At 38.5% G+C, this 115,343-nt stretch carries 102 protein-coding genes, 1 other RNA gene and 2 riboswitches (1 of these 105 cut by a window edge); of the genes, 80 read left to right on the forward strand and 23 right to left on the reverse strand.

Annotated elements, in window-relative coordinates:
* The 4 genes from panC to dinG form a co-directional block, all read left to right on the forward strand.
* A protein-coding gene (panC, locus tag LCP48_RS07690) for a pantoate--beta-alanine ligase (RefSeq protein ID WP_036218973.1) crosses the window boundary here: on the forward strand, positions 1–845 show its 3' portion. The gene continues 10 nt to the left of window position 1, outside the view; the window shows 845 of its 855 coding nt (coding positions 11–855); the start codon falls outside the window, past its left edge; it ends in the stop codon at positions 843–845.
* Position 846: 1 nt separating this feature from the next.
* Complete coding sequence (gene panD, locus LCP48_RS07695) at positions 847–1,230, forward strand: aspartate 1-decarboxylase (protein ID WP_009370842.1); 384 nt, start codon at positions 847–849, stop codon at positions 1,228–1,230.
* Positions 1,231–1,457: 227 nt separating this feature from the next.
* Entirely contained in the window at positions 1,458–3,584 is a 2,127-nt protein-coding gene (locus LCP48_RS07700; RefSeq protein ID WP_009370843.1) for a 5'-nucleotidase C-terminal domain-containing protein, read from the forward strand.
* Between the two features lie 181 nt (positions 3,585–3,765).
* Positions 3,766–6,537 carry an ATP-dependent DNA helicase DinG gene (gene dinG / locus LCP48_RS07705; RefSeq protein WP_009370844.1) on the forward strand — a complete coding sequence of 924 codons (2,772 nt, stop codon included), beginning with the start codon at positions 3,766–3,768 and terminating at the stop codon, positions 6,535–6,537.
* Positions 6,538–6,619: 82 nt separating this feature from the next.
* Here dinG and LCP48_RS07710 read toward each other — a convergent pair whose 3' ends face one another.
* Entirely contained in the window at positions 6,620–7,270 is a 651-nt protein-coding gene (locus tag LCP48_RS07710) for a TetR/AcrR family transcriptional regulator (protein WP_225341020.1), read from the reverse strand.
* A gap of 323 nt (positions 7,271–7,593) precedes the next feature.
* Between LCP48_RS07710 and LCP48_RS07715 the strand changes: the two genes are divergently transcribed.
* Both LCP48_RS07715 and LCP48_RS07720 read left to right on the forward strand, forming a co-directional pair.
* Positions 7,594–9,627 carry a CocE/NonD family hydrolase gene (locus LCP48_RS07715; protein ID WP_225340833.1) on the forward strand — a complete coding sequence of 678 codons (2,034 nt, stop codon included), beginning with the start codon at positions 7,594–7,596 and terminating at the stop codon, positions 9,625–9,627.
* Between the two features lie 22 nt (positions 9,628–9,649).
* A complete protein-coding gene (locus LCP48_RS07720; protein WP_048389869.1) occupies positions 9,650–10,948 on the forward strand; it encodes an MFS transporter in 1,299 nt (432 codons plus the stop codon).
* 145 nt (positions 10,949–11,093) lie between these two features.
* On the opposite strand, the gene LCP48_RS23460 is transcribed toward LCP48_RS07720, so the two are convergent.
* The gene (locus LCP48_RS23460; protein WP_152412431.1) at positions 11,094–11,264 is read right to left on the reverse strand and encodes a GGDEF domain-containing protein; all 171 of its coding nucleotides are present in this window, start codon (positions 11,262–11,264) and stop codon (positions 11,094–11,096) included.
* A 504-nt stretch (positions 11,265–11,768) separates the two neighbouring features.
* On the opposite strand from LCP48_RS23460, the gene LCP48_RS07730 reads away from it, so the two are divergent.
* The 5 genes from LCP48_RS07730 (at position 11,769) to LCP48_RS07750 (ending at position 15,020) form a co-directional block, all read left to right on the forward strand.
* Positions 11,769–12,536 (forward strand): isocitrate lyase/PEP mutase family protein, encoded by a 768-nt coding sequence (locus LCP48_RS07730; RefSeq protein WP_225340834.1) that lies wholly within the window; start codon positions 11,769–11,771, stop codon positions 12,534–12,536.
* A gap of 25 nt (positions 12,537–12,561) precedes the next feature.
* On the forward strand, positions 12,562–13,119 hold the full coding sequence (locus tag LCP48_RS07735) for a bifunctional transcriptional activator/DNA repair enzyme AdaA (protein ID WP_225340835.1): 558 nt from the start codon (positions 12,562–12,564) through the stop codon (positions 13,117–13,119).
* A 14-nt stretch (positions 13,120–13,133) separates the two neighbouring features.
* The gene (locus tag LCP48_RS07740) at positions 13,134–14,048 is read left to right on the forward strand and encodes a DNA-3-methyladenine glycosylase family protein (protein WP_009370852.1); all 915 of its coding nucleotides are present in this window, start codon (positions 13,134–13,136) and stop codon (positions 14,046–14,048) included.
* The gene (locus LCP48_RS07745; protein WP_004232732.1) at positions 14,035–14,520 is read left to right on the forward strand and encodes a methylated-DNA--[protein]-cysteine S-methyltransferase; all 486 of its coding nucleotides are present in this window, start codon (positions 14,035–14,037) and stop codon (positions 14,518–14,520) included. Before LCP48_RS07740 ends, LCP48_RS07745 begins: the two co-directional genes overlap by 14 nt.
* A 182-nt stretch (positions 14,521–14,702) precedes the next feature.
* Entirely contained in the window at positions 14,703–15,020 is a 318-nt protein-coding gene (locus LCP48_RS07750; protein WP_004232735.1) for a DUF378 domain-containing protein, read from the forward strand.
* A 92-nt stretch (positions 15,021–15,112) separates the two neighbouring features.
* On the opposite strand, the gene LCP48_RS07755 is transcribed toward LCP48_RS07750, so the two are convergent.
* From LCP48_RS07755 to LCP48_RS07765, 3 genes are all read right to left on the reverse strand, one after another.
* Entirely contained in the window at positions 15,113–16,633 is a 1,521-nt protein-coding gene (locus LCP48_RS07755; protein WP_225340836.1) for a CoA-acylating methylmalonate-semialdehyde dehydrogenase, read from the reverse strand.
* A 13-nt stretch (positions 16,634–16,646) separates the two neighbouring features.
* The gene (locus LCP48_RS07760; RefSeq protein ID WP_009370854.1) at positions 16,647–18,008 is read right to left on the reverse strand and encodes an aspartate aminotransferase family protein; all 1,362 of its coding nucleotides are present in this window, start codon (positions 18,006–18,008) and stop codon (positions 16,647–16,649) included.
* Positions 18,009–18,180: 172 nt separating this feature from the next.
* Entirely contained in the window at positions 18,181–19,350 is a 1,170-nt protein-coding gene (locus tag LCP48_RS07765; RefSeq protein WP_216485697.1) for a PucR family transcriptional regulator, read from the reverse strand.
* A gap of 140 nt (positions 19,351–19,490) precedes the next feature.
* Here LCP48_RS07765 and LCP48_RS07770 point away from each other — a divergent pair, with 140 nt between their 5' ends.
* From LCP48_RS07770 to LCP48_RS07815, 10 genes are all read left to right on the forward strand, one after another.
* Positions 19,491–20,735 (forward strand): Zn-dependent hydrolase, encoded by a 1,245-nt coding sequence (locus tag LCP48_RS07770; RefSeq protein ID WP_009370856.1) that lies wholly within the window; start codon positions 19,491–19,493, stop codon positions 20,733–20,735.
* A 44-nt stretch (positions 20,736–20,779) separates the two neighbouring features.
* On the forward strand, positions 20,780–22,183 hold the full coding sequence (gene hydA / locus LCP48_RS07775; protein ID WP_225340837.1) for a dihydropyrimidinase: 1,404 nt from the start codon (positions 20,780–20,782) through the stop codon (positions 22,181–22,183).
* Between the two features lie 100 nt (positions 22,184–22,283).
* Positions 22,284–23,651 carry an NAD(P)-dependent oxidoreductase gene (locus LCP48_RS07780; protein WP_009370857.1) on the forward strand — a complete coding sequence of 456 codons (1,368 nt, stop codon included), beginning with the start codon at positions 22,284–22,286 and terminating at the stop codon, positions 23,649–23,651.
* Between the two features lie 343 nt (positions 23,652–23,994).
* Entirely contained in the window at positions 23,995–25,257 is a 1,263-nt protein-coding gene (gene preA, locus LCP48_RS07785; protein ID WP_004232749.1) for an NAD-dependent dihydropyrimidine dehydrogenase subunit PreA, read from the forward strand.
* Between the two features lie 124 nt (positions 25,258–25,381).
* On the forward strand, positions 25,382–26,896 hold the full coding sequence (locus LCP48_RS07790) for an NCS1 family transporter (protein WP_004232751.1): 1,515 nt from the start codon (positions 25,382–25,384) through the stop codon (positions 26,894–26,896).
* 45 nt (positions 26,897–26,941) lie between these two features.
* Positions 26,942–27,151, forward strand: coding sequence for a hypothetical protein (locus LCP48_RS07795; RefSeq protein ID WP_004232753.1), 210 nt, complete (start codon positions 26,942–26,944; stop codon positions 27,149–27,151).
* Between the two features lie 256 nt (positions 27,152–27,407).
* Entirely contained in the window at positions 27,408–28,781 is a 1,374-nt protein-coding gene (locus tag LCP48_RS07800; RefSeq protein ID WP_004232755.1) for an amino acid permease, read from the forward strand.
* A 153-nt stretch (positions 28,782–28,934) separates the two neighbouring features.
* A complete protein-coding gene (locus LCP48_RS07805; RefSeq protein ID WP_004232757.1) occupies positions 28,935–30,329 on the forward strand; it encodes a spore germination protein in 1,395 nt (464 codons plus the stop codon).
* Between the two features lie 28 nt (positions 30,330–30,357).
* Positions 30,358–31,440 carry a GerAB/ArcD/ProY family transporter gene (locus LCP48_RS07810; RefSeq protein ID WP_004232759.1) on the forward strand — a complete coding sequence of 361 codons (1,083 nt, stop codon included), beginning with the start codon at positions 30,358–30,360 and terminating at the stop codon, positions 31,438–31,440.
* Positions 31,437–32,549, forward strand: coding sequence for a Ger(x)C family spore germination protein (locus LCP48_RS07815; protein WP_202341456.1), 1,113 nt, complete (start codon positions 31,437–31,439; stop codon positions 32,547–32,549). Before LCP48_RS07810 ends, LCP48_RS07815 begins: the two co-directional genes overlap by 4 nt.
* 36 nt (positions 32,550–32,585) lie before the next feature.
* Here the strand turns inward: LCP48_RS07815 and pgeF are convergent, their stop codons facing one another.
* Positions 32,586–33,350, reverse strand: a complete 765-nt coding sequence (gene pgeF / locus LCP48_RS07820) for a peptidoglycan editing factor PgeF (RefSeq protein WP_225340838.1) — start codon at positions 33,348–33,350, stop codon at positions 32,586–32,588.
* A 159-nt stretch (positions 33,351–33,509) separates the two neighbouring features.
* On the opposite strand from pgeF, the gene LCP48_RS07825 reads away from it, so the two are divergent.
* The 4 genes from LCP48_RS07825 (at position 33,510) to LCP48_RS07840 (ending at position 37,180) form a co-directional block, all read left to right on the forward strand.
* Positions 33,510–34,139, forward strand: a complete 630-nt coding sequence (locus tag LCP48_RS07825; protein ID WP_004232764.1) for a transmembrane-type terpene cyclase — start codon at positions 33,510–33,512, stop codon at positions 34,137–34,139.
* A 231-nt stretch (positions 34,140–34,370) separates the two neighbouring features.
* On the forward strand, positions 34,371–34,979 hold the full coding sequence (locus tag LCP48_RS07830) for a CAP domain-containing protein (protein WP_225340839.1): 609 nt from the start codon (positions 34,371–34,373) through the stop codon (positions 34,977–34,979).
* Positions 34,980–35,282: 303 nt separating this feature from the next.
* A complete protein-coding gene (locus LCP48_RS07835) occupies positions 35,283–36,257 on the forward strand; it encodes a VanW family protein (protein WP_009374106.1) in 975 nt (324 codons plus the stop codon).
* Between the two features lie 98 nt (positions 36,258–36,355).
* On the forward strand, positions 36,356–37,180 hold the full coding sequence (locus LCP48_RS07840) for a methyl-accepting chemotaxis protein (protein WP_009374105.1): 825 nt from the start codon (positions 36,356–36,358) through the stop codon (positions 37,178–37,180).
* A 46-nt stretch (positions 37,181–37,226) separates the two neighbouring features.
* Here LCP48_RS07840 and LCP48_RS07845 read toward each other — a convergent pair whose 3' ends face one another.
* From LCP48_RS07845 to LCP48_RS07855, 3 genes are all read right to left on the reverse strand, one after another.
* Positions 37,227–37,844 carry an HAD-IA family hydrolase gene (locus tag LCP48_RS07845; RefSeq protein ID WP_004232771.1) on the reverse strand — a complete coding sequence of 206 codons (618 nt, stop codon included), beginning with the start codon at positions 37,842–37,844 and terminating at the stop codon, positions 37,227–37,229.
* Positions 37,845–38,085: 241 nt separating this feature from the next.
* Entirely contained in the window at positions 38,086–38,862 is a 777-nt protein-coding gene (locus LCP48_RS07850) for a YibE/F family protein (protein WP_004232773.1), read from the reverse strand.
* Positions 38,859–39,983, reverse strand: a complete 1,125-nt coding sequence (locus LCP48_RS07855; RefSeq protein WP_004232775.1) for a YibE/F family protein — start codon at positions 39,981–39,983, stop codon at positions 38,859–38,861. The genes LCP48_RS07850 and LCP48_RS07855 overlap by 4 nt, the downstream gene beginning before the upstream one ends.
* 220 nt (positions 39,984–40,203) lie before the next feature.
* Positions 40,204–40,329: riboswitch (FMN riboswitch) on the forward strand.
* Between the two features lie 116 nt (positions 40,330–40,445).
* Positions 40,446–40,571, forward strand: a riboswitch (FMN riboswitch).
* A 200-nt stretch (positions 40,572–40,771) separates the two neighbouring features.
* Here LCP48_RS07855 and ribE point away from each other — a divergent pair.
* The 8 genes from ribE (at position 40,772) to LCP48_RS07895 (ending at position 47,261) form a co-directional block, all read left to right on the forward strand.
* On the forward strand, positions 40,772–41,410 hold the full coding sequence (ribE, locus tag LCP48_RS07860; RefSeq protein WP_004232779.1) for a riboflavin synthase: 639 nt from the start codon (positions 40,772–40,774) through the stop codon (positions 41,408–41,410).
* A gap of 24 nt (positions 41,411–41,434) precedes the next feature.
* Complete coding sequence (ribB, locus tag LCP48_RS07865) at positions 41,435–42,064, forward strand: 3,4-dihydroxy-2-butanone-4-phosphate synthase (protein WP_004232780.1); 630 nt, start codon at positions 41,435–41,437, stop codon at positions 42,062–42,064.
* Positions 42,065–42,079: 15 nt separating this feature from the next.
* A complete protein-coding gene (gene ribH, locus LCP48_RS07870; protein ID WP_004232781.1) occupies positions 42,080–42,562 on the forward strand; it encodes a 6,7-dimethyl-8-ribityllumazine synthase in 483 nt (160 codons plus the stop codon).
* Positions 42,563–42,700: 138 nt separating this feature from the next.
* Positions 42,701–44,146, forward strand: a complete 1,446-nt coding sequence (locus tag LCP48_RS07875) for a spore germination protein (protein WP_004232782.1) — start codon at positions 42,701–42,703, stop codon at positions 44,144–44,146.
* A 302-nt stretch (positions 44,147–44,448) separates the two neighbouring features.
* Positions 44,449–45,756: an ATP-binding protein gene (locus LCP48_RS07880; protein WP_004232783.1), complete on the forward strand. Its 1,308-nt coding sequence runs from the start codon at positions 44,449–44,451 to the stop codon at positions 45,754–45,756.
* Between the two features lie 97 nt (positions 45,757–45,853).
* Positions 45,854–46,402, forward strand: coding sequence for a histidine phosphatase family protein (locus LCP48_RS07885; RefSeq protein WP_004232784.1), 549 nt, complete (start codon positions 45,854–45,856; stop codon positions 46,400–46,402).
* 13 nt (positions 46,403–46,415) lie between these two features.
* The gene (locus tag LCP48_RS07890) at positions 46,416–46,757 is read left to right on the forward strand and encodes a GNAT family N-acetyltransferase (RefSeq protein ID WP_225340840.1); all 342 of its coding nucleotides are present in this window, start codon (positions 46,416–46,418) and stop codon (positions 46,755–46,757) included.
* Between the two features lie 33 nt (positions 46,758–46,790).
* Positions 46,791–47,261: a hypothetical protein gene (locus LCP48_RS07895; protein WP_225340841.1), complete on the forward strand. Its 471-nt coding sequence runs from the start codon at positions 46,791–46,793 to the stop codon at positions 47,259–47,261.
* 119 nt (positions 47,262–47,380) lie between these two features.
* Here LCP48_RS07895 and LCP48_RS07900 read toward each other — a convergent pair whose 3' ends face one another.
* Positions 47,381–50,482, reverse strand: a complete 3,102-nt coding sequence (locus LCP48_RS07900; protein ID WP_225340842.1) for a copper amine oxidase N-terminal domain-containing protein — start codon at positions 50,480–50,482, stop codon at positions 47,381–47,383.
* Between the two features lie 418 nt (positions 50,483–50,900).
* Between LCP48_RS07900 and LCP48_RS07905 the strand changes: the two genes are divergently transcribed.
* The 4 genes from LCP48_RS07905 to LCP48_RS07920 all read left to right on the forward strand — a co-directional run bounded on the left by LCP48_RS07905 (position 50,901) and on the right by LCP48_RS07920 (position 54,886).
* Entirely contained in the window at positions 50,901–51,125 is a 225-nt protein-coding gene (locus LCP48_RS07905) for a transcriptional regulator SplA domain-containing protein (protein WP_004232790.1), read from the forward strand.
* A 12-nt stretch (positions 51,126–51,137) separates the two neighbouring features.
* A complete protein-coding gene (gene splB / locus LCP48_RS07910; protein ID WP_036219626.1) occupies positions 51,138–52,166 on the forward strand; it encodes a spore photoproduct lyase in 1,029 nt (342 codons plus the stop codon).
* A 454-nt stretch (positions 52,167–52,620) separates the two neighbouring features.
* On the forward strand, positions 52,621–53,556 hold the full coding sequence (locus LCP48_RS07915; RefSeq protein WP_004232794.1) for an arginine deiminase family protein: 936 nt from the start codon (positions 52,621–52,623) through the stop codon (positions 53,554–53,556).
* Between the two features lie 16 nt (positions 53,557–53,572).
* Complete coding sequence (locus LCP48_RS07920; RefSeq protein ID WP_225340843.1) at positions 53,573–54,886, forward strand: amino acid permease; 1,314 nt, start codon at positions 53,573–53,575, stop codon at positions 54,884–54,886.
* Here LCP48_RS07920 and LCP48_RS07925 read toward each other — a convergent pair.
* Both LCP48_RS07925 and LCP48_RS07930 read right to left on the reverse strand, forming a co-directional pair.
* A complete protein-coding gene (locus tag LCP48_RS07925) occupies positions 54,833–55,639 on the reverse strand; it encodes a YqcI/YcgG family protein (RefSeq protein ID WP_004232798.1) in 807 nt (268 codons plus the stop codon). The genes LCP48_RS07920 and LCP48_RS07925 overlap by 54 nt on opposite strands.
* 414 nt (positions 55,640–56,053) lie before the next feature.
* Entirely contained in the window at positions 56,054–56,491 is a 438-nt protein-coding gene (locus tag LCP48_RS07930) for a MarR family winged helix-turn-helix transcriptional regulator (protein ID WP_004232800.1), read from the reverse strand.
* 121 nt (positions 56,492–56,612) lie between these two features.
* Between LCP48_RS07930 and LCP48_RS07935 the strand changes: the two genes are divergently transcribed.
* Positions 56,613–57,200, forward strand: coding sequence for an NAD(P)H-dependent oxidoreductase (locus LCP48_RS07935; protein WP_004232802.1), 588 nt, complete (start codon positions 56,613–56,615; stop codon positions 57,198–57,200).
* A gap of 24 nt (positions 57,201–57,224) precedes the next feature.
* Here the strand turns inward: LCP48_RS07935 and LCP48_RS07940 are convergent, their stop codons facing one another.
* The 4 genes from LCP48_RS07940 to LCP48_RS07955 form a co-directional block, all read right to left on the reverse strand.
* Positions 57,225–58,298 carry a sensor histidine kinase gene (locus LCP48_RS07940; RefSeq protein ID WP_192807174.1) on the reverse strand — a complete coding sequence of 358 codons (1,074 nt, stop codon included), beginning with the start codon at positions 58,296–58,298 and terminating at the stop codon, positions 57,225–57,227.
* Entirely contained in the window at positions 58,295–58,972 is a 678-nt protein-coding gene (locus tag LCP48_RS07945) for a response regulator transcription factor (protein WP_004232806.1), read from the reverse strand. The genes LCP48_RS07940 and LCP48_RS07945 overlap by 4 nt, the downstream gene beginning before the upstream one ends.
* Positions 58,973–58,986: 14 nt before the next feature.
* The gene (locus LCP48_RS07950; protein WP_004232813.1) at positions 58,987–60,744 is read right to left on the reverse strand and encodes an ABC transporter ATP-binding protein; all 1,758 of its coding nucleotides are present in this window, start codon (positions 60,742–60,744) and stop codon (positions 58,987–58,989) included.
* Positions 60,745–60,875: 131 nt separating this feature from the next.
* A complete protein-coding gene (locus LCP48_RS07955) occupies positions 60,876–62,594 on the reverse strand; it encodes a PucR family transcriptional regulator (RefSeq protein WP_004232816.1) in 1,719 nt (572 codons plus the stop codon).
* Between the two features lie 214 nt (positions 62,595–62,808).
* On the opposite strand from LCP48_RS07955, the gene LCP48_RS07960 reads away from it, so the two are divergent.
* The gene (locus LCP48_RS07960) at positions 62,809–63,417 is read left to right on the forward strand and encodes an ankyrin repeat domain-containing protein (protein ID WP_216485716.1); all 609 of its coding nucleotides are present in this window, start codon (positions 62,809–62,811) and stop codon (positions 63,415–63,417) included.
* 366 nt (positions 63,418–63,783) lie between these two features.
* Positions 63,784–65,034: an MFS transporter gene (locus LCP48_RS07965; RefSeq protein ID WP_004232820.1), complete on the forward strand. Its 1,251-nt coding sequence runs from the start codon at positions 63,784–63,786 to the stop codon at positions 65,032–65,034.
* Positions 65,035–65,095: 61 nt separating this feature from the next.
* On the opposite strand, the gene LCP48_RS07970 is transcribed toward LCP48_RS07965, so the two are convergent.
* A complete protein-coding gene (locus LCP48_RS07970) occupies positions 65,096–66,934 on the reverse strand; it encodes a multicopper oxidase family protein (protein ID WP_225341022.1) in 1,839 nt (612 codons plus the stop codon).
* Positions 66,935–67,254: 320 nt separating this feature from the next.
* Here LCP48_RS07970 and LCP48_RS07975 point away from each other — a divergent pair, with 320 nt between their 5' ends.
* The 7 genes from LCP48_RS07975 (at position 67,255) to LCP48_RS08005 (ending at position 73,806) form a co-directional block, all read left to right on the forward strand.
* The gene (locus tag LCP48_RS07975; RefSeq protein ID WP_202341441.1) at positions 67,255–68,679 is read left to right on the forward strand and encodes a tetratricopeptide repeat-containing diguanylate cyclase; all 1,425 of its coding nucleotides are present in this window, start codon (positions 67,255–67,257) and stop codon (positions 68,677–68,679) included.
* A 318-nt stretch (positions 68,680–68,997) separates the two neighbouring features.
* Entirely contained in the window at positions 68,998–69,480 is a 483-nt protein-coding gene (locus LCP48_RS07980; protein ID WP_004232829.1) for a cell wall elongation regulator TseB-like domain-containing protein, read from the forward strand.
* A 16-nt stretch (positions 69,481–69,496) separates the two neighbouring features.
* Entirely contained in the window at positions 69,497–70,690 is a 1,194-nt protein-coding gene (locus LCP48_RS07985) for a pyridoxal phosphate-dependent aminotransferase (RefSeq protein WP_004232831.1), read from the forward strand.
* Positions 70,691–70,718: 28 nt separating this feature from the next.
* Positions 70,719–72,014 carry an asparagine--tRNA ligase gene (gene asnS / locus LCP48_RS07990; protein ID WP_004232833.1) on the forward strand — a complete coding sequence of 432 codons (1,296 nt, stop codon included), beginning with the start codon at positions 70,719–70,721 and terminating at the stop codon, positions 72,012–72,014.
* A gap of 77 nt (positions 72,015–72,091) precedes the next feature.
* Entirely contained in the window at positions 72,092–72,820 is a 729-nt protein-coding gene (locus LCP48_RS07995) for a DnaD domain-containing protein (protein WP_004232835.1), read from the forward strand.
* A gap of 12 nt (positions 72,821–72,832) precedes the next feature.
* Entirely contained in the window at positions 72,833–73,495 is a 663-nt protein-coding gene (gene nth / locus LCP48_RS08000) for an endonuclease III (protein ID WP_004232836.1), read from the forward strand.
* Positions 73,492–73,806 (forward strand): YpoC family protein, encoded by a 315-nt coding sequence (locus LCP48_RS08005; RefSeq protein ID WP_004232838.1) that lies wholly within the window; start codon positions 73,492–73,494, stop codon positions 73,804–73,806. The genes nth and LCP48_RS08005 overlap by 4 nt, the downstream gene beginning before the upstream one ends.
* A gap of 159 nt (positions 73,807–73,965) precedes the next feature.
* Here the strand turns inward: LCP48_RS08005 and LCP48_RS08010 are convergent, their stop codons facing one another.
* Entirely contained in the window at positions 73,966–76,644 is a 2,679-nt protein-coding gene (locus LCP48_RS08010) for a penicillin-binding protein 1A (protein ID WP_004225566.1), read from the reverse strand.
* Between the two features lie 2 nt (positions 76,645–76,646).
* On the reverse strand, positions 76,647–77,291 hold the full coding sequence (gene recU / locus LCP48_RS08015) for a Holliday junction resolvase RecU (protein WP_004225567.1): 645 nt from the start codon (positions 77,289–77,291) through the stop codon (positions 76,647–76,649).
* Positions 77,292–77,672: 381 nt separating this feature from the next.
* On the opposite strand from recU, the gene LCP48_RS08020 reads away from it, so the two are divergent.
* The 27 genes from LCP48_RS08020 to LCP48_RS08150 all read left to right on the forward strand — a co-directional run bounded on the left by LCP48_RS08020 (position 77,673) and on the right by LCP48_RS08150 (position 105,261).
* On the forward strand, positions 77,673–77,870 hold the full coding sequence (locus LCP48_RS08020) for a hypothetical protein (RefSeq protein ID WP_004225568.1): 198 nt from the start codon (positions 77,673–77,675) through the stop codon (positions 77,868–77,870).
* A gap of 207 nt (positions 77,871–78,077) precedes the next feature.
* Positions 78,078–78,461 carry a YppE family protein gene (locus LCP48_RS08025; protein ID WP_004225569.1) on the forward strand — a complete coding sequence of 128 codons (384 nt, stop codon included), beginning with the start codon at positions 78,078–78,080 and terminating at the stop codon, positions 78,459–78,461.
* A complete protein-coding gene (locus tag LCP48_RS08030; protein ID WP_004225570.1) occupies positions 78,436–80,703 on the forward strand; it encodes a DEAD/DEAH box helicase in 2,268 nt (755 codons plus the stop codon). The genes LCP48_RS08025 and LCP48_RS08030 overlap by 26 nt, the downstream gene beginning before the upstream one ends.
* A 158-nt stretch (positions 80,704–80,861) precedes the next feature.
* Positions 80,862–82,109 carry a ribonuclease H-like domain-containing protein gene (locus LCP48_RS08035; RefSeq protein WP_004269306.1) on the forward strand — a complete coding sequence of 416 codons (1,248 nt, stop codon included), beginning with the start codon at positions 80,862–80,864 and terminating at the stop codon, positions 82,107–82,109.
* A gap of 121 nt (positions 82,110–82,230) precedes the next feature.
* Entirely contained in the window at positions 82,231–82,527 is a 297-nt protein-coding gene (gene gpsB, locus LCP48_RS08040) for a cell division regulator GpsB (protein ID WP_004269307.1), read from the forward strand.
* 60 nt (positions 82,528–82,587) lie between these two features.
* An RNA gene (rnpB, locus tag LCP48_RS08045) (RNase P RNA component class B) lies at positions 82,588–82,968 on the forward strand.
* Positions 82,969–83,452: 484 nt separating this feature from the next.
* Entirely contained in the window at positions 83,453–85,198 is a 1,746-nt protein-coding gene (locus LCP48_RS08050; protein WP_004269308.1) for a GGDEF domain-containing phosphodiesterase, read from the forward strand.
* 3 nt (positions 85,199–85,201) lie between these two features.
* Positions 85,202–86,338, forward strand: a complete 1,137-nt coding sequence (locus LCP48_RS08055; protein WP_004269309.1) for a THUMP domain-containing class I SAM-dependent RNA methyltransferase — start codon at positions 85,202–85,204, stop codon at positions 86,336–86,338.
* Between the two features lie 85 nt (positions 86,339–86,423).
* Positions 86,424–88,331, forward strand: coding sequence for an ATP-dependent DNA helicase (locus LCP48_RS08060; protein WP_004269310.1), 1,908 nt, complete (start codon positions 86,424–86,426; stop codon positions 88,329–88,331).
* A 226-nt stretch (positions 88,332–88,557) separates the two neighbouring features.
* Complete coding sequence (locus LCP48_RS08065; protein WP_050779449.1) at positions 88,558–90,018, forward strand: sensor histidine kinase; 1,461 nt, start codon at positions 88,558–88,560, stop codon at positions 90,016–90,018.
* Entirely contained in the window at positions 90,011–90,589 is a 579-nt protein-coding gene (locus tag LCP48_RS08070) for an ANTAR domain-containing response regulator (protein ID WP_004269312.1), read from the forward strand. Before LCP48_RS08065 ends, LCP48_RS08070 begins: the two co-directional genes overlap by 8 nt.
* An 83-nt stretch (positions 90,590–90,672) precedes the next feature.
* Positions 90,673–91,923: an ethanolamine utilization protein EutH gene (gene eutH, locus LCP48_RS08075; RefSeq protein ID WP_004269313.1), complete on the forward strand. Its 1,251-nt coding sequence runs from the start codon at positions 90,673–90,675 to the stop codon at positions 91,921–91,923.
* A gap of 19 nt (positions 91,924–91,942) precedes the next feature.
* The gene (gene eutS, locus LCP48_RS08080; RefSeq protein ID WP_004269314.1) at positions 91,943–92,284 is read left to right on the forward strand and encodes an ethanolamine utilization microcompartment protein EutS; all 342 of its coding nucleotides are present in this window, start codon (positions 91,943–91,945) and stop codon (positions 92,282–92,284) included.
* 10 nt (positions 92,285–92,294) lie between these two features.
* Entirely contained in the window at positions 92,295–92,795 is a 501-nt protein-coding gene (locus LCP48_RS08085) for a EutP/PduV family microcompartment system protein (RefSeq protein ID WP_004269315.1), read from the forward strand.
* 17 nt (positions 92,796–92,812) lie between these two features.
* The gene (locus LCP48_RS08090) at positions 92,813–94,234 is read left to right on the forward strand and encodes an ethanolamine ammonia-lyase reactivating factor EutA (protein ID WP_225340845.1); all 1,422 of its coding nucleotides are present in this window, start codon (positions 92,813–92,815) and stop codon (positions 94,232–94,234) included.
* A 5-nt stretch (positions 94,235–94,239) separates the two neighbouring features.
* A complete protein-coding gene (locus tag LCP48_RS08095) occupies positions 94,240–95,610 on the forward strand; it encodes an ethanolamine ammonia-lyase subunit EutB (RefSeq protein WP_008176446.1) in 1,371 nt (456 codons plus the stop codon).
* Between the two features lie 9 nt (positions 95,611–95,619).
* Positions 95,620–96,630, forward strand: coding sequence for an ethanolamine ammonia-lyase subunit EutC (gene eutC, locus LCP48_RS08100; protein WP_004269318.1), 1,011 nt, complete (start codon positions 95,620–95,622; stop codon positions 96,628–96,630).
* A gap of 11 nt (positions 96,631–96,641) precedes the next feature.
* Positions 96,642–97,292 (forward strand): ethanolamine utilization microcompartment protein EutL, encoded by a 651-nt coding sequence (eutL, locus tag LCP48_RS08105; protein WP_004269319.1) that lies wholly within the window; start codon positions 96,642–96,644, stop codon positions 97,290–97,292.
* Positions 97,293–97,307: 15 nt separating this feature from the next.
* Entirely contained in the window at positions 97,308–98,798 is a 1,491-nt protein-coding gene (locus LCP48_RS08110) for an aldehyde dehydrogenase family protein (protein ID WP_202341743.1), read from the forward strand.
* Positions 98,799–98,818: 20 nt separating this feature from the next.
* The gene (locus LCP48_RS08115; RefSeq protein ID WP_004269321.1) at positions 98,819–99,097 is read left to right on the forward strand and encodes a BMC domain-containing protein; all 279 of its coding nucleotides are present in this window, start codon (positions 98,819–98,821) and stop codon (positions 99,095–99,097) included.
* Between the two features lie 128 nt (positions 99,098–99,225).
* Positions 99,226–99,816: a phosphate propanoyltransferase gene (locus LCP48_RS08120; RefSeq protein ID WP_004269322.1), complete on the forward strand. Its 591-nt coding sequence runs from the start codon at positions 99,226–99,228 to the stop codon at positions 99,814–99,816.
* Between the two features lie 12 nt (positions 99,817–99,828).
* Positions 99,829–100,698 (forward strand): phosphate propanoyltransferase, encoded by an 870-nt coding sequence (locus LCP48_RS08125; RefSeq protein WP_009370493.1) that lies wholly within the window; start codon positions 99,829–99,831, stop codon positions 100,696–100,698.
* Between the two features lie 36 nt (positions 100,699–100,734).
* On the forward strand, positions 100,735–101,019 hold the full coding sequence (locus tag LCP48_RS08130) for a EutN/CcmL family microcompartment protein (RefSeq protein WP_004269324.1): 285 nt from the start codon (positions 100,735–100,737) through the stop codon (positions 101,017–101,019).
* On the forward strand, positions 101,012–101,380 hold the full coding sequence (locus LCP48_RS08135; protein ID WP_004269325.1) for a BMC domain-containing protein: 369 nt from the start codon (positions 101,012–101,014) through the stop codon (positions 101,378–101,380). Before LCP48_RS08130 ends, LCP48_RS08135 begins: the two co-directional genes overlap by 8 nt.
* Positions 101,380–102,327, forward strand: coding sequence for a malate dehydrogenase (gene mdh, locus LCP48_RS08140; RefSeq protein WP_004269326.1), 948 nt, complete (start codon positions 101,380–101,382; stop codon positions 102,325–102,327). Before LCP48_RS08135 ends, mdh begins: the two co-directional genes overlap by 1 nt.
* A gap of 266 nt (positions 102,328–102,593) precedes the next feature.
* Positions 102,594–103,688, forward strand: a complete 1,095-nt coding sequence (locus LCP48_RS08145; RefSeq protein ID WP_225340846.1) for a helix-turn-helix domain-containing protein — start codon at positions 102,594–102,596, stop codon at positions 103,686–103,688.
* Between the two features lie 76 nt (positions 103,689–103,764).
* Complete coding sequence (locus LCP48_RS08150; protein ID WP_009370492.1) at positions 103,765–105,261, forward strand: carboxypeptidase M32; 1,497 nt, start codon at positions 103,765–103,767, stop codon at positions 105,259–105,261.
* A gap of 64 nt (positions 105,262–105,325) precedes the next feature.
* Here LCP48_RS08150 and LCP48_RS08155 read toward each other — a convergent pair whose 3' ends face one another.
* The 4 genes from LCP48_RS08155 to LCP48_RS08170 form a co-directional block, all read right to left on the reverse strand.
* Positions 105,326–106,987 (reverse strand): b(o/a)3-type cytochrome-c oxidase subunit 1, encoded by a 1,662-nt coding sequence (locus tag LCP48_RS08155; RefSeq protein WP_004269329.1) that lies wholly within the window; start codon positions 106,985–106,987, stop codon positions 105,326–105,328.
* Positions 106,974–107,465 carry a cupredoxin domain-containing protein gene (locus LCP48_RS08160; RefSeq protein WP_004269330.1) on the reverse strand — a complete coding sequence of 164 codons (492 nt, stop codon included), beginning with the start codon at positions 107,463–107,465 and terminating at the stop codon, positions 106,974–106,976. The genes LCP48_RS08155 and LCP48_RS08160 overlap by 14 nt, the downstream gene beginning before the upstream one ends.
* A gap of 24 nt (positions 107,466–107,489) precedes the next feature.
* Entirely contained in the window at positions 107,490–107,660 is a 171-nt protein-coding gene (locus tag LCP48_RS08165) for a hypothetical protein (protein WP_153802592.1), read from the reverse strand.
* A gap of 284 nt (positions 107,661–107,944) precedes the next feature.
* Entirely contained in the window at positions 107,945–108,406 is a 462-nt protein-coding gene (locus LCP48_RS08170; RefSeq protein ID WP_004269332.1) for a chemotaxis protein CheX, read from the reverse strand.
* Positions 108,407–108,897: 491 nt separating this feature from the next.
* On the opposite strand from LCP48_RS08170, the gene LCP48_RS08175 reads away from it, so the two are divergent.
* From LCP48_RS08175 to LCP48_RS08200, 6 genes are all read left to right on the forward strand, one after another.
* A complete protein-coding gene (locus tag LCP48_RS08175) occupies positions 108,898–109,911 on the forward strand; it encodes an ABC transporter ATP-binding protein (RefSeq protein ID WP_009370488.1) in 1,014 nt (337 codons plus the stop codon).
* Positions 109,886–110,863 carry an ABC transporter ATP-binding protein gene (locus LCP48_RS08180; protein ID WP_004269334.1) on the forward strand — a complete coding sequence of 326 codons (978 nt, stop codon included), beginning with the start codon at positions 109,886–109,888 and terminating at the stop codon, positions 110,861–110,863. The genes LCP48_RS08175 and LCP48_RS08180 overlap by 26 nt, the downstream gene beginning before the upstream one ends.
* Positions 110,860–111,651: an IclR family transcriptional regulator gene (locus LCP48_RS08185; RefSeq protein ID WP_004269335.1), complete on the forward strand. Its 792-nt coding sequence runs from the start codon at positions 110,860–110,862 to the stop codon at positions 111,649–111,651. Before LCP48_RS08180 ends, LCP48_RS08185 begins: the two co-directional genes overlap by 4 nt.
* 32 nt (positions 111,652–111,683) lie before the next feature.
* Positions 111,684–113,264, forward strand: a complete 1,581-nt coding sequence (locus tag LCP48_RS08190; RefSeq protein ID WP_004269336.1) for an ABC transporter substrate-binding protein — start codon at positions 111,684–111,686, stop codon at positions 113,262–113,264.
* A gap of 67 nt (positions 113,265–113,331) precedes the next feature.
* Positions 113,332–114,264, forward strand: coding sequence for a nickel ABC transporter permease (nikB, locus tag LCP48_RS08195; RefSeq protein ID WP_004269337.1), 933 nt, complete (start codon positions 113,332–113,334; stop codon positions 114,262–114,264).
* The gene (locus tag LCP48_RS08200) at positions 114,264–115,166 is read left to right on the forward strand and encodes an ABC transporter permease (RefSeq protein WP_004269338.1); all 903 of its coding nucleotides are present in this window, start codon (positions 114,264–114,266) and stop codon (positions 115,164–115,166) included. Before nikB ends, LCP48_RS08200 begins: the two co-directional genes overlap by 1 nt.
* Positions 115,167–115,343: the final 177 nt, after the last annotated feature.

The following is a 115,343-nucleotide window of genomic DNA, read 5'->3' on the forward strand; positions in this document are numbered from 1 at the left end:
TCACAACCATACAGGCATTAGCCACAGAAATTCAAGCAGCTAAGCATGCTCAAAAAACGATTGGACTAGTGCCGACAATGGGCTATTTACATGAAGGTCATTTAACATTAGCACAAACAGCTCGTGTAGAAAATGATGTCGTTGTGATGAGTATATTTGTCAACCCAACACAATTTGGGCCAAATGAGGATTTTGAAAGTTATCCTCGTGATTTGCCTAGAGATACTGCATTAGCTGAATCTGTGGGCGTTGATATTGTGTTCGCACCAAGTGTGGAGGAAATGTATCCTCAAGATGGAGGCATTCGTCTACATGCAGGCGAGCAGGCTTCCATTCTTTGTGGTGCGAGTCGTCCTGGTCATTTTGATGGTGTTTTACAGGTTGTCTCTAAATTATTTCATTTAACACAGCCAACAAGAGCTTATTTCGGTCAAAAAGATGCACAGCAGGTTGCGATTATTGCGACAATGGTACGTGATTTTAATTTCCCTTTAGAAATGCGTGTTGTCCCAATTGTACGCGAGGAGGACGGTTTGGCGAAATCTTCTCGTAATGTCTATTTAAGTAAGTCAGAGCGACAAGAGGCTCCAGCGATCAATGAAGCATTACAGTTGGCTCGCGATAGCTTTTTAGCGAATGGTGATGCTGATAGCGCACTTGCTAAAGCAAAAGCTCATATTCATGCAAGAACACATGGCCGCATTGATTATATTGAATTATTAGCATACCCAGATTTAACACCAGTGACAGCTACAACTCAGCAAGTACTGTTGGCAGCAGCTGTTTATATAGGTAAGACACGTTTAATCGATAATTGTATTTTTACCGTGAAAGAGGGAATATAGTATGTTACGTATGATGATGAATAGTAAAATTCACCGTGCAACTGTGACACAGGCAGATTTAAACTATGTAGGCTCCATAACAATAGATGAAGATATTTTAGATGCAGTAGGTATGCTGGCAAACGAAAAAGTACATGTTGTGAATAACAATAATGGCGCTCGTTTTGAAACATATATTATAGCTGGTGAACGAGGATCAGGTGTCATTTGTGTTAATGGCGCAGCAGCAAGACTTGTGCAGCGTGGTGATATTGTCATTATTATTTCCTATGTGTATGTGGATAATCATGAGGCAAAAGACCATCAACCAACTGTAGCCATCATGGGAGAGGGCAATACAATTAAGGAAATGATCGCACACGAGCCAGAGGCAACTGTGATGTAATTCAGCAATAGTATAACTTAATACTAGAGAGGAGGATGGCAAAGCATAGCCAATCCTCCTTTTTTATGATTGAATTTGTTATAAAAGTAACTGGTAAAATTTTGCTTTTATTACTATTAAACTAGTTTATAAAATTATAATTTTACAAATGTTCTAGTATTTTGCGTCATATTTATGTAGAATTTAGTTGTTAGTACATCATTTTACTAGTGGAGGTATCATTTGTCATGGAAAATAAACGTAACAAATTTTTAACAGTAACTGCAGCAGCATTGGCTGTAACAGCGGTAGCGGTAGTACCAGCATCAGCAGCAAGTCCTTTTTCGGATGTAAAGGAAAGTCATGCAGATTTTGAAGGCATTTCTACACTTTATGCAGCAGGGATTATTAGTGGTTACCCAGATGGTACATTCAAACCAGATACAAATGTCACACGTGGACAAGCGGCAAAAATGATTGCAGGCGCATTAAAATTGGATACAAAAGAAGTAGAGAATCCAAAATTTACGGATATTAGTGCATCAAATCCTTATTATGGCTCGATTGCAGCTCTAGTAGGATTAAATGTCATTACAGGCTATGGAGATAATACTTTCCGTCCAAACCAAACAATTACTCATGGTGATTTAGCAAAAATTTTAGCATCTATCCCAACATTACCAGAGCTAGAAAGTGCAAAAAATCATGAGGCTAGTGAAAAAGTTACACGTGGACAACTGGCGACATTCATTGCAGAGGCTCTAACAAAATCAAACCCAGAAACACCGGAGACTCCAGAGACTCCAGAAAAACCAGAAGATGCCTTCTCATTATCGATTTTACATGTGAATGATACACATGCTCATGCAGATAATTTACCTAAATTAGCTACAGCAGTAAAGGAACAGCGTGCTGTTAAGAAAAATACATTAACATTACATGCTGGCGATGCATTTAATGGTACATTATATTTCAATGAATTCCATGGACAAGCAGATCTAGCGCTATTAAATGAAATTGGCTTTGATGCAATGGTATTTGGTAACCATGAATTTGATTTAGGTGCCTCTCCTGAAGGTCATCAAGCATTAGCGGATTTTGTTAAAGGTGCTAAATTCCCATTTGTGGATGCCAATACAGATTTCTCAGCAGATGATAAATTCACTGGTTTATTTACAGACTTAATTTCAAGTGAACCTGAAAATGGTAAAATTTACTCTGGTATTGTGAAAGAAATTGATGGAGAAAAAGTAGGTATTTTTGGTTTAACAACAGAAGAAACAAAAGCTGTAGCATCTCCAGATAAAGTAACATTCTCAAACTACATTGAAGAGGCCAAAAAAGCAGTAGCGGCTTTTGAAGGTATGGGTGTTAACAAAATTATCGCCTTAACACATATTGGATTTGAAGATAATGCCAATATTGATAATGACCAATTATTAGCAAAAAATGTAGATGGTATTGATATTATTGTAGGCGCACACGATCATACAAAACTAGACAAACCATTTATCGTAGATACAAATACAGCTGGAGAAGCTAAAGAGGCTACATTAATTGTACAAGCTAATGAGTATGTAAAGTATCTAGGTACACTAGATGTAACATTTGATGGAAATGGTGTTGTGACTGAATATGATGGAGAATTAATCGACCTTGGTAAAGTAGCGGAGGACAAAGCGGCATTAGAAAAACTTGCACCATTTAAAGAAAAAGTAGATGCAATCATGAAACAAGAGATTGGTGTAAAACTTAATGAAGCATTAGATGGATCACGTGAATTAGTACGTACACAAGAAGCGGCATTAGGTAATATCATTACAGATGGTATGTTAGCAAAATCACAACAATATACAGATAAAAAAGTTGTGATGGCATTTACAAATGGTGGTGGTATTCGCGAGACGATTCCAGCAGGTGAAATTACTGTAGGTCATGTTATGACAGTACTACCTTTTGGTAACACATTAGCACTTATGGATATAACGGGTGCACAATTAAAAGAAGCATTTGAACTATCTGTGGGACAAGCACCAAATCAATTTGGTGGCTTCCTACAAATCGCAGGTGCAAAATTACAATATGATTCTTCAAAAGAAGTAGGATCTCGCATTGTATCGTTTGAATATTTAGATCAAGCAACAGGTAAGTATGTAGCATTTGAAGATAATAAAACATATACAGTAGCAACAAACGCCTTTACTGCTAAGCAAGGTGGGGATGGCTATGACGTATTTAGAAAAATTTATGAAGAAGGCCGTGTAACAGATTTAGGTTTATCTGACTGGGAAAACTTCCAAGAACACTTATTATCATTAAAAGAAGTGAAAACAACAACTGAAGGCCGTATTGTTGATGTAGCAAAAAAACAATAAGCTTAACGTTGTTTGAGTAAGTACTCTATAATGATTCCACAACGCAACCTTAGGGGATTGATTTCTCCAAGGTTGCGTTTTTGTATGGATGCGGCGATTCAATAAAGAGGAGAAAGGATGCCGCAGAGCCAATAATATGATAAAATTCAACTTATCTAATGTGAACTGTGAGTTGAGATGTATGATGGAAAGTCAAAAATATGCAATTGTAGATTTGGAGACAACTGGTCATTCACCAGCCAATGGGGACCGGATGATTCAAATTGCCATTGTTATTATGAAGGATTGGGAAATTGAGCGTACCTATACGAAGTTCATTAATCCAGGGAAAGCTATTCCAACTTTCATTCAAGATTTAACGCATATAACGAATGAGGATGTAAAGGATGCCTTCCCATTTGAAGCGCATGCGGATTACATATATGAGCTACTGGCTGACTGTGTATTTGTTGCACATAATGCAGATTTTGACTTATCCTTTTTACAAGCAGAGTTTAAACGTGCTGGATTACCGAAATGGCAAGGTAAAAAAATGGATACGGTGGAGCTAGCTAAAATTTTGTTCCCTATGTCCCTTGGTTTTAAGCTAGGGGATTTAGCGGCCGATTTAAATATTGAGTTAGCAAATGCACATCGAGCGGATGACGATGCACGCGCGACAGCTGAGCTATTCAAACATTGCTGGAAGGAGCTACTAAGTTTACCGCAGCTTACACTTGAACAGATGCATAAGCGTTCATTTCGCTTGAAATCAAATATTTCTCAGCTTTTTTTTGAGGCGTTGCAAATTAAGCGCCAGCATACGACGGGCCGCGAAAATGTACATTATTACCGTAATTTTGCCATTGGCAATGGCCGAAATAAGCATGAACATGTGACAGAAACGATTGTCTACCCTCAATCAGTAGATGAGAAAATAGCTTTAATGGCAAAGGCACTGCCAAATTTTGAGGAACGTCCTGCACAATTTGACATGATGGACACGATTTGGCGGGCATTACATGAACAACAGGAGTGCGTGATTGAAGCTTCTACAGGTATTGGTAAAACTGCTGGCTATTTACTTCCAGCCATCTTATTTGCCCGTGCTGTCAATAAAAAGATTGCCATCAGTACGTATACTTCCTATTTACAAGAACAGCTTGTAGAAGAAGAACTACCAAAGATCGAAAAAATCCTTGGAACAAAAGTGAATTTGTGTGTGCTGAAGGGAATGCAGCATTATATTGATCTCGATCGCTTTGAGCAATGTATGGCATATGCTGATGAATCCTATGATGATACATTTACTATTTTACAAATACTTGTGTGGTTGACCAAAACAGAGACAGGTGTGTTGAGCGAGCTCAATGTTTCTGGTGGCGGACAACTGTTTTTAGAAAAAATCCGAAAAATACCGAATGACAAACCTTCAAAGGGCTTTGATTTCTATGAGCAAGCTTTAAAGAACAGTGCAGTTGCTGACTGTATTGTAACGAATCATGCCATGGTTTTAAGTGATTTAGTGCGTCAAACACCACTCTTTACAGAAATAGATGGCTGGATTATTGACGAGGCGCATCAATTTATTCAGGCTGCTATGCAGCAGGATGAAGTAGTCTTCTCCTATACACAATGGAAGTATATTTTTGGACAAATTGGTACGATGGAAGATACGGCTTTATTTCAGCAGTTTTGCCAGGCAGCGAAGAAAAAACAGCGAGTAGCCATGCGGAATTTACAGCATCTTGATGCACAATTTATACGTTTGCAGCGGACATTTGATGAAACAATCCAGAGAACTATTCAAAAATTGCAACAGCAAATGAAAGGGAAACAAGCAGGTAGTAAATGTACCTTGTTTTTAGAGGATGTTTCACTTGCGAAAGAATCGTTTGCACAAGTAAGCAAACTAACCCAGCAATGGCTGGATCTCGCTACTACCATTACACAGTCGTTCGACAATGCGATTGAGCAGCTAGATAAAAACGATCAATATGTATTATCTGAATGGCAATATTGGATTCGCCAAGTGAAGATAAAAATTGCAGAATGGGACGATATTTTTCTGTCACCACAGGAAGGCAGTTCTATTTGGTTAGAATTTGATGTACGAAGTGTCCCAGGCAGTCTCCATGTCTTTAAGAAGCCTGTCAATGTAACGCCGATAATTGAACAAGTATTAGCACCATTACGTCAGCAAGCAAGTATTGTTTGGACATCAGGTACATTAACAGTACCAGGCAATGAGCGCTTCGTTACACGCCAGTTGGGCATTTCTGATGATGTTGAAGTCTTGAAACTACAAGCTCCGCCAGCCTATTATGCTGGAGCTAAGGCATTTATCGTCACCGATATGCCAGATATTCAGCATGTCAGCCAAGAAGAATACATTGAGGCTGTTGCCCATGCAATTACGAGGACTGTTCGAATGACAGAAGGGCGTTGCTTTGTACTCTTTACAGCACAGGATATGCTACGAAAAACAGTCGAGCTTATCCAAGATAGTGAACTATTAGATGATTACATGCTATTTGCACAAGGTGTAACAGGTGGTAGCCGTATGCGCATTCTAAAATCATTTCAAAAATTTAGTCATGCCGTTCTATTTGGTACAAACAGTTTTTGGGAGGGTGTAGATGTTCCAGGAGATGCACTGGCCTCTGTCATTGTCGTACGATTACCATTTTCTTCACCAGAGGAGCCTGTTTTTAAGGCGAGGGCAAAGCACCTAACTACTCAAGGCCGCAATTCCTTTACTGAGCTTTCCCTACCAGAAGCGATCATGAGGTTTAAGCAAGGCTTTGGTCGATTAATACGTTCTTCGCAGGATAAAGGAGCTTTTATTGTCCTAGACCGACGAATTACTAGTAAGTCATATGGGAAAGAGTTTATTAAGGCATTGCCACCTATCGATGTCAAGAAATTACAGCTACCCGAATTGTTAAAGGAACTAAATCATTGGCAAAAATAGCAGAAACCCCTTTTAGCATTGCTAGAAGGGGTTTTTACGTAATGTAGAAGCGTTTAAAGAAAGGCAATTGCTAGTATGATTCTCATTGCTTGTTTTTAGTTTGCTCTTCAAAAAGTTTAGCATTACGAACGATTTCTGTAATATATTTCATAGTGATTGCCGTTGCTTGGTTGGCATCATAACTTTTGCGATTATTCAATAGGTTTGTAAACATACCTTGCCAAATTAATAGTGTAATTTCATTGATGGCATCAACATTGCCTTCAGTTAAGTAGCCTTCTTTTAAAGCGATCTCTAACATAGAACGCCCTCGTTTCGTTAGACTGTGTTGAAATAAAATGGTTTTTAAATCCTCAGGAATATTGATTAAATCATTGGGGTAAAAATTATAATAATTCTCCAATAGTGCCTCTGGTGTTTCCCCTAAATCCATGATAAAGACTGCGTGAAAAATCTGAGGTTGTTTGAAGGAATATTGGCAAAAGCACTCCCAAGCCAATAAGTATTTCTCAATAGGATCTTTGCCTCTTTCTATGTAGCGAGCGACTTCGTTGGTATAGTCTTGCATGCATCTCATCGATGCAAAAAATAGAAGATGCGAGATTTCTGAAAAATAATTGTAGATAGTAGCGCTGTTGTAACCTGCCTTATCAGCAACCTTTCGGATCGTGACATTTTCCAGCCCTTCTTCTTCGATGATTTCCGCAGTGGCATCTACAAAGTATTTCCACATACGACTCCTTTGTATTTCCTTTTTCTTCAAAGTAATATCCCCCTAACAAACAATTAATTACTGTAAAATCATTAATTAAATGCATATATTTACCTTCTTGTAGCTGATTTAAACTTATTATAGCATAGCAATTTTAATTATCTTCTTTCATTATAGCATTAGCTTTTGTCATTTTCAGAGTTGTGCATTAGAATTTCAGGTGATATACTAATCACAATTATTTTATAATCATGATTACTAAATAATCAAGATTCTGAATAATTAGACGAATAGGATGTTATAACTAGGAGTCTTGCACTTAGACACAAGGGGAGGATTATGCAATGAGTAAAAAAATTGTGACACAATTTGAGTGTACATATGAAACGATTGAAAACACATGGATCGAGTTAGCAGACGGCACAAGGCTTTCAAGTCGTATTTGGCTACCAAATGTAAAATTGGGAGAGAAAGTACCAGCCATTTTAGAGTATATTCCTTATCGTAAAACAGATGGGACAAGAGCAAGAGATGAGCCGATGCACGGTTATTTTGCAGGACATGGTTATGCTGTTGTGCGAGTGGATATGCGAGGTTCAGGTGAGTCAGATGGTTTATTAAAGGACGAATATCTAAAGCAAGAGCAGGATGATGCCCTTGAAGTCATTGAATGGATTGCTAACCAAAGCTGGTGTGATGGCAATATCGGGATGATGGGGAAATCGTGGGGCGGATTTAATTCTCTACAAGTAGCAGCTCGTCGACCAAAGGCGTTAAAGGCGATTATTACCGTAGGCTTTACAGATGATCGTTATAACAATGATATTCACTATAAGGGCGGTTGCTTGTTAAACGATAACTTCTGGTGGGGTGCTATTATGTTAGCCTACCAGTTACGTCCGATTGATCCTCACATTGTTGGCGATAGCTGGCGGGAGAAATGGATGGAGCGCTTAGAAAATATGCCTTTATGGATGGCACAGTGGATGGAGCATCAAACAAGAGACGATTATTGGAAACATGGTTCAGTTTGTGAGAATTTTCAAGACATAGAAATCCCAGTTTTTGCGCTAGATGGCTGGGAAGATTCCTATACAAACACAGTCTTAAGCTTAATGGAAGGGCTTTCTGTTCCGAGAAAAGGCATCATTGGCCCGTGGGCACATGTTTATCCACATGATGGAGTGCCAGGTCCTGCAATAGGCTTTTTACAAGAAGCTGTGAAATGGTGGGATCATTGGTTAAAAGGAATAGACAACGATGTAATGGATGGCCCAATGGTGAATGTCTGGGTTGAAGAGAGCATGGAGCCATCCGTTAAGAAACCAATCAGTAAAGGCTATTGGGTTGGTTTAGAATCGTGGCCAGCAGCGGAATCAATACAAACTAAGGTGTATCAGCTGACACATGGAAAACTAGTAGAAAATCGCAGTGAGCAACAAGAGCAAGTCCTACTAAAAACTCCTCAAAATCATGGTCTTTTATCTGGTGAATGGATGGGTGCTGGCGTACTAGGCGAAAGTCCAGCAGACCAACGATTAGACGATGGAATGGCAATGGTTTTTGAAACGGATAGGCTAGAGAATGCATTAGATATTGTGGGCTATCCAAAATTTGAAGTGGAATTAAAAAGTGACAAACAACATGCAATGCTGTTTGCACAGCTTTCAGACGTAGCACCTGATGGAGCTGTCACACGTGTATCCTATGGCGTGATGAACCTAACACACTTAAATGGGCATGATCGTGTAGACCTGTTAACACCTGGTGAAAAAGTGAAGGCCTTTGTTCAGTTAGACTGTTGTGGCCATCAATTTAAAGCGGGACATCGTTTACGTCTATCCCTAGCTACAACGTTTTGGCCGATGTTTTGGCCAATGCCAGAAGACGCTACATTGACATTAAATCTAGAAACAGCTACCTTATCATTGCCAACCTTCCATGGTCAGCAAGTAGTAGGGCCTAATATGAATGCTGAAAGTGCACCATTAACGCCAATCACAACGCTACAAGAAGGAAGAGTCGATCGTTCGATAGCCTATGATATTTTAACAGATACATGGACATGTATTACAGATGGAGTTGGAGGCGTATTTGGTGAAGGCATTTATCGCTTTGATGATATTGATGTCACTGTAGAACATAATTTGAAACGAGAATTAACCTTAACGAATGCTGATCCACTATCAGCTCAGTATACAATCTATCAAAAGATGAAAATTGGTCGTGAAGGCTGGTGGATTGACGCTGATATAACGGTTACCAAAACATCCGATCAGGAAAACTTCCAAATTGTTGGGGAAATGGCCATCAAAGAAAATGACAAACAAGTCTTCCATAAGGAATGGAATCAAAAAATTAAACGTCATGGCTTGTAAATAACATATAAGGGGTAAACATATGGAGGCTAAGTTAAAAAAGAATACAGCTACTTTAGTTATTTTAGCTGTTTCAGGTGCATTAATTTACGCATTGCCTTATTTTAGAAACTACTATTATGATGTCTTTCTGGATGCATTTCATTTAACCAATACACAAATGGGGACACTTGGTAGTGCGTATGGTGTTTGTTGTTTAATTTCCTATATTTTTGGAGGCTTTTGTGCAGATCGTTGGAAAACGAAATATTTATTAACCATTTCTTTAGTAGCCACAGGATTATTAGGGTTTACATTATTATTGTATCCACCCTATCCAGTACTTCTACTGATTCATGCTGCTTGGGGAATCACGTCCATTATGACGTTCTGGGGAGCATTAGTAAAAGCGGTTCGTTCTTTAGGCTCTGAAAATGAACAAGGAAAAGCGTTTGGATTTTTTGAAGGCGGACGTGGTGTAACCAACATTATTCAATCTGCTGTGATTTTAGGGATCTTTGCTTTTTTTGCAAAACATATGAGTGATAAAATGGCTCTTTCAGCAGTTATTACGGTGTATTCTGTGATTTGTCTTTTGTTGGGCCTCATGATTATGATGCTGTATAAAGATCCAGATCAAGCAACTGTCAGTCCAGAAGATAGAGAGAGCAGTAAAACGTTTGATTGGGCAGTCCTTTGGAAAGTGTTGAAGATGCCAACTACCTGGCTTGCGACTATCCTTATCTTTACGTCCTATGCGATGATTATTAGCTATTATTACATTACACCTTATGCAACGGCCGCATTTGGTGCGTCTACGTTAATTGCTGCGGCTTTGGGCTACTTCTCGCAATATTGTCGTCCTATTGGTAGTTTTAGTGCAGGAATCATAGGAGACCGGATTGGTGTGTCGAATATGGTGTTAATCGGCTATATTTTATTAGCATTTGGTTTAGTAGGGCTCATTTTATTACCAGGAAAAGCTTCTTTTATTCTTATGCTTTTAGTGTTCATTGGGATTATCTATACATCTATGTATGCTTTGCAAGCGATGCATTTTGCAATTCTAGTAGAAGGCGATTATCCAGTAGAATCAACAGGAACTGTGTCCATGCCACTGATGATAATTGGTTATAGTGGTGAGATCTTTATGCCAATTATTGCAGGAGCCTGTTTAGATTACTGGGGTGGCACAGCGGGCTATAAAGTATTCTTTGGTATTTTATTAGGCTTAGCTATTATTGGATTTATTACAGTAGTCATTTGGCAGCGTGTGACGAAAGAAAAACGCCGAGAAATTGCTTTACAACGAAAGCTTTCCAAGGAACAGGCACTTACTTAATTTAGTTTAGAACTAATATTGGTTTCTTCCAAAGCCAGCTTTTTTAAACATAATGATGAATAGCTAAAAAGACTGCGAATAGTTTTTTACTATTTATACAAGTTGATTATTCACAAATCAATATGTAAACAGGGAAACAGAGGCGTCAAGGTAATGACGCCTCTGTTTTTGTCTCCGGTTTTGTATGATCCAGTAAAAATTCCACACGATTTCCACCATGGTGTTTGGCCTGATATAAAGCCTTGTCACATCTAGATAATAAGGAATGAATTGTATCGCCCCTCACAAAGCAAGTCACTCCAATAATGATATACATATCAATGCTATCTAGTTTATCTGTTACCTCTAGCCAATGGGATTCATTTTTATCTATTCAAATATTATCCATGGATAAACGTAACCAAATAGTATTTCTCGTATGCCAGAAGAATGGATACGATTGATTACTAGCCACAAAAGAATGATCATGGACATCACTCAATATATCTTCGATGGAGACCATTTTGGAATTAAATTCTGTCCTAACACAAGAGGATCTAGCAGCTTATCTGTTGGGCTGATTGCACTAACAGGGGGGATGAGAGCGAACATAACTAGGATAATAAGTGTGAATAAATTTATTCTTCTGACAATTTTATTTTCCATGTAAGGGTCATAGCTCCTATTCTACAGTTACTAGATTATATGTAAACAATTGAATAGCCTATTACAAGATATTTGCCACAACATTATTATAGATCATAACAGCAAGATTGAGGACGAAATAAAAGGATAGTTCCTGATAATATAAGGTCTAACAAACAGCATGGAGGCTTATATTATGTCAAAAATTCAGCAATTCTATGATTTACATTTTTCACAAGAGCTATTATTTATTGGGAATGCTTGGGATGTTTTATCAGCATTATCATTAGAAAAGGCAGGCTTTCAAGCAATCGGCACAACAAGCTGGGGCATAGCGAACTCACTTGGCTATGCAGACGGTGAACAAATCGATTTTCAACGACATCTAACAATTATTCAATCCATTACAGAGCAAGTCAACATACCCGTATCAGCAGATATAGAAGCGGGGTATGGCCATGATGAACAAAGTATTATCGACAATGTTTTGAGAACGGCAGATGTGGGAGTAGCAGGGATTAACATTGAAGATTCCTTTAAACATCAAACAGGCTTAAGAAGCATAATTGATCACTGTTATTTATTAACAAACATGAGGAAAGAATTAGATAATCATGGCTATAAAGATTTCTTTATTAATGCTCGAACAGATACGTATTTTCAATTAGAGCAACCATTTGAAGAAACAATAACAAGAGCAAAAGCTTATATTGAGAGCGGAGCAAGTGGTATATTTATCCCAGGCTTAACAGATGCCAATGAAATAAGCGCGATGACTCGTAATATAAATGCGCCTATTAATCTTCTTTCATTACCTAGTTTAACGAATGTCAAGCTACTAAAAGAATTAGGGGTGAAACGCTTTAGCTTTGGAAATGCACTTTCAGATAAAATAATTGCGCATTTAACACAGCATGCTGCACAATTATTAAAAGACCAAGATACTTCTGCGTTATATATATAGTCGATGGGAATGAGGTGAAATAATCATGGACAATGCCATCAATTTATCATTTGAGGAAAAATGGGAAAAGATTATAGCGTGTGATCAAACCTATGATGGGCTTTTTTATACAGCGGTTAAAACTACTAAGATTTATTGCCGTCCTTCCTGTAAATCCAGAAAGCCGAAAAAGATGAATGTTGAATTTTATGAAGATATCCAAGAGGTAGAGGCGGCTGGCTATCGGGCATGTAAACGATGTCAGCCTGAAATCGAACATTCCCCACACACGCAATTGATTAAAAATGTCACGACTTTTATGATGAACGCATATAAACAAAGAGTGACTTTACAGGATATGGCGGAGCATGTTGGCCTCAGTCCCTTTCACCTTGAACGACTATTTAAACAAGAGACTGCTGAGACGCCTCGAACGTATTTAGAGAAAATCAGAATTGATAAGGCTGCCCATCTATTAAAACATACCGACTTTACAAATTTAGAAATATGTTATGAAGCTGGCTTTCAAAGCCCATCTAATTTTTATAAAGTTTTTCGACGGCTGAAAAATTGTTCGCCTACAGAATACCGTAACCTATCGTAACAGGGAGACATGATATGAAATGGACAAACGATGTTGGTTCTTTAGTGATCGAGTTACCACAAGCATTTAATTATAGAGAGTGTTTGCAGTTCTTAAAGCGCTCACATCACGAAATTCTTCACCATATAAAGGATAATGTGCTCTACAAATTATTGAAGATTGATGAACAATTTATTTTATGTGAAATAACTGAGCAAGCCCATAAAATAATAGTAACATTCCCAATGAAACAGCCAGCTAGCCATGAACAGGCAATCATCGCTCAATATGTCGCAGAGTGGTTTGATATAACAAAGGATTTGCAGGGGTATTACCAGATGGCTGAAAACGATCAAATCTTAAGTTCACTTGTGAAAAAATATAGCGGATTACGGTTAATCGGGATTCCTGATTTATTTGAAGCATTAGTTTGGGCAATTATTGGTCAACAAATAAATTTATCTTTTGCCTATATGTTAAAAAAGAGATTTGTTGAGCATTTTGGAGAATATATTTACTTTGAGGGGCAAAGCTACTGGCTGTTTCCAACGCCAGAGAGAATAGCTGCTATTGAGGTAGATAATTTGATCAACCTCCAATTTACACGGCGGAAATCAGAATACATTATTAATATTGCCAAAATGATCACAAGCGGTCAATTGACAAAAGATTTGTTGTGTCAACAAGAGGACTACGAAGCCATGAAAAAAAGATTAATGGACATTCGAGGAATTGGAGCATGGACAGCAGATTATGTGCTGATGAAGTGTCTGCAACAACCGACAGCCTTTCCTATAGCAGATGTTGGTCTGCATACTGCTTTAAAAATACAATTAGCCTTAGAACGAAAGCCAACAATTGAAGAATTAAAGAACTATGCGGAACATTGGCAAGGCTGGCAAGCTTATGCCACCTTTTATTTATGGAGGTCACTGTATGAAACGGTATAAATTAGATTATCTATCACCAATTGGGATTATAGAAGTTGAGGGAAGTGATACAGCAATTGATGCCATTAACTTTGCAGAGCGAGAGCAAGTCGTCAATGCTCCTCAGAAAGACACACCTGAAGTTTTACTAGAATGTGTTAAGCAATTGCATGAGTATTTTCTAGGTGATCGTCAGGAGTTCTCATTTCCTTATGTTTTTCAAGGTACAGATTTTCAGCAAGCTGTTTGGCATGTTTTACCGAGTGTAGGATTTGGTGAAACAGCCTCATATAAGGATATCGCCATTGCTATTAACAATGAAAAAGCTGTAAGGGCTGTTGGTAGTGCGAATGGTAAAAATAATATCAGCATAGTTGTGCCATGTCATCGAATTATCGGCTCCAATGGAACGCTGACAGGTTATGGAGGCGGGATGTGGCGCAAAGAATGGCTGCTTCAGCATGAGCAGACACATAAAAATCCATCCAAGTAACTCCATTCATCAACGTACGTTATTTCGCCATTTGTACACAGTATAAAAAAGAGGTTATTGCAAAAAATAAGACCGTCAAAACGGCGGTTGTAATGACTAGTCTTTGTCATTTTATCGCTTCTTATGACACCTCCCTGCTAAGAAATATAGCTTGGAGTATTGAAAATAAAGGAGGTGTACACATGAGCGTGCTTTATAGAATCGCCTTAGTACTAGTTATTATAGGTGCAATCAACTGGGGACTCATTGGATTCTTTAGATTTGATTTAGTGGCTTATTTATTTGGTGGACAAACGGCGGTCTTATCACGTTGGATTTATGCACTCGTTGGTCTTGCTGGGCTAGTTTCGATTCCAATTCTTGTAAAGCGATTTGAAGACGAGGATGATGTGGATACATTCACTCGTATGGATAGAAATCCTAGCTATGGCATGGAGGCTGGAGAAGAAACAGATTTCTCAGAAGTAAGAAAAACGGAAGAGAAAAAAGAGAACAAATAGTTAAACTGTAAAAACTAGTGACCATGTTGGCGCTTCAGTTTTTTCAAAATATTCGCGTAGCTATTGACTACGCGAATATTTATTTTTTAGGATTAGTCCTGATTACTTGGAAATGCAAAGGAAGAGGTAACGTCATTCCCTTGTTCTATCCATTTTTCTGAAATGGTTTTCGCTTTTGTAAAGAAACGTACTTGGTCAGGTCCAAACATATGCCCCTCACCAAATCTTGAACGTTTCCAGCCACCAAAGTTATGATAGCCTACTGGAATAGGAATCGGTATATTGACACCTACCATACCTACTTCAATTTCAGTGGTAAACTTTCGAGCTGCTGCACCATTGTTTGTAAAGATGGTTACACCATTTCCTAATTCATGGGCATTAATAAGGGCTATAGCTTCCTCTAATGTTGCCACGCGGACAACATTCCGTGCAGGTCCAAAAACTTCTTGTTCATAAATTTCCATTCCAGGCTTTACATGATCAAGTAATGTAGGTCCAAGATAGAAACCGTTCGATTGTTTGGCAATTTCCGGATTTCGCCCATCGCAGACCAGTGTTGCGCCTTCTTCTAGGCTACGATCGATATAGCCAATGATGGCATCCTTTGATTGCTGAGTAATGACTGGTCCAAAATCAACTTCGGCATCTGTATAGGGGCCCACTTTTAATTTGGCAATTTTATCGGCAAGAATACCCACTAATTTATTGGCTGTATCCTCACCAACAGGAATAATGGTTGACAGTGCCATACAACGCTGGGAGGCCGCTCCATAGGCAGCCCCTAAAAAGGCATTTGCTACATGCTCTAAATCAGCATCTGGCATAACCACCATATTATTTTTACCTCCCCCTAGTGCTGTGACACGCTTCCCATGTTTAGAGGCTGTAGCATAAATGGCTTCTGCAACTGGCGTAGAGCCTACAAAGGAAATCGCTTCAATGGCTGGATGGCATAACAGCTCATTCACAGCATCTTTGTCCCCATTCATAACAGTCCAAACCCCATCTGGTAAGCCTGCCTCTTTCCACAGCTCTGATAAAAATAATGCGGAGCAAGGAACCCGCTCTGATGGCTTCAGAATCACACAGTTTCCTACAGCCACCGCCATGCTTGTAATTGCAAGCGGTACCATGACAGGGAAATTAAATGGTGAAATAGCCGCTACAATGCCTAATGGTTCTTTCAGAGAATAGGCATTGATATGACCACCAACGTTCACCGAATACTCTCCTTTAAGTAAATGTGGAGCATTGATAGCTAAATCAACAGATTCTAACCCGCGTGTAATTTCGCCCCTGGCATCCTCAATCGTTTTGCCACTCTCTGTACAAATCATATCAATTAGTTCATCAATATTTTCTGTTATGAGTTGGCGGAATTTAAGGATAATTTCAGCTCGTTTACCAACTGATAAGGCACGCCAAGCAGGAAAAGCCGCTTGGGCAGCAGCAATCGCCTCCTGTACCTCTTGTTTTGTTGCCAAAGGTACGCGAGCAATGACAGTACCAGTGCTTGGGTTGAATACATCTGAAAACTGACCGCTTTTCCCTAGAACTGTTTGTCCATTGATAAAATGACCTAAATCCTGTATGTCTGTATTCGTTACCATCTAGTTATTCCTCCTACAGTTTAATAGAATGTAAGGCTTGTACAAATTTTTCAACAATGAAATTCTTCTCATCTGAGGAAATATTCAGAGGAGGAGATAAGGTTAACACATTATTGAAACCTGCCACGGTTACCCCGTTTTTCCCAATGATTAACCCTTGTTCCTTACATTGTGTGATTACTTTGTTCACTAGCGTAATGTCGAGCGGTGTTTTGCTGTCTTTATCTTGTACTAGCTCTACGCCAATTAATAAGCCTTTCCCACGAATATCCCCAACATTCGGGTGCTCCTTTAATTGCTCTTGTAATGCAGTGAGTAATGTAGCACCTAGTGCAGCCGAGTGGGCAAATAAATTTTCCTTTTCCATTATTTCAATATTTTTTAATGCGACGGCACATGCTGCTGGTGATCCACCGAATGTGTTGACATGACGGAAAAAGTCATATTCCTCAGTTCCAGCAAACGCCTCATAAATTTCACGACGAACAGCTGTAGCAGACAGTGGCATATAAGCGCTTGTTAAGCCTTTCGCCATAGTCACAATATCAGGCTGGATGCCGTAGTTTTGGAATCCAAAAGCTTTGCCTGTACGACCAAAACCACAAATGACTTCATCGACAATGAGTAGTGCGCCATGCTTCTCACAAACAGCTTTAACTCCCTGTAAGTAGCTGTCGTGGGGCATAATTACACCACCGCCAGTAATAATAGGCTCCATAATGACTGCTGCTACGGAATCTGACATTTCCCAAGTCATAACATGATCGATTGCTTGGACGGATGGTAATGCACAAGGGTCCTTACTTTGAATATGGTCCTCATTGGCACGATAAGCGTCAGGTGGTGTGACATGTAAAAAACCTGGTGCCAGTGGCTCATATTTATATTTTCTTTGAGCTTGTCCAGTTGCTGCAAGAGCACCCATCGAGCTACCATGATAGGCACGGTAACGGGAAATAATTTTCGTTCGATTGACGTGACCTTTTTGTTGATGATATTGTCTAGCTATTTTGAAGGCTGCCTCATTTGCCTCAGAGCCACTATTAGAGAAGAAGACGACATAATCATCCCCTAAAAGCTCATTAATTTTTTCACTTAATTGAATAGCAGGGATGTGCCCAATAGATAATGGGGTATACGTATTTTCTAGCAATTGCTCATAGGCAACTTTGGCAATCTCCTCACGTCCATAGCCAACGTTCACACACCATAAACCTGCCATTGCATCTAAATAGCGCTTACCTTCAATGTCAGTAATCCATGCTCCTTTAGAGGATTGGACGATCATTGTTGCATTTGGATTGTAGGGCTTCATAGAATGCCATACAAATTGTTCATCTTTTACTTGCCAATTGGGACTTGTTACATTGGTCACGAAGCTTCACTCCTTCTAAACAGGTAGTTGATTAGCATGCATATGTCTTCCTCAGATATGGACAACAAAAATGCACAGTCGCCCCTATTTGTACTTTATATGTATGCTTCCAGAATTTTAGAAGGAGTATTTAAGGAGAAAGATAATTCAGTTAATTTAAAGTTGTGACAGGCTATTGATGCATTAAGACATCCTCAATTAAAAAGGCAATATACAAATTAGTCTTCGTAAAGGGATTGCCTAAGTCCATATCTAATAGCATTTCAATTTTCTTCATTTTATAGAGGACCGTGTTTCGATGTATAAATTGACGTTCACTAATCCTGCTTGTACTGCCATTTTCCTCAACGAAAATACGTAAAAAAGGTACATAGTCTGTCCCATGTAATTCATCGTAGCGATAAAGCTGTCCTAAAATATCCTGACTGAACGATTTCATTAGGGGCTGATTTTTCACAGCCATCAATATTTTATAGGCACCGATTTCTTTATACTTATACAAATAACGATTGTTATGAAGCTGTGCTAAATGGATGACAGTTAAGGACTCATCATAGCTTTGGCGAACATTTTCTAGCTCTTTATGAAAATTACCTTTGCCGATAATAATATCCAAGTAACCATTTTTTAGTGTGATTTTTTCATAGATTTCTTCCACAACTTTTGAGAAGGGTATATTAGGTGTATTGATTTGTGCTTTATCAATTAAAAAGATGAGGTGATTTTTATGCTTTAATTTTAAGAAGCGTTGATAGCGATTTTGAAAAGCGAATTGGATCATGACCTCATAACGGTCAATAGCTGCTTTGGAGCCAATGGTTGTACAAGTTATGATCGCTAATTCTCTTCCTTGAGGAAATCCTAGCTGTGCTAGTTGATCTTTCATTGTGTTAGTGTTTTGTTTGTAATGAAATAGTAGATTGAAAAGAACCTTTTCTTCGATAGAAAGCTCTTGATGGTGATTGGCAATAAATTGAAAGGTAGTTTTTAATAGATCAGCAATGCGATAATTCCATGGCATTTTAAAAATAGGGAAATCATGTTGATTGGCAAAAGAGATGACAGCTTCTGGAATGCTAGGAATGAATGGTCCTGTATTAATGATAAAGCCAGCTACTTTTTTCGTGTATGCCTGTTTGACAAGATGTTCCAAGGAGTCTTGCTGTGCATCTAAATGAATGCCTGTTGTGACGACCAATTCATTGGGTCTACAAAACATGATTAAATCACTGCTTTCCACAACATTAATACCAGTAACTCTGCGATACGTACCACTATGTCCAGCGACTAATGTGAGCATTGGGAAATGAACTCCCTCTACAATTTTACGAATCGTCCCCATATGTTCCCCCCTTAATTATGAACATAACTTACCATATATGATGTGCAGTTGCACATATTTTTTTAGTTTACTATCCATATCTCACAAATTTTATCTATTTTAGAATGTTTATTAACTACTGGGAAAGAGAGGACTTGCATATGTATAAATGTAATAGTAGACGATTGCAAGAGTTAATTGAACAATTTAGTCAATTTGGGGCCACGGAAAATGGTGGCGTCACACGTTTGTCTCTTTCGAATGAGGATGTATTAGCAAGAAACTATTTTTGTGAGTGTTGTAAAACGTTAGGAATGGATATTCAGGTGGACGATATGGGCAACATTTACGCCACTCTTCCTGGTAAAAAGAATGTGCCACCCATTGTCATGGGTTCCCATCTAGATTCAGTAGAAAAGGGTGGGAGATTTGATGGTGTGCTAGGTGTACTAACAGCGATCGAGGCCATTCGAACAATAAAGGAAAATGATATCGAAGTGGACATTCCTCTTACGATTGTCAACTTCACGAATGAAGAAGGGGCGCGTTTTGATCCAGCCATGATGAGTTCAGGCGTCATTACTTCGAAATTCGACAAAGAAAAAATGCTCCAATCTACGGATAAAAACGGCATTCGTTTTCAACAAGCTTTACAAGCAAGTGGCTATGAGGGAGAGCAAGCCAATCGTCTGAAGGAGGCACTTGCTTATATCGAATTGCATATTGAACAAGGGCCAGTATTAGAAGCAAAACAGCAGGAAATTGGTGTGGTTGAAGGTGTGCTAGGCATGGTCTGCTATGAAATTACAATTAGTGGGCAATCAAACCATGCAGGTACAACCCCAATGTCAATGCGTAAAGACCCAATGATTGTGGCATCAACCATCATTAAAGAGCTATATGAACAATTAGGAAAAATTGACGAACAACTTGTTTTTACCTTTGGTCGTATGAATGTTTCCCCGAATATTCATACCGTTATCCCAAATAAGGTGACATTTACAATTGATTCACGTCATCAAAAGCCAGAGGTCATGCAACAGGTTGAGGATATTCTCAACGCGCTTCCTGAGACAGCGGGCGGATGCCATATTCAGCCTGTCAAGTTATGGGGCAGAGATACCGTGCATTTTGATAGTGCGATTTGCAATGAAGTAGAAAGAGCTTGTCAAAGCTTTGGCTATTCATCTCATCGTATGTTTAGTGGCGCTGGACATGATGCACAGTATATGGCAAGTATGGTTCCTTCCGCGATGATTTTTGTTCCAAGTATTCAAGGGAAGAGTCATTGTGAAGAAGAGGAAACAGCCTTTGAAGATTGTGCAAAGGGCGCAGATATTTTATTGGAGACGGTGTTAACGCTACAAACGAAGTTTAGTATGGGCGAAACATATACACTGCATTAACTATCAAGCATTCTCTAATTTTGCGATGAAGGGTGAGAGGCATAGTGAAAAAAATCATTAAAGGTGGACGAGTAGCAACAGCTGCTGATGTATTTGAGGCAGATATTTTAATTGAGAACGGTAAAATTGTTCAGATTGGACAAAATTTAACGGATGCTGGCGCTGAAATTATTGATGCTACAGGCAAGTATGTATTGCCTGGTGGCATTGATCCCCATACGCATTTAGACATGCCATTCAATAATACAGTGACGGATGATGATTGGAAATCAGGCACCATTGCAGCGGCTTTTGGTGGGACAACTACTATTTTAGATTTCTGTTTAACAGCAGGAGAAGAAAAGTTATCGACAGCCGTAGAGAAATGGCATGACAAGGCAAAAGGAAAGTCTGCTATTGACTATGGCTTCCACTTGATGATTGGTGATCTAACACCTGAAACCGAAGCTGAATTACCACAATTATTGGAGCAAGAGGGCATTACTTCTGTCAAGGTCTTCATGGCTTATGCAAAAGAATTCCAAGCGACAGATCGTACACTATTTAAAGCCTTTAAAATCGCTAAGGATCTTGGTGCGATAGTGATGGTTCATTGTGAAAATGGCTCTGTTATAGATGAGCTAGTAGAGGAGGCAAGACGTGCTGGACATAAGGAACCGATCTATCATGCACTAACTCGTCCAGCGGAATTGGAGGGAGAGGCAACAAAACGTGCTATCGAATTAGCTCATATAGCTGGTGCGAAGCTCTATGTGGTGCATGTGACATGTAAAGAAGCGGTAGATGAAATTATTGCTGCTCGTGAAAAGGGCTATGATGTTTATGGTGAAACTTGTCCACCATATTTAACGCTCGATCAATCCGCATTGGCGCAGCCAGGCTTTGAAGGAGCCAAATATGTTTGGTCACCACCACTTCGTCCTAAATATCATCAAGAACATTTATGGAATGCCTTAAAGGCAAAACAGCTACAGACGATTGGCTCAGACCAATGCTCCTTTAGCTTTAAAGGTAAAAAGCAGTTAGGCTTAAATGATTTCTCGAAAATTCCAAATGGCGGACCATTCATTGAAGACCGCTTCAGCATTTTATACTCAGAGGGCGTGGCAAAAGGTAGAATTTCCATCCATGAATTTGTTGATATGATCTCTACTAGTGCCGCAAAAATATTTGGCTTATTCCCACAAAAAGGAACGATTGCAATTGGTTCAGATGCGGATATCGTCATTTTTGACCCAGAGGCACAGCGCCAAATTTCAGCTAAAACACATCATATGAATGTGGACTATAACCCATATGAAGGCTGGGAGGTAACAGGTGAGCCTGTTAGTGTACTCGTACGTGGGGAATATGTCATTAAAAATAAAGAATTTGTAGGTGTACTTGGCAGTGGACGATACATTAAACGTCCATTAAAAACAGTAGCTGCGGAAGCATTAAACATTTAGCTTCCTGCAGGATAGGACCGATTGTTTTGACTGGAGAGCAAAGCAATCGGTCTACGTAATTAGTGTACGGAAAAAATGAACACATGAGGGGGATGTGGAAATGGTTCCGATTCAAGAAAATGCAATGACCGTGCAGCTTAGACGTAATTTTGTGGAATTAAAAGGTAAGATGACAAAGAATGAGGCAATTGAGGAAGCCAATCGTTGTCTGTATTGCTATGACGCACCATGTATTAAAGCATGTCCAACAAGTATTCAAATACCCAATTTCATAAAAAAAATTGCATCCGGTAATATGAAGGGTTCTGCTACGACTATATTAGAAGCAAACCCAATTGGTGCGAGCTGTGCAAGAGTTTGTCCAACGGAAGAACTGTGTGAAGGGGCGTGTGTCTTAAATTCTTCAACAAAGCCAATTAAAATTGGTGAGTTACAACGTTATGCAACGGATTGGGCAATGGAAACCAATGCTCAGCTATTTAAGGCAGGTCCACATAATGGACAGAAAATAGCCATTGTAGGGGCAGGTCCTGCTGGTTTGTCGGCAGCTCGTGAGCTCAGTCGCTTAGGCTATCAAGTTACTATTTATGAAGCTGAAGCGAAGGCTGGGGGCTTAGGAAGCTATGGAATTGTAGCATTCCGATTACCAAATGATGTCGTAGATTGGGAAGTAGAGCAGATTGAACAGCTCGGTGTGGACATTCAAACGAATACAGCTGTAGGTGTAGATATTTCTGCAGATGAAATTTTGGCGCACTATGACAGTGTGATTTTAGCTGTTGGTATGGGTGCTGTCCCAAATTTGGGCATTGATGGAGAAGATTTAGAAGGGGTACATGATGCCATTGAGTTTATTCGAAAAACAAAAATGGGACCGCTTACAAATGATATTTTAGGAAAACGAGTAGCTGTAATCGGTGCTGGAAACACGGCGATAGACGGTGCTACAAGTGCGGTGCGTTTAGGTGCAGACAATGTACAAATTCTCTATCGTAGAACAGAAAAAGAAATGACAGCATACAAATTTGAATATGAATTTGCCAAGCAGGATGGTGTGGAATTTAAATGGCTAACTGCACCTAAAAAAATTATTGGCAATGAAGCAGGAAAGGTGACAGGCATTGAATGTGTGAAAATGAAGCTTGGTGAGGCAGGTCCTGATGGTCGACAACGCCCTGAAGAAGTAAAGGGCTCCAATTTTATTATTGAAGTGGATGCTGTTATTAAAGCCATCGGGCAAACTCGTTTTGTATCGTTAATTGAAGCCTTTGGTTTAGCTCATACAAATGGTGTCGTAGACATTGATGAGACAACAATGCAAACGTCCAATGACAAAGTATTTGCATGTGGAGATGTTGTCTTTGGTAATGGACAGGGTGAAGCGATGGTAGTGACCGCTGTACAGCAAGGAAAAGATGCAGCATATAAGATTCATGAACGTTTAAGAAAACCAAGTGAGATTGCATAAAGTGAACCTTCAATCAGTGGAGGTTCTTCCTCCACTGATTGTTAGATTCACCAATCGGGCTTTTACAGGCTGTTAACCCTCTTCTGAATGATTATACAGTATCCTATGTTCTGAAATGGTGGTCATACAGCCTGTTAATACGGGATAAAGTGAACCTTCAATCAGTGGAGGCTCTTCCTCCACTGATTGTTAGATTCACCAATCGGGTTTTTACAGGCTGTTAACCCTCTTCTGAATGATTATACAGTATCCTATGTTCTGAAATGGTGGTCATACAGCCTGTATCTGACACTATGCTTTCAGTTGACAAAAGATTGTTAGTACGGATAGAGGGGGAACTTATATGGCAGACTTACGCATTAATTTAGCGGGCATCAAATCGCCGAATCCATTTTGGCTAGCATCTGCTCCACCAACGAATTCAGGCTATCAAGTACAACGTGCATTTGAAGCGGGCTGGGGTGGCGCAGTTTGGAAAACGTTAGGAGAACCTATTTTAAATGTGTCTTCCCGTTTTGCAGCAGTTAGCTATAATGGCCAACGTGTGGCAGGCTTTAACAATATTGAATTAATTACGGATCGACCATTAGAAGTGAATTTACAAGAAATCTATGAAACGAAAAAGAAGTTTCCTAATCACGCAATTATTGCCTCGTTAATGGTGGAACCAAAGCAAGAAAAATGGCATGAAATTGTGAAACGAGTAGAAGATGTGGGGGTTGATGGTCTTGAGCTTAACTTTGGTTGTCCACATGGGATGGCAGAACGAGGCATGGGTTCTGCCTCTGGTCAAGTCCCTGAATTGGTGGAAAAACAAACGTACTGGGTAAAGGAAGCGGCGCGTACACCTGTCATTGTTAAACTAACGCCCAACATTACGGATATTACCGTGACGGCGGAAGCGGCAACACGAGGTGGAGCAGATGCTGTGAGTATGATTAATACGATTAACAGTTTAGCTGGTGTTGATTTAGATTCTTGGAATACCGTACCACATGTGGCTGGAAAAGGAGCTCATGGGGGCTATTGTGGTCCAGCAGTTAAACCAATTGCACTAAACATGGTTGCAGAATGTGCTCGTAATCCATTAGTCAATGTACCGATATCAGGTATTGGTGGCATCTCGAATTGGCAGGATGCAGCAGAATTTATTTTAATGGGTGCGACAGGCGTGCAGGTATGTACAGCAGCGATGCACCATGGCTTTAGTATTGTAGAGGATATGATTGATGGGCTGAATAACTACTTAGATGATAAAGGTCTAGCTTCCGTCATGGAATTAGTTGGTCGCTCTGTGCAAAGGTATTCAAACTGGGGTGATTTAGATTTAAATTATAAAATTGTCGCAGAAATTAATAATGATGTTTGTATTAATTGCAATAAGTGTCATATTGCTTGCGAGGATACATCTCATCAATGTATTGACCTTTATACGGAGAATGGTCGCCCGATGTTAAAGGTTCGTGAGGAAGACTGCGTAGGCTGTAATTTATGCTCAATTGTTTGTCCTGTCGATGGAGCCATTTCAATGGTTGAACGTCCATCCACAATTCCGCCAATGACATGGAATGAACGCCAATCACTTCTTAGCAGTCTATCAAAATAAAGGACCGTTGTTCAATTTTGAATAAAGATTAAAATCGAAATTCCACCTTCCTTCAGCATTTTGGGTGAAGGAAGGCACTTCAAGTAGGTTGTCACGGAAATTAGAAAAAAAGGAGAGAAACATTATGGAACGTGAAGGGAATTATTTAAAATCCCCAGATTTACTTCCAGTGACACATCAACAAAGAAATATTGGAACATTTGGTTTTGCGGTAATTTGGATAGGAATGGCAATTGTATTAGCGGCCTTTGCCATTGGTGGTTCGGCTATTATGAGTTTGTCCTTACCCATGGTGATTGTGGCAACATTGGTAGGTTCTTGTTTAATTGGCGTCTTTATGACGTTAATTGGTGATATCGGAATAGAGCATGGATTATCTTTCCCTGTTTATATGCGTGCACCATTTGGCACATTCGGTACTCATCTACCTTCCCTTGTACGTGGTATTACAGCTGCCTGTTGGTTTGGTTTGAATACGTACTTTGGTGCCTTAGCGATAAACGGAATTTTAAATTTATTGTTTGACTTTGATAATTGGTTTATCTGCTTCCTTGTGTTTGCAGCGCTTCAACTCTTTAATACATCACTTGGTATTAAATCCATTGAGCGCTTTGCTGATTTAGCAGCCCCTGTCATTATTTTAATTTCTTGTTGGATGTATTACACATTGGCAGATAATGCAACATCTCAGGGAAAAAATATTTGGACGTGGGTGGAAACCCCAACAACAGGCTTCGCTGCTTTTACCGCCTTTATGGTAGTGGTGATGGCAAATATGGGCTTTTGGGCAACATTAGCAGCTGATATGCCATCCTTATCCCGTTTCTTTAAAGCACCTAAAAATGAGCGTAATTGGTTCAAGCGTAATAAAACACAGCTTGTAGGCTCTTTAATTGTCATGCCCATTACAAACACATTCATTGTTACGATTGGTGCAGTTTGCTATATGGCAGTTGCCTCGGCAGACCCAATTAATGCCTTACAGCAAAGTGCAAGCGGCTTTATTCTTGGGATTCTATTGCTGATGATTGTATTAGCACAATGGTCGACAAATACCTCTGCCAACGTTGTACCAGCAGCTACTATTTTCTCTAATATTGGGGGACCAAAAGTGCCATTCTGGGTAGGGGTAGTTATTGCAGGAATTATTGGTATTCTTGCACAGCCTTGGAGTCTATTTGATGTCATGGTCAATGTCCTATTAATCATTGGCGGTATTTTAACAGCGATTGTAGGTATTTTATTTGCTGATTACTACCTAATTCGTAAACGGCGCGTACATGTAAAAGAGCTTTATGAATTAGATGGGCAATTTAAATATTTTAAGGGCTTTAATATGGCTGGGTTAATCGCCTGGGTAATCGGTGGTGCAGTTGCCAATATATTTTCAACTTACTCTTCTTTAGTAGGGTTCGCTGTAGGCGCGATTGTATATTATGTATTAGCGAAGTATTGGTGGTTTAAAAAGTATCCACAAGCTGAGCTAGATGATCCAAGTGATGTCAAATATTTAGGTATTACAGTTGGACATAATTTAGATGAAATATTTGGCCAACCAGCAGCTCCAACGGCGGTCCCAAATGAAGATGAACTGGTGGAGCAACCAGATCCTCTGTTAGAGATGAAGGGTGCCGAGTAAGTGAGACAACATCAAGACATTTTCAAAAGAAGGTGAGGTGATGGCATGTCTGAATTCCAACAAAGCACAGAGGAAATTCAAAAAGTAGATCATTATTTAGATAGTGGCTTTAAAATCAAATATGTCTACGAAAATTTAAGTGGGATGTTTGTAGAATTTGCACGTCAAGAAGAAGTGACTTTGCTACAAATTCTAACAGCAGATGCACGTAAATACTTCTCTGCTAAATTACACGAACAAACTTTATTACAATAACGAAGCAAACTCTATTCCTTTCGACTTGAACGGAATAGAGTTTTTTGAATTTTCTGATTTAAATATTGTTGAAGTAACATCATATTTCGTACAAACACCAATTAAATCCTCATTATTACCTATTTTTCGTTATTCTATTAAAATAGCAATACTTTTTGTTTTTCCTAAAAATACATTTGTCTTTTTTAGAAAAATTGATTATTATTTTAAAGTAAAAACATCGTAGAAAGAACAACAGGGAAAGAGGCGTTATGGAGTGGCCAATAAGGAATTGAAAAGAGGATTAGAAGCACGTCATATTCAAATGATTGCACTTGGCGGTACGATTGGTGTTGGGCTATTTATGGGCTCAGCAAGTGCTATTCAATGGACAGGACCTTCTGTACTCCTTGCCTATGGTATTGCAGGTATTTTTATTTTTTTCATTATGAGGGCAATGGGTGAGATGCTTTATATGGAGCCAAGTACAGGCTCTTTTGCCACATTTGGCTATAAATATATTCATCCTTTAGCAGGGTATTTAACAGCGTGGAGTAACTGGTTCCAATGGGTTATTGTTGGGATGTCTGAAATTATAGCAGTAGGAACGTATATGCAATATTGGTATCCAGAATTACCGGCTTGGATACCTGGTCTAATTGCAATGGTGATTTTAGGTGTGGCGAACTTCATTTCTGTCAAATCATTTGGAGAATTTGAATTCTGGTTTGCGATGATTAAAATTGTTACGATTATTTTAATGATTATTGCAGGGGTCGGACTTATCTTCTTTGGCTTTGGCAATGATGGGATAGCAATCGGCTTATCCAATCTGTGGAGTCACGGTGGCTTCTTTACAGGTGGCTGGACAGGATTTTTCTTTGCCTTATCTTTAGTTGTTGCGGCCTATCAAGGGGTGGAGCTCATTGGAATTACGGCGGGAGAAGCAAAAAATCCGCAGAAAACAATTACCAATGCGATTCAAAGTATCATTTGGCGTATTTTAATTTTCTATATCGGTGCAATCTTTGTCATTGTTACAGTGTATCCTTGGGACGAGCTTGGCACAATTGGTAGTCCTTTCGTTGCGACATTTGCTAAGGTAGGTATCACAGCTGCTGCAGGTATTATTAATTTCGTCGTCATCACTGCTGCAATGTCAGGCTGTAACAGTGGAATCTATAGTGCTGGACGTATGTTATATACACTGGCTATGAATGGACAAGCACCAAAATTTTTCGCAAAGCTTTCTAGTAATGGCGTGCCTTTATTTGGAACAGCCGGCGTATTAGTTGGCTTAGTCGTTGGTGTTATTTTAAGTTATATTGCCCCTGAAAACTTATTTGTTTATGTGTATAGTGCAAGTGTTTTACCAGGGATGATTCCGTGGTTTATCATTTTAATAAGTCAAATTCGTTTTAGAAAAGAAAAGGGAGCGCAGCTAGCAAAGCATCCTTTCAAAATGCCGTTCGCACCGATTACAAACTATGTAACAATCATCTTTTTAATCATGGTACTAGTCGGCATGTGGTTCAATGATGATACACGCGTGTCATTAATAGTGGGTATTATTTTCTTAGTTCTTGTAACAATCAGCTACTACGTATTTGGTATTGGTAAAAACCGATACAGCAAAGATTCTATAGAATAGCGTAAAAGGATGCATCTCTAAATGGGATGCATCCTTTTTGTATGGCTATTTTTGCTAGCACAATTTTTACATAATTAGATGAAAAAAAGACAAACTACTAAAAACTGAATGATATGGGCTGGTATTTATCGGAACAAAAGGGGTGGAGCGAAAATGAACGAGATACCCGAGCAGATTGTCGCTAAATTAAAGCAGGAGATTAACGAAGTCGATGACGTAAAACTGAAAATGATCGCTACAGAAGAAGGGGATGTGACGGTCATTTATTTCTCCTCACTCATCGAAAAAATGACCTTACAAACCATGGTGACGATTCCGCTAGCTAATAATTTGAAACAAATTCATCAAATGGCTCAATATGTGGACCCGAAGGATGTGAAAGGTGTCGTTAAAAAATTGAATGCTGGGCAAACCCTTCTTTTTTTTCACGAAACCAACGCCCTATTAAGCGTCGATACGTATAGCGCACCTACAAGGGCCATTACGGATACGGAAACAGAGTCGACTGTAATTGGTCCACAGGATGCATTTACAGAATCATTAGAAACGAATATATCGTTAGTGAGAAGACGGATTCAAAGCTCCATGCTAAAAAATGAAAATCGAATTGTTGGGTCAGAAGCCAATATTAAAATATCGATTATGTATATGGATAATATCGTGAGCCATGAAAATTTAGATGATTTAAGAAACCGTATTGACCAGGTAGATTATCCGTTATTTACGGATATATCCGTGTTGAAGCAATTAATCGAGGATAATCCATTATCGCCCTTTCCACAATACTACATGACAGTCCGTCCAGATAGTATTTGCCGTTATCTTCTGGATGGGAGAATCGTCATTTTTATGGATAATAGTCAACTAGCCATTGTCTGTCCCACATCTTTTTTTGAAATGTTCGTGTCGATTGAGGATTACTACAACCGTTGGACAACAGCATCTTTATTAAGGATGCTGCGCTTTTTTGGTTTTTTCTTAACGATCATGATTACACCCATGTATATATCAGCCTTAACCTTCCATCCAGAAATTTTGCCATACGAATTATTACTAAATCTTCAGGAATCAAGAAGTAAGGTGCCGTTTCCTCCACTGATTGAGGTATTATTTATCGAGCTTATTATTGAAGTGTTGCGAGAAGCGGGCTCCCGAATGCCTGCCAAAGTCGGACAAACAATTGGTATCGTAGGAGGTATTGTAATTGGTACAGCTGCCGTAGAAGCTGGATTACTTAGTAATATACTCATTGTATTAGTCGCTACCTCAGCACTACTTTCCTTCTTACCGCCCATTTTCTTAATGAGTAATACTAGCCGCTTCATCCGCTATATTTTTATCTTATCAGCAGGATTATTTGGCTTGTTTGGACAGATGCTCGCCTTTGCGTGGTTAATCCACCATTTATTAAGTCTCAAATCCTTAGGAACGCATTATATGACACCTGCTATTCCAAGAAAGCCAAGCGATTTATTGGATAGTGTCATTCGATTTCCAACTAAATATATAAGAAGTAAGACTGGTATTTCAAAAGCACAGAAAAAATAGTGTCAGAATGAGAATGAGGTGGTTAACTTTGAATACAACAAAAGGAAAGGTGTTAAATCGTTATCATGTCATCTTCTTAGCGCAAAGTATTATGATTGGTACCGGTATCCTTTCGCTCCCTCAGAAATTAAGTCCTATGGGCTATACACAATCATTTATGCCTCTTCTCTTTGGTGTGATTGCTAGCCTGACACTATTTGCGATGGTATGGCTTTGTTCGAAGTTTCCCAATGATGATTTATTTCGAATGAATGAAATATTATTGGGAAAATGGCTCGGAAAGTTTATAAATCTACTCGTCATTATTCAATTTATTGTTTTTAGTGCAGGGATTATTAGTAATTATATGCACTTAATTCAAAGTACAGCATTGCAGGAACAAACCATCACCATGCCTGTCCTTTGCTTTTTACTGCTACTTATTTATATTGTAAGTGGGGGTATTAAATCTATTGCACGATTTTGTATAATGACATTTTTTATTACCATTGGATTATTCTATTTTACCCGCTGGGCCATCGAAAAAGGTGATACAAGTCATTTTTTGCCTCTCTTTAATTTTACGCCTAAGGAATTTTATGAAGCGTTAAAGCAAGGATATTTTTCTATCCTTGGTTACGAATTAATTCTATTTTATTTTCCATATATCATCGATCAAAAAAAGGCATTTCGTCATTCCTTAATCGGTATTTGGATTAGTATATTTTTATGCTTTATCACAACAGCTATTAGCGTCATGTATTATTCAGAGTGGCAATTAAAAAATGTAGAGTTTTCAGTATTAAACCTATTTAAGGCAGGAGAATTTACCTTTATTGAGCGAATCGATATCATTGGCATTACGCTTTGGGTTTTTCTAATCTTATCCTCGATTACAGCCTATGTATGGTGTGCAAAAAGGGGTATGGATACCTTCCTTAAAAAGAAAAAGCAAAGTTATCAGTTGTATATCATCGCCTGTATCATTTTCTTTATTGTAAAAATGCCCTTTTCGCGTGAATTCCAAGAAAAATTATTTATGGCAAGTAACTATGTAGGCTATGTGCTGGTAAGTTGGCCAGTGTTTTTAATCCTGATATATGTTATTCGAAAAAAGCAGGTGCAGGTATGAAAAATAAACATCTATGCATCATTTCTTTTTTGATTTTAATTTTACTTGCAGGCTGTTCTAAAAAAGAAATAAAAGTTCCTCTAGAGGATGTTGGGATGGTAGACTCGATGGCTTTTGACTATATCGATGAGAACCAGATGAGACTCACAGTAGCGATCCCCCAATATTCTCCAGACGCAGAAAAAGACACACAAACTTTTTCTATCACAACGGATTTAGTATCAAGCGGCATCGTGGAAATAGAAAAGCAATCCGATAAGAAAATAGTCTTCAATCAATTGCGCGTTGTCTTAGTAAACGAAGATTTTGCGCGGAAAGGGAATGTTCGAAAAATCGTTCAGCACTTGTATCGCAATGCGGAAGTAGGTAATAAAGTATTGATAGCTGTTGTGAAGGATAATGCGGAAGCGATTTTAAAAGGGGATTATCCTGATAAGCCAAGTATTAATTTTTATTTGAACAATCTATTAGAGCCGAGTATTAATACTGCTTTTAACCCCAATACCAATATTCATGATTTTATGTACTCGATTACAAATCCTGTAGTGGATACAGTATTACCCTATGTAGAAAAACGAGGGGAGAAATTAGAGATTAAAGGTGTTGCCATATTTAAAGGGAATCAGATGCACGAATTAATTAAACCTGAGGAAGCACTAGTTATTCAAGCTTTAAGTGGACAGAAAAACCTTGCTCCTTTGCACCTTGATTTAAATGCAGGACATGGAGAAGAAAAGGTAATGATTGATTTAATCGAGAGCAGTGTGAAAAAAGAGAGTAATAAAAATATGGAATCACCCAAATTAACGATTTTCTTAAAAATAAAGGGTACATTAAGCGAATATAAGGGAGAAAGAGAATCACATTTATTTACAGTTGAAAGGATTAGTGATCTGGAAAAAGATGTGAATAAACAGCTGGAACAGGATATTAGTGAATTTTTAGCGCGATTAAATAAAACAGAAGTAGACCCAGCTGGCTTAAGTGAAGAATTTAGAATGTATTATCATGGAAAATGGACATCGAAAAAAACAAGAGAGCTTATTAGAAAATTAGACGTGAATGTCCATGTAGAAACGTCCATTATTAGTACAGGTACTTTAAAATAACAGCAAAGACCCATTCGATAAGAAGGGTCTTTGCTGTTAGTGTGTTTTTCGCATAATAAAGCTTAAATGTCTTCCAGCTTGTTTGTCTTGACGATAAGAAAAGCCATCGGGACTAAGGAATGTACAGGTTTCATCAATTTGTATTTGATTCGCGGGAATACCCGCAAGCTCACATTGCTTTTTGACTGTCTGTTGATTATTAATATGGTATTTTTTCGTTTCTGCATTGTAATACATAAATTCTTCTGCATAACCAAGACTGTGAAATTTTTCATAAACGTCTGTGTCTACCTCAAATTTCTGCTGACTCAGTGCCATACCGATTTGAACATGGAAGTCCTCAGGTCGACACTGTTCTTCATTCATAAGATGCTGAAACAGTTTGGGTGTTATTTCTTTGACTGTTCCTTGCCATCCCGAATGAATCACACCGACAAGTCCATTCACAGCATTATAAAAAATAACGGGCACGCAATCTGCCGTAAAACTACATAAAAGTAAGTTAGGCTCTACCGTATAAAGCGCGTCTATATTCTTCACCGCTGTATCCATTTGCGCAGCTCCTCGTCCTTGATCCGCTAATGTGACTTTATGAAAGTTCGCACTATGTGTTTGCTCTGTACAAATAAAGTTTTGCAAATCACAGTTCAATGTCGCAGCTAAATGCTGACGATTGTTAATGATAGCTTGAACATCATGGCAACTATGCAAAGCCATATTATTGTGTTCTACTTCCATCTGATCTTTTAAGGTCGTTCCTGCGATAAATTGCTCATTATCTATATACATTTTTATTTTCATTTAATCACCTCATTTTACTATATAGGATTGCTTATGGAATGTATAGGTTGCCGTTTTTTACTATTTAGCTACTCCTTTACCCGTCTATCAAACTTTTAGACATAAAGAATCGATTTCCTCATATAGTAGAAGGAATGCTAGAGAGGGGGGAGAGCGTGAATGTTGAGTGAACAAGACATATTACTAATTTGCCAAGTAGGAATGGGTCTTTTTTGGATTTTTACATATATACTTGTTATTTACAAAGGATGGCAAGATAAAACCTATGGTATGCCTATGGTCGCTATTTGTGCCAATATTTCATGGGAATTTATCTTTGCCTTTTTCTATCCACAAAATGACCTGCAACGCTATATTACGCTCATTTGGTTTGTATTGGATGTCTTTATTTTGATGCAATTTTTACGGTATGCTCCAAATGAATATCGAAAGATGCTATCAAAAAAGCTATTGTATTTCTCCTTTTTGATCACATTAATTTTTAGCATGCTGATCATTTTAGGTATAGTCTATGACTTTCAAGATTTCGAAGGAAAGTACGTAGCATTCTTCCAAAATCTTATGATGTCAGGACTATTTATTGCTTTATTATTGCAAAGAGGGAATTTAGCTGGTCAATCAATGGGGATAGCAGTTTGTAAGATGGTGGGTACATTATTTGCAGCGGTGGGCTTTTATCTATACTTCCGCACACCATTAATTACCATTATTTCTGTAGCAACGCTCTTTTATGATTGGCTTTATATTCTCTTAATTTATCGATTACAGCGTAAACAATTAGCAAAATAGGATATATTGTGCAGCTATTGATTACTGAATCTATTAGTAATGTATGCCAATTACAAACATATTGCAACTTGATGACAATTCCGATGGGAAAGAATAGCGAGATAAAGGACTTTAACCAAACATATGGCGAGCTTGTCATACAATTGTAAAAATCCTTCCAAATATTTTGTGATGATTATGGCTCAGAAACTATTTAGGATAATGGTAGAGCAATTAGGAAGGGTGATTAACATGTTTAAAAAATTAAAAAAAGCAACACTAGCTTCAGTAGTAGCAACTTCATTATTAATGCCAGTTGCGGCAATGGCCGCCGAATCCTATACGGTGACATCTGGTGATACTCTATGGAAAATAGCATTAAAAACAGAAACGGGTGTACAGGAATTAATCGATGCCAACCCACAACTTGCCAACCCAAATCAAATTTCTCCGGGACAAAAAATTAACGTCCCTGTAAAAGAACAGGCAACAGTTGAACAAGAGGTTGTTAAACTTGTCAATGCAGAACGGGCAAAAGCAGGTCTACCAGCATTGCAAGAAGATTGGGAGCTATCAAGGGTAGCTAAATATAAGTCGCAAGATATGCACGATAAAAATTACTTTGACCACACAAGTCCAACGTATGGTACACCTTTTACTACGATGAAAAACTTCGGTATTACGTATAAATCTGCTGGTGAAAATATCGCGAAGGGCCAACGTTCCGCACAGGAAGTTGTAACGGCTCGGATGAACAGTGAAGGACACCGTGCCAATATCCTTAATAAAAGCTACACACATATTGGTGTAGGCTATGTACGGGAAGGTAATTACTGGACACAAATGTTTATTCAAAAATAAAAAAGAAAGAGTATCTATTGGCTTTTGGGATAGCTAGTAGATGCTCTTTTTCGCGTTAAATTCTAAAGTATACCGGATTGGAAGCGTATATTACTTTTTAAATTCTCCTAAATCGAGCAGTAAAAACAACTTTACAGGTTGATGCTCATCTTTTGAAACATCAAATTGGAGATATGTCAGGCGTAAGGATAATGTAGCGTGTTTTTGCTGTCTTGACAAATAAAAATAACCAAAAAACAACACACTATTAGCAATAGACGAATAAGATGTCTCTGTAGTATGAAGATAGAGGTGGTGTTATGGTTGAAAAAGAAGTGGTTAACTACATGCTGCGTTATCTGTATGATAGGTCTAGTAGGTTGTGAAAAAGAAGCAGTCCATCATAACAAGCTAGAACAAGAAATTCAACAACGTGAGGAAGTACAGCAACCTGTTACATATGAACAAATGATTGATCCTATTGTAGAGGTTGTTGATCCAACTACGAGTAAGGTACTTAAAACAATATCTCCAAAGGAATTTGGCTTCGATACGGATCCACAGGCCTATCAAAAACATCTAGAACAATTAGCAAGGGAATGGGCGAGAGGAACGGACACATCAAATGGCTATGATCAGCGTATGCTGCTTGATCGATTGGATGAAAACGGGCAAGTCATTAAGGGGAAGCCGCAAATTATTTTAAAGGAAAGTGAGCTAGTGGAGCGTATTATCGAAGCTTCTGCGACTGGTGGTCAGGTAGAAATGCCGCTCTATATAACAGAAAGTGGCTATTATCTTGAGGATCTTCCTTTATTAGAGGAAGTGGTTGTTGCATCTTATACAACTTATTTCAATCGTGCTGATTTAGGAAGAAATAAAAATATTGAGCTGTCTGCCAGAGCCATTCATAATGTGATTGTAGGCAGTGGCGATTATTTTTCTTTTAATACAATTGTAGGCCCCAGAGATGAGGCAAATGGCTATCAACCCGCACCTGAAATTATTAATAAGAAGGTGGTCATGGGAATTGGCGGTGGAATCTGTCAAACTTCTTCAACCTTGTTTAATGCAGTAGACCAAATTCCTATCAAATATGTTGAGCGCCATCATCATTCGTTAGATGTAGGATATGTCCCAAAAGGAAGAGATGCTACGGTATCTTATGATACGTTAGATTTTAGGTTTCAAAACTCAAATGATGTACCATTTTTAATTAAGGCAAGCTATGGAGCGAATTCTCTAACAATTGAAATTCGAACGGCAGAAAAATATGTAGAATTATTGAAAAAATCATAATCTTGTAATGAGACACCACTAGACGTTGGTGTCTTTTTTCGGATCGCATGATATAGTTAAATTGATACAGTTCAGAAAATTTTAGGGAGGAAATGACAATGCATCCTAAACTACAAGCAACTATTGATTCGATTGATTTATACCAAGCAACTTACCCAGAGGATGCTTGTGTCATCGTGGCAGATACGGAAAGAGTGCTTGCCTACAAACCAGGAAAAAAGGTTGACTTAAAAGTTGGGGTTGGTGATCCAGTACATAAATATCGAGGTACAGCAACAGAAATAGCGTTAAGTTCAGGGGAATTTGTAAAAGAGGAGCGTGGTGCAGAAGGTTTTGGTATGGCCTATATTGCCTCTGCCCAGCCTATTTTTGAAGGAGGACGTGTTATTGGCGTAGTAAGTGCCATTATTTCCAATGAAAAAATGGATAGTATGCGCCTACTGGCAACCGAGCTTTCAAGTGCTGTAGAAGAAATGACAGCTACAAATGAAGGATTAGCCACTGCCAGTAAGGATGTATCCAATCGTTTGGAAGAGTTGTCTAATTTCTCAGAATCGATGACAGGCGATATAGAACAAATTAATGTGATTGTCCATTTAGTAAAAGATTTAGCTATGAAATCGAGAATTCTTGGTCTAAACGCATCCATAGAAGCGGCACGTTCAGGTGAGCATGGGCGTGGCTTTGCGGTGGTCGCTTCTGAAATACAAAAAATGTCTCAGAGTAGTACAGAAAGTGCTGATAGCATAACTGTGCAACTAGAAAACATTAAACAATCCATCGATCAGGTCAATGCATCATCGAATCAAATTGCTGCGTTTACACAGCAGTTTGCTGCGAGTATGCATGAATTAACAGATGCCTACAAAGGGGTTAATAGTACAGCAGAAAAGCTTATGCAAATTAGTGACATCAAAGGATAGTTATATAAAAAGGATAATAGACAAGTGCTATTATCCTTTTTCATGATTAAATGATCTCTAAAATTTCCTGTGGTGTTGTGACACTGTATTCAGGTTCTTCATTTTGCACGACCTCTTTGGCATCATAGCCCCATTCCACCCAAATAATTGGTACTCCGGCTTTCTTACACGCAACAATATCCCTTTGCTCGTCACCAATGTATACGACGTCAGATGAGTCAACATTCGCTTCCTTTAAAAACTTTTTCATTACTTTGTCCTTACCAAAAATGCGGTTGGAGCAAAGTACATCTGCTACACAATGAATACCATTCATTTTAAGAAATTCTAAAATATTCTCTTTAGAGTTTGAGGAAATAATCAGGATTTTATAGCCTCTTTTATTAATCTCTATTAATACTTCCTTCATTCCCTCGAACAGATGAACATCATTTAATGATTGGCGATATAATTTATAAAATTGCGGTAAAATCATAGGCAACTTATACATTGGAAAGTCGAATAACTTACTGCGTTCTGAAATTGATAATTTTTTTAATGTATCAATTTCCTTCAATTCAATGCCTTTAAATTTATATTTTTGGGCTAAAGTATTCCATGCTGATGCAAACACAGCAGTAGAATCTGCCAGCGTCCCATCAAAATCAAAGATAATATGCTTCATTGCAAACTTTCTCCTTTTTCATCTCGTTGTATTGACGTTCTATGCTAAAAAATGTTACATGGAATGGGCGATCTAGTAATCTTGAAATAACCACCATTTTGAGCGTACGTAAACATCTTATGGTAAATATTATCAGAAAATGAGGCGATTGCAATGGAAATGCTACAACGAAAAGAGGTGTCTCAAAAGTCCATTGAGACACCTCGGCATTATTTTGTTTTATGATAGGTGCTGGTAATTTTTATAAAAGTTTTTCTGCTTTTTCGCGTGTACGAATTAAATAATAGGCATTGATGCAGGAGGCAATCGGAATAATCAGTGCAATGCCGATACCTGCACAAAAAATGGTTGTCATTTCTGCACTAAAAACTTTGGAGTTAACAATTTCTCCAATCGAATAGGAGAGGTCCTTGAACCAGATTAACAAGCTTAAATAGCCACCAAAGAAAGCAAAAAATAACGTATTGGTATCGGTTCCTAATATATCTCTTCCTATACTTAAGCCAGCTGCAAATAGGTTTTTTCTACTAATCGAAGGATTACGATAAAAAATCTCATGCATGGAGGTAGCGATAGAAATAGCTACATCCATAATGGCACCTATCGTACTCATAATGATGACTGATGCACCAATCTGCACAAAATTAACACCAATGTAGAGAGAAAAGATGCTGATTTCTTCAGTTGATTCTTCGCCAAACCCTTGGATCATCGACTTTTCCGTTACAAAGGTAATAAAGAGTAGTAACACAACTATCGTCACCATCGTCGAGATAAAGGCTGTAATGGTTTTACTATTTGTTTTATTGATATAGAAAAGGCTAATACAGCTAATGATCGTACAGGCAATAAACGTCAAGATGATAGGGCTATTTTTAGGGTTTGTCATTAAAAAAATGGTGACAAAGAGTACACCAAAGTTTAGGAATAAAGAAAGAAATGAGCGTATCCCCTGTCTACCGCCGACTAGAACCATTAACACGCACAATATAACTGCTAATAAGACGACAACATTCATTCTCGAACCCTCTTTCGATTAATGAAAAATATAGCGGTATACAGACTAATAGGAATCGTAAGGACAACACCAATACCCCCTGCTAAGGCACGGTCTAATTCTAAAGAAAGATTTAAGGACAATGTAAGCCCTAATGTGGAAGAATTTTTTAAATAGAGAATAATCATAGGTATGGAGCCGCAAAGGTAGGCAAAGAATAAAATACTTGTAATAGTACCCATGATATCTTTACCGATTTCATGTCCCGAAGATTTAAGTGCTTTGACAGGGATCGTAGGATCTTGCTCGTATAAAGCAAAAATCGAGGAAGCCATTGTAATAGAAACATCCATTACTGCCCCGAGTGAGCCAATAAATAAACCTGCCATAAAGACGGTACGATAGGGACGCGTTAAAAATTGCATTTCTTCATAACGAAGACCATTTTCACCTGTCAACCACATTACAATAGAGCTTATGATAAGCGCTAGAATAGTGCCTAAAAGTGTGGACACGATGGCTACATATGTTTTTGTATTTAATCCACTAATAAGTAGTAGCGAGATAATTGTAAATAGCACCGCACAAATGCCGCTGACTACTAATAGGCTTACGCCCCCATGCTTCACATAAAGATCTAATGCGAATGATAAAATCACAGCATTGACCACCAGGCTAATGATAGAAAATAAGCCTTGTCTTTTACCTATAATAAGTAGGGCAAAAATAAAAATCCATGCAATCATTACCATGGTTTGATCACGTTTTAAATCGACAATGGTTCCTGTTAAAACTGATTGTGCTGTGCGACCATCTAGCGTGACAAAGATTTCATTGCCTACATGGTATTCTTGATCAAAAGCACCAGACGAAGAATAGTCATTCGTCAAATGAATGGATTGCCCCTTATGCTGACCATTTTTGATAATGGCCATAATTTCCTGTGTAAATAAAAAATCCCTATTTTCATACATGTCTGTCATTGGTTCTGATTTTGTTACATCCACTTGCGTTATTTTCGCTATCGGTCGATCATAAAATTGTTCATTATGATGTACGAAAACAATCGAAACCCCACAACAGAATGCTAATAGGGCATAGAAAATAGCTTGTTTAAAAGGTATATTTTTTAAAAATGTCAAGTAAATGACCTCCAAACGGCTACACTGAATAGTCACTTGTAAAGGAACGTTTTTTTGATTAAGAAGTTCCATTAACAGGTTAAATGTCATCATTTTAATAACATCTTTTACATTTTTTAAGTCTCGTCAGAGCTGTTTAAAATTTATGCTTCCAAAAAAATTTAAAAAGAAGGATGGATAATATAATAAAATAGTGTTATCGTAAGACTAGCTAAATAAAAATATTCTTCGGGGTAGGGTGAAATTCCCGATCGGCGGTGATGAAGCAATTCAAAGTCCGTGAGCGCAAGCTGATTTGGTGCAAATCCAAAACCGACAGTTACAGTCTGGATGGGAGAAGGGTAAAAATGCGAACTTTTTAAATTGATTCTAATTTAGAAGGTTTATTTGACTATGCATTTATTACAAAACTTCCCAATCACCTTGTGGGAAGTTTTTTTATTTAGCTACAATCGAATAGAAGATGTTCTTCGGGGTAGGGTGAAATTCCCAATCGGCGGTGATGAAGCAATTCAAAGTCCGTGAGCGCAAGCTGATTTGGTGCAAATCCAAAACCGACAGTGATAGTCTGGATGGGAGAAGAACGAATGAGATAACAGTCTATGAAAAAATTGTTTTCAAATAGGCTTATTTGTTGATGTCTTATACTCCCAAAACCCCTTTGATGTAAAGGGGTTTTTATTTTTATATTGTTAACGAGAGAAGGGAGAAGGATAAGGCACAAAAAAAGGTGGATCAACTTTAAAAGTAAAGAATAGAAGTGCTAATAAAGTAGAGTAGGTGATGGAATGTTTACTGGACTTGTAGAGGATATTGGTATCATAAAAGCCGTGCAAAGCGATCGGAACAGTATGAAAATTACGATTCAATCAGCCAAGATAACGGAGGATGTCAAGCTTGGTGACAGTATAGCGGTCAATGGAGTTTGTTTAACGGTGACACATTTCACACAACAGCAGCTTACGATGGATGTTATGCCTGAAACAGTCAAAGCAACAAATTTACAGCAGCTGGCAATAGGTGATTCTGTTAATTTGGAGCGGGCCATGCCTGCTAATGGACGATTTGGAGGTCATTTTGTTGCTGGTCATGTTGATGGAGTCGGCAAAATTTTGCGAAAACGTCCAGTGGCAAACGCCGTTTATATTGATATCGAAATGTCTGAGGAACTAACCAACTTTTGTATTCCAAAGGGTTCCATAACAATTGATGGCACAAGCTTAACCCTTTTTCATGTTGAAGCCAATAGTGTCACGATTTCGCTCATTCCTCATACTTACAAAGAAACCGTTTTAGGTTTGAAGAGGGTTGGAGCAATCGTTAATATTGAAACCGATTTAGTCGGAAAATACATTATAGGGCAATTAAAAAAAGGGCAAACAACGCCAGCTATTACAAGAGATTATTTAGCACAACATGGTTTTTAAATCATAGAATAGGAGTTGATCATCATGCTACATTCAATTGAAGAAGCCATAGAGGATTTAAGGCACGGCAATATGATTGTGGTGGTTGATGATGAGGATCGAGAAAATGAAGGAGATCTTCTGGCACTCGCTGAATTCATCACACCAGCAACAATCAACTTTATGGCAACCAATGGTAGAGGTTTAATTTGTACGCCGATTTCGCAGCAGCTTGCACAAAAGCTAGATTTATATCCAATGGTTCAGCACAATACGGATAACCATCAAACCGCATTTACGATAAGCATCGACCATGTAGAAACAACGACAGGGATTAGCGCCTTTGAGCGTGCGCTAACGATACAAAGGATGATAGAAAAGCAAGCTAAGCCGACTGATTTTCGTCGACCAGGCCATATTTTTCCGTTGATTGCGAAAGAGCAAGGAGTGCTGCAACGGAGAGGGCACACAGAGGCGACGATTGATCTAGCGAAGCTTTGTGATAGTGTACCAGCAGGTGTTATTTGCGAAATTATGGGGGATGATGGGCACATGCTTCGGTTTGAAGAACTGACAAAGTTCGCTGCACATCATGGCTTAAAAATGATATCGATAGAAGCATTGGTTGCATATCGTAAACAATTATCCACTAATAAATCTAAAATTTCTATGTAAAAAGGAGAAAAAACAATGGGTCAAACATTTGAAGCACAATTAATTGGAACGGATTTGAAAATTGCAGTAGTAGTGGGTCGTTTTAATGAGTTCATTACTAGCAAATTATTGGATGGGGCAATGGATGGTTTAACTCGTCATGGGGTTGATCCTGCATTTATTGATGTTGCATGGGTACCAGGGGCTTTTGAAGTTCCTTTTATGGCAAAACAACTGGCAGAAACAAAGAAATATGATGCCATTATTGGTTTAGGTACTGTTATTCGTGGCTCTACAACACACTATGACTATGTTTGTAATGAATCTGCAAAAGGCATTGCCAATGTGTCATTGTCAACGAATGTACCTGTTATTTTTGGAATTGTTACTACCGAAAATATTGAACAGGCAATTGAACGTGCAGGAACGAAATCTGGTAATAAAGGCTATGATGCGGCAATGTCTGCAATTGAGATGGCAAATCTAAAGAAAATGATTGGTTCAGGACAATTTGAATAGTCGTCACAACATTTGTTTCTTTGAATATTTTGAACAACCATGGGAAAAATATGCTTAAGTGTATTTATTGAATGTGATTGTTTTCATAAATGTACTAATCTTGAGCTGGCTCAGTAGGAGATGAGAAGTATTTCATCAATGGAACAAATTAATTTGAAAATGTTGAAATCACTATTTCAACGCTCTGCTGATGTGATTTTCCAACAATATAATTTTCAGCAATATACAGTACATTTGATAACTTGTGATGCAATGGTCAATGAGCAAATTCTTCAAACTGTGGTTGTTCAACGTGTTCAATCTTTGTTAAGCAATGTCACTGAGGACATGCTAGAGGAAGAAATCGAACAGCATTTACACATACCCTATTTACAAAAGATTTTATCGAAAGAGGATGCGGTAACTAGGGTCTATAAAGGACATGTCTTATTGTATTTTGAAGAAAATCAATTACTTTATTCTAGTGATATTTCAAAAAGACCCAATCGAGAGCCCGGGGAAACAACATTAGAACTAGTAGTAAAGGGACCTAGAGATGACTTTATTGAAGACGTTTTTATTAATATTGCTTTATTAAGAAAACGATTACCCACTAATTCTTTTAGTGTAGAGACATTAGAAATTGGCAAGCGTTCTAAAACAACCGTAGCCATATTATATATGGAAGACATCGTAAATTTAGATATGCTGGAACAAATTCGACTTCAATTACAAAAAATTGATACGGATATTGTTATCAATGGCGACTTATTAATGGAAACAGTTGAAAAGACTGCGACCATTCTTCCAAGACATGATTATACAGGTAGACCTGATTTTGCTATGCAGGCGTTAATTAGAGGAAGAATACTCTTAATGATTGATGGTGTGTCCTATGCCATGATTACACCTACGAATATTATGTTACTCTTTAAATCAGCAGAGGATAATGAGTACCCAATCATTGTTAGCTCGATGGAACGATTACTCAGAATTGTCGGGATATTAATAAGTATGCTACTGCCAGGTTTTTGGCTTGCATTGACGACTTATCATCAAGAACAGCTTCCATTTCTACTACTTGCAACAGTTGTCGAATCGAGAACGGGATTGCCTTTCCCAACTATTCTAGAAATTTTAATGATGCTATTTATGTTTGAATTGTTTCGTGAAGCCAACTTACGTCTTCCAAGTGCAGTCAGTGGCTCAGTTAGTGTGGTAGGGGGGCTAATTATTGGAGATGCTGCTATTAAAGCAGGTGTTACAAGCCCCTCAATGATTGTTGTAATTGCCATTTCTAGTATCGCTGCATTTACATTGGTCAATCAATCCTTTGTGACGGCTATGAGTATTTTTCGATTAATCATTATTATGGCTTCGGCGTTTTTTGGTTTATTTGGTTTTTTTATATCCGTGTTTTTCATTCTTTTATACACTGCAAATATGAGAGTCTTGGGAGTGCCATATATTAACTTTAGTGCCGATTTCGAAAAGGAGGATGTTGCTAGGTCATTACTACGGCCTTCTCCAAAGGGCTACAGTAAACGGCCAGCCTTTTTAAAGCCCCAGGATCGAACACGTACATCGGGAAAAAAAAATAAGTAATTTTATTAAAGATCAGGTATAGTGGATACCTGATCTTTTTGTTAGTCTTTTAATTTTCCATTTAAATTAGGAAATGAGACATAAAAGATTATTGCTTACCTTTTTAGTTTACTTTCTTGTCAGGGATTATTAAACTATTTGTTACAGTGTGTAATTTTGGGTATGAATAAAATAAAAATTGATTTTGTGTTTTAATTTATGTAGGATATACAAGCAATGTTTGCTTTACAAACAAAAAAATAGAGTTAATTATAATATAATAATATTCTAGAATATTTATAGATGAGGAAGTACCGTTTTTTATGAAAAATAGAAAAATAAAACTAATATTAATTCTATCAACGATTTTATTATGTTTGTTTACAAGTTTAAACGTCTTTACATCCTATGTAAAAATAAAAAAGACCGTTGAAGAGTCGATTGCCAATCAAAGTTTAGAGGCAGCCCATTCTATTGCTGCATCCATTGATACGGATGCCTATCAGCAATTTTTAAATAATCCACAGGAAAATGATTATTATTGGAAAGTAAGAAATTATTTAAACGATGCTAGGATCAAATTAGGTGCACTATTTGTTTACACTTTAAAGGTGGATAATCCTGAAGTATCTATAGCCATGATTACAGGCATGCCAAAAGAAATGAAAGAGGGCTTCGGTATTGGCGTGGTTTGTACTGTTCCTGCAAAGCATGTAGAAAAGGCCTATAATGGTGAAACCTATGTTACAGAGGTAATTCATGATTCTAAACATGGGTCTTATTTATCTGTTGGTGCACCCATCAAAGATGATAATGGAACAATTATCGGGTATTTAGGCATTGACATTAGTGCAGATACGCTAAATGGTATTAAGGGTAAAGTCATTGAAGACAACCTATTTAATTTTATTTTTAATGGTGTACTTATTTTAATTGTCATCGGTTCTTTTTTATTTTTACAAAGATGGTATCAAAAAGAGGTGGCGAAGGAAGTTGGCGCTACAGAAGACACGTATCTAGCAGAAATCAAAACATTGATTACTTCGGTGTCGTCCCTACGTCATGATTTTACAAACCATATTCAAGTGTTACATGGTTTATTACAATTAGAAAAAACAGATCAGGCGAAACAATATTTATCCTCACTATCGAAAGAAGTGCAAGCGATTAAGTCATTAAAATTAAATATTGATCATCCAGGTTTGTCCATCTTATTGCAAACGAAGAAATTAACGGCTCAAAATCATCATATTGATATGGATTTTACGATTTCTCAAAATGACTTTAATAGGATTAAAACGACAGATTTAATCAAGATTCTATCCAATTTAATTGATAATGCGATTGATGCTGCTGTTGACTTACCTGAGGAACAACGTAAAATTAAGATTTGCTGTACTGCAGATGAATCACAGTATGAATTTAAAATTACCAATACAGGGCCAAATATTGCGAATCCTGATCAAATATTTAAACAAGGATTTTCAACGAAAAAACATGAGAATGGTAGACTAAGAGGACAAGGCTTATTTATTGTCAAAGAAATTGTTACTAAATATAATGGTCATATTTCAATTGATTCATCAAAACATTCAGAAACGACTGCTATTGTCAGAATTCCAATAAAATAACAAAAAAAGCTTCCTACAAAAAGTTGTGGGGAGTTTTTTCTATGTATAGCACATACATTACAAAGTAGAAAGTGATATGATGAAGGAGATGAAGAAAATGGAAAAGGGTCTCCTAGCGTTATTGAGAAGGGGTGGGCTCACTTTATATGCAAGACACGGGACAGCAACTATTGGTGTAGATCAAGCATATGGTACATTTCAAAGTTGTCAAAATCAACGGAATTTATCAGAACAAGGTCGTAGGGAGGCAATTTATTATGGTCAAATGCTACGCTATTGGCAAATTCCCATCCTTTCCACCATCACTACCAGTCCTTTTTGTCGGACCATTGAAACAGCACGTTTGGCATTTCCAAACAGCAATATCCAAATTGACCCCTTCTTGTTTGAAATCTTTATGCTAGGTGGCAGTCTTCCTACAGTAGTGCAAAGCAGTATATTAACGATTTCTACTACAATGCTGGAAATCATCCCACCCGAGGGGATAAACAACATAATTATTGGTCATAGCTTTCCAAAAGATGTGGGGCTGGGTATCATTTCGAATATGGGGACGGTTGTCATAAAGCCTAAAGGTCAAGGACAAGGTTATGAGATTTTGAGAAAACTAACCTTAGAAAATTTAGCAGCATTAGATTCCATTTGAAAAGAGGGAGAGTATGAAGATTAAAACAGTTGCACAATGCACATTAGATGAAGTATTGAAAGCATGGAACAAAGGCTTTGAAGGTTATTTTATTGAAATTAATATGACAGCAGAAATGTTTTTACAGCGACTAGTGGGGGAGGGGTTATCTCCTGAGCATTCTATCGTTGTTTTTGATCAAGAGGAACCAATTGCCATTGTGATGAATGGCTTTCGTACCATCGACGGCCAAAAAACAGCTTGGAATGGGGGGACTGGTATTTCTCCAGCGTATCGTGGTAAGGGAGTCTCGCGCCTACTAATGGAGGAAACCCTAGCTATCTATAAGCGAGAAAATGTTGAATTGGGCACGTAAGAAGCGATTAAGGAAAATCAAGTAGCCATTGCTTTGTATAAAAAATATGGCTATGTGGTTGCCAATCAATTACTATTTTTAAGCGGCGAGTATGAAGCGAAGGCGATACCTACAGTAGCCCTTCAAATAGAGGCCATTCGCCCAGAGCAGCTAGCACATCGATCTTTCTATCAGGAAAATGTTCCATGGCAGTGTAGCTGGCAGAGCGTAAAGCAGGGAGAAGCAAGGGTGTTTTATAATGATAGCAATGAACCACTGGGCTATATGCTATACAAAACCTTGTGGAATGAATGTGGTGAGGTGGAACATATTCTACTTTACCAATTGGTAATACTAGAAGATAGTAATGTAGATTTACTCCCGCAGTTTTTAGCAAGTATTACAACAGATAAAGTCCATTTGACGACAGTGAATTTCTTAGCGAGCAATCCAGCAACGAGCTATTTATTGAAGCAAGGATTAAAGGTGACAACAGAGCAGGTACAGATGACAAAGGAACTATAGGAAGTTGTCGTTCAGTATACGAGCCATAAAAAGTAATCCATTATTACAAAACAAGAAAGTACTCCCTATGGTGATGTATACGCCATAGGGAGTACCTGCTATAAAAAATAATGGACCAATTAATTAATTTGAGGGTCTTGGGACGCCTCATTATTGATATTATCAGGAGATTTCTGGAGTTGCACGGAATTATTGGATATGTTTGATAGCGAATAAGTTCCTTTCGCCAAAATCAGAACCTTAGCAACATATTCTGTAGATGAATCAAGTTGATTACCAAATGCATCTAAAGGTGTGCTTAGCGCTTGGCTAACGTTGGGAAGGCTATTCGGAAAAATTCTAGTACTATGTGTACTTTTAATAGCATCCTCCAATTTGAAACTATCTGCTTTATCCTTAGGTAACATAAACACCCTATACTCCGTTACGCTTTGACTATTTTTGACATCAAAGCTAATGTTTATATCGTTATATTTATATCCCTTATTCAAAATACTAAGTGTCACTTTCTCCACTGATCCAGAGGCTGAAAGGTCTTCCAAAGCAATGTAGGAAGATGGGTAGGATAAGCTATACATTTCCTTAGAATTTCCACTACCTACAGACAATATATATACGCGATATTCTTCGCCATTCGTTATAAGTCTACCGTCTGTATCTTTACTAGTAGCTCCCAATTTCATACTATACTGGCCTTTACCCCAAGCTGTATAATTAGTTGCTCTAATAGCCGTGTTCAGATCAAAGTCATTTGCCTTTGATGCGGGTACAACTAGAATACGGTAACTATCTATATTTGATTCATCAGAAGGTTTTGTAAACGATATCTGTAGATCTCGACCATCTCCAGAATCACCAACATCGCTTACATTAATATTGCTTACTGCCTGAACAGCTTTGCTTTTACTAATTGTAATCACAGATGAAGGAGAGGACAGTGCATAGGCATTTGAAGAGTTACCATTTGCAACAGTCAGTACATAGACGCGATAGCTAGTTCCTTCTGTAATAAAATTCCCTCGTACATCCCTAATCCCATCCAATGTTCTATTTGCTACTAAATTTCCACCTTTGCCTTCTGTGATGTAATAAGAGCTACTATTGGCTTGTGAAAGATTAAAGCTACTGTAATATGCAGTTGGTACCATTAGAATCCGATAATGATTAACATTCGATTCATCCGTAGGCTTCGTGAATGTTACTTGCACATCACGGCCATCCCCTTTATCATCTATATCTGCAACATTTAGATTAGTTACAGCTTGCACAGTGAAGTTTTTAGTTAGTGTAATCGTAGATGTTGCGGCAGTTAGCGCATTGTTTCCTATGGTATTTCCATTGGCAACCGTCAATACATAGATACGGTAGTTCGTACCTTCTTTAATAGAATTTCCGCGTACATCCCGAGTATTTTCAGATAACGCTTGCTCATATGTGGATTTCCCAGTTTTGTTAATAGTCGTGTAATTGCTGCTGGATACGCTATTAGCATCCGTCAGACTAAAACTATTGTAATTTGCTGTTGGTACCACCATAATTCGATAGTGATTAATAGGTGTCTCATCAACAGCTTTATTGAATGACACAAAGAGGTCGCGACCGGTACCATAATCGCTCACATCGCTGGCAATAATATTCGACACTGCACCCACATTGTTGCTAAGCAGCGAAATCGTATTGGAGGCTGAAGATAGCATATTATTTGCAGAGTTGTTATTTACTGCCATAATAAATACACGATAGCTAACGCCATTTTGAATGGTATAACCGTCAGTATCTTTTGCCCCTGCAGAGAGTACCTGAGTAATATTGTTGCCTGTTTTGTTCACTTGTGTGTAATAAGTGTTAGATAAACTGTTGGCTTTTGTCAATGTAAAGTTCGTATAGTTGTTAGCTCTTACAACAAAAATTCGGTAAGAGTTAACATTAGATTCATCAGACACTTTGTTGAAGCTAACTCTCAAATCGCGTCCATCACCAAAATCATTAACATCATCAACTTGTGTAATAGTCGGAGTAGATACAGTAAGCGTTACTGATAATGAAGCAGGCGAGAGTTTATTCATGCCCGAATTCGTATTACTTACAGACATAACGAACGCTGTGTAGGATTCGTTATGCTTTATAAAGTCACCTGAAGTATCTCGTGTTGAGGAGGACAGAGTTGCTATCAACGTACTGTCATTGCTTCCTGATTTTTCCACTGTTGTATAATAATTGCTGGATAAATTATTCGCAGTGGTAAGACTAAAATTGTTAGCATCCTTGGTCTTTACTATAAACACACGGTAATTGGAAGTATTGCTATCATTTTGTGGACGAGTAAAGCTAACTGAGACATCACGTCCATCGCCAAAATCGTTAATATCGCTAATCTTCACATTTGTTACCGCAGTAACAGTAGACATGTTTGTTAGTGTAATCTTCGGAGAAGAAGTTGATAATACGCTAGAATAAGAACCTTTGCCAATGGCAAGTATATAAACCACATAAGACTGATCATTTTTTATGTAGTCTCCGTCCACATCTCGTGAGCTTTGCGATAAAGTTACGGCACGATTCGAATTTGAAGTCGATACCACCGAATAATTAGAAGAGGAGACTTTCAGAGCTGATGAAACATTAAAACTTTTAGAAGCCTTCACAACCATAACCCGATAATGATCTACGTATGATTCTGTAGACGATTTAGTGAAGTTAACCTCAAGATCACGCCCATCTCCCTGATCATTCACATCTCGAACTGACACATTGCTCACTGGAGCAATACTATTATTACTTGGAGTGTCTTTGTCAGTTTTAATAGATACTTGCTGCTTTTCCGAGTTCCAATCAACATCCTGACCAAGTGCTTCACTGACGAAGCGAACTGGCACCATTGTTCTACCTTTTAATACCTGTGCTGGTACATCAAGCGTTACGGTCTGGTTATTAATAGTAGCTGTCTTTGATTTAATCTTGAGAACTACCGTTGTATCACCTTTTATCCCTGTGACTGTTTGAGTCTTTTGGTCCCAGTTTACGCTTGCATTCAATGCTTCAAAGATCGCTCTAAGTGGCAACATAACACGTCCTTGAATCATCGCTGGTGGCTGATCGGTTTTTAATTGAACCCCATCCACATTAATTGTGATGGCTTTTGCCGCTTGTGCGGTTGCCGGCTGCAATAATAACGGTACAATTAGTATCGCAGCAAAAAGTAAAGTCCATATTTTTTTCATAAATTCCACCCTTCTGCATGCCATTTGATTGACTTAGCATGACACCTAATTTAACGTATGAGCAACATAAAAGTTTCACCCTTTTGCCTTTTGAGGGAAATTTAACCACACGCAGTATGGATACTTTTTCTGGCTTATTTTCCTTATAACTGGACTGAAAAGAGTTAGGGGATTCTGAGTGGATATCGTCCCACCATTCAACGCAGGAGAGTTGAATAAAGCAGGTTAAATTGAAGGACGACGTTACAATGCTTAGGCAGTGGCAATTTTCTTGTTCATAATTGTTTATACCATCACTAGCTTGCTATTTTATTAAAAAATAACCGAAAATATATTGGATTTTACCAACTAAATTTTTTATGACATATTTTTTGTACACTTTCACCAAACTAATGGAAAGGCAGAGGAAGGTGAAGAGATGCAACAACCATTTGATGTGGGTGATATTGTTTATATTTTTTACCGCAATCCACATATTCAAGATGTAACGAATATACAGGAAGCGGCAGTCGTTTATCATCCAGAAAAACCAGAGGAGCTAGCTCTATTTTTATTTGAAACATATTATCCAATCACAAATGACATGGTAATTTTTGCAAGCGAGATGGCGGCTGAACAGGCCTATCACCAGTATTTTCACTAAGGGAGGACTCACATGATGAAGCCATTTACCCCTCAGCTTGTTTATTTTGAGCCAGATGCCCTCCAGTATCCATTAGGTCAGGAGCTAAAAGAGAAGTTTGAGCAGATGGGAATTGAAATTCGCTATACAACTTCCCATAATCAAGTGAGAAACCTTCCTGGAGACAATGATTTTCAAAAGTATCGGGTAGCAAAATCGACCTTAGTAGTGGGTATTCGAAAAACATTAAAGTTTGATACATCTAAGCCCTCAGCGGAATATGCCATCCCATTTGCGACTGGCTGTATGGGACATTGTCATTATTGCTATTTACAAACAACTATGGGTAGCAAACCTTATATTCGGACGTATGTCAATGTCGATGAAATCCTAGAACAGGCCGACCACTATATGGCAGAACGAGCACCTGACATCACTCGCTTTGAGGCATCCTGTACTTCTGACATTGTAGGGATTGATCATCTTACACATACCTTAAAGCGAGCCATTGAGCATTTTGGACAAAGTGAGCTAGGTCAGTTACGATTTGTAACAAAATTCCATCATGTGGATCATTTATTAGATGCCAAGCATAATGGTCGTACAAGGTTTCGTTTTAGTGTCAATGCTGATTATGTGATTAAGCACTTTGAGCCAGGTACATCACCATTGGAAAAGCGCATTGAGGCAGCGGGGAAAGTGGCAAGAGCTGGATACCCACTCGGATTTATTGTTGCGCCAATCTATCTTCATGATGGCTGGCAGGAGGGCTATTATCGTATGTTTGAGCGATTGGATGCTGAATTGCCAAAGGATGTGCGCGATGACATCACCTTTGAATTTATTCAACATCGCTTTACAAAACCTGCAAAACGAGTGATTGAAAAAAATTATCCAATGACAAAGCTAGAGCTCGACGAGACGGTAAGACGATATAAATGGGGTAAATACGGCATTGGTAAATATATCTATCAAAAAGAGGAAGAGGAAGATATAAAAGAGCATTTGTATGGTTATATGCAGAAATTTTTCCCTCAAGCAAAATTAGAATATTTTACATGACAATTAGAGAGAGAACGGCTTGTTTTCTCTCTAAATTAATTATGTGATATATCGAAGGTCTTTTAAATCGTTTGGTAAATGGAGAAGACATAAATATTGCCGTGTCTCTGATTCATTGTAATCAATCACTAAATGATCGAGTCCATCTCTTGTATAGAAAAATTGCGGTAACGGCGTACTGTTGACTTTAAGGTAACAATTAGTACGTGAAAAACCACCTAGTAACTGTAAATCCGTAATGGCTAGTCCTTTTAACAGTATTCTTATCAAACTACCAGGAAGTTCACATCCTCCCTTCCATTCTTTTTACAGTAATAAACCATCAAACCAGGTAAAACGATTGTTTAATACCTACATTTAATTGGAGAAATTTTCTTGATTATGGTCCTTGTATAATCTGAAAGTCAATGGTAACGCTAACAGAGATTGTTGTGAAGAAGGAGAGAATACTTGAATGGATTCATTTCAACTAAATTGTTGGTCAGAACATGGAGAACTGAAAGTGGTGATGCTATGTGCACCTTCCGTCGTAGATGTAACGGATTTAACAATAGCAGAGCAGGTTGGTTGGAGTGATGCAGTCAACCATCAGAAGGCAATGGATAATTTCATGGCATTCAAGACAACATTCGAAAACGCAGGGGTACATGTACTTGATTATGCAAGGGAACTAGCTCATGATCAGCAGCTATTAAGTGAACAGCTGCTTAATCGTTATTTTGTGCGTGACCTAGCCTGTGTCATTGGGAATCGACTTTTACTTGGAAATGCTGGAAGCTCACTTAGAAAACCAGAGTACCCTCTTGCACATTCACTATTAGAAAAATGGTTTCCACAACAATGGCAAACTAATTTGCAACCGCTTCATTCCTTCGAATGCGGAGATTTGTTAATTTTAAATAAAGATGCTGTGCTTATTAATCTTGGAATGAGAACATCGATAGAAGCTATCGAAAGCTTAAAGGAAAGCATTTTTCAGGAGGGGTTTTCTGAAATTGCCGTAATTGATTTACCGAAAAGCAATGATACGCTGCATTTAGATATGAATTGTAATGTTGTAAACGCGAATCTGGTTGTTGCTAAAAGCTTTGTACGCCATTATCCTGTTCAGGTATTAACAGTTCAAAGCTATCGTTTTGATATGGTAGAGTCATTTTTAAAGCATCATGGTTTGGATGTTTACTGGCTTGACTCGTATAAGACCATTCCAGACATCAACTTTATTAACCTGAATCCAGAAACAATCATAATAAGTAAGCAGGCAAAGCCACAACAATTATTGGCGCATCCACTACTGAAGAATAAAAACTTGCTTGAAGTTGATGTCACTGAGCTTGAAAAAGGCGGTGGTGGCATTCGATGTATGACATTGCCATTGGTAAGAACGTAACGAAGGGTTGAGAACAATGACTTCAAAATCAACTAAAGGAAGTATGGCCTGGTGGCAGCTTTCGCTTCTTGGTATCGGTTGTACTTTGGGAACGGGTTTTTTTCTTGGGACAAGTATGGCCATTCATAAAAGTGGGCCTGCGGTATTAATTCCTTTTTTATTAGCAGCCATTTGTACGTATATCGTGTATGATGCACTTGTTAAAATGTCTGTGGAAAACCCAGATAAAGGCTCATTTCGTACCTATGCCAAGCAAGCCTTTGGACGCTGGGCAGGATTTAGCAATGGCTGGGTGTACTTAATTTCTGAGCTATTAATCATGGGAAGCCAGCTGATGGCGCTCGGCATTTTTACGAAATTTTGGTTTCCGGCGCTGCCCCTGTGGGTTGCTGCCTCGATTTATGCTGCTATTGGTTTAGTAGTTATTCTCACAGGCATGAAGGGCTTTGAAAATTTCCAAAATATCTTCGGTGCCTTAAAGGCAGCTGCCATCGTTATGTTCATTATTGTAGCAGTTGTCATCATCATGAGAGGTACACCATCTACTACAATGGCTTCACTTCAGGCTAATTATGAAGCATTTTTTTCACAAGGACTAAAAGGTATTTGGCTCGGATTACTTTATGCCTTTTATGCCTACGGAGGAATTGAAGTGATGGGTTTAATGGTCATCGATTTGAAAAATCCAAAAGAGGCGCCAAAAGCGGGGAGAATTATGCTGATCGTGATTACCGTTATTTTCATCATGGCCATCGCCCTTGCATTAGCACTCGTTTCGTGGAAAGACTTTTCGATCGATGAAAGTCCTTTGATTACAGCGCTTCAAGGATACCATATCCCTTATGTGGCAGATATATTTAATGGTGTGCTAATCATTGCTGGTTTTTCAACAATGGTGGCCTCGCTTTATGCGGTGATCACCATTCTCACTACACTTGCAGAGGATCATGATGCACCGGCAGTACTTGCAAAGAAAGGAAAAATGAAAGTTCCTTTTCCAGCCCTTTTATTTTTAACGAGTGGACTAGTAATCACAATTGTAATTGGTTTTTTGATGCCAGAAAAAATCTTTGAATATTTGATTACAGCGGCGGGTTTAATGTTGATCTATAATTGGCTTTTTATTTTAGTGACCTACTGGAAGCTCATGGAGTTAACAAAGTGGGGGCATGTAAAGAATGGTATGGGGATGTTGCTCATTGCTGTGACGGTATCTGGAACTTTAGGTGAAAAAACAAGCAGACTCGGTTTTTACGTGAGCCTGCTCTTTATAGTCTTAATCAGTGTGGCGACCTGGCTTGTTGTGAAAAGGCAAAAAAACATTACGTAATGAACCATTTGCCTGAGACATCCTTAAAAAAGGACATTTGGATGGACTATGGTTATCATCACTTAAGAAGTATTGTTTCCATTCATAACTATCTTCTTGCCCATACCATTTTAAATCTGGATGTCCTGGGACTGTGTCGTAGTCTGCAATCCGCTGACGAATGAGCTTTTTGATTTTTCGCCCAAAGGCTGTTGTGTCGTTTATATCATCGAAGATCCAACGTGGTTGAATGGCCATTAATAAAGTGGAAAAATGACGACTCTTCCGCAATTTATGGGCTGGTGTTGCACAAGAGATAAAATAGGGTTCACCATGAAAGCAAAACTCCCATTCATGGTGAGTAGGCTCCATTGGTATTCCCTCAGGCCAATTCATCTCATCCAAATTGGTTAAATTATTTAATATGGACCAAAATAACTGCTGATAATCTGCCACCTCAAAGCTATCTTGCATATCGTGAGGGGTATGAAAGAACACAGTAAGAGTTGTATACTTCCCGAAAGTTCGTGACGCTTTCGTATAGTCCTTTAAGCATTGTGCTAACATTTTAACCGATTGCTCTTCCCGTGGATCCCCGATAAAACTATAGCGCAAATGGTTTGATAAAAAGCCCATTCTTGCTGGTATACACGGAAACGTATTCGCTTCATCCGCAATCGTGGCAGCAAAATCTGTATAGGCAGACTGTTGCCATAATGGAAGTGTTTCAAACTGTTCTTCAATCCACTCCCGATCAAATACTACTACTTCCACTTGAGACTCCTCCTTCTACTCACCTTTATACTATTAAAGAAAAGACAAAGTGGTTACCAATCTGTGGTGCGTGACACTAAAGATTTTTAATGATTCAAGTCAAATTATGGCTAACCTTTTTGCGTGAAAAGAAAAATAATTCCATGAAGAAGAATGAGCAGTTTTTGGTTTAGAAGTGGTCACTTCGAGCAAGGAGATGAGCAATTTAAAAGAGAGAGCTACAAGCCAAGAAAAGAGCGGCTTTGAATAAGAAGCGAGCACTTTAAGAGCGGTAGCGGTTCAAAAGTGAGCACTCTAGCCAGAGAAAGAGCAGTTTTGAATAAAAAATGATCACTTCAAACCAAAGAAAGAGCAATTCAGTCAAAAAAAGATCTCGTCCCCTGCTACGCCAATAGTGATCAAAGAAGTATAGTCTTAGTCGTTTTGATGAAAAACCTTTTCCTCTAAAATGGTTAGAGCATGCTGGATGTCCTTTAGATCATCCTGTGTTGCGTGGTGAATAAGCTGTAAAAAGCGTTCTTCTATACAGGCAAACGCCTCCTCCATCATTTTTTCACCTTCTTTGGACAAACGGACATACTGTTTTCTACGATCGGCTGTGTCGCTAAATTTTTCGATTAGCTGCCGTTCCTGCAATTTCCGAAGTTCACGGCTAGTGTTGGGTAAGGACATATGCTGACATTCACTGATTTCGGTTGGTGTGACAGGTTGGCTTACTTTAATATATTCAAGAATTTTATAGTGTAGCGGTGTGATATTCGCAGCGGTAACATTTTGTGTGAGATCATGTGTCACTTGATGGATTGTGGCTGTAAATGCTACAAACTGATGAAATAAAGCACTTTTATTCAATGGGATCACCTCTTACTGTCAAGATAACAAATAACTTGTCTTAAAACAATTATCATTTGACAACTAAAATGAAATGAACTATTATTTTGTTATCAAATGATAAGTAATGAGGAGGCACACAATGAAAACGTTAATTGTTTATACATATCCCAACCATAAAAGTTTAAATTATGCTTTTTTACAAGAAGTGATAAAGGGGTGTCGAGAAAATCCTGCCATTGAGGAGATTCAGATACTCGATTTATATGAAGAAGAGTTTGATCCACGCTTAATTTTCCATGAACATAAACGACGTCGTGATATGTATCGGGATCCGAAAATGGAAAAATATCGCCAACAGCTCTCTTGGGCTGATCAAATTGTATTTGTTTATCCAATCTGGTGGGGGAGACCGCCAGCCATGCTGTTAGGGTATATCGACCAATTATTTGCAGCAAATTTTGCTTATCGAGATACAAAGGGGTTATTTCCAGAGGGTCTTTTAAAAGGGAAGTCTGTAGTCTGTGTGTCCACGATGAAGGGGCCAACCAATTATCCATTTTTATGGTTGAACAATGCACATAAAATTTTAATGAAAAGGGCGTTGTTTAAGTTTGTTGGAATGAAAAAAGTGAAGTTTTTTGAGTTTGGTAATATGGAAAGTAAAAAGGGGAAGCAACAGCAAAAACTAAATAAAGTATATCGATACTTTAGCAAAGTAGCTTACTAGAAAAAATAACTCATGCAGACGGTGTTAGTCGTTTGCACGAGTTGGCGTACTGTTGATGGGGACAGTAATCAAAAATCTTGTATATTCTGCTTTTTTGCTTTCTACAGCAATGGTTCCATGATGCATCTCAATTATTTTTTTGACGATGGCTAGCCCTAATCCGCTACCGCCATTTCCAGCAGTTCGCGAGTGATCGGCCTTATAAAATCTTTCGAAAATATGCTTTTGTTGTTCTTCTGTTAAGCCAATACCAGTGTCTTGAACCTTCACCATTATCGTGTGGAATTGCTTTTTCATAGATAATGTGATGGTTCCATTGGTAGGTGTAAACTTAATACTGTTTGTCAGCAAATTCATCCAGACTTGATTCATCAAATCCTCATCTGCAGTGATGCTCAGGTTATCAAGATCGAGATCAAAGTCAATCTGTTTGGCTAACCAATTCGGTTCCAGTGCCAACACTACATTACGTAATTGTTTATCGAGTCGATAAGTTATAGGTTCAAATGGATGATGCTGCGATTCTAAGGAAGTTAGCTTGAGCAAATTGTCGCTAATTTTTGATAAACGATTACTTTCTAATTCGATTATTGCTAAATAATGCTGACGTTTTTCTTCAGGTAGATTAATATTTTTCAGCGCTTTTGCAAAGCCATTAATAGACGTTAAAGGGGATTGAATCTCATGGGAGACGTTGGAAATGAACTCCTGACGCATTCTTTCCAGCTCACCTAACTCAACGGCCATATGATTAATACCATGAATCAATTGACCAAATTGATCCTCCTCATCTGCTCTTAAATCCAGCTGAACATCAAAATCACCCTTTGCCATACGGCTTAATGCATCTACAATCGTGTCCCAATAGTTGCGTTGTCGATTTAGTCCGATGAAAAAGATAATGGCTGCTGAACAGGCAAAGAGTGCAAATACACCAATCACTGTTGCTAGTTGTAGCCAAAATCCCTGAGGCTCTACCCCTAACCGACCATATAGCCACGTAGTTACATGATAGGAAATAAAAGCGAAAACGGTGTTTGCTACAAGAAACAGGCAAAAGACCATCACTAATCTTAACAAGAATCTTCGTTTTCTCATGTGCCTAGTTCCAGGCGGTAACCTAGACCACGAATGGTGCGAATGGCAATGCCGCTCGCCTCCTGTGGAAAGCGTTCTCGTATTCTTTTGATATGGACATCAACTGTTCGTTCATCTCCCTCATAGTCGTATCCCCAGATTTCTTCGATTAATTGTTCACGGGAAAAGGTTTTGCCAACATAGCTTGCAAGTGTAAATAATAGCTCGAACTCCTTCAGACGAAGTAGAATCATCTCGCCGTTCATTTCCACTTCATGTGTATGGCGATTTAATTTGACATGACCAGCCTCTACAACTTGAGAAAGGGAGATACGATATCTTTTTAAAATAGACTTAACACGTACGATTAGCTCGGCAGGCTCGAATGGCTTTACAAGGTAATCATCTGTCCCTAAATGAAAGCCCTTGATTTTTTGAGAGGTTTCTCCTTTAGCTGTTAGCATAAGGATTGGTAGATCTGTATTGAATGAACGTATTTCCTCGCACAATGCCCAGCCATCCATGTTGGGCATCATAATATCCATCACGACCATATCGATTTTCTCAGTGTCTAATTTAGACAATGCATCGACACCATCGATAGCCTCTATCACTTCTAAGCCCTCATTTTGCAGAAACACTTTTACCAATTCTCGAATATGTGCATCATCATCCACGACTAATAGTTTTGTCATCTCAACAAACCCCTTTATTCAACGTCTTTAATGCGTAATTGCTGCATGGCAAACTCACGATACATAGCATGTGTTTCAAAGAGTGTTTCGTGTGTACCACAGCCTGTAATATGCCCTTTCTCAATAAACAATATTTGATCGGCATCTACCACTGTCGATAAACGGTGCGCAATGACTAGTGTTGTGCGTCCTTGCATTAAGTTGTCTAATGCTTTTTGTACATAAATTTCTGATTTACTATCTAAGCTTGATGTTGCTTCATCCAGCATTAATATTTGCGGATTACGTAATAGCGCTCTTGCGATAGAGATACGCTGACGTTGTCCTCCTGAAAGCTTGATGCCTCGTTCTCCAACTTCAGTGTCAAACTTGTCTGGAAGTTCGTTAATAAATTGATCCGCATAGGCCATTTTAGCCACTTTTTCTAGCTCATCATCTTGCACTTCACGGTCAATACCATAGCAAATATTTTCTCGAATCGTTCCTGATAGCAGGGCACTTTCCTGCGCTACATAGCCGATTTGACTGCGCCAAGAGTGGAGTGAGAATGTTTCGATAGGTGTATCTCCTAGCATGATACTACCGTTTGTTGGCTGATAATATCGTTCGAGCAGAGAAAATGTAGTTGTTTTACCGCCACCACTTGGACCCACGATGGCTGTTACTTTGCCTGGCTCAATTGTGAAATTAATATCGGATAAAATGGGCTCCTCACCATAAGAAAAATCAACATTTTTAACATAAATGGGTTGATCTACTTTTTCTACAGTTAAGCCTTCTTCAATATGTTCTTCCTCGTATTCAAGCAATGCACTAATTCGTTCTGTAGCACCCATGGCTTTTTGGAGCTGGGTAAAGAACATCGTTAATTGCGTCATTGGCATAATGATTTGGATTAAATATAAAATAAATGCCACCATATCGCCAGCCGTCAGCTCTCCAGAGGAAACACGAACACCACCATAGCCAATAATAGCTACAAGCACGGACATCAGAACGAATGAAATCAGCGGGGAAATCAGTGCGTGGATTTTTGCTTCTTTTAAGCCGAATGTAAAGAGATTCGTAATGCCCTTTTTTCCACGCTCATATTCAATTTGCTCAGCATTTGAAGCCTTGACTAGGCGCGTTTCAGGTAATACTTGATTTAATACAGACGTAAATTTCGCTGTTTCATCTTGCATCCCTTTTGAAATCACAAACATGCGTCGCCCTAGCAGCATTAAGATCACCATTGCCAATGGTACGGCAATCAGCATGACTAATGTCATTTTCCAATCTAAAAATAGAAGAATGATGATAGAACCTATTATGGAGATAACGCCAGATAAACAGTTTGCTAAATGCTCTGTTATCAGCTCTTTAACCACCCCTGTGTCATTCGTAACACGGCTCAATGTTTCGCCTGTATCATGTTCATCATAATAGGGGATTGGTAAATGCAAAAGCTTTCGCCATAGCTGGTCGCGTAATTTCGCCACAACATGATGTCCAACTCGATTTAAATAATAGATGGATAATCCATTGGCAATAGCCTGTGCGATAAAGGCAATACCCAGTATAATGATTTGCCAATAATTAAGCGATTCTAACGAAAAGCCATCCACTAATTGTTTTGTAAATAATGGAACAATAAACCCTACACCTGTCGTTGCTAAACTCATCACTAAAGCGATGACAAGTAGCCAAATCGGTGGTTCGGCACGTTTTACTAATTGTATAAAACGGCGCCAATCTTTTTGTTTAGACATATCATTTGATGTTTCTTGCAAAGAAATAAGCCTCCTTCATTGTCTGAAAACAATGTATTTTGTTTCTATGGCTTTACTATAGCATGCGTTTATGAACTGAATATGAAATGAATGGTCATCAAGAAAGGTGATGCGATCACCACCTTTTGATACTAGTTTGCAAATTCATCGTGGTATAAAGACTTACCAAGCAAGCGATAGATTCTTAAGGCTAGCTGGATTTGTAACAGCTCCTCATAGCTTTTTAAATCGGTTTTTAAGATTTCTTTAATCTTTTCAATCCGATAAATTAACGTGTTGCGATGGATAAACATTTCCTTGGCTGTTTCACTTATATTCATATGATTGATAAAGTAATTTTCTAATGTTAGTAGATAGCTTGTCCCATGTAATAGATCGTGCTCAAAGACAGAACCCAAGCTTTCTAAGAAAAAGTCCTTTAGCTGCACTTCATTAATATTTGAATCTAAAAAATGATAAATGGAGTGATCTGCATAATGAGCCACTGCTCCACGCTCTTCGAAGCGGTGCATAAGACGAAGAGCTTCATGTGCCTCTGCAAAGCTTTTATGGACAAAACGTATATGTTTATATTCTTTGCCAATTCCAATTAAGAAGGAGGTTTGCGTATGTTGTTGTACTAATAATTGGAAAATGTTTTCTGCGTATTGCTTAGTTTCATTGATCGTGAAATCTTGTTTGTCGTCTTGCTGTCCAACTAATATAATGATTTGGTTATTGCGATAAAGGCATGCAAATTCCGCATTAATTGTGCTAGAGTGCTCATAAATTAAATTCATACATTTTTTTGCAATATTATCGGTTTCGTATTTTCTAGAGATTACATCATGGTGGTTTTGAAAATTTTCATGGCTAATCGAGATGACGATGCAATAATATTTATGGTTGATCTTTAAGCCGTGGAGATCACATAGTGTTTGTAGCGTTTCAAGCGAAGTGATTTTTCCAGTCAATAAATCATCAAAAAACTCTTGTTTAATCTTTAAACGTACACCCTCAATTTCCTTCTGTTTTATCCTTTCTAGTGCCACAATCGTGGAGGCTTGCTCTAAAACGATGAAATCAAACTCATTCAGATCCCGTACAGTTTGCCAAATGACAATATAGCCATAAATATAGTTGGCCACTGCGACAGGGAGAATTCTACAGGTTACTGCTAGATCTTCTAATTGATAGATTCGTGTAATGGATTTTTGCATTTCATTGAGATCATTTGGAATGGTATCAATAAAATCCTTTGAAAATGTTGGACGATTCTTCTTTAGGTTGATCCCATAGGCAAGTGGCACAGGATTCGTATCAAGATCTGTATAATGCAGTAAATTCCAGTCATTATCTAAAAAAATAATCGGGTTATTAATTGTTTCAGCTAATTTAGAGGAAATAGATTCGATGCCTCCTCCTTCAAGTGCCACCTTAAATAGCGTATTGTGCATGTCCAGAGATTTTCTATTTAATAGATCATAACGGCCAGATGCCTTTTCATTGATAATCGAGATGACCTTGGAAAGGGTGTAATTATAAGGTAACTCTAATAACGGCAATCCATGCTGATTGGCAATATCGATCATGTTTTGAGGCGTCTTTTGTAAATAGCGCCTCATTTTGATAACAAGGCCTGCACAATTGATTTTAGAGATTTCTTGGATAATTTTATTTTGTAATACTTCATCATCTTGGAAGATGTAACCAGTCGTTAACAGTAATTCATTCGGCGTCAGCCAATCAAATGCATCGGGATTTTCGATAATATTCACAAGTGCAATTTCATTGTGAATCCCTTGCTCTCCAGCAACAATTTTAATTCCTTCCAGTGCTTTTATCTCTAATATATCTTTAATTGTTAGCAAATGATTTCACTCCTTCGCCATCATCTTATCACAAAAAATTGTACATATTGCCTAAATGATCTACATTCTTTTTGGTTTTGCTAAACAATGATATCTACGGGATAAAAGAATAAAATAAAGCTTGTAAGACGGAAATGTGAAAGTAGTAACATTCTCGCGGTTTATTACTTTTTAGTCGAAATGAACAATAGGTCAGAGAAATGGAGGAATGAAATTGGTAGATATAAATGTGGTCTCAGAATTTTTAACTGCAGCTGAAGCAGGTGATATTAATGCTCTGAAAGGTTATTTACAACAAGGTGTGGATATTAATTCTCAAAATAAGCGCAAACGTACAGCAATTTTACTTGCTGCAATGAGTGATCAATTAGAAACAGTAAAATTTTTGATTCAGGAAGGGGCAGATTTTGACCTTCAAGATCAAATTTGTTTGAACCCATTTTTGTATGGATGTTTAAATGGAAAGTTAGAGCTTGTGAAAATAATGCTACAAGCAAACACAGATTTAGAGCGTTTAACACGCTTTGGCGGTGTAGGGATTCATCCAGCAAGTGAGAAGGGCTTTGTTGAGGTAGTTCGTGAACTTGTAACAACTACAGACATCAATGTCAACCATACAAATATTTGTGGCTGGACACCATTGATTGAAGCCATTCTCCTCAATGATGGGAGAGAAAAGCAACAAGAAATAGTTCGTCTATTAGTAGAACATGGAGCAGATACACAATTAGTGGATCAATATGGTGTGACACCATTAACAATGGCTAAAGAAAAAGGATTTACTGAAATTGAAAAAATTCTACTAGAAGCAGGCGCGAAATAGTAGTACTCCTACACATAAAGAGAGTGTACATATGATACATGCCAAATCAGGTGATGATTTTCAAATGATGCTCCAAGCTGAAGCCTAACCATTATTTTCAGTGTAGATTGCTATGTTAGTCTGACAACAACGGCTATGATTGAGCAAATTAAACATTACTTTAAAAGAAAATAGGATGAACAAAAAGGAAGATATAAAAATATGTTCCTTTTTTTGGAGAGTTCACATATACTATTTATAAACCGACAGTCAGTCTAATTTGTAGGGCAAGTTCAAGAAGCTGTAAAACCTCAACTTGTGCCTACAATTTTTTAACATATTAAATGACCGACTGTCGGTCTAAAGATAATAAGGGGTGTTTTTCATATGGAAATGCTAGTCAAAGAAAAAGGCTTTTCGAAAGATTTTATCATTATGGTAGTGGGGCAAATTATTTCTATTTTAGGCTCTGCACTTTTAAGGTTTGCTCTTTCACTTTTTGTTTTAGATATAACAGGACGGGCAGATCTTTTTGCTGTGCTTTTTGCTATTTCAAGCCTACCTGTTTTACTTACACCATTTGGTGGCGCAATAGCAGATCGTTTTAATCGGCGAAATTTAATGGTCCTATTTGATTTTGTCAGTAGTGGCATTGTATTGATTTTTTTTATTGTATTACTAACAGACAATCAGTCTGTGCTATGGATTGGGTTGGTTATGGTGCTTCTTTCATTCATTAGTGCGATGTACACGCCAGCTGTAATGGCTAGTATTCCGCTATTGGTTAGTGAGCAAAAGCTTGAGCAGGCTAATGGGATCGTCAATGGGGTCCAGGCATTAGCGGGGGTGACAGCACCTGTGCTAGGGGGGATTTTATATGGAATGATTGGCCTCAAACTTCTCGTCATTGTAAGTGGTTTATTATTTTTCTTTACGGCTATTGTAGAAATGTTTATGACAATCCCATTTGTGAAACGTAGCTATGATGGTCATTTGGTACCGACTTTAATCAAAGACATGAAAGAGGGTTTTACTTATGTGATGAAGCAAACATTTATTTTAAAATGTACGCTACTTGCTGCTTTATTGAATTTACTATTGACCCCACTTTTTATCGTTGGTGTACCTATTATTCTCCGTGTCACGATGAACAGTAGTGATACATTGTATGGAATAGGAATGGGGATTATTGATTTTGCGACAATTTTAGGCGCGTTAACGATGGGGTACTTTGCAAAAAAGCTGCGTATTCACACCCTCTATATTTGGGTCTTGGTGTCAGCCTTTCTGGTGATTCCCATGGCTATGGCTGTGCTCCCTCGCGCCCTTCAAATTGGCTATTATCCCTCGTATAGCTTATTTATTGGCTGTACTCTTATCATTGCCATGATGATGACGATCATTTCCATTTACGTAATGACCCTTGTCCAAAAAGAAACACCAAATGAACAGTTGGGGAAGGTCATGGCGATTATGATGGCAGTATCACAGTGTATGGCACCACTTGGACAGATGGGGTATGGGTTGCTATTTGAGTACTTTCAAGCCAACATCTATATACCAGTCCTTATGATCTCTGTGTGTGTATTATTATTAGCTTTCGTAACGAAAAGAATATGGCGATTGGAGGCCAAGTAAATTGCTAGAACAAAGAAAACCACCTTTTCATTGGTAGTTTTCTTTGTAAAGCGATATCTAGCTAAAATCTTCTGGTTCTACGACGAGGTCTTTGCCTGTTGGTAGGAGTATTGGTAGCAAGGGTTGGCAACAGTAGCGTTGGCATATGTCGTGTATTATCTCCTATATGAATAGTAATGGATTCCTCTTCATTAGGTAAGGCTTCCTTTTCTTCCTCGAGTACTGAGTGTTCTACCTCATTTAATAGTGGTGCTGAAGATTCGCTATGATGGGTAGTACTTGTAGTACTTGTAGGAGCTGTTGATTCTTGATGTGTTACTGGATGTTCTACTGCTGCATGAGGCTGCTGAACAGCATGGACGTCTTTCATAACGAGAATGGGTCGCATCATATCATGATCCTCATGCTCAAGGAAATGACAATGCCACATATAATTCCCAACATGATCTTTCCAATGCATAATAATTTTTGTAACCTTTCCAGCGTCAGCCTTCACCGTGTCCTTCCAACCTCGCTCATAGTCTCTTGGTTCTTCAGGCGGCCCTGTAAATTGTACGATGCCTTCATTTTGATAGATATCTAAATCAAACGGCCTTCGTTCCAAAATTTTAAATTGAATGAGATGTAGGTGAATAGGGTGGATAAAGGGTGTAGCATTAATAAAGTTCCAGATTTCAACACTATCTAAAGAAGGTTTTTCCGTTGCTGGATCATGGTACATACGATCATTTAATAGTAACATTGGTCGCCCAAATTCATCGGTAGTCGCCGTCAATGGCAGTTGTCTTTCAATATGTGCATGGTGTGGATGTAGATCCATAGAAACGGCAAGTCTTTCTGGGATTTCACTTGTATCTTCACATTTCAAAGGTAAAATTACTCGAAACTGCATAATCACGTTTGTATGTTCATCACTGAAATCGGTATCAGTATTAAGTAAGGTAATCTCCTGTCCAGCACAGCTTGAAAAATCGATAATGACATCCGTGCGTTCAGCTGGCAGCAACTCGACAGATTGGATAAGTTGTGGTGCTGATAAGAAACCGCCATCTGTACCAATTTGAAACATTGGTTGATCATTGGAAAGACTGATGACATAGCCTCGTCGATTAGAGCCATTTAGTAAACGAAATCTATATTTACGTGGTTCAACATCTAAAAAAGGCCATAGTTTTCCGTTAACCACGATCGTATTGCCAACAAAGCCTGGTGTGATAGAGGGGTGAACAGGCACAGGAAATGGTGGTTCGTCAGGATAAAACAATGAGCCATCCTCATTAAACGATTTATCTTGTATCAAAATCGGATATTCATAGTCTCCACATGGTAAATTAGAGCGTTCCTCAAGGGCATCCCTTAGTAAATAAAAGCCTGCTAATCCTGCATAAACATTTAAACGTGTTAAAGCCATGGCATGGTCATGATACCACATGGTAGTGCCAGGCTGATGATTCGTATATTCATGTATTTCCTTATTAAATTTTGGACCAGTATGCCGATAGTCTTTTGTGTACCATGCTTCAGGATGACCATCACTCTGCCAATCCACATTGGCACCATGTAGGTGAGTAACTGTTCTTACTTCTTGTGAATCGTTTGCAGCATGAAGCGTAAAATCTACTGGCAAAAAGTGCTGTAAGGGCAGCTGATTTTTGTATTTCACATAGATCGTTTTATCTTTTGAAGCTTCTATGGTTGGCCCTGGGTAAAGCCCATTATAGCCCCAAATTAATGAGTTTGGAAAATGCTTATGAAAACGATGCTGGCCTTCCATCATGACCAATTCGTAATAATCATTCTTCTGTTGCCCTCTGCTATATTTTGGTTTGGCGATCATTGGTTTTGGAAGTTCATCTACAAATTTTGGAATCGTTGCTGGATCAGAAGGGTTAATTTGCATACTCACAACATCACGTCCCTTTTCGATACTAAAATAGCTAATAAACTCATCATATGGGTAAAAACAACAGGTAACGAGGACAAAGATGGAGAAAAATGTGTAAAGACATAAAAAATTTAACTACATATTATGATGGGATATGATATTCACTTTCAAGCAAACAGATGTAAGATTTTAAAACAATCATCACAAGAGATTTTTGCGTTGTAGGTAATAGTTGGTATCTTACGAAAAAGGGGACGAAGTGGATAAATATGTCTTATAATTGAGAAAGCACAAAGTAAACTGGATGATATGGGGCATGGAGAAGTGATGAAACGGTGGAATTAACATTAGAAGAATTAAATAAAACGATAATGGAGATGCGCACAAAGGGGTATTTAACGAAAGCACTAAAGCTTGCTGATCAAGGTCTTTTAGTCGCATTAGAGAGCAATAACTATGCATATGTCATGGATTTGTACTATCAAAAAATATTAGTTCATCATTCTTTAGGTGACACATTAAGCATGGTCAATCTTATTCATGATTATGAGGCCATTTGTCAAAATTATGGTACGACAAAAGATTTAATGCATTATCATTTAGTGATGTCATTAATCTATGATTTAGTGGGCATCCGTGAAAAAACGGTGGAAATGACGAAGAAATCTATCGCCTATGCACAGGAGCTACAAGATCCTGTCATGCTTGTTCGCTGTCATAATAATCTGTGCTATTTAGAGGTAGAGAAGGGTTGTACAAAGGAAGCACTTCAAGCAGGGCTATTAGCTAGAGAATATAATAAATTTCTTGCTAGAACAATGCCTGAGCTAGCAAAATTACATGATATTCGTATTAATAATAATTTAGCAGATGTGTATATTTTAGAAGGGGATTTTAAAAAGGGGAAGGCATTGCTGGACAGTACGTTATCCTCTGCAATTATTCATCATCATAAACGAGAAAAAGTAGCGGCATTGTTTGGCTACGGTTTTTTATTTGAAAAACAGCAAAAGCTTGAGGAAGCCGTATTCTATTATAAACAAGCCATAGGTCTTGCCCAATCTTATGGAGATAAGCCGATAACAAAAAAAGTGATGCGCTTACTGTTAAATGTATTGTATCAATTGGATTGGCGAGATGAAATTTTTGATGTACAGCGTGAATATATTGATCTCACAGAAAAAATGAGTGTTGCAAATTTATTACAACAAGTAATGAACTTGGAATTTAAGCGTCAAAAGGAAAAGCTTGAGAAAAAAGCACATTATGATCCATTAACTGGTGTTTTAAATCGACATTTTTTAGACTATGAGCTACAGGAATGGCTCAATGCAGCCGAAACAACGCAATCCTATGTATGTATTACGGTTTTGGATATCGATTATTTTAAACTATTTAACGACACGCATGGTCATTTATTTGGAGATATGATTTTACAGCTTTTAGCTAACAGCTTGAAGGATTTTTTACTGGATCAAGATGTGAAAATTATTCGCTATGGCGGAGATGAATTTATCCTTTGTTTCAGGCATTCGCAAAAGGACTATATCCAAACATTGGTCCATAACACACATGCCTATTTGCTCTCATTAAAGCTCGAACAAGAACAGCAAAGTTATCCTTTAAGGGTTAGTATGGGTGCTTGTGTGAATAATCAGAAAAACTATCAATACAAGGAGCTATTTGAGCAAGCAGATAGCTGTTTATACCAAGCAAAAGCGAATGGCCGTGCTAGCTGTGTGCTATACGAATTATCATAATGACAGGTTCCTATTTACATAGTTAAATAGGAATTTTTCTTGTGATTGGACCATGTTTTTTATGCCCAAAACGAGGCTTCTATGAGGTGGAATGAAATTTACTATAGTCATCATTTGAAAACGTTGTTCTAGCAACGTACAATATATGAAATTAAGAAACACGACAGCACAAAATTGTTGTATAATGTTGTGGTATGAGGAAAGAAAGCAGGTTGACAAAATGGAAAGCAAAATGAATGGTTACACAGTTATAGACACACACATGCATCAGCTATGTGTTATGCCAAAACAGCTCGATGTGAAACATAAGGTGAATAGATGAAAAACTGGTTAATTTTCATTTCTGTCTTTATTGTTTCGTTGTCACTTGTCATTAGTATTTTAGTACTCTGGAAAGCCGAGGCTCCGTTCCGTTCAATTGAAGAGCAGGCTGAACAGTTGGCACTCGATGCCAAAGCCCTCGCAATTGTATCGGAGTCCTACACATATAATGGCAAACATTCGTATGTTACTGTGTTCGGGGTAGACGAATACGGTGATAAAAAAGCTGTCTTTGTTCCGACGAATCTAGACGAGGATTCCATTCAGGAAGTGTTATTAGCAGATGGTATTACGGAAAAGCAAGCATTATCGGTTTTTAAAAATGAAGGAAATGTACAAAAAGTCCTCCACATGAAATTAGGCTATGAGGAGCCTGGCGCAGTTTGGGAAATTACGTATCTGAACGACCACGACCAGCTCAACTATGTCTATATTCTGTTTAAGGATGGCGACTGGTGGAAGCGCATTACGAATTTATAAGAGGAGTAGATCCCGAATGAAAAATTTATTAGCAACACGTGTAAAAACTTTAACACCATCTTCAACATTAGCGATTACTGCAAAAGCAAAAGCATTGAAAGAGCAAGGTATTGATGTGATTGGTCTTGGAGCTGGTGAACCAGACTTTAATACACCTCAAAATATTTTAAATGCTGCCATTGATTCAATGGAAAAAGGGTATACAAAATATACACCTGCTGGCGGACTTCCAGTTCTGAAAAAAGCCATTATTGATAAGCTTCAACGCGACAATAACCTTACTTATCAGCCAAATGAAATCATTGTTGGTGTAGGGGCAAAGCATATTTTATACACGCTATTCCAAGTGATTTTAAATGAAGGCGACGAGGTTATTATTCCTATTCCTTATTGGGTGTCTTATCCAGAACAAGTGAAATTAGCTGGCGGCGTACCAGTTTATGTTGAAGGTACACGTGAACAAAGCTATAAAATTACAGCGGATCAACTGAGAGCAGCTGTGACAGACAAGACAAAAGCAGTGATTATTAATTCTCCTAGTAACCCATCAGGGATGATTTATTCTCGTGAAGAGCTTGCAGAACTTGCTGCTGTTGCAGAAGAAAAAGATATTTTAATCGTGTCAGATGAAATTTATGAGAAGCTTGTATACAATGGTATTGAGCATTTTTCAATTGCACAACTTTCTGATGCAGTGAAAGCACGTACAATCGTTGTGAATGGTGTGGCAAAATCTCACTCTATGACAGGCTGGCGTATTGGATATGCTGCAGGTGACGCAGACATTATTAAAGCAATGACTGACCTTGCGTCACACTCAACATCTAATGCGACAACAACAGCACAATATGCAACTGTGGAGGCGTATAATGGCTCTCAGGATGCGGTAGAGGAAATGCGTCAGGCATTTGAATCTCGTCTTGAAAAAATTTACCCACAGTTAAGTGCTATTCCTGGCTTCCATGTATTAAAGCCACAGGGTGCATTCTACCTATTACCAGACGTAGCAGAAGCGATGGCTCACACTGGCTATGATTCAGTAGATGCATTTGCTGCGGATATTTTAACAGAAGCAAACGTAGCAGTGATTCCAGGCTCTGGTTTCGGTACACCAACTACTATGCGATTATCTTATGCTACATCTTTAGACTTATTAGAAGAGGCAGTCCGTCGTATTGATACATTCGTAAAATCAAAATGGCAAGACTAATCCTTCTAGTCAACTTTGGAGGATTTCTATGAAAAAAATTATGATTAAAGATATGCCACAGCATATCGGTGAAACAGTCAAAATTGGCGCTTGGTTAGCCAATAAACGTTCAAGCGGAAAAATCGCGTTCCTACAGCTTCGTGATGGCTCTGGCTTTGTACAGGGCGTTGTAGTGAAAGAAGAAGTAGGCGAAGAAATTTTTGCTACGGCAAAAGGGATGACACAAGAAACTTCTATGTATGTGATTGGTGAGGTGAAAGCTGACGAACGTTCAAGCTTTGGCTGTGAGCTTGCTATTACTGGTATCGAGGTACTACATGCAGCAACAGATTTCCCAATCACACCAAAAGAACATGGTCCAGAATTCTTAATGGATAACCGTCATTTATGGCTGCGCTCCCGTAAACAACATGCCATTATGAAAATTCGTAATGAAATTATTCGCGCTACATACGAATTTTTCAACAACAACGGTTTTACAAAAATGGACCCACCAATTTTAACAGGTTCTGCGCCTGAAGGTACTTCAGAGCTGTTCCATACAAAATATTTTGATGAAGATGCTTATCTATCTCAATCTGGTCAGCTTTACATGGAAGCTGCTGCGATGGCTTTAGGAAAAGTATTCTCATTCGGTCCAACTTTCCGTGCTGAAAAATCTAAGACTCGTCGCCATTTAATCGAGTTTTGGATGATTGAGCCTGAAATGGCGTTCGTAGAATTTGAAGAAAATTTAGAAGTACAAGAGCAATATGTAGCGCACATCGTACAATCTGTACTTGCAAACTGCAAATTAGATCTTGAGCGACTTGGCCGTGATACATCAACACTTGAAAACATTAAAGCGCCATTCCCTCGAATTTCTTATGATGATGCGATTAAGCTTTTACATGAACAAGGCTTCGACGATATTGAGTGGGGCGATGATTTTGGTGCGCCACATGAAACAGCGATTGCGAATTCATTTGACAAACCAGTATTTATTACTTGTTACCCAGTAGGCATTAAACCGTTCTATATGCAACCACACCCAGATCGTGATGATGTTGTATTATGTGCTGATTTAATTGCACCAGAGGGTTATGGAGAAATTATTGGTGGTTCTGAGCGAATCCATGACTACGATTTATTAAAATCACGTCTGGAAGAGCATAACCTATCTTTAGATGCCTATGCTTGGTATTTAGAGCTTCGCAAGCATGGCTCTGTCCCACATTCAGGTTTTGGTCTAGGGTTAGAGAGAACTGTAGCATGGATTTCAGGCACAGAGCATATCCGTGAAACAATTCCATTCCCACGTTTACTAAACCGCTTATATCCATAAGCTAATCAATTCAAAAGTCGCGTAGTGAACTATCTACGCGGCTTTTCTACTTACTTAAAGAAGGAGTCTGGAGAATAATGAATGTAAATAATCATCGACTCCGTACATGGACTGAGCAGAGAATGATTCCCATTCCTCAGCTTTTTTTTCAGTTTTATAAGGAGTTAAATATGGAGGATGAAGAGGCACTGATTGTCATGCACTTATTGGCCTTTCAGATGGAGGAGAATGACTTCCCAACACCTAACGATCTAAAGAATCGTCTCACAATGTCTGATAATGACATCACATCCCGTTTACAGCGATTAATGCAAAAGGGTTTTCTTGAAATTACACGAGATGTCGACGCGGGCGGCAAACTATATGAAAAGTATTCCGTATACCCGCTATGGGAGCGCATTTTACAAATGATCGATATGAAAGAGCAGCAACAAACGGCAGTGACACTTCAACAAGAAGAAGGGGAGATATTCCGTCTTTTTGAAGAGGAAATGGGGCGTCTTTTATCTCCTTTAGAACTTGAAAAAATTGGATGCTGGCTTGATGAGGACAAGCATAGTCCCGCACTCATCAAAGAGGCGCTAAAGGAGGCTGTCTTTGCTGGGAAACTGAGTATTCGTTATATTGATCGTATTTTATTAGAATGGAAAAAGAAAAATATTACGACACCACAAGCCGCACAAAAGCAAAGTGAACAGTTCCGTGAGAAACAGACATTTAACAGAGCACCAGCTCGAACAGTTCAACAAGAAACGCAATCAACGGGAAGAGTTCCTTTTTATAATTGGTTGGAAGAAAGAGAATAGGGGGCATCCAGTTTGTTAACGAAAAAACAGTGGGGGCATTGTCTAGAAGAAATGGATCGAATGTTTCCCGATGCACATTGTGAGCTCGTCCATGACAATGCTTTTGAGCTAACGATTGCCACATTATTATCTGCACAATGTACAGATGTACTAGTCAATAAAGTAACGAAAACCTTATTTCAAAAATATAAAACACCAGAAGATTATTTAGCTGTTTCTTTAGAGGAATTGCAACAGGATATTCGTTCTATTGGTCTTTATCGCAATAAGGCGAAGAACATTCAGGCTCTATGTCAACGTTTACTAGATGAGTATGGTGGTGAAATCCCTGCAACACGTGAAGCCTTGGTGACATTACCAGGTGTAGGACGAAAAACGGCCAATGTTGTGCTTTCAGTAGCCTTCGATATTCCAGCACTTGCAGTGGATACCCATGTGGAGCGGGTATCCAAACGCCTAGGGCTCTGTCGATGGAAAGATTCGGTGCTTGAAGTGGAAGAAACGATTATGAAGAAAACGCCAATGGAGAAATGGTCAAAAACGCATCACCAATTAATTTTCTTTGGACGTTATCATTGTAAGGCCCAAAATCCTGGATGCCGTACTTGCCCTTTACTCAACGATTGTCGTGAAGGGCAAAAGCGTTTAAAGAAAGGCCTGGTGAAGGAAGCGTGAATAGTGAAGCCATTGCAAAAGAAAAAGTAGATGCATGGTTTGCCCAATGGACTTCTCTACAAGCCGCTATCCATAAAGCACATGATGCAAGAAATGGACTGGCAAAAGGGCTAATGGAAGATGCCATCGAGCTATTTGAACAACTTGTGCAAGCTGCAGGCGATGAAGTGCTACCGATTAATGGTGTTGAGCGACTAGCCTTTATTAAAGCTAAGCCAGGTCAATATGCATGCTATCGTCAACTAGATGAGCTATTTAAAGAAACGAAAAAGCGCACAGCACGACTGCGAATTCAAGCTAGTAAAAGCTAAAGTGGATGGATAAGTATAAGATAAAGGATAGGACGCGAAAAGTGGCGGATAGATCGTGTAGAGTGGTGGATAGATCGTCAAAACTGACGGATAGCCTCAGAGCCTTCATCAATAAAAAAACCGAGAAGCAGTTCATTCACTGCTTCTCGGTTTTTTTCTTTATTCTGAGCTTTGGTCTTCTTCATTTGGGTTGGTAGGCTCGGTAGGAGGTGTTGGCTGCTGATTTCCATCATTATTGCCATTGTTTCCACCATTGCCGTTATTTCCATGCCCATTGCCATTTCCGTTATTACCATTATTATTGTTGTTATTGCCGTTGTCGCCATTGCCATTATTGTTATTACCTTGATCATTGTCCTCTTGACCAGGATCAATCGGTAAATCGATGTCTGGTTTATCTGGATCTTCCGTTTCCAAATCTTCCTCAGGGGTACTTGTAATCTGGAAGGTTGTTGTCCCAGGCTCACTGCGTGTGCCGTCTACAATGGCTACGACAGAGATTGTATAGTTACCATCTTCAAGCGTGTTAGCAACAGTTAAGCCTTTCGTGTCTGCTGTGCCAAGGATAACCGTTTCTCCACCTTCACGTGTGGCAGAAACTTCAAATGAAGTTGGTAATGGTTCATCGGTTTCTGGATTTAGGATGGCATCATGTTCCCAAGAAATATTGATCGACTGTGCTCCTAAATCTAAGCTTGCTGAAACATTATAAGGTGTAGATAGCTCTGGGGCCTCATAGACCTCAGAAACCTCTGTTGGTTCAGTTCCGCGAACGAATAACTCTGTTTGACGTAGTTCGCTAGGTGTATAGTCACTTGCCAATCTTAAAGGATTAGAGCCTACTTCCACCGTTGCTTCTACAACAGTACTTGGCTTTTTGAAGCTAGCTGTCTCAACATTTGCTGAAATCTCTTGCATAATTGTCTTAAATAGGTTTTGTGGTAATCGACGTTCTTCCCAGGTTGTAATTGGATCAAAGTGTTTTTCATAGCCACTCCATATAGCGATGGAATAGTTAGTTGTGTAACCAGCAAACCATGAATCTGGCACACTTGTATTCGGTAAATTATATTTGTTAAAGTCTTCTGCTGAATAGTTAGTTGTACCTGTTTTACCTGCGATATCTAAGCCAGGCACATTGGCTGCAGTTCCTGAGGCATCAGGCTTATTGCCGACTACATCACGTAGCATGTCTGTTACCATGTAAGCCGTATAATCATTCATAGCCACTTTAGACTCAGGTGTATAGTTTTTAGACGTTTTACCATCACGATAAACAATTTTTGTAATCGAATGCGGATCTGTATAGACCCCGTTATTACCGAAAGCAGCATAGGAAGCTGCCATTTGAATAGGAGAGATAGTAATAGCACCACCACCAATTGCATCGGACTCATAGAGGTTTTCTGTTTCTATCCCTAAACGTCCAACAAATTCCTTGGCTTTTTCTGTGCCAACCTCCTGTAATGCTTTAACAGCTGGAACGTTTCGTGAAGCATATAATGCTTTACGTGCAGTCATAGCACCCATATATCTGCCATCCCAGTTTGTGATTGTTTGCTTTGTGTTTGTATAGTTCATTGGTTCGTCGACAAGTGTTTGACCTGTAGACCATTTTAAATATTCAATTGCTGGCCCATAGTCGACTAACGGTTTCATTGTGGAACCTGGTTGATTATTTGTTAAGTCCTCGGCATAATTCCAGCCACGTTCTGCACCATATTTACGACCGCCACCAACGGCTTGAATGGCACCAGTTTTTGTATCAACGACCGCCACACCTGACTGAATTTCTTCAGTTGGGAAATTACTATCATCATTCATGACATTTTCTACAACTTGTTGAGCATTTGGATCAAGTGTCGTATAGACTTTGATTCCTTCTGCCATTGCCGAACCGTCACCATTATTTTCTAATTCATTAATAACAATATCCAAGAAGGCATCATATTTGGAACCTGCAAATGATTGACGTGTTGCATCATCCGCTAAACCTGATTGAACTTCTGCTTTTTTTGCTTCTTCCATTTCGGCTTTAGAAATTTTTCCGTGTTGATACATTAATCCTAAAACGGTATTACGTCGTTTTTTTGCAAGCTCAGGGTTTTTTAATGGATTATACGCATTTGGTCGTTGCACTAGCCCTGCTAATAATGCTTCTTCATCTAATGTTAAATCTTTTAATTCTTTACCATAGAAGTATTGTGCGGCTGTGCCGAAGCCATAGATACGACCTGACATAAGCATTTTGTTGAAGTACATTTCAAAAATTTCTTCTTTTGTATACTTACGCTCTAATTGGAAGGCAAGCCATGCTTCCTGTGCTTTACGCTTTAATTTCTTCTCGTTTTGTAAAAATGAGTTTTTGACTACTTGTTGTGTTAAAGTTGATGCACCTTGCGCACCAAAGCCATCACGGAAGTTTGCAAGGATTGCACCGCCTAGACGATAAAAATCCATACCATGATGCTCAAAAAAGCGTACATCTTCTGTAGCCAGAATCGCATTGATCATATCTTCAGGTATATCTTCATATTTTATATATTTACGGTTTTCAGCACCGATTGTTGCAAATAATTCACCGTTTTTATCGTAGAACTCTGAAGAAACAGGATCTTTCAGTAATTCTTCATCGAGCTCTGGAGCCGTGCTTGCATAGAAGGCAAATAATGCAGCTCCTCCAATTAAACCTGCTACACCGATTGCTAAGACTGTTAAAAAAATGCGTTTAAACCATGACTTAGCGGATGAGGCTGGTTTCGTTTTTTTATTTTTATTTTTATTTTTTTCAGCGAGAGCTTTTTGATGCTCTCCACGTGTTCGACGACGTTCAGTCATTCTTATTTCTCCTCACTTTCAGACCCGTAGCATTTTGCATCAATCAATTGTTGGATAATGGGTAAATAATCGATACGCGGATAATAGCTCGTAGGAATTTCATATGCCTCTTCTTCGATGATCGAAAAGGGTATCGATTTACGATTGCCATTTTCCATTGCTTGCCAGGCCTTTTGTAAAACTTTATATGGCACAATAAAATATCGTTCAAAAGCCGAAAAACGAACGATAATAAAAGCCACACCATTTTGTTCCGTCACTTGCTGCATATGTGTCATTTGATGCTCATGAATATTTTTTAAGGGGAAACTTGTTTTGGAAGCAGTTTCCTTTGCATCAAAATCGATATAATGCCCTTTCCAAACACCATTGTAGTCGGTTGTAGAGGGTGTTCGAAAATAAGCTTCACGAATGACAGCAGCACTTCGTGAAGGGTACTCTACTTTGACGATTTGCACAGGAACAGGTTTCTTATGAATGATAGCAAGTCGCCTTTTTATATAATAGTCGTTTGCTTCATTAATTTCATCTTCTAGCGTCTTCCCTCGATTACTAAAAGATAAATCTTTGTTTTTGCTCTTTTTTTCTGTTTTCTGTACAGAAGCATTTGGGGTATACAATTTCCCGTTTGGATAACGAATTGTCATTAAACTCACCCTTTACCTTACTGCTTTTCTATCCACTAGTTTACCATGTTTTCATAGCTGTTCTCTACCTCCATCATTCATGAAATTGTTACTAGAATAGTAGAAAACAAATGGTAAGTAGGAATAATTTGCGTCGAAAAATCGCCAGCTTTATTCTTACTAGAATCGTCAAAATAACTGATAAATTTAAGTAGGTCATTGGGATGAAAATATACTCACACAGTGACCTTTCATTCCTGACGATTTTTTTTGTCAGAGGTTCACTATTAAAAATTTATCGAAAATCTTCTTCTTTCAGCTAACTTACGCTTATTTTGTCACGCCTGAAGGTAATTCTATACATACGAGGAATACTAAAGTTAAAGCAAAGGAGGCGTTATTTTGAACAAGTTAGAACAATTAGTTGCGCAGTTAGATCTGGTCAATCAATTACTTTTCACGAGAGTGTCACTGGAAAACAATGCTCATAGTTTGCATTTTTTTATGCAACTTAAAGCGGTTAGCCAGAAAGTAAGCTTAGCAGAAAAGAACTGGCAAGTAAAGAATGCTTGTTCGCCTATTAGTAGTGAAAAATCATAGACTTTGGTACACTTATCTCATAAGCAATTGAACTAACGCAATAGCATGAAGATTGATACATTATTATCCACAAAGGTGTGGTAAATAGGTGTCATAAACAGTGATATTTCCATAGCTGGCGTGCTGGACAAGACATACTTTCCATGTATATGCCGTCACTACGAAATATATTTGCTATGTGTAATTGTTGAGAGATGAGGTGCAAAATTGTTAGTTATCCAGCAAACATCCAAATTAATAGATGAATGTGATCAGTGCGTTTCACGTTTTTGGCAAATGCGTGAGGAAGATCGAACACCTGATTTTTTTCAAGAGGTAAAGCCACATGCAGATGTAATCCATCAACTTTTGAAGGAATGGCAGCAAGAAGCCAATAAATGGATTCAAAAAAATCGACCGAAATACATGCATACGCAACAAATTGCTTCAGCCGTTGAATCGATGGAGCAATTTGTTGTGCAATCTTTTTATAAAGAAACAAGTAAAAAACGTTTTTTAGATGCCATTCATTCTACTTCCTATACATTGAAAATATTTGAACGATTAGTTAAGGAGGGAGAAAAGGATGCTATCGAAGAAACGAACGATTAGTGAGCTTTTACATGAGTGGAGATATGATGAAGAACTTAAAGAGCGAATCTTACATTGGCAAACATTAGAGGGGCGTCCAGCTAACTATGCACCATTTCCTAGGAATTTACATCCTTCTTTAATGAAAGCCCTACAGGCAAGAGGTATTGAGCAGCTCTATACACATCAGCGAGAGGCATTTGATTTGGCACAGCGTGGTACGTCTTTTACAGCAGTTACGCCAACTGCTTCAGGTAAATCCTATTGCTATCATCTGCCAGTGCTACAAAAAATAATGGAAGATAAAAATGCACGTGCCATTTATTTATTTCCAACAAAGGCACTGGCACAGGACCAGAAAAATGATTTGAATGAACTCATTGAGCAAAGCGGTGAGGAGATTCTAAGCTATACCTATGATGGAGATACAGCTCCTGGCATTAGGCAAAAGGTTCGTAAGGCAGGGCATATCGTGATGACGAATCCTGATATGCTTCATTCGGGGATTTTGCCACATCATACAAAATGGGTTTCACTTTTTGAAAATCTACAATATATTGTGATTGATGAATTGCATACATACAAAGGTGTGTTTGGTTCCCATGTGGCACATGTTATTCGGAGATTAAAAAGAATTTGTGAGTTTTATGGGAGTAAACCTGTATTTATTTGTACATCGGCTACCATTAAAAATCCCCAAGAGCTTGCTGAGCTGCTTACGAATGAATCACACATGCTCATTGCTGATTCGGGTGCTCCAGTTGGTAAGAAAACCTTTCTTTTTTACAATCCGCCGATTATTCATAAAACATTTGGCGTACGTAGAAGTGCTGTATTAGAAGTAAGTGATTTAGCTAAAAGGTTGTACACGGCTGGCATTCAATCCATTATTTTTGCCAAAAGCCGGGTACGAGTAGAAATGATTGTAACCTATTTAAAGGAACTTACACGTAATAAGCTGCTCGATGAATCTGTACGTGGCTATCGAGGCGGGTATCTGCCATCTGAGCGACGTGTCATCGAAAAAGGCTTGCGTGATGGGACCATCCAAACAGTAGTTAGCACCAATGCATTAGAATTAGGTGTCGATATCGGTCAATTACAAGCATGTATTATGACAGGTTACCCAGGAAATATTGCGAGTGCTTGGCAGCAAGCAGGACGTGCAGGGAGACGTCAGGATGAAGCATTGATTATTTATGTTGCGCAATCTTCCGCGTTGGACCAGTATGTGGTCAATCATCCACTATTTTTACTAGGCAGTACACCAGAGGAAGCACGTATTTATCCAGAAAATATGCTGATTTTAATGGATCATTTGAAATGTGCTGCCTTCGAGCTACCTTTTTCAACAGGCGATACGTATGGAGAATATGACATACAGGAATTGTTGGCGTATTTAGCAGAGGAAGGGGTAGTTTTTAAGACGAGTGATAAATGGCATTGGATGAGTGATCGTTTCCCGGCGCATGATATTAGCTTACGTTCAGCGTCACAAGAAAATGTAGTCATTATTGATCTTACCATTCCTGCACAGACAAAGGTTATTGGTGAAATGGATCGACATAGTGCCATGACACTCTTGCATGAAGAAGCCATTTACTTGCACCAAGGTATTCAGTTCCAAGTAGAGAAGCTTGACTGGGAGGAAAAGAAAGCCTATGTGCGTGAAGTAGATGTAGATTACTATACAGATGCCAATCTAGCAGTTGAAATGAAAGTTTTAGAGGAAGATCGTAACCGTTCATATGCAGGTGGTACAATCTGCTTTGGCGATGTTGGCTTAGTAGCACAAGCAACGATTTTCAAGAAAATACGCTTCGGCACACATGACAATATTGGCTCAGGACCTATACATCTACCGCCAGATGAAATGCATACAAGTGCTTCGTGGCTATCGTTTACAGCACCAGATAAATGGACAGAGGAAGAGCTAACAGATGCTATGACTGGAGTAGCTTACGCGATGAATGCCTTCATTCCTTTGTTTATTCAGTGTGATAGTAGTGATGTAGCCGTTGTACCGCAGGTGAAGGCCACACATAATGAGCGGCCAACATTTTTTGTCTATGATAAGTATCCTGGTGGCATCGGCTTAAGTGAAAAGGTATATGAACTATGGGAAGAGCTAATCATGAAAACATATGAGCATGTTACAAATTGTGCATGTGAATCGGGCTGTCCTTCCTGTATTGGGGCACAAGAATCATTGCTTCAAACAAAAGGAAAGGTAGCTAAATTACTGCAACAATTAATGGCATAGTAAACTGAGGGTGAGGAACGCCAATTTGTTCTTTCACCCTCTTGTTTGTATTCATGGTAAATCGATTTTTAACGAAGAATATTTTGAATGAGGTTAACAATCATGATACTCTTGCAAGAGAGATGTCTTATACAATAAGCAGAAAATGAGTGAAATTCATGTCTTACGAAAATAAAATATTACAAATGAAAAAAATGCTGGGAAAAAAACCGATGTCCGCCAAAAAAGTTGAAGAACCAGCGTTCCAGAAACCTGCTAGGCCAAGCTACACAGAGCAATGGAAACAGGCGGGATTAACGGTTGTTGAAAATGATTTCGGCATCGTATTTAAGCGACAGGTAAGCTATCCGTTTAGCTATCGGCATGGACATTATCAACTGCAATCATTCTTTGAAGCCCTGAAAAAATGGCAAGATGCTGAATTTGATCATCCTTATGCGCTCGATATGGAAGAGTCCGTCTTATTTTTTGACACGGAAACAACAGGTTTAAAGGGTGTTGGGACCCATATTTTTTTGCTTGGATTTTTAGAAGTAGCTGAAGAATCCTTTATCCTCACACAATATATTATGGCAGATCCTGCACATGAAGCAGCCTTCTTATTTGAATCCAAGCTTTGGCAAAAGTCAGCTACTGTGATTACCTATAATGGGAAAAGCTTTGATTGGCCACAGCTTGAAACACGATGGACATTGCATCAAAAAACCTTACCAAAATTACGCTCTCAGCGACAGATCGATTTGTTGCATAGTTCGAAGCGTTTATGGAAAAATGATATGGAGCGCTTAAAATTAAAATCTGTAGAGGAAGAAAAGCTTGGTTTTTCGCGTAAAGGGGATATTCCAGGCCATCTCGCACCTATTATTTATTTGGATGCAGTAAAAAGTGGCATTCCAGATGCACTTATAAAGGTTTTGCATCATAATGAGTGGGATTTACTATCACTTATTACACTGTATAGTCATTCTACGTTTTTATTGTTCGAGCAGGACCATGAAGAATCGGCAAAAACTTTCACCAACATTGGGAAATGGTATGGTGATTTAAGAGAAAGCACACAAAGTGTGAGGATTTTAGAAAAGGTAACATCCAAATTTGATGCGCTAGAAGCGGGCCATGCTCAATATTATTTAGCTTTACAGCACAAGAAGAATAAACGCTATAGTGAAGCTATTGACTCATTCGTGGCCTCCCTTCATTTTGTTGAAGCAAGAACAAAGTTACATGCCCTTGAGCAGCTAGCCATACTTTATGAGCACCAAATGAAGGATTATGAGCAGGCCCTTTATTATACGCAAGAAGGCATACGTCTCATTCGAAATAATGGGCAATGGAGAGCAGAACAAAAACAAAAATGGGAAATTTCTTGGGAAAAGAGACTGCGAAGATTAGGAAATAAGAAATAAATTCGTGGGTAAGCGCGTGAAACGACAAGTTTAGCCTTACAATTAGTATTTTCAGACGATATAATGTGATGAAGTATGCTATAATGTATTCGTGTATGTAGTGTGAGGAAGGGCGATGTGAATGGATATTAAATTAACGTCAAAAATGATCCTTGAAAAGGAATTTAAAAAGAACTTTAAAGGCTACAATGTAGAAGAAGTAGATTCTTTTCTTGATGAAATTATTCAAGACTATGAAACGTTTGAAAAAGTGGTGGCCCAACTACGTGAAGAAAATAGACAGCTAAAAGAAGAAATTGAAAGCACACCTAAGAGACAACCGGTTGCTTCAGCGGCAGCTGGTACAACGAATTTTGATATTTTAAAACGTCTTTCTAATTTAGAAAAACATGTATTTGGTAGCAAGCTGTACGAATAAATTTAGTCATTTATATTGTATTTAACATAAAACTCTAGTATAATCTTTCGTATCATCACGAAATTCTGGTAATCGCTGCGGCGCTAGACGTCGTAGAGGAAAGTCCATGCTCGCACGGTTCTGAGATGACCGTAGTGTTCGTGCTTACTGAAAAAATAAGGTAAGGCAGCTATTAAGGCTGACGGCGGAAGGAAAACCTAAGTCCTCTGGATATGGTTGACACTTCCTGAAAGTGCCACAGTGACGAAGCTTGCTTGGAAACTTGCAAGGTGGAACGAGGTAAACCCCACGAGTGAGAAACCCAAATTATGGTAGGGGCACTCTCTAGAAGGAATTGAACGGATAGAGGGACAGAGTTTGCTCTGTAGATAGATGATTACCACCTGATCGTACGAGGCGCAAGCTGTTTGAGTACTCAGGAACAAAACATGGCTTATGGAATTTTTTGATGCTTATCTACGAAATAACAAGCGCTCTCCAATTCGGTGGAGAGCTTTTATTTTGAATTCATGAGGAAAAAGTAACCTTGTTAATCAAGTCTTGGTATGCGCTATATGTTTGAGAAGTATCGCTACCGCTTCTAAGTCACAACATCTGAAAACGGTTTTCGCATCAATGTGATGTATTGATCTTGACTGCTCACATATTTTGTAATGTAAGCAAACGCCAGGAACAACAACCACCTCTTTAAATGGTTTATCAGTTGAAGGTGTATGGTTACCTGTTTATCAAGAGAATGCCTTGGCGATTGTCATAGACTTACTTGAGGCGCTTTTCGAGCAAGTTCGAAAAATCTGGACGCATTCTTTGCACGAAAGAGAAGCGTCAGTGACAATTACACCGAGCGTAATAGATTACATAGTGGTTGGCCTGACGTAAATGCCCTTCTGAGAGGGAGTATAGAGAGATAGGATGGAGCGGAAACATGAACGGAGTAAATAATTGGGAAAGTACGGATAAACTGAAACTGATATCTAAATATCCGACTACCTTAATACTTAAAATCTTCGAAAATGTATCTGAAGGTATCATGATTACTGATAAATACAAAAAAATAGTAATGGTTAATCCTGCCTTTGAATTTGTGACAGGCTATACATGTGATGATGTGGTTGGAAAAACGCCAGCCGTTTTACAATCTGGTGTACATGAATTGCCGTTCTATTTAGAGATGTGGGAGCAGATACGACAAGAAGGCATTTGGCAAGGTGAGATATGGAATCGTCGTAAAACTGGAGACGTATATCCTGAATGGTTAACAATTGTTTGTGTAACCAACGATGAGGGTGAGGTTACAAATTACTGTGGTATTTTCACAGATTTGTCTGAAAGAAAAATAGTAGAAAATGAATTAGAAAAGCGTTTGCTCACGGATTCATTAACAGATGTATCCAATCGTTTTGCCTATATCGAAAGAATGGATAATCTTTTGGAATCGACTTCTGCTATTTCTCATTCAGTGCAGCATGCGATCTATTTCTTAGATTTGGATCGGTTTAAGCAAATTAATGATACATTAGGCCATGCTGTTGGAGATTCAATTTTAATAGAAGTAGCAAATCGACTAAAAAAATTACTGAAAAATAAAGATATTATTGCAAGATATGGCGGAGATGAATTCGTCATTACACTAACGAATGTGAAAAATGTGAAAGAGGCTGCAAAATTTGCTGAACAAATTATTAGTAGTATTGAACAGCCAATGATGATAAATGATCAGGAAGTTTTTATTTCAACGAGTATTGGTATTAGCGTTTATCCAGTTGATAGTAAAAACACAGAAGAACTGATCAATTGTGCAGATAGAGCGATGACTTATTCAAAAAAGAATGAATTAAACGGCTATTCCTTCTATTTTGATGAACTGCAAACAGACGCACAACGAGTGCTATTGCTAGATTCTGAGTTAAGAAGAGCAATAGAAAACCGTGAATTTGAGCTACATTTTCAGCCAAAGATTTCTATGGAAAATGAGCAAATTCAAGGTTTAGAAGCACTAGTCCGCTGGAATAGCGAGAGGCTAGGCTTTGTTTCGCCTGCTGAGTTTATCACTTATGCGGAGGATACAGGTCTAATCATTCCATTAAGTGAGCTTATTATCGAAAAAGCATGTGAGGCAGTCATTCAAATGCGACAATATGGTTGGAAAACACCTGTCGCCATTAATATCTCGAGCATTCACTTTAAACAGCAGAATTTTTTGGAGTCGATCCAAACAATATTAGAGCGCTACAATATGCCAGCTAACAATTTTGAAATAGAAGTGACAGAGCGAACGGTGATGAACAATGCCAATGAGACAGTTAGTAAATTGGTTCGTTTAAAACAATTAGGCTTTAAAATCTCAATCGATGATTTTGGGACTGGCTATTCATCCTTAAGCTATTTAGTTCGCTTCCCATTAGATTGTTTAAAAATTGATCGTAGCTTTATCCAGCATATTGGATCACTCGATGAAAAACAGGCGGTTGTAGATGCGATTATTCAAATGTCCCATCGCTTAAAAATGAAAGTTGTTGCAGAAGGTGTAGAACAAGCACAACAAGTGGATATACTACGTAAAATGAACTGTGATATAATCCAAGGCTATTATTACAGCAAACCACTCCCATTAAACGAATTGATGGAGTTTATGGAGTATTGGGAAATTGAGCATCAAGGAAGGAAATAATCTATGGCAAACTATCAATTAGTAGCTACGTCAGCAATGGGCTTAGAAGCTATTGTGGCACAAGAAGTAAAAGCACTTGGCTATGAAACAACCGTTGACAATGGCAAAGTATATTTTGAAGGCGATGAAACGGCGATTGCGCGTACCAATTTATGGCTACGTGTAGCGGATCGTGTAAAGATTGTCGTTGGGCAATTCCCAGCAAAATCGTTTGAACAATTATTTGAAAGTGTGAAGGCACTCCCTTGGGAGAAGTATTTACCAGTGGACGCTGCTTTTCCTGTTTCAGGAAAGTCCGTAAAATCGAAATTATTTAGTGTACCAGATTGTCAAGCCATTACCAAAAAGGCAATCGTTGAGCGAATGAAACAGCATTATAAGCGACTTGGCTTTTTGGATGAATCGGGAGCGACTTACAAAGTTGAGGTTTCAATTTTAAAAGATGTGGCGACACTAACAATTGATACATCTGGTGCTGGCCTACATAAGCGTGGCTATCGTCAGGCACAAGGTGAGGCACCATTAAAAGAAACATTAGCAGCTGCACTTGTACAAATTTCAAAATGGAATCCAAATCGTCCGTTTGTTGACCCATTCTGTGGCTCTGGTACTATTGCATTGGAAGCAGCGATGTTTGGACAAAATATAGCTCCAGGCTATAACCGTGAATTCATTTCTGAGGAATGGCCGTGGATGAAAGCTGCAGTCTGGGATACGGTTCGTGATGAAGCAGATAGTTTAGCGAACTATGATCAGCCGTTAGAAATTATTGGTTCCGATATTGATCACCGCATGGTCAGCATTGCGCAAGAAAACGCAATTGAAGCAGGCTTTGGAGAGTTAATCACGTTTAAGCAAATGCAAGCACGTGATTTTACAACACAGTTAATGGATGGTGTCATGATTGGGAACCCGCCGTACGGAGAGCGTATTGGTGATGTGGAAGTCGTGGAACAGGTGATCCGTGATGTTGGGAAGGTCATGAAAAACTATCCAACTTGGTCTGTTTATATGCTATCCTCCATGAAGAATTTTGAAGAATTATATGGACGCCAAGCGACGAAAAAACGTAAATTATTTAATGGTTTTATTGAAACAAATTATTATCAGTTCTGGGGTCAAAAGTCTAAAAGAGATTAACGAATAGTAACGGAAGATAAGATTTTTTCTTATCTTCCGTTTCGTCGCGTATAATAGCAACAGATAGTTAGAGGGGGAACATTAATTGCGTAAATCTTTACCATTTGCATTATCAAAGGACCGTTCATTTTTCGATTCATTAGGTGACTGGATGGGCGATGTTCTTTATGATGAATTACCAGAAAAGGGCTTTGAATGCCGTGATGAGCAAATCTTTATGGCTTATCAAATAGAACAAGCACTAAAAGAAAAAAATGTTCTCTTTGCGGAGGCAGGGGTGGGAACTGGCAAAACGATCGCTTATTTGCTTCCAGCCATTTCCTATGCACGTTACACAGGGAAACCTGCCTTGATTGCTTGTGCAGATGAAACATTAATCGACCAACTTGTAAAAGAGGGGGGCGATATTTATAAACTCCAAAAAACGTTAGGACTTGATATTGATGTTCGTCTAGCAAAATCGAGAGATCAGTATTTATGCTTAAAACGCTTTGAGGAAGCAGAGAAAGTGGAGTCGGATGAATGGATTGACGATATTTCCTTTTCTATCCCTGATGGTGTTTATGCACAAGGTTCGATGATTGCTGTCCATCCATATGGGGAACGCAGTGATTATCCAACAGTCAGTGATGAGGATTGGCAAAAGGTTAATTACAATTCGATTATGCAATGTTCGGTTTGTGATCTTCGTAATCGCTGTGGGCAAACGTTGCATCGCTCTCATTATCGAAAATCAACCGATCTTGTTATTTGTTCACAAGATTTTCTAATGGAACATTTGGCTACAAAGGAATCTCGTGAGCGTGAAGGTCAGCTAGCATTACTGCCTGAGGTATCAATGATGGTGCTGGATGAAGGACATTTATTGGAGTATGCTGCGCAAAAAGCGATGACCTATAAAGTACAGGCGACGACTATTGTGCAATTACTGGAGCGCTTGATGGTAGATGGTGTACGGGAGCGCACACTGTATGCAATGGAGAAATTACAGGATGATCATGAACTATTTTTTGATCAACTTCGCGATGATATCGTCGCTTCTAATGAAGATCGCAAACGCATAAACAAATCAAAAACATTGCTTACTTACGGGAAGCAGTTAATAGATGATGTAGAAACATTGATGGAAGAATTTGTTTTTGAATCAGAAATGTACATGATTCCTGAATATGAGCTAAATATGGCGGAAGAATATTTAGAACAATATGAGGCTTCGTTGCGTATTTTCATCGCACAGGGAGATGCAGTAGATTGGTTAGAGGAAACAGATGGTGAAGAAACGCTCGTCATTATGCCTCGTTTAATCACAGAAGTTTTAGCAGAAAAATTATTCTCTAAAAAGCTTCCAATCGTCTTTTCTTCTGCCACGCTATCGGTCAATAAAGACTTTTCTTATATTGCCTATAGTTTAGGAATTCGAGATTACCAATCATTTTCTGTGCCATCCCCATTCGACTATGAAGAGGTTATGAAAATCTATTTACATGAGCTTACACAACGAGACAAAACAGCGCGTGTTCAGCAGTTGTTGCGTGATGGCGAGCAAACGTTGATTTTATTTAAATCGAAGCAAGCCATGCTAAACTTCAAGGCAGAATTACCGCTAATGGAGCGAATGTATGTAGCATTTGAGGGAGATCGCGAGCTATCAGCCATTGTTCGAGACTTCCAGCAAGGAACAGTTAAAACATTATGTTCATATCATTTATGGGAAGGGTTAGATTTGCCTGAGGAAGCATTAACGCGTGTGATTATTTATGATTTACCGTTTCCTCCACAGGATCCATTATTTGATGCGAAACGTACATTTGCAGAAAACCCATTTGAGGAAGTGGAATTACCTTTCATGCAATTACGCTTGCAGCAAGGGATGGGGCGCTTAATTCGTACATCGAATGACCATGGTGATATTCACATTTTATTAAATGAAGATGAACAAACACAGCGTGCAGCCTTTGAAAATATAGTAGCAGTTGTACCAGAAATAAAATAGAAAGAAGCGAGTTTACCCCAACGGTAAGCTCGTTTTTTATTATATTGAAATAACATTATGTATGTAGTTAAATTATGGATATTTAAAAAACTGTTGAATATTTCTCTTTTAAGCTATATAGTTCTTTGTAATGCAACGAAATCTTGTGAAAGAATATATTTTTTATATTGAAAATAATTTCACAAAAGGTTTATAATAATGACAAAGATTTTTAAGAATAGTCAAATTGATTGTTGACTATTCCTTGATAGGGGGCTTAAACCTGTCGAACATTCAATCATTGTGTAGAAAATATACAAATCTATCGGCAACTGATATTGACAAGTTAATAGAAATAGAGGCTACGCTAACGTATTATGCTGAGTTGACTGATTGTTACATGTTCATAGATTGCCTGTTGGAGAATTTACCGCATGCAATTGTTGTGGCAGAGGCATTCCCGAAGAAAGAGATTGGTTTATACGAAAAATCAGTTATCGGAAAATTCGTATTTGAAAGTTTTGAACCAGCCGTATTTGCTGCGTTTAAACATAAAGAAAAATCATCCATTTCCAGAGCAATTACGCAAGAAGGCATAACGGTGGAGCAAAATGTCATTCCAATTTTTAATGAGCAACAGCAAGTAATTGCTGTGTTGATTCAGGAAAAAATGGTGAAAATGCAAACGACACCGAAGGATGATTTTCAAAATATGCCCTTTGCATTAATAGAGCATATTGTTGAACCTAATTCTCAACCAATTCCAGTTGTTTCTGATTTACTCGTAGAGTCGATTATTCTCACAAATCACGAAAATAAAGTGATTTATAGTAATCCAGCAGGCTATCATTTTATTTCGGAGCTATCTGGATTAGAAAATTTTGACAATATAGCGTTGGATAAAATCTTACCTTTTTTACAGGAGGTCTATGATAAAGGCGACGATGTCTTTTTCCTAGAAATTACGATTGATCGTAAATCCTTTATTGTGAAGAAGATTCCTATTCGCAGTCATAACGAGAAAGTCACACTACTCATTATTCATGATCTAACAGAGCTTAAGCTGAAAGAAAATGAGCTAATGATGAAAACATTTGCGATACGAGAAATTCACCACCGCGTGAAAAACAATCTTCAGACAGTGACAAGTCTATTACGTTTGCAAATGCGAAATGATCTCTCTGCTTCAAATGCAAGTGCTTTTCAAGAGGCATTAAATCGAATCTATAGTATTTCATCGGTGTATGAGCTGATTTTAGAAAATGAAGATAACGCTGAAGAAAGAGTGGACGTTATCGCATTAGCTAAAAAAATTGGTCATAAAATGATTGGTACGTCTAATACAGCAACTATTCAACTTGCCTTTCATCATGAAAAATTGCAGCTGTTCTGCCATTCAAAAAAGGCAGTCTCTTTAGCACTCATTATTTGTGAGCTACTGCAAAATGCATTAAAGTATGCGTTTATCGGACGTGATGAAGGAGTCATTGATATTCAATTCATTCAGGAAGATTCTACAATTTCGCTTCATATTTCTGACAACGGCGTTGGAATGCAAGAGGTGAAGGCATCTTTTGGTATGGAGATTATCACAAGGCTTGTAGAATATGATTTAGCTGGCTCATTTTCAATTATCCCTAGTAATGAAGGTACACACACTCAAATTCAGTTCCCTGTAAGTGAGGAGGTATTTATCGTAAATGACTAGGAAAGTAATGATTGTCGAAGATGAATCACTGATTGCGATTGATTTGAAGTTTATGTTAGAAGATAACGGCTACGAAGTTGTAGCTCAAGCGAACAATGGGGAAACAGCCATTGAATTAGCCTTTTTACATAAACCACAGTTAATCTTAATGGACATTAAAATGCCTAAACTTGACGGTTTAAAGGCAAGTAAAATTATTGAACAACAGCTTGGTATACCCGTTCTTTTCATCTCGGCCTATAGTGAAAAAGAATTGTTGCTATACATGAAGCAGGATAATATATTAGGATATGTAATGAAACCGTTTTCTGAAAAAAATGTGTTGCCTGTGCTAGAGGTTGCTTTTCATCAAATTGATAAATTCAACCGTCTCAATGGGGAGATCTTACATAAGCAAACACAATTAGATAAGCGAAAAGTCATTGAACGAGCAAAGGGCTTGCTGATGCAGGCTGAAAATATAAGCGAGGACGAGGCTTACCGTAAGATTCGTAATGAAAGCATGCAAACACAACAGGAAATGGTGCATATTGCCCAACAAATTATTAACAACCTACAAGTCAATAGTTGAAGCAAAGGCGCTTTAAAGAGATTTCTTCTTTAAAGTGCCTTTTTTTATATAAATTTATAAATAAAAAAGGGGTGATGAGTAAGATGGCAATGATAGGAACGATTATCGTTTATATTATTATGATTTGTGCCGTTTTAGGGGCAATCGGAGCTATCCGAGATGCTGAGTATGGGATTGGGAAAGAATTTATGAATGGGATCCATACAGTTGGTCATATTTTTGTCCCAGCAGCAGGGATCATGGCAGCTATACCTTACTTAACATGGTTTATTAGTCATTTTATTAGTCCGATTTTTGAGTTAATTGGTGCAGATCCTGCAATTGCAGCGACGACGATTTTAGCATCGGACATGGGTGGTTACCAATTAGCCAATGCATTAAAGGAGTCTTATGAGGGATGGGTAATGGCTCTTGTTGTTGGTTTTATGTCAGGTGCTACTATCGTATTCTCGATTCCAATGGGCCTTGCGATGTTGGATAAACGTGATCATAAATACATGGCGCTAGGGATTATGGCTGGCGTTTTAACAATTCCGATTGGTGCATTTATTTCTTCTATCATGATTGTGCTATTCAACACAGAAGTACGTGAAGTCATTAGTACAACAGAGGCTCCTACATATGTATTTGCCATTTCTGTTTTACAAATATTAATTAACTTACTACCTTTATTCATTTTCGTTATCTTAATCGCACTAGGCTTAAAGCTTATTCCAAACGGCATGATTACTGGCTTCATGGTATTCGGTCGTGTAATGGATGCCGGAATTAAACTGGTGTTAGTGTTCTCTATTGTTGAGATTTTTACAGGTATTTTTACAAAGATTTTTGGCGCGTGGGGCTTCGATCCAATCATGGCTGATGAAATCGATCAGTTCCGAGCATTAGAAACAGCCGGTTATATCGGGATTATGCTAGCGGGTGCCTTCCCAATGGTGTATCTAATTCGAAAATATGCTTCCAAGCCACTTGAAGCAGGTGGTAAAAAATTAGGCTTATCCTCTGTAGGAAGTGCGGGGTTATTAGCAACGATTGCTAATATTTTGGCGATGTTCACACTAGTTCGCCATATGCCACCAAAGGATAAAGTTATTAACATTGCATTTGGTGTATGTTCGGCATTCTTATTAGGTGATCACTTATCCTTCACGGCGAACTTCCAGCCAACGATTATCCTGCCTGTTATCGCTGGAAAGTTTTTAGCGGGTGTGATTGCGATTATTTTAGCCTATAAGCTTTCAGTACCAACTGCATTAAGGCTAGAAATTGAGGATCGCAAGGCTGGCATTATTAAAGAAGGCGAGTATTTAACAGATCAAAATCATAATCAATGAAAAAGTGAGGTGATGACGTGTGAGTGAAGAGAAAAAACGATTTATTCAGGAGTTTGTGCCGGGTAAACAGCTAACATTGAGTCACCTTATTGCCAATCCTGATCCAGAAATGTTTCAAAAGCTAGGTATCCAAGAAGCAGGTGCCCTTGGCATTATGACTTGTACGCCAAGTGAAACGGTAATTATTGCAGGAGACTTAGCGACCAAGGCTGCCAATGTCAAACTAGGATTTTTAGATCGTTTTACAGGTAGTCTCGTTATTGTTGGTAGTGTGTCAGAGGTAGAAATGGCGATGTTAGAAATCAATCGTTTTTTATCCGAGGTATTAGGCTATACACCATCAAAAATAACAAAATCATAGGATGTGTCATATGAAAAATCGAGTAATGATAATAGGCGGTGTGCAAGCAGGAAAGTCAACATTGATGAATACATTGTTGGGCAAAGAAAGCAGTGCCAACAAAACACAAGCACTCGTTTATGATGACTGGATTGTTGATACACCAGGTGAATATGTTGAAAATCCAATGTATTACAGAAATATTATGGCAACATCTTTGGAAGTAACTCATGTGATTTACTTGCAGGATGCCACATCAGCAAGGAGTGTATTCCCTCCGCAATTCAGCTTAGGGATTCCCAAAATACAAATAGGGGTTATTACCAAGATCGATGCCCCAGATGCAGATGTAGAAAGGGCTACTGCCTTATTAAAAAATGTTATGACGCAGGGCCCTATCGTGAAAACCTCTTCATGGCAAAAGCTTGGCATTGAATTGATTGAACCATTGATTCAACTCAAGACAAATGAAGAAATTCGACAATTTGTTAAGGAAAGCGATAGTCCGTATCTCATGTATTGCTCACAGTAGCGAGAGGGAGGTGTAGGGTGAAAACTGAAAAAATATTTAGTGCAGGCATTGATATTGGGACAAGTACCACAAAAATGGTTGTCAGTAGTTTTCTGTTAAAGAATGTGGCTGGCGTAACACATGTGCCAAGGATTGAAATTATTGAGAAAACGGTGTTGCATCAAAGTCCAATTATCAGAACCCCTTTTATCAATAAAGACATCATTGATATGAAAAAAATAGAGGAATTTATTTCTCAACAGTATCAATTGGCACAAATTGCTCCATCTGACATTGCAACAGGGGCCATTATCATAACAGGTGAATCAGCTACGAAGGAAAATGCAAGTGAGGTTGTCCATACCATTGCAGATGGCGCAGGTCATTTTTTAGTTGCTACCGCAGGTCCTGATTTAGAGGGCATCATTGCTGCCAAAGGGGCAGGTACTTTACAGCAATCAAAGAATTCATCCAAAGTCATCGCCAATATCGACATTGGTGGAGGGACAGCGAATATTGCTGTTATGCAATTTGGAGAGGTCATTGGTACATGTACCTTACATGTTGGTGGTAGATTGATTGAGTTTAAGGATGGCAAGATTCAATCAATTTCTCCGCCACTCATGCGATTGATGGAACGATGGGCTAATCCGTTAGCGGTCGGTGATGCGGCCGAAGATATTCGAGTGACACATTGTATTGAAGAAATGGTGCAAACACTTGCCATGATTCTTCATGGACAATGCAGAGATGAGAAGCATCCGTTATTACTAGGGCATTTACCAAACTGGCATAAACCTGTGGATGCTATCGTTTTTACGGGTGGTGTGGCCTCTTGTATTTATGAAAATGATTGTACACAACGTCAATATGATGATATTGGTGAAAAATTAGCGAAAATGCTACAACAGCATGAACAGCTACAATCATTTTTATGGTTACGACCAGAGGAAACAGCACGTGCAACAGTGACTGGTGCTGGTACACAAACCACTGAAATCAGTGGGGCAACCATTCAGGTGGATGCACAAGTGTTACCACTAAAGAATGTACCTGTCTTCAATTGTCATCTAGATTCTTCAACAGACTTTAACTCGACGGTGAGGACAGCAGTAGAGAGAGCAAATGATTTATTTTCTATACAGGACAATCGTTCACCATTTGCACTCTATTTTAGTGAATTGCCATATTTAAGCTTTCAGGATGTACATGCATTGTGTCAGGCCATTTTGCTACATTTGGCAACAAGATGCTCTAAAGACATACCAATTATCATAGTCATTCAATCAGATTATGCAAAGATTATTGGACAGACCATACAAGCCATAAATGCGACAGTACCAATTATTTGCATCGATCAAATTAAAGTGGAAACGGGCGATTACATCGACATTGGAGAGGTTCTGCCATCTGGCGTTGTTCCTGTTGTGGTGAAGACCCTTGCCTTCCATTCAAAGTAAGGAGGATGAATGTGAACTTATCGGTGATATTTGGTGGAGAAAAATATAATTTTAAATCATTAAAAGATGTTATGGCTAAGGCCAATGAAGAAAAATCAGGTGATCAGCTAGCAGGTATTGCCGCTGAGACGGTTCAACAACGAATCGCAGCAAAGGCTGTATTAAGTGAGCTTTTAGTTAAAGATATCCGCGAAAATCCATTAGTGCCACAAGAAAATGATGAGGTTTCACGCATTATTGAGGGCGATATTAATGAGCAAATATATGGAGAAATCAAAAACTGGAGCATCGAGCAGCTGCGTGAATACATTCTATCAAATGACACGGGTGATCGTGAATTAAAGCGTTTAAGTAAAGGGATGAATTCCGAGATTATTGCCGCTGTTACAAAGCTAATGTCCAATTTAGATCTTGTACATGCAGCCAATAAAGTTGAAATACTTTCAACGTGTAATATTACGATTGGTCAAAAAGGGACGCTGTCATCTCGTCTACAGCCAAATCATCCGACAGATAATATTGATGGCATCATCGCTTCTCTAAAAGAAGGACTGTCCTATGGTATTGGGGATGCTGTTATCGGCATTAATCCTGTAGATGATTCAGTTGAAAGTGTCAAAAAAGTACTTACGGCTACAAAGGAATTCATCAATGATTGGTCGATTCCTACGCAAAACTGTGTATTAGCACATATTACAACACAGATGAAGGCGATTAAACAAGGCGCCCCAGCAGATATGATTTTCCAAAGTATCGCAGGGACAGAAATTGCTAACCGTTCGTTCGGTATTTCTGCTGATTTAATAAGAGAAGCAGAGGAGCTCATTAAAAAGCAAGGAACAGGTACTGGTCCAAATTTATTCTACTTTGAAACAGGTCAAGGGTCAGAGCTATCGGCAGAGGCACATATGGGCATTGACCAAGTAACTCTGGAATCACGCAATTATGGATTTGCAAGACATTTTAATCCTTATATTGTGAACACAGTAGTTGGCTTTATTGGCCCAGAGTATTTATACAACAATAAACAAGTAATTCGAGCAGGTCTGGAGGATCACTTCATGGGCAAGATGCATGGTATTCCTATGGGGGTAGATATTTGCTATACCAACCATATTAAAGCAGACCAAAATGATGTGGAAGATTTAAGTGTATTGCTAACAGCTGCTGGCGTTAACTTTATTATTGCTGCGCCAATGGGTGATGATGTGATGCTCAACTATCAATCGATGAGCTTCCATGATGTGGCTACATTACTCCAAACATTTGGTAAAAAACCAGCACCAGAGTATTTAGCCTGGTTAGAGAAAATGGGCATTTATGAAAATGGTCGACTGTCAGCAAGAGCTGGCGATTTATCCATTTTTGAAAGGTAGGTGAGTCAAGTGAATGATCAATTAGTTTCTATGATTACACAGCTTGTCATGGAGAAGATGGAGAAAAGTACAGGTAGCCAAACACCTGAAATAGCAGCTACTCCAACAGAACAACCACTTATTAAATTTTATGATACAGTAGAAAATCGTTCTTCAGAAACAATAGAAGCTATCGCAACATCACAGGAGCCATTAATTCAGCTGTATCAGCATGGAGCTCCACAGCGAGTAACAACGGTTACTTCTGCTACTTTCGACCAATCAGTAAATGACGCTGTGCCGATCAAGCCCTTTCAGTTTGAAGCAGGATCCTTAAGTGAAAGTGTGCAGGCTGCTAAGAAACATACACCTGCTCGTATTGGTGTAGGGAGAGCGGGGACAAGACCGAAAACGAAAACCTGGTTAAAATTCCGACTCGATCATGCTGCTGCAGTAGATGCTGTATATGGCGAAGTGACAGAAGAACTTTTACAAAAGCTTGATGTCTTTCAGGTCACAACGAAGGTCACAGATAAAGAGGAATACATTACAAGACCTGACTTAGGGCGTCGTTTATCAGAAGAATCAAAGGCATTGATTCAGCAAAAATGTAAACCACACCCAAAGGTACAGATTATTATCTCGAATGGCTTGAGCGCAAGTGCGATTGAGGAGAATGTTCAAGATGTTTACTTAGCCCTTCAGCAAAGTCTTAGCAATTTAAATATTGACATCGGTACTACGTTCTATATCGATAAAGGACGTGTTGCCTTAATGGATGAGATTGGTGAGCTGCTACAGGCAGAGGTCATTGTTTATCTAATTGGTGAGCGGCCAGGGCTCGTATCGGCAGAATCGATGAGTGCATATTTATGCTACAAGCCAAGAATTGGGACAGTGGAAGCGGAACGCATGGTAATTTCAAATATCCATAAGGGTGGTATCCCACCATTAGAAGCGGGAGCTTATCTTGGCACAGTCGTAGAAAAAATTCTGCATTATCAGGCAAGTGGCGTAGAGCTTGTCGCAAAAGAAGGTTAGGAGGCTGAAATATGTATCCTCAAAAAATTATGGCTCAAATCTTGGCGATGCAAACCATTCCAAGAGTCAATAGTGAACTAGCAGAGCAGTTAGATTTAAAGCCACATCATCATAGCATTGGACTTGTCACTCTGACAATCGACGATGTGGGCTATGTAGCCTTAGATGAGGCGACGAAAAAGGCAGATGTCGATGTTGTCTATGCAAAAAGCTTTTATGCGGGAGCGGCACATTCGTCTGGTCCATTGTCAGGTGAAGTGATTGGCATTATTGCTGGAAGCTCACCTGATGAAATTCGTAGTGGTCTTGATGCCATTCAACAAAAAATTGAATTTGATACGTATTTTGAAGCCATTAATAATAATGACAATCATGCCTTGTTTGCCCATACCGTAGCAAGCTGTGGGACGTATCTTGCTGAGCTTGCAGATGTAAAGGTTGGCACCCCACTTGCTTATTTAATCGCACCGCCGCTTGAAGCAGTTGTAGGATTAGATGCAGCATTAAAGGCTGCAGATGTTGAGCTAAAGGTTTTCTTTGGTCCTCCATCTGAAACCAATTTTGGGGGCGGCTTATTAACTGGCAGTCAATCTTCATGCGAGGCTGCGGCACATGCATTCAGAGAAGCTATTGAAAATATAGCTAGAAACCCAGTGATCTAGAAGGGAGGCGGCTTTATGGCCACATTAGACAAAGACTTATTAGCGATTCAGGAAATGAGAGATGCCGTTAAACATGCTAATACAGCACAGGCTGCCTATATGCAATTTTCTCAGCAACAAGTAGACAACATTGTAAAGGCTGTCGCGGATGCTGCCTTTAAGGAAGCAGAGCGTTTAGCAAAAATGGCTGTGCAAGAAACAGGAATGGGTATTCCTAACCATAAAAAGATGAAAAATGAAGTTGCTTCACGAGATGTCTATGAAGATATTAAAGAATTAAAAACAGTTGGTATTGTGGGCTATGATCGGATGAAAAAAGTAGCCGAAATTGCAAGTCCTTTCGGTGTCATTGCTGGTATCGTACCAACAACAAATCCAACCTCTACAGCGATCTTTAAGACACTTATTTCTTTAAAAACGAGAAATGGTTTAGTACTTAGTCCACACCCATATGCAGTGAAATGTACAAAAGAGGCTTTAGATATTTGTCGAGTAGCTGCTGAGAAAGCAGGTGCGCCAGAAGGATTACTACAATGTTTAACAATGTCCTCCATGGAAGCAACACAGCAGCTAATGAAGCATCCAAACATCCATTTAATTTTAGCTACGGGTGGTGGTGCATTAGTCAAGGCAGCCTATAGCTCTGGCAAACCTGCCTATGGGGTTGGCCCAGGAAATGTCCCAGCTTACATTGAAAAATCAGCTAATATTCAAAAGTCTGTACGCCAATTGGTGCAAAGTAAATCGTTCGATAATGGCACAATCTGTGCAACAGAGCAAGCTATTATTGTGGATAAGGTGATTGCAGAGCAAGTGCAAACAGAATTAAAGAAAAATGGTGCTTATCTATTAAATGCCGAAGAAAAAGCTAAAATGGAAAAATTGATCTCGCCAGTTCCTGGGAAAGTAAATCCTCAGATTGTCGGTAAATCAGCTACTTGCCTAGCAGATTCTGTTGGTATCACGGTACCAGACGATACAAAAGTTCTTGTGGGCTTCGAAACAATGATTGGTAAAAATATTCCGTTTTCTCTTGAAAAACTATCACCGATCTTTGCGCTTTATGTTGTTGAAAACAGTACAGAAGCCAAGCAGGTGATGATTGACCTGCTAAATATTGGAGGACGCGGACATACATGCTCCATTCACACTGAAAATGCAGCATTAGCAGAGCAATTTTCTGTCGAATTACCAGTATCACGAATTGTGGTTAATACATTATCCTCAATTGGTGCAGTAGGTGGCACAACAGGCTTGGCGCCATCCTTTACATTAGGCTGTGGGACATTTGGCGGCAATATTACGTCAGATAACATTACAGCAAGACATTTATTAAATATCAAACGTATGGCGTATGGCATTAAAGATGTCGAAGTGCCAAAACCAGAATTCGAAGTACAGTCCGTTGTTGAATCGGTAGTTTCACAAGAACCTACTCTTGATACAACGATGGTTCAACAAATTGTCGATCAAGTATTAAAACAAATCACATTACAAAAAAAATAAATTATTTGGAGGAATGACAAATGAGTACAGCATTAGGAATGGTAGAAACAAAAGGTTTAGTAGGGGCAATTGAAGCAGCAGACGCAATGGTAAAGGCAGCAAGCGTTAATTTAGTAGGCAAAGTACATGTAGGTGGCGGGATTGTAACAGTTCTTGTACGTGGTGATGTAGGTGCAGTAAAAGCAGCAACAGATGCAGGGGCAGCAGCAGCACAACGTGTAGGAGAGCTATTATCTGTCCATGTAATTCCACGTCCACACCACGAATTAGAAATGATTTTACCAAAAGCTGAAGCATAATTTCATGTTCTTTCAAACGCTATAGATGGAAAAATAACTACCATTTATAGAGGAGAGCTGGATCTAACTTTAGAACAGCTCTCACCTTGTCCAGATAAAATCATCAACAAAATAAAGAGGTGGCTAACATGACAACAGCAACAAAAACTTTTCCAGTGGCCATTTCGGCTCGTCATATCCATCTAAGTGAAGCGGATTTACAAGCACTTTTTGGTCCAAATGCAGCCCTAACGAAAGATTTCGACTTATCACAGCCAGGGCAATTTGCTGCAAAAGAGCGCGTCTCTATTGAGGGACCTAAAGGCGTTATTCATAATGTCCGTGTCCTTGGACCTGTAAGACCAGCAACCCAAGTAGAGGTAAGCCGCACTGATGCCATGAAGCTAGGAGTGACACCACCTTTACGTCAATCAGGTGATATTGACAATTCTGCGGGTATTAAAATACTTTCTCAAGACAAAGAAATAGAGATCCAGCAGGGAGTCATCATTGCGCAAGCGCATATTCATATGACTGAGGAAGATGCCAAAGCATTGGAAGTACGCAATAATGAATTAGTTTCAGTAGAAGTTGTAAGTGATCGACCTGTCACTTTCCGAGGTGTCGTTGTACGTGTTTCCAATGATTTTAGTCTGGAAATGCACATTGATACGGATGAAGCAAATGCTGGTTTTATCGAACAGCAGGCACAGGGTAAATTAATAAAAGTATCATCGTAAGGAGGAGGCAAGATGCAAGAAAATTTAGTGCAAAAAATTGTGGAAGAAGTTCTGCAACAAGTCTTAAAAAATCAATCTTCCCCTCCACATGACGGTAAAATACCGATTGGTGTATCTGCCCGTCATGTCCATCTTGCACAAGCAGAAGTGGAACAGCTCTTTGGTGAAAATTATCAGCTCACACCGAAATTCGAGCTTTCACAGCCAGGGCAATTTGCTGCGGAGGAAACTGTAGTAATTGCAGGTCCAAAAGGGTCAATTGAGCGCGTGCGTATTCTTGGTCCCGCTCGTTCCTTATCGCAAGTGGAAGTAAGCTGGACAGATGCTATGAAATTAGGTCTGAAGCCACCATTAAGAATTTCTGGTGATATTCAAGGTTCCAGTCCTGTTACATTAATTGGTCCAAAGGGAAGTGTTGTGTTAAATGAAGGCCTCATTATTGCACAGGCACATATTCATATGTCCCCAGCGGATAGTGCGAGATTCCAAGTCGTAGATGGGCAATCTGTCCAAATTAAGGTAGAAGGTATTCGCCCAATTATTTTATCGAATGTGGTTATCCGTGTTTCAGAGCGCTATCGCTTAGAAATGCATATTGATACAGATGAAGCAAATGCAGGGTTAATTCAGCAAGGAACGCTTGCAGAAATCGTGCATCATCAAGTAAGTGAACCTATGATCACTGTGAAAGAGCAGTCGCCAGTCGTACAGAAAGTAGAGCAACCATCCGTCTATCATTATGACAAAAAGCTACTTTCACAAATAGAAGTGCTCGATATCGATGCACAAGAAATTGTCGTTCCAAAGAAAACCATTGTGACAGCATTGGCTTATGATAAGCTGCGAGAGTTAAATAAAACATTAACGATTCGTTCAGAGTAGTTAGACAATGTGTGTCGCATAAAGAGGGTGAAGTTCATGCAAATGGGAAGAGTGATAGGCAGTGTATGGGCAACACGCAAGGAGGAGGGGCTGAATGGTTTAAAGCTACTAATCATTCAACCTATTGATTCCAATCAACAGCCGATTCGCACAGAAATGGTTGCAGCTGATCGTATAGGAGCGGGTATTGGTGATGATGTCCTGATTACAAGTGGTGGGTCATCTCGCTATATTATGAAAGATAATCCGTTACCGATTGATGCAGTTGTCATTGGTATTATTGATTCTACAGAAGTAATGAGAGGTGAGGACAATGAGTAGCGCAATTGGAATGATCGAAACAAAAGGATTAGTTGGTTCTTATGAAGCTGCTGATGCGATGATTAAAGCGTCAGATGTCACAATCGTCAAACAAGAATTTGTGGATGGTGGCATCGTGACGATTGTCGTGAAGGGTGACGTAGGTTCTGTACAAGCTGCAGTAGAGGCTGGAAAAGCAGCAGCTATGCGTGTTGGTGAATTATTAGGCGCTCACGTCATTCCGAGACCTGATGAAGATGTCTTTAATATGATTAAAGGACCAGAGGCACCAAAGAAAAAGGCAGTCTCTGCACCAACAGCAACTCGTGCTAAAAAAACAACAGAAACAACATCGGCGACAGATAATCGAGGTGAGGTATAATGGCATTTCGTAAAAATAAAATCGCTGTTATTGGAGCAGGACATACTGGTTCTACACTGAGTTTATTTTTAGCACAGAAAGAATTAGGCGATGTAGTGCTTGTTGATATTCCAGAAGCTGAGAACCCGACAAAAGGAAAAGCTTTGGATTTGCTACAAACAGGTCCCATCGAAAAATTCAATGTGTCCATTAAAGGCACGAGTCAATATGAAGATATCGCTGGCGCGGATATTGTTGTCATTACAGCAGGTATTCCACGTAAACCAGGGATGAGTCGTGATGACTTAGTCACAACAAATGCTAAAATCATTCAACAGGTTTCAAGACAAATTAAACACTATGCTCCAAATAGTATTGTTGTTGTTTTGAGTAATCCTGTTGATGCCATGACGTATGTATGTCATAAGGAAACAGGATTTGCCAAAAATCGTATCATTGGTCAATCTGGTGTGTTAGATACAGCTCGCTTCAACACGTTTGTGGCGCAGGAGCTTCACATTGCACCAGAGGATGTATCAGGCTTCGTCCTAGGAGGACATGGCGATGAAATGGTACCATTAATCCGTTATTCCTATGCAGGCGGTATTCCATTAGAGAAACTAATTCCTCAGGAACGACTACAGCAAATCGTGGAGCGTACGCGTAAAGGCGGTGGTGAAATTGTTGGCTTACTAGGTAATGGTAGTGCCTACTATGCACCGGCCGCAGCGTGTGCCCAAATGGTTGAAATTATTATCAAAGATCAACGAAAAATTATCCCTTCTATTGCCCTATTAGAAGGAGAATATGGGTACCATGATCTCTTTTTAGGGGTACCAACTATTTTAGGTGGCAATGGCATCGAATCTGTCATCGAATTGCACCTAACAAATGAAGAACAAGCAGCCCTTCAGCACTCTGCAGAGGCTGTGAAACAGGTAATTGCTATTTGCCAAAACATTGAATAGAGTAAACAGACTCTATTTTTCAATGGATCGAAAGGATCCCCAACTTTCTTTCCAATAAAACTTCATGATAGCTCAAAAAATGTTTGATTGGAAACCGAACATGACTTGAAGGCTAGTATAAATCCCCAATTATATAGAAAGCTCTTCACTATTTATGAGAGCAGAAACTGTAGCAGACTTTAAAGTTTGCTGCAGTTTTTTCATTCACAACTTATATCATAAAAATCATAATCGCTTCTACTATAATGAAATTAGGAGGGATGTGGATGAACAACATTGTACAGGAGATGATTGATTGGATTGAGCGTCACCTATCAGAAGGGTTTTCATTAGAGCAATTAGGAAAGGATATGGGTTATTCTCCTTATTACTGTTCTTTTAAATTCCATCAGACGACCGGGATGACGATTAAAAAATATAGATCACTACGTAAAATTTATCTTTCTACTATTGCATTAAAAGATCCCCAAAAGAAAATAATCGATATCGCCTTTCACTACGGCTTTTCATCACAGGAATCCTTTTCTAGAGCTTTTAAAAGGTACTTTGGTATAAGTCCGAATGATTACAGAAAATCTCCTCAACCTTTACAAACCTTTGTAAAGTTAAGATTACAGGATGATGGAGGATGGTTGACGATGGATATTTCTCAAAAATTAAAAATTGAGGCATTACAAGAGAAGATGAATGCACAATATGATCAAGAGCTACTGAATGTATTAAATGGTCAAATGATGTATGAGGAGTTCGCAAAACAACAATTAATGGGCAACAGTGATTACGTTCCTTTCAATGAAGCGATGTGTACGAATCCAACGATTAGTCCGATTTTCAGTGAAGAATTTAATAAACTGCGTGCTATAGGGCATGAGGTGTCTTTACAGCAATATGAGCAGGTGACATTGAAGCCGTTGAAGCCATTGTTAACAAATGACTATAAATGTATTGTTTTATGGTTTGGAGATGATATGTTTTGTCAGATGAATTTATTGACCGTCCTTGCTTTCTTAGAGCAACAAAGGTATCAAGGCAAAGTCTATTATTATATGGTCAAGGAAATGACCTATGATGTGGAAGAAACAGAGATAGAACTTGGACCGTATGGGGAGGTCTATCAAGAGGTATTGTTGCACCATCGTTTGCCCAAGACAACGCTTATACCTGTCATGTATCAGGGCATTCAATTATTTTTCAGTTATTTAAATGAAGAGAATGAGATCACTACGTTTATAAAAAAACACCTCAATCTATCTCAAAATGACCTGTTAAAGCAATTGTTTTCCCTATTTCCACACTATGGATTAGGGGATAGACAATATATCAAAATAATAGGGAAGATAAAAAAAGAATATTCTGAATAATTACCCTGGAAAGTCCGCAATATACAAAATTTTCGAAAATATGATAAACTTATAACGTGAAAAGGAGGATGAATGCATGACTGTTCAACAATTTACAGACTATGTGAAGAAAATGCAGCATTATGAGGAAGCGCTCAATGTGATTTATTGGGATATGCGGACGGGTGCACCGAAAAAGGGGTTAGCACAACGTTCTGAGGTAATTGGTACATTATCAGCCTCCTTATTTGATATGCAGACGAGTGAAGAACTAGGAGAGCTTTTAGCAGCATTAGAGGCACAAAAAGCTGATCTTGACTATGTAACACTACGTTTAGTAGAAGAAGTAAGAAAGAATTACGATCAAAATAAAAAAATCCCTGCGAATGAATATAAAGAATTCGTCATTCTTCAATCGAAGGCAGAAACGGCTTGGGAAGAAGCGAAGGCGACGAATAATTTTGCTCTATTCCTACCATACCTAGAAGAAATCATACAATGGCAGAAAAAATTCATTCAATATTGGGGCATTAAAAATGGATCTCCATACAATACATTATTAGATTTGTATGAGCCAGATATGACGACAGATGTCGTAGATCAAGTATTTGGTGAATTACGAGAGTCTATTGTGACGCTTGTTCAAAAAATTGCTCATTCATCGAATAAACCCGATACTACCATGTTATTTAAGCATTTCCCGCGTGAGGCACAGCGTGAATTATCGTTAGAATTGCTTGCTCAGCTCGGCTATGACTTCGATGCTGGTCGCTTGGATGAAAGTGTCCATCCATTCATGATTGGCTTAAACTATGGTGACGCTCGCATTACAACGAAATATGATGAAAATGATTTCCGTTCAGCTATTTTTGGCACAATTCATGAATGCGGACATGCGATGTATGAGCAAAACATTGATGAAAAACTTGCTGGTCTGCCATTAGCGACTGGTACATCGATGGGGATTCATGAATCCCAATCATTATTTTATGAAAACTTTGTCGGCAGAAATGAAAAGTTCTGGGAGCATAACTACGGACGTCTTCAGCACTTTTCACCAGCTCAATTTGGTGATGTGGCATTAGCAGATTTTTTACGTGCCATCAATATGGTAGAACCATCTTTGATTCGCATTGAAGCAGATGAACTAACATATCCATTACATATCATGATTCGCTATGAGATTGAACGTGACTTGTTCAATGGGGATTTACAGGCGAAGGATCTACCACAGGTATGGAATGATAAATATGAGGAATATTTAGGTATTCGTCCTGAGACAGATGCACAAGGAGTGCTACAAGACATGCATTGGTCAGGCGGCATGTTTGGCTATTTCCCATCCTATGCATTGGGGATGATTTATGCAGCGCAGTGGAAACATGCAATGGACAAGGATATTCCTAATTTTGATGAATTACTAGAAAAGGGAGAGCTACTGCCAATTCGAGAGTGGCTAACTGATAAAGTTCATCAATATGGAGCATTGAAAAAGCCGTTTGAATTGCTGAAAGAAGCGACAGGGGAAGGCTTAAATGCCAAGTATCTGGCAGACTACTTACAAGAAAAATATACGAAACTCTATCAATTATAAAGTGAAAAAAGCGATTTCTCGTTACAGAGAAATCGCTTTTTTATAGGAAGATGCGTTTGGATGCTTACCACAATTGATAGCCTTTAGAGCCGGCTGGTGAGTTTGAAATAATATCGATAATTGGTACTGTGTAAGCGAATAAAATTAAGGCTACTAAAATAACAAGCCATATTTTAAAGTTTTCTAAAATAGCTGGTGTCGGACCGCTAAGCTCATGTACATCACCTACTGGGAATTCCTCTTCGCCTTTAGGTGCGAACCAAGCTAATTTCACGACGATATAAATGATCACTAGGATGGCGATAAAGAGGATTGTTCCACCCACAGCTTGCGCGATTTGATAAGGAATCCAATCGTAAGCCTGCTGAGCGCCACCATATTCTGAGTAATCTGAGCGACGAGGCGCACCAATTAGACCAGCAATATGCATTGCTGAAGACATAATCGTCATACCAGTAGCCCATAAGATACCAGCGAAATTACTAAGATTATTTAAAGACTTCGAAAGTGTACGACCTGTTAAATGTGGAATTAACCAGAATGCCGCACCGAAGTAAGTTAAAACAACAGCTGTTGCAATCGTTAAATGGAAATGCCCTGTAACCCAAATGGTATTATGAATTAATTGGTTCATTTGATAAGAGGCATTGACAATACCGCCTGCACCCCCTGGAATAAATGACACCATACCGATAAATGGTACGAAGAAACGAGCATCCTTCCAAGGTAATTTTTTAAACCAACCAAATAGTCCTTTGCCACCTAATTCACGTCCGCGTAACTCGAACATGGCAAACATCGAGAAGGCTGTCATGAGAGAAGGTACGATAACAGCAAATGTTAAAACAACTTGAATGAACTTCCATGTACCATCAATACCAGGCTCTGTTAACTGATGGTGAATCCCAACAGGAATAGAGAAGAGTAAGAATAGCATAAACGAAAGTCTTGCTAAAGAATCGGAGAAAATTTTTCCGCCAATTACTTTTGGAATAATCACGTACCAAACCATATAGGCAGGTAATAACCAGAAGTATACGAGTGCATGACCAAAATACCAGAAAAGGGTACGTGATAATGCCACATCGACACGCTCAATTAAACCTAATGACCATGGTAATAATTGAATTAAAACAGAAGCTGCCACACCAAGCGTTGCCACGAACCACATTAAATTATTAACAACTACCATAAATGATAGTAAGGGGCTACGTTGTCCACTCGCTTTATTTTCTTTGCGCCACTGTACATAACGTAATATTTGACCTGCGCCGCCAACCCAAGAACCAACAACGACTAATGTAAGACCTAAATAGAAAATCCAATGTGCCTTTAATGGTGCATAGAATGTATAAAGAACAGTTGCTTTATTCAATAACACCATCGTTGCGGCAGCAGCTGTCCCGATCGTCATTAACCAGAAACCAATCCAGCCAAGTCTTCTCTGAGTGTCAGTGAATGTACCAGATGTTCGACTTACACTTGCGATTTGGAAGCCGTAAATAAAGAATGTAGTTAATATAAGACCGAGTAATACACCATGAACTGTTAATACTTGATAATAACCAATGCCTGCTGGTAATGTAAATTGACCAGAACGTACAAAAACCTGTAATAAACCTGCAAGACCACCTAATAACAATGCGATAAATGCCACGTAAATATGTGCCATTGCTAGCTTTGCATCTCGACGATCCACTTTTGTCATTGAATTAGTGTGACTCATTTGAATCCACCACCTTTAGCATAGAGTGCATCATCGTATGTCCTGTACCACAATACTCATTACATACGATTAAAAACTCGCCAACTTTATTGACTTCTGTCACATATTCCGAAATATAGCCAGGCTCAAGCATCATATTGATATTCGTACCTGCAACCTCAAAACCATGCATAACATCCTCGCTTGTCGCGATAAATTTCACTTTTGCACCAAGTGGAACCTCAATTTGTGGAGGATTATAATTGAATGCAGAAGCAACTACTACCACTTCGTAATCCCAATCTTTACCTTCAACCTTATGGACACCTGGATTATCAAAAGGTGCTGTCTCTTTCACTTTCTCGTAATCTAGTGTTTTTTTACCATTGTTTGGATGGGAGCCTTGATGAAATGCTCCGATACCGAGAATGATCAGGAATGCCACTAAAGTGGTAACTCCAAAAACAAGCCAGTATTTCTCATACTTATGTATGTGCATATGTTTCTGTCCCTTCTTCGTAGATTAAAACCGTCCAATGAACAAATCGAAGCAGTACACCCAAAGTAAAATGATGATAATACCTACTCCAAAAACTGCATAGAGTGAACCTTTTAAATTTTCATCTGACTTCTTTTTATTTGCCATTTTTGCTCCTCCTACGCTTTTTATTGTTGTGTTTCTTACAGCCATCATATAAAAATCCCCTGCATTTTGATGTGAAAAAAATCACACTTCTAGAGGAATTATGTGAAAAAAGTGTGAAGAATTTAAGAGAGAAAAAAACAAGCCATCTCAAAAGTCATTGAGATGGCTTGTTTAATGATTATAATTAACTTTTTTTAATAAAAATAAAAGATTGTAAGGAAGGGAGAACTGTCCTTCTTAGTCCTTTTGGGCAAACGGCAAGTCTTACAAATAAATGCTGAATGTCTTGCATACAATGTCTTATTTGGAACAGACTTAAAACCTACTAAGCTCTATTCTGCTTCTTCTTCAATTGTTAATAGAACTGTTAGGGCACCGACGCTTGGGACCGAAACTGGGAGTGCAAATGCCTTTTCAAAGCCATATAATTTTGTATTGCCCACCATCACCGTTGGCGGAGTGATATCAATTTCTAAGCTTTCTTGCCCAACAGCTGTACATAAATTTCCTGCAATCATGTTACCAAATTCCCCTGTAAAGGATTCTAGCATTTCTCCTTCAAGCGGCATACCGAACATGGTACTACCGATCCCACTGAACACTTCGGGAGAGGAATCAATGATGACGCGTCCCTTTAAATCTCCGATTAAGCCAATTAATACGCCCATTTGTTGCTGTTGAAAGGGTTCAGAAATAATACTAGGCGACTTTACTTCTATATCCATAGGAAGAATGGTTTTTAAAGCGTGGATTGTCCCGTTTAAAATAGTTTGAAAGTACTTCGAATTACTCATCATTACCGCATCCTTTTTCCGACTTTTCTACATCTTACCATGTAAAAAGGGTAAGATGAAAGTATGTCTTGACGAATTCACGTGAAATTTATAATATATTAATGAGAATGATTTTCAAATTCAACGTAAACGTCTGAAAACTTAACGAAAAATAACGAAGAAGGAGCGGTTCGCAATGACTTTCGTATTGATTGGAGCAGCTGTCGTGATCTATATTGGAGTTGGAAAATACGTCATAAACCAGGCAACTGCACATTTGAAATAAGAGATAATACTTGATATACATTTTTAGGCATGGTCCGAATATTCGGGCCATGTTTTTTGTATTTCTAGGAATGAAGATCGTGAATAAATGAATTAAACGTTTTTTTGGAATAATTTAATTAAAATGAATTTTTATTTTTTTCTGAAAACTATTGAAATAACCCGGTTTTTTCTGTTAAGATTTAAAAAATGGAATCGCGTTTCATATTTTGGAACGGAGGGGGGAAATGAGTTTGAATATTTTAGAAGTAAGCGATTTGAAAATAGGTATTCAACAAAATAAAAAAGATATTGCTATTGTGAATGGAGTATCATTTCAACTTGAAAAAGGCAAAACTTTGGGGATTGTAGGGGAATCAGGTTGTGGAAAAAGCATGACATCACTTTCACTTATGGGATTGTTACCTGCTGGGGTTAACTGGCAAGGTGGAGAAGTTTACATAGATCAAAAGCAAATTAATAAAAAGTCGAAGAAGGAATGGCGAAAGATTCGTGGGAAAAAAGTTTCTATGATATTTCAGGAACCAATGAGTTCGCTCAATCCAGTGTATAAAGTTGGTTCGCAAATTATGGAAATGATTCATAGTCATGAAAAAATTTCAAGGAAAGAAGCTCATGAACGTGCCATTGACATGCTTCGTCTCGTAGGTATTCCTCGTCCCGATAAAGTAGTGAATGAATATCCTCATCAATTATCAGGAGGAATGCGACAAAGGGTTATGATTGCCATGGCATTGGCTTGTGGACCAGAAATATTAATTGCAGACGAACCTACTACAGCATTAGATGTGACAATTCAGGCTCAGATTTTAGATTTAATGAAAGACATACAAGAAAAACTAGATATGTCCATCATTTTAATTACCCATGATCTTGGTGTAGTAGCGGAAATATGTGAGAGAGTAATCGTGATGTATGCTGGTGAAATTGTTGAAGAGGCTACAGTGCTAGATTTGTTTAATCAGCCGCTTCATCCATATACCAAAGGGTTATTAAATTCATTGCCTGACATTGAATCAGAACAAGAGTACCTTCCATCAATTGAAGGGGTGGTGCCATCACCATCCGATATGCCTTCAGGTTGTAGATTTTTCGATCGATGCGAATTTGCAACAGATCAATGTAAAAAGAAGCCTGATCTATTTACAACGTCTAATGATACCAAGGTAAGATGTTGGCTGTATGAAGAGAACGAAGTGGGAGGGGGAATTGTCAATGGGCAGTCCATTGTTAGAAGTTAAACACTTAAAGAAATATTTTTCAGTTAAAGGATCACGTTCAGGGCATTTAAAAGCAGTAGATGATGTTTCATTTTTTGTAAATGAGGGTGAGGTTTTAGGAATTGTCGGAGAGTCAGGGTGCGGAAAGTCGACTATGGGTAAAACATTAATCCAACTTCTTACACCTACTGAAGGCGAAATTTTACTGAATGGAGAAAATATTGCCACTCTTAGCCCAAAAGAGGTACGTCAAAAACGTCGTGATATGCAAATCATCTTTCAAGACCCTTTTTCTTCCCTTAATCCTCGTATGAAGGTGTTTAAAATAATCGAAGAACCTTTGGTGAATTTTGGAATAGGTACAAGGGGAGAGAGAAAGCAACGTGTCTATGAAGTAGCCAAACAGGTTGGACTTACACAAAAGCAGTTAGAACGTTTTCCACATGAATTTTCAGGTGGTCAAAGACAACGAATTGGAATTGCTAGAGCATTAGTGTCCAATCCAAAATTGATTGTTGCAGATGAACCAGTATCTGCTCTTGATGTTTCGATTCAATCTCAAGTATTAAATATTATGAAAGATTTAAAAAAGGAAATGAACCTTACCTACATTTTCATATCTCATGATTTAAGTGTAGTGCATCACTTTTGTGACCGCATAGGGGTAATGTACTTAGGTAAGTTAGTGGAAATGGCAGATAAACACGAATTATTTAATAATCCTAAACATCCATATACAAAAGCTTTACTATCCGCATTACCAAAATCTCATCCTTTAAAAGTAAAGGAGCGTATTGTGCTAAGTGGAGATGTTCCCAATCCTGCTAATCCACCATCGGGCTGCACATTCCATACACGATGCCCAAACTGCATGGAAATATGCAAGGTGACACCTCCAAAATTAAAAAAAATTGGCGATAAGCATGAAGTTTCCTGTTTACTTTATGAAGAGCAAATGGAGCGATTAACATGAGCAAAACATTGGAAAAAGGTATTAATATTTTAACGTTATTTACTGAAGAGAAACCTTCTTGGCGGTTAGACGAGCTAGCAATCGAAACAGATATTCCTAAACCGACTTTACATAGGTTTTTAAAAACATTTACAGATTTAGGCGTATTAAAACGTCCTTATATTCAAAGTGGTGGACAGTTAGTATTGAGTGATCATTATCTACTTGGGAATAAACTCATTGAATTAGGTGCAATTGCAGCAAATTCAATTGAAATTCGCTCTTTGGCTATACCGTATATGAAGATGTTGCAACAGAAGTTTGACTTGGCTGTTCAACTAAGCGTACTGGATGAAACAGATGGTCTTTATATTGAAAAAATTGAAAGTTTAAAACCGGTTTTACTTTATACACGAGTGGGAAGAAGAGCACCACTTTATGCAGGCGCTTGTTCAAGGGTACTTTTATCCTTTCAATCAGAGGAGAAAATTAATGAGGTACTTCAAAAACCTCGTAAAAAATATGCTAGTGGAACACCTGTTACTGATGAAGAGATATTTGAACTCATTGAATTTGGGAAAAAAAATGGCTATGCCTACAGCGTATCAGAATTGGAAGAAGGCACTGTATCAATAGCAGTACCGATTTTCAATAGCGAACGCAAAGTAGAATACTCGATTAGTTTAGCAGGCATAGAGACGCTAATACCAAAAGAAAAAATAAATGCATTTTTAGAAGGTCTGTGGGAAACGGCAGCTTCAATATCTGCTGAACTAGGTTATTCGATGCCATATCCATATGGCGTATAGATAGCACAAATACAAAAGGGGATGAACAATGTATGAAGAAACAAAAATGGATTGCGCTATTACTTGTTTGTATAATGATTGTTTTAACAGCATGTAGTGGTGGCACATCATCAAAAGACGAAAGTAAAAATGGTAGCAAATCATCTGGTGAAAACCCAGCAGCAACACGTGGAAATGAATTAGTTATTCGTGTGGCTGGAGATCCACAAAACTGGGACCCAATTGATACGTTTTTACTTGCTTGGAGTACAGTAGCAACATCGGTATTTGAAGGATTAGTAAGTCGTTCTCTAGATTTAGAAATTCAACCAGGGTTAGCGGAATCTTGGGAATATATAGATGATAAAACAATTGTGTTTAAACTACGACAAGGTGTTACCTTCCATAATGGCGAACCGTTTAATGCGGAAGCAGTTAAATTTACATTTGATCGTTTACTAGGAGAAGAAGGTCAAAAAGGTCCGCAATATTCAAACTATACGTCAATTGATAATGTTGAAGTAACAGGTGACTATGAAGTTACTATGCACTTAAATGCCATTGACCCAGTATTACTGACTAAGCTTTCAGGATATGGTGCTGTCATCGTACCACCTAAATATATCCAAGAACAGGGTGCAGAGAATTTTGACATGAAGCCTGTTGGTACTGGTCCATTTAAAATGACTGATTATCAACGTGATAAACAAGTAGTTATTGAGCGATACGATGATTATTGGAATAAAGACGCTATTAAACTAGATAAAGTAACATTTAAAGTGATTCCAGAAACAGCGACGGCACTAGCAGAATTACAAACAGGAAATATTGATATTATGACACGTTTAGAAGTTTCGCAAGCGGCAACAGCAGAAGGAACTGATTTCATTGAATTAAAGGATGTGTCCACTCCTACAGCGTATTCAATTCGCTTTGATACAGCACAAAAGCCAGTTGATGATGTACGTGTTCGTCAAGCTATTAACTATGCCATTGATAAGGAAACAATAGTGAAGGAAATTTTAGGTGGCTATGGTAACCTCATTAGCTCTTTCCAAAGTAATCTATCTTTTGGTTATAACAAAGATTTAGAACCATATCCATATGATCCAGAAAAAGCAAAAAAACTACTTGCGGAAGCTAAGGTTCCTGAAGGTACTACACTTGAATTCTTTATTCCAGGTACCGATGGGACATTTAAAGAAATTGCGCAAGCAGTAGCGTTTTATTTAGAAGAAGTGGGATTAAAAGTTTCAATTAATAGTGTGGAAAATACTACATTCCAATCAGAGTTAATACCACAAGGGAAAGCTGGCCATATGTATAAAAATGGCTGGGGTGGTTGGACTTTAGATTTTGATAATACAGCTTATTTAATGTATCACGAAGGGGAATTCTGGAATCCATCCTATAAAAATGAAAAAGTAGAACAATTATTAGCGGCAGAGCGAGCAACGATTAATAATGAGGAGCGTCAAAAAATCTTTAAAGAGCTGACAGAAGTGTTATATGAAGATGCTGCAGAAGTTAATTTATATTCTGAGGTTGAAATATACGCAGTGAATAAACGAATAAAAGATTTCCAACCACCTCATGATGGCCGCTTTAGATTTGAAGGTGTCACTGTCGAGTAAGTAAAAAATTATGAGATAGTATGCTTGTCATACTATCTCTTTCATTTCAAATTAGGAGGATGGAGTTATGCTTTCCTATATACTACGACGATTATCGCATACCGTGTTGGTAATAATTGCTGTCTCATTAATTATATTTTTCGCCATTCGTTTAACGGGTGATCCTGTAAGCATCATGTTCGGTGCAGGGGAACCATCACAACAAGCGGTAGAGGAACTGACAGCAAAGTTAGGTTTAGATAGACCTGTTTGGGAGCAATATATCATATTCATGAAAGATTTAGTAACGCTTGATTTTGGCACATCGTATCGTTCGAATAGTCCAGTTTTGGAAATGTTGTTAGAACGAGCATGGCCAACACTCGCACTTGCTTTAGGGGGAATGACTGTAGCATTGTTAATCGCTATTCCTATCGGTATCCTTTCTGCAGTTTATAAAGGCAAGTCTATTGATATTTTTGGGCGTATTTTTTCTTTATTAGGTATCTCTTTTCCTAATTTTTGGTTAGCGTTTATGCTAATCTTGATCTTTGCTGTTCAGTTAAAATGGTTACCCGTATCGGGCTTTGAGGGGTTTAGCTCATTGATCCTTCCATCCATTGCATTGGGTCTGATTTTATCTGGTATTTTAGTTCGATTAATTCGTACCTCTATGCTTGAGGTACTTAAAATGCAATATGTGACAACTGCTCGAGCAAAAGGAATTCGAGAATGGCTTGTCATTATTCGACACGCCTTTCGAAATGCCTTATTGCCAACTGTGACGTTTGTTGGGTTACAGTTTGGTGGACTCCTAGGAGGGGCTGTTATTGTAGAGCAAGTATTTTCTTGGCCAGGAATCGGAAGATTAATTGTTGATTCTATTAATCAACGAGATTATCCAGTTGTACAGGGTGGAGTAATTCTCTTAGCTCTTATCATGATTGTCGTAAATCTAATTGTGGATTTATGTTATTCATTAATTAACCCAAAAATACGCACTGGAAGAGGTGACAATTAATGACACAGATAATGGAAGCAGAAACAGTCGAAATAAAAAAGGTTAGCAGAATAGTAAGTGTTTTAAAGTTTATTAAAAATAATCCAACTGGAATCATCGGTCTATTATTAGTTGTCACGACTGTTCTTTGTGCGATATTTGCCCCATATATTGCGCCATATGATCCAGGAGCAGCTAGCTTAGGACATCGTTTAGATTTGCCCAAATGGTTAGACGATACTGGTAAGTCTCAATATTTACTTGGGGGAGACCAAGTTGGACGAGATTTGCTCAGTAGGATTATATACGGTGCTCGTATTTCACTATTGGTAGGTATTTGTGGTGTGCTCATATCGTTAGTCCTTGGAACGTTTCTAGGCATTGTGTCAGGGTATTTTGGAAAATGGATGGACGATTTAATTATGAGGTTAGCTGAAGTTCAATTGGGTCTGCCATTTATTTTACTAGCAATTGTCATTATGAGTGTATTTGGAACAGGGATTGAAAAAATCATCATTATTCTTGGGCTTACATATTGGGTTAGTTTTGCAAGACTAATTCGAGGGGAGATTTTAGCTCTAAAGGAACAAGAATATATCCAGGCTGCAAAGGCAATCGGAGGAACACATTTTAAAATTATCCTTAAGCACATATTACCAAATGTTGCTTCTTCGATTTTAGTGTTAGCAACAATGTGTATCGCAGAGTTTATCTTATTAGAGGCTTCCCTAACATTTTTAGGGTTAGGTGTTGAACCGACAATACCGTCGTGGGGCGGCATGTTGGCAGATAGTCGGAATTATATGACGTCAGCTTGGTGGATTTCTGTATTTCCAGGTATTGCAATTATGTTAACTGTACTAGGCTTTAATTTACTAGGAGATTGGTTACGAGATCGCTTAGATCCAAATATGAAAGTTTAGGTGATACTGTGAACTCTAAAATATTTTCAATTTTATTTCATAAGAATGAAACGATAAAAAAGCCCTCTTTATTTATAAACTTACCTACAAATCTTGCTCCCATAGGATTAATTGATTTTTGTGCGAGGTTAGGCTTAGAGTCAAATGAAATAGATTTTGATTTATTTCAAGCGTCAA

This window comes from Lysinibacillus capsici (assembly GCF_020217405.1).
GTDB classification, from domain to species: domain Bacteria; phylum Bacillota; class Bacilli; order Bacillales_A; family Planococcaceae; genus Lysinibacillus; species Lysinibacillus capsici.

Excerpts from the sequence above, each read along its gene's own strand:
- mdh (WP_004269326.1), top strand. The coding sequence starts at position 101,380 with ATGGCATTTCGTAAAAATAAAATCGCTGTTATTGGAGCAGGACATACT.
- LCP48_RS07780 (WP_009370857.1), top strand. The coding sequence starts at position 22,284 with ATGGTTCCGATTCAAGAAAATGCAATGACCGTGCAGCTTAGACGTAAT.
- eutL (WP_004269319.1), top strand. The coding sequence starts at position 96,642 with ATGTATCCTCAAAAAATTATGGCTCAAATCTTGGCGATGCAAACCATT.
- LCP48_RS08160 (WP_004269330.1), bottom strand. The coding sequence starts at position 107,465 with ATGCACATACATAAGTATGAGAAATACTGGCTTGTTTTTGGAGTTACC.
- LCP48_RS08070 (WP_004269312.1), top strand. The coding sequence starts at position 90,011 with ATGACTAGGAAAGTAATGATTGTCGAAGATGAATCACTGATTGCGATT.
- LCP48_RS07830 (WP_225340839.1), top strand. The coding sequence starts at position 34,371 with ATGTTTAAAAAATTAAAAAAAGCAACACTAGCTTCAGTAGTAGCAACT.
- LCP48_RS07935 (WP_004232802.1), top strand. The coding sequence starts at position 56,613 with ATGAAAACGTTAATTGTTTATACATATCCCAACCATAAAAGTTTAAAT.
- dinG (WP_009370844.1), top strand. The coding sequence starts at position 3,766 with ATGATGGAAAGTCAAAAATATGCAATTGTAGATTTGGAGACAACTGGT.
- LCP48_RS07905 (WP_004232790.1), top strand. The coding sequence starts at position 50,901 with ATGCAACAACCATTTGATGTGGGTGATATTGTTTATATTTTTTACCGC.
- LCP48_RS08030 (WP_004225570.1), top strand. The coding sequence starts at position 78,436 with ATGCTATCGAAGAAACGAACGATTAGTGAGCTTTTACATGAGTGGAGA.
- ribB (WP_004232780.1), top strand. The coding sequence starts at position 41,435 with ATGCTACATTCAATTGAAGAAGCCATAGAGGATTTAAGGCACGGCAAT.
- LCP48_RS07945 (WP_004232806.1), bottom strand. The coding sequence starts at position 58,972 with ATGACAAAACTATTAGTCGTGGATGATGATGCACATATTCGAGAATTG.
- LCP48_RS08110 (WP_202341743.1), top strand. The coding sequence starts at position 97,308 with ATGGCCACATTAGACAAAGACTTATTAGCGATTCAGGAAATGAGAGAT.
- LCP48_RS07845 (WP_004232771.1), bottom strand. The coding sequence starts at position 37,844 with ATGAAGCATATTATCTTTGATTTTGATGGGACGCTGGCAGATTCTACT.
- LCP48_RS07875 (WP_004232782.1), top strand. The coding sequence starts at position 42,701 with ATGGAACAAATTAATTTGAAAATGTTGAAATCACTATTTCAACGCTCT.
- gpsB (WP_004269307.1), top strand. The coding sequence starts at position 82,231 with ATGGATATTAAATTAACGTCAAAAATGATCCTTGAAAAGGAATTTAAA.
- LCP48_RS07920 (WP_225340843.1), top strand. The coding sequence starts at position 53,573 with ATGACTTCAAAATCAACTAAAGGAAGTATGGCCTGGTGGCAGCTTTCG.
- LCP48_RS07755 (WP_225340836.1), bottom strand. The coding sequence starts at position 16,633 with ATGGTAACGAATACAGACATACAGGATTTAGGTCATTTTATCAATGGA.
- LCP48_RS07965 (WP_004232820.1), top strand. The coding sequence starts at position 63,784 with ATGGAAATGCTAGTCAAAGAAAAAGGCTTTTCGAAAGATTTTATCATT.
- LCP48_RS08200 (WP_004269338.1), top strand. The coding sequence starts at position 114,264 with ATGACACAGATAATGGAAGCAGAAACAGTCGAAATAAAAAAGGTTAGC.
- asnS (WP_004232833.1), top strand. The coding sequence starts at position 70,719 with ATGAAAAAAATTATGATTAAAGATATGCCACAGCATATCGGTGAAACA.
- LCP48_RS07735 (WP_225340835.1), top strand. The coding sequence starts at position 12,562 with ATGGACAATGCCATCAATTTATCATTTGAGGAAAAATGGGAAAAGATT.
- LCP48_RS08120 (WP_004269322.1), top strand. The coding sequence starts at position 99,226 with ATGACAACAGCAACAAAAACTTTTCCAGTGGCCATTTCGGCTCGTCAT.
- LCP48_RS08095 (WP_008176446.1), top strand. The coding sequence starts at position 94,240 with ATGAATGTGAACTTATCGGTGATATTTGGTGGAGAAAAATATAATTTT.
- LCP48_RS08170 (WP_004269332.1), bottom strand. The coding sequence starts at position 108,406 with ATGAGTAATTCGAAGTACTTTCAAACTATTTTAAACGGGACAATCCAC.
- LCP48_RS08035 (WP_004269306.1), top strand. The coding sequence starts at position 80,862 with ATGTCTTACGAAAATAAAATATTACAAATGAAAAAAATGCTGGGAAAA.
- LCP48_RS08125 (WP_009370493.1), top strand. The coding sequence starts at position 99,829 with ATGCAAGAAAATTTAGTGCAAAAAATTGTGGAAGAAGTTCTGCAACAA.
- LCP48_RS07715 (WP_225340833.1), top strand. The coding sequence starts at position 7,594 with ATGAGTAAAAAAATTGTGACACAATTTGAGTGTACATATGAAACGATT.
- ribH (WP_004232781.1), top strand. The coding sequence starts at position 42,080 with ATGGGTCAAACATTTGAAGCACAATTAATTGGAACGGATTTGAAAATT.
- pgeF (WP_225340838.1), bottom strand. The coding sequence starts at position 33,350 with ATGAAAATAAAAATGTATATAGATAATGAGCAATTTATCGCAGGAACG.
- LCP48_RS08150 (WP_009370492.1), top strand. The coding sequence starts at position 103,765 with ATGACTGTTCAACAATTTACAGACTATGTGAAGAAAATGCAGCATTAT.
- LCP48_RS08130 (WP_004269324.1), top strand. The coding sequence starts at position 100,735 with ATGCAAATGGGAAGAGTGATAGGCAGTGTATGGGCAACACGCAAGGAG.
- LCP48_RS07720 (WP_048389869.1), top strand. The coding sequence starts at position 9,650 with ATGGAGGCTAAGTTAAAAAAGAATACAGCTACTTTAGTTATTTTAGCT.
- LCP48_RS07815 (WP_202341456.1), top strand. The coding sequence starts at position 31,437 with ATGAAAAATAAACATCTATGCATCATTTCTTTTTTGATTTTAATTTTA.
- ribE (WP_004232779.1), top strand. The coding sequence starts at position 40,772 with ATGTTTACTGGACTTGTAGAGGATATTGGTATCATAAAAGCCGTGCAA.
- LCP48_RS08175 (WP_009370488.1), top strand. The coding sequence starts at position 108,898 with ATGAGTTTGAATATTTTAGAAGTAAGCGATTTGAAAATAGGTATTCAA.
- LCP48_RS07700 (WP_009370843.1), top strand. The coding sequence starts at position 1,458 with ATGGAAAATAAACGTAACAAATTTTTAACAGTAACTGCAGCAGCATTG.
- LCP48_RS23460 (WP_152412431.1), bottom strand. The coding sequence starts at position 11,264 with ATGTATATCATTATTGGAGTGACTTGCTTTGTGAGGGGCGATACAATT.
- LCP48_RS07825 (WP_004232764.1), top strand. The coding sequence starts at position 33,510 with ATGTTGAGTGAACAAGACATATTACTAATTTGCCAAGTAGGAATGGGT.
- LCP48_RS07850 (WP_004232773.1), bottom strand. The coding sequence starts at position 38,862 with ATGAATGTTGTCGTCTTATTAGCAGTTATATTGTGCGTGTTAATGGTT.
- LCP48_RS07740 (WP_009370852.1), top strand. The coding sequence starts at position 13,134 with ATGAAATGGACAAACGATGTTGGTTCTTTAGTGATCGAGTTACCACAA.
- LCP48_RS07970 (WP_225341022.1), bottom strand. The coding sequence starts at position 66,934 with ATGCAAATTAACCCTTCTGATCCAGCAACGATTCCAAAATTTGTAGAT.
- LCP48_RS07790 (WP_004232751.1), top strand. The coding sequence starts at position 25,382 with ATGGAACGTGAAGGGAATTATTTAAAATCCCCAGATTTACTTCCAGTG.
- LCP48_RS08145 (WP_225340846.1), top strand. The coding sequence starts at position 102,594 with ATGAACAACATTGTACAGGAGATGATTGATTGGATTGAGCGTCACCTA.
- LCP48_RS08180 (WP_004269334.1), top strand. The coding sequence starts at position 109,886 with ATGGGCAGTCCATTGTTAGAAGTTAAACACTTAAAGAAATATTTTTCA.
- LCP48_RS07805 (WP_004232757.1), top strand. The coding sequence starts at position 28,935 with ATGAACGAGATACCCGAGCAGATTGTCGCTAAATTAAAGCAGGAGATT.
- LCP48_RS07730 (WP_225340834.1), top strand. The coding sequence starts at position 11,769 with ATGTCAAAAATTCAGCAATTCTATGATTTACATTTTTCACAAGAGCTA.
- LCP48_RS08155 (WP_004269329.1), bottom strand. The coding sequence starts at position 106,987 with ATGAGTCACACTAATTCAATGACAAAAGTGGATCGTCGAGATGCAAAG.
- LCP48_RS08190 (WP_004269336.1), top strand. The coding sequence starts at position 111,684 with ATGAAGAAACAAAAATGGATTGCGCTATTACTTGTTTGTATAATGATT.
- LCP48_RS07900 (WP_225340842.1), bottom strand. The coding sequence starts at position 50,482 with ATGAAAAAAATATGGACTTTACTTTTTGCTGCGATACTAATTGTACCG.
- recU (WP_004225567.1), bottom strand. The coding sequence starts at position 77,291 with ATGACAATTCGTTATCCAAACGGGAAATTGTATACCCCAAATGCTTCT.
- eutH (WP_004269313.1), top strand. The coding sequence starts at position 90,673 with ATGGCAATGATAGGAACGATTATCGTTTATATTATTATGATTTGTGCC.
- LCP48_RS08055 (WP_004269309.1), top strand. The coding sequence starts at position 85,202 with ATGGCAAACTATCAATTAGTAGCTACGTCAGCAATGGGCTTAGAAGCT.
- LCP48_RS07840 (WP_009374105.1), top strand. The coding sequence starts at position 36,356 with ATGCATCCTAAACTACAAGCAACTATTGATTCGATTGATTTATACCAA.
- LCP48_RS07890 (WP_225340840.1), top strand. The coding sequence starts at position 46,416 with ATGAAGATTAAAACAGTTGCACAATGCACATTAGATGAAGTATTGAAA.
- LCP48_RS07770 (WP_009370856.1), top strand. The coding sequence starts at position 19,491 with ATGTATAAATGTAATAGTAGACGATTGCAAGAGTTAATTGAACAATTT.
- LCP48_RS07995 (WP_004232835.1), top strand. The coding sequence starts at position 72,092 with ATGAATGTAAATAATCATCGACTCCGTACATGGACTGAGCAGAGAATG.
- LCP48_RS08010 (WP_004225566.1), bottom strand. The coding sequence starts at position 76,644 with ATGACTGAACGTCGTCGAACACGTGGAGAGCATCAAAAAGCTCTCGCT.
- LCP48_RS08165 (WP_153802592.1), bottom strand. The coding sequence starts at position 107,660 with ATGATGGCTGTAAGAAACACAACAATAAAAAGCGTAGGAGGAGCAAAA.
- LCP48_RS08135 (WP_004269325.1), top strand. The coding sequence starts at position 101,012 with ATGAGTAGCGCAATTGGAATGATCGAAACAAAAGGATTAGTTGGTTCT.
- LCP48_RS07880 (WP_004232783.1), top strand. The coding sequence starts at position 44,449 with ATGAAAAATAGAAAAATAAAACTAATATTAATTCTATCAACGATTTTA.
- LCP48_RS08185 (WP_004269335.1), top strand. The coding sequence starts at position 110,860 with ATGAGCAAAACATTGGAAAAAGGTATTAATATTTTAACGTTATTTACT.
- LCP48_RS07745 (WP_004232732.1), top strand. The coding sequence starts at position 14,035 with ATGAAACGGTATAAATTAGATTATCTATCACCAATTGGGATTATAGAA.
- preA (WP_004232749.1), top strand. The coding sequence starts at position 23,995 with ATGGCAGACTTACGCATTAATTTAGCGGGCATCAAATCGCCGAATCCA.
- LCP48_RS07980 (WP_004232829.1), top strand. The coding sequence starts at position 68,998 with ATGAAAAACTGGTTAATTTTCATTTCTGTCTTTATTGTTTCGTTGTCA.
- LCP48_RS07765 (WP_216485697.1), bottom strand. The coding sequence starts at position 19,350 with ATGGGGACGATTCGTAAAATTGTAGAGGGAGTTCATTTCCCAATGCTC.
- panD (WP_009370842.1), top strand. The coding sequence starts at position 847 with ATGTTACGTATGATGATGAATAGTAAAATTCACCGTGCAACTGTGACA.
- LCP48_RS07750 (WP_004232735.1), top strand. The coding sequence starts at position 14,703 with ATGAGCGTGCTTTATAGAATCGCCTTAGTACTAGTTATTATAGGTGCA.
- LCP48_RS08115 (WP_004269321.1), top strand. The coding sequence starts at position 98,819 with ATGAGTACAGCATTAGGAATGGTAGAAACAAAAGGTTTAGTAGGGGCA.
- LCP48_RS07985 (WP_004232831.1), top strand. The coding sequence starts at position 69,497 with ATGAAAAATTTATTAGCAACACGTGTAAAAACTTTAACACCATCTTCA.
- nikB (WP_004269337.1), top strand. The coding sequence starts at position 113,332 with ATGCTTTCCTATATACTACGACGATTATCGCATACCGTGTTGGTAATA.
- splB (WP_036219626.1), top strand. The coding sequence starts at position 51,138 with ATGATGAAGCCATTTACCCCTCAGCTTGTTTATTTTGAGCCAGATGCC.
- LCP48_RS07795 (WP_004232753.1), top strand. The coding sequence starts at position 26,942 with ATGTCTGAATTCCAACAAAGCACAGAGGAAATTCAAAAAGTAGATCAT.
- LCP48_RS08085 (WP_004269315.1), top strand. The coding sequence starts at position 92,295 with ATGAAAAATCGAGTAATGATAATAGGCGGTGTGCAAGCAGGAAAGTCA.
- LCP48_RS07940 (WP_192807174.1), bottom strand. The coding sequence starts at position 58,298 with ATGAGAAAACGAAGATTCTTGTTAAGATTAGTGATGGTCTTTTGCCTG.
- LCP48_RS08050 (WP_004269308.1), top strand. The coding sequence starts at position 83,453 with ATGAACGGAGTAAATAATTGGGAAAGTACGGATAAACTGAAACTGATA.
- LCP48_RS07885 (WP_004232784.1), top strand. The coding sequence starts at position 45,854 with ATGGAAAAGGGTCTCCTAGCGTTATTGAGAAGGGGTGGGCTCACTTTA.
- LCP48_RS07710 (WP_225341020.1), bottom strand. The coding sequence starts at position 7,270 with ATGTGGAAATACTTTGTAGATGCCACTGCGGAAATCATCGAAGAAGAA.
- LCP48_RS07915 (WP_004232794.1), top strand. The coding sequence starts at position 52,621 with ATGGATTCATTTCAACTAAATTGTTGGTCAGAACATGGAGAACTGAAA.